The organism is Paenibacillus haidiansis, from assembly GCF_036553665.1.
GTDB lineage: Bacteria > Bacillota > Bacilli > Paenibacillales > Paenibacillaceae > Fontibacillus > Fontibacillus haidiansis.
Window position 1 is genome coordinate 173,014 of sequence record NZ_JAZHPZ010000005.1, and the last position, 115,343, is coordinate 288,356.

General features: G+C 50.3%; 106 protein-coding genes (2 of these 106 only partly in view). 60 read left to right on the top strand and 46 right to left on the bottom strand.

The genetic code is table 11. The annotated features are described in order from the left end of the window. A protein-coding gene (locus tag V3851_RS12370; protein WP_331846842.1) for a phosphoketolase family protein crosses the window boundary here: on the top strand, positions 1-579 show its final stretch. It extends 1,806 nt beyond the left edge of the window; the window shows 579 of its 2,385 coding nt (coding positions 1,807-2,385); its start codon lies off the left edge, out of view; its stop codon occupies positions 577-579. Positions 580-743: 164 nt separating this feature from the next. After that, entirely contained in the window at positions 744-1,505 is a 762-nt protein-coding gene (locus tag V3851_RS12375; protein WP_331846843.1) for an AAC(3) family N-acetyltransferase, read from the top strand. Between the two features lie 82 nt (positions 1,506-1,587). Here the strand turns inward: V3851_RS12375 and V3851_RS12380 are convergent, their stop codons facing one another. From V3851_RS12380 to V3851_RS12450, 15 genes are all read right to left on the bottom strand, one after another. Beyond that, complete coding sequence (locus V3851_RS12380) at positions 1,588-2,394, bottom strand: hypothetical protein (protein ID WP_331846844.1); 807 nt, start codon at positions 2,392-2,394, stop codon at positions 1,588-1,590. A 5-nt stretch (positions 2,395-2,399) separates the two neighbouring features. Continuing rightward, positions 2,400-3,410 carry a peptidase U32 family protein gene (locus tag V3851_RS12385; RefSeq protein WP_331846845.1) on the bottom strand — a complete coding sequence of 337 codons (1,011 nt, stop codon included), beginning with the start codon at positions 3,408-3,410 and terminating at the stop codon, positions 2,400-2,402. Position 3,411: 1 nt separating this feature from the next. Further along, entirely contained in the window at positions 3,412-4,233 is an 822-nt protein-coding gene (locus tag V3851_RS12390) for a hypothetical protein (RefSeq protein WP_331846846.1), read from the bottom strand. 3 nt (positions 4,234-4,236) lie between these two features. After that, positions 4,237-5,451 (bottom strand): MFS transporter, encoded by a 1,215-nt coding sequence (locus V3851_RS12395; protein ID WP_331846847.1) that lies wholly within the window; start codon positions 5,449-5,451, stop codon positions 4,237-4,239. Positions 5,452-5,482: 31 nt separating this feature from the next. Next, positions 5,483-6,706, bottom strand: a complete 1,224-nt coding sequence (locus V3851_RS12400; RefSeq protein WP_331846848.1) for an ATP-grasp domain-containing protein — start codon at positions 6,704-6,706, stop codon at positions 5,483-5,485. Positions 6,707-6,709: 3 nt separating this feature from the next. Further along, positions 6,710-8,383, bottom strand: a complete 1,674-nt coding sequence (locus V3851_RS12405) for a B12-binding domain-containing radical SAM protein (RefSeq protein WP_331846849.1) — start codon at positions 8,381-8,383, stop codon at positions 6,710-6,712. Next, positions 8,364-9,647: an ATP-grasp domain-containing protein gene (locus V3851_RS12410; RefSeq protein WP_331846850.1), complete on the bottom strand. Its 1,284-nt coding sequence runs from the start codon at positions 9,645-9,647 to the stop codon at positions 8,364-8,366. The genes V3851_RS12405 and V3851_RS12410 overlap by 20 nt, the downstream gene beginning before the upstream one ends. Positions 9,648-9,662: 15 nt before the next feature. Then, the gene (locus V3851_RS12415; RefSeq protein ID WP_331846851.1) at positions 9,663-11,024 is read right to left on the bottom strand and encodes a glutamate-cysteine ligase family protein; all 1,362 of its coding nucleotides are present in this window, start codon (positions 11,022-11,024) and stop codon (positions 9,663-9,665) included. Between the two features lie 20 nt (positions 11,025-11,044). Beyond that, positions 11,045-11,770: a class I SAM-dependent methyltransferase gene (locus tag V3851_RS12420; protein WP_331846852.1), complete on the bottom strand. Its 726-nt coding sequence runs from the start codon at positions 11,768-11,770 to the stop codon at positions 11,045-11,047. 5 nt (positions 11,771-11,775) lie between these two features. Then, positions 11,776-12,210, bottom strand: a complete 435-nt coding sequence (locus V3851_RS12425) for a pyridoxamine 5'-phosphate oxidase family protein (protein WP_331846853.1) — start codon at positions 12,208-12,210, stop codon at positions 11,776-11,778. Positions 12,211-12,227: 17 nt separating this feature from the next. Next, on the bottom strand, positions 12,228-13,448 hold the full coding sequence (locus V3851_RS12430) for a coproporphyrinogen-III oxidase family protein (RefSeq protein WP_331846854.1): 1,221 nt from the start codon (positions 13,446-13,448) through the stop codon (positions 12,228-12,230). A gap of 236 nt (positions 13,449-13,684) precedes the next feature. After that, entirely contained in the window at positions 13,685-15,034 is a 1,350-nt protein-coding gene (locus V3851_RS12435; RefSeq protein WP_331846855.1) for a glycoside hydrolase family 5 protein, read from the bottom strand. Positions 15,035-15,058: 24 nt separating this feature from the next. Further along, complete coding sequence (locus V3851_RS12440) at positions 15,059-15,904, bottom strand: carbohydrate ABC transporter permease (RefSeq protein ID WP_331846856.1); 846 nt, start codon at positions 15,902-15,904, stop codon at positions 15,059-15,061. An 18-nt stretch (positions 15,905-15,922) separates the two neighbouring features. Continuing rightward, positions 15,923-16,816 (bottom strand): carbohydrate ABC transporter permease, encoded by an 894-nt coding sequence (locus tag V3851_RS12445; RefSeq protein WP_331846857.1) that lies wholly within the window; start codon positions 16,814-16,816, stop codon positions 15,923-15,925. A gap of 95 nt (positions 16,817-16,911) precedes the next feature. Beyond that, positions 16,912-18,204, bottom strand: a complete 1,293-nt coding sequence (locus V3851_RS12450) for an ABC transporter substrate-binding protein (RefSeq protein ID WP_331846858.1) — start codon at positions 18,202-18,204, stop codon at positions 16,912-16,914. 257 nt (positions 18,205-18,461) lie between these two features. Here V3851_RS12450 and V3851_RS12455 point away from each other — a divergent pair, with 257 nt between their 5' ends. The 14 genes from V3851_RS12455 to V3851_RS12520 all read left to right on the top strand — a co-directional run bounded on the left by V3851_RS12455 (position 18,462) and on the right by V3851_RS12520 (position 34,076). Next, on the top strand, positions 18,462-19,991 hold the full coding sequence (locus V3851_RS12455; RefSeq protein ID WP_331846859.1) for a sensor histidine kinase: 1,530 nt from the start codon (positions 18,462-18,464) through the stop codon (positions 19,989-19,991). Positions 19,992-20,047: 56 nt separating this feature from the next. After that, positions 20,048-20,764, top strand: a complete 717-nt coding sequence (locus V3851_RS12460; protein WP_331846860.1) for a response regulator transcription factor — start codon at positions 20,048-20,050, stop codon at positions 20,762-20,764. 616 nt (positions 20,765-21,380) lie between these two features. Further along, positions 21,381-22,406, top strand: coding sequence for a LacI family DNA-binding transcriptional regulator (locus tag V3851_RS12465; protein WP_331846861.1), 1,026 nt, complete (start codon positions 21,381-21,383; stop codon positions 22,404-22,406). Between the two features lie 17 nt (positions 22,407-22,423). Then, positions 22,424-22,666 (top strand): PfkB family carbohydrate kinase, encoded by a 243-nt coding sequence (locus tag V3851_RS12470; RefSeq protein WP_331846862.1) that lies wholly within the window; start codon positions 22,424-22,426, stop codon positions 22,664-22,666. Continuing rightward, positions 22,603-23,346, top strand: coding sequence for a ribokinase (locus V3851_RS12475; protein WP_331846863.1), 744 nt, complete (start codon positions 22,603-22,605; stop codon positions 23,344-23,346). Before V3851_RS12470 ends, V3851_RS12475 begins: the two co-directional genes overlap by 64 nt. Positions 23,347-23,516: 170 nt before the next feature. Then, the gene (locus V3851_RS12480; protein WP_331846864.1) at positions 23,517-25,031 is read left to right on the top strand and encodes a sugar ABC transporter ATP-binding protein; all 1,515 of its coding nucleotides are present in this window, start codon (positions 23,517-23,519) and stop codon (positions 25,029-25,031) included. Further along, a complete protein-coding gene (locus V3851_RS12485) occupies positions 25,028-25,990 on the top strand; it encodes an ABC transporter permease (protein WP_331846865.1) in 963 nt (320 codons plus the stop codon). The genes V3851_RS12480 and V3851_RS12485 overlap by 4 nt, the downstream gene beginning before the upstream one ends. Positions 25,991-25,995: 5 nt before the next feature. Next, on the top strand, positions 25,996-26,922 hold the full coding sequence (locus V3851_RS12490; protein WP_331847059.1) for an ABC transporter permease: 927 nt from the start codon (positions 25,996-25,998) through the stop codon (positions 26,920-26,922). A gap of 20 nt (positions 26,923-26,942) precedes the next feature. Then, positions 26,943-27,986 (top strand): autoinducer 2 ABC transporter substrate-binding protein, encoded by a 1,044-nt coding sequence (locus V3851_RS12495; protein WP_331846866.1) that lies wholly within the window; start codon positions 26,943-26,945, stop codon positions 27,984-27,986. A 26-nt stretch (positions 27,987-28,012) separates the two neighbouring features. Then, the gene (locus V3851_RS12500; protein ID WP_331846867.1) at positions 28,013-28,522 is read left to right on the top strand and encodes an ureidoglycolate lyase; all 510 of its coding nucleotides are present in this window, start codon (positions 28,013-28,015) and stop codon (positions 28,520-28,522) included. Positions 28,523-28,558: 36 nt separating this feature from the next. Beyond that, entirely contained in the window at positions 28,559-29,869 is a 1,311-nt protein-coding gene (locus V3851_RS12505) for an ArgE/DapE family deacylase (RefSeq protein ID WP_331846868.1), read from the top strand. A gap of 46 nt (positions 29,870-29,915) precedes the next feature. Next, positions 29,916-30,647: a glutamine amidotransferase gene (locus V3851_RS12510; protein ID WP_331846869.1), complete on the top strand. Its 732-nt coding sequence runs from the start codon at positions 29,916-29,918 to the stop codon at positions 30,645-30,647. 277 nt (positions 30,648-30,924) lie between these two features. After that, positions 30,925-32,256, top strand: coding sequence for an enhanced serine sensitivity protein SseB (locus V3851_RS12515; protein WP_331846870.1), 1,332 nt, complete (start codon positions 30,925-30,927; stop codon positions 32,254-32,256). Positions 32,257-32,402: 146 nt separating this feature from the next. Further along, positions 32,403-34,076 carry a ribonuclease J gene (locus tag V3851_RS12520; protein WP_331846871.1) on the top strand — a complete coding sequence of 558 codons (1,674 nt, stop codon included), beginning with the start codon at positions 32,403-32,405 and terminating at the stop codon, positions 34,074-34,076. Between the two features lie 182 nt (positions 34,077-34,258). Here the strand turns inward: V3851_RS12520 and infC are convergent, their stop codons facing one another. Both infC and V3851_RS12530 read right to left on the bottom strand, forming a co-directional pair. Continuing rightward, positions 34,259-34,774, bottom strand: a complete 516-nt coding sequence (gene infC, locus V3851_RS12525; RefSeq protein ID WP_331846872.1) for a translation initiation factor IF-3 — start codon at positions 34,772-34,774, stop codon at positions 34,259-34,261. Positions 34,775-34,801: 27 nt separating this feature from the next. Beyond that, entirely contained in the window at positions 34,802-34,921 is a 120-nt protein-coding gene (locus V3851_RS12530; RefSeq protein ID WP_331846873.1) for an S-layer homology domain-containing protein, read from the bottom strand. Between the two features lie 149 nt (positions 34,922-35,070). Here V3851_RS12530 and V3851_RS12535 point away from each other — a divergent pair, with 149 nt between their 5' ends. From V3851_RS12535 to V3851_RS12555, 5 genes are all read left to right on the top strand, one after another. Continuing rightward, positions 35,071-35,559 (top strand): pyridoxamine 5'-phosphate oxidase family protein, encoded by a 489-nt coding sequence (locus tag V3851_RS12535; RefSeq protein ID WP_331846874.1) that lies wholly within the window; start codon positions 35,071-35,073, stop codon positions 35,557-35,559. Between the two features lie 153 nt (positions 35,560-35,712). Then, positions 35,713-36,213, top strand: coding sequence for a MarR family winged helix-turn-helix transcriptional regulator (locus V3851_RS12540; protein ID WP_331846875.1), 501 nt, complete (start codon positions 35,713-35,715; stop codon positions 36,211-36,213). 129 nt (positions 36,214-36,342) lie between these two features. After that, positions 36,343-37,242: a 3-hydroxyacyl-CoA dehydrogenase gene (locus tag V3851_RS12545; RefSeq protein ID WP_331846876.1), complete on the top strand. Its 900-nt coding sequence runs from the start codon at positions 36,343-36,345 to the stop codon at positions 37,240-37,242. Positions 37,243-37,405: 163 nt separating this feature from the next. Further along, complete coding sequence (locus V3851_RS12550; protein ID WP_331846877.1) at positions 37,406-38,539, top strand: SGNH/GDSL hydrolase family protein; 1,134 nt, start codon at positions 37,406-37,408, stop codon at positions 38,537-38,539. 234 nt (positions 38,540-38,773) lie between these two features. Then, a complete protein-coding gene (locus tag V3851_RS12555) occupies positions 38,774-39,826 on the top strand; it encodes an NAD(P)/FAD-dependent oxidoreductase (protein ID WP_331847060.1) in 1,053 nt (350 codons plus the stop codon). A 51-nt stretch (positions 39,827-39,877) separates the two neighbouring features. On the opposite strand, the gene V3851_RS12560 is transcribed toward V3851_RS12555, so the two are convergent. Next, on the bottom strand, positions 39,878-41,734 hold the full coding sequence (locus tag V3851_RS12560; protein ID WP_331846878.1) for a sialate O-acetylesterase: 1,857 nt from the start codon (positions 41,732-41,734) through the stop codon (positions 39,878-39,880). Between the two features lie 107 nt (positions 41,735-41,841). Continuing rightward, positions 41,842-43,302, bottom strand: coding sequence for a glycoside hydrolase family 1 protein (locus tag V3851_RS12565; RefSeq protein ID WP_331846879.1), 1,461 nt, complete (start codon positions 43,300-43,302; stop codon positions 41,842-41,844). 281 nt (positions 43,303-43,583) lie between these two features. Here V3851_RS12565 and V3851_RS12570 point away from each other — a divergent pair, with 281 nt between their 5' ends. The 6 genes from V3851_RS12570 to V3851_RS12595 all read left to right on the top strand — a co-directional run bounded on the left by V3851_RS12570 (position 43,584) and on the right by V3851_RS12595 (position 51,692). After that, the gene (locus V3851_RS12570) at positions 43,584-45,599 is read left to right on the top strand and encodes a LacI family DNA-binding transcriptional regulator (protein WP_331846880.1); all 2,016 of its coding nucleotides are present in this window, start codon (positions 43,584-43,586) and stop codon (positions 45,597-45,599) included. A gap of 178 nt (positions 45,600-45,777) precedes the next feature. Then, positions 45,778-46,746, top strand: a complete 969-nt coding sequence (locus V3851_RS12575; RefSeq protein ID WP_331846881.1) for a sugar ABC transporter substrate-binding protein — start codon at positions 45,778-45,780, stop codon at positions 46,744-46,746. 77 nt (positions 46,747-46,823) lie between these two features. Then, positions 46,824-48,314, top strand: coding sequence for a sugar ABC transporter ATP-binding protein (locus V3851_RS12580; protein WP_331846882.1), 1,491 nt, complete (start codon positions 46,824-46,826; stop codon positions 48,312-48,314). 7 nt (positions 48,315-48,321) lie between these two features. Further along, positions 48,322-49,305: an ABC transporter permease gene (locus V3851_RS12585; protein ID WP_331846883.1), complete on the top strand. Its 984-nt coding sequence runs from the start codon at positions 48,322-48,324 to the stop codon at positions 49,303-49,305. A gap of 54 nt (positions 49,306-49,359) precedes the next feature. Further along, positions 49,360-50,799 carry a hypothetical protein gene (locus tag V3851_RS12590; protein ID WP_331846884.1) on the top strand — a complete coding sequence of 480 codons (1,440 nt, stop codon included), beginning with the start codon at positions 49,360-49,362 and terminating at the stop codon, positions 50,797-50,799. 26 nt (positions 50,800-50,825) lie between these two features. After that, positions 50,826-51,692: an ROK family protein gene (locus tag V3851_RS12595; protein WP_331846885.1), complete on the top strand. Its 867-nt coding sequence runs from the start codon at positions 50,826-50,828 to the stop codon at positions 51,690-51,692. Positions 51,693-51,764: 72 nt separating this feature from the next. Here the strand turns inward: V3851_RS12595 and V3851_RS12600 are convergent, their stop codons facing one another. Next, complete coding sequence (locus V3851_RS12600; RefSeq protein ID WP_331846886.1) at positions 51,765-53,054, bottom strand: sensor histidine kinase; 1,290 nt, start codon at positions 53,052-53,054, stop codon at positions 51,765-51,767. Beyond that, on the bottom strand, positions 53,054-53,731 hold the full coding sequence (locus tag V3851_RS12605; protein WP_331846887.1) for a response regulator transcription factor: 678 nt from the start codon (positions 53,729-53,731) through the stop codon (positions 53,054-53,056). The genes V3851_RS12600 and V3851_RS12605 overlap by 1 nt, the downstream gene beginning before the upstream one ends. A 268-nt stretch (positions 53,732-53,999) precedes the next feature. On the opposite strand from V3851_RS12605, the gene V3851_RS12610 reads away from it, so the two are divergent. From V3851_RS12610 to V3851_RS12625, 4 genes are all read left to right on the top strand, one after another. Beyond that, positions 54,000-54,743: a polyphosphate polymerase domain-containing protein gene (locus V3851_RS12610; protein ID WP_331846888.1), complete on the top strand. Its 744-nt coding sequence runs from the start codon at positions 54,000-54,002 to the stop codon at positions 54,741-54,743. Beyond that, positions 54,740-55,420 carry a DUF4956 domain-containing protein gene (locus V3851_RS12615; protein ID WP_331846889.1) on the top strand — a complete coding sequence of 227 codons (681 nt, stop codon included), beginning with the start codon at positions 54,740-54,742 and terminating at the stop codon, positions 55,418-55,420. Before V3851_RS12610 ends, V3851_RS12615 begins: the two co-directional genes overlap by 4 nt. 20 nt (positions 55,421-55,440) lie before the next feature. Beyond that, positions 55,441-57,603, top strand: a complete 2,163-nt coding sequence (locus V3851_RS12620; RefSeq protein ID WP_331846890.1) for a carbohydrate-binding domain-containing protein — start codon at positions 55,441-55,443, stop codon at positions 57,601-57,603. A 204-nt stretch (positions 57,604-57,807) separates the two neighbouring features. Further along, complete coding sequence (locus tag V3851_RS12625) at positions 57,808-60,192, top strand: GH36-type glycosyl hydrolase domain-containing protein (RefSeq protein ID WP_331846891.1); 2,385 nt, start codon at positions 57,808-57,810, stop codon at positions 60,190-60,192. Between the two features lie 187 nt (positions 60,193-60,379). Here V3851_RS12625 and V3851_RS12630 read toward each other — a convergent pair whose 3' ends face one another. The 4 genes from V3851_RS12630 to V3851_RS12645 form a co-directional block, all read right to left on the bottom strand. After that, positions 60,380-61,075: an ABC transporter permease gene (locus V3851_RS12630; protein ID WP_331846892.1), complete on the bottom strand. Its 696-nt coding sequence runs from the start codon at positions 61,073-61,075 to the stop codon at positions 60,380-60,382. Next, positions 61,059-61,991, bottom strand: coding sequence for an ATP-binding cassette domain-containing protein (locus tag V3851_RS12635; protein ID WP_331846893.1), 933 nt, complete (start codon positions 61,989-61,991; stop codon positions 61,059-61,061). Before V3851_RS12635 ends, V3851_RS12630 begins: the two co-directional genes overlap by 17 nt. A gap of 103 nt (positions 61,992-62,094) precedes the next feature. After that, positions 62,095-63,051, bottom strand: coding sequence for a sensor histidine kinase (locus tag V3851_RS12640; protein ID WP_331846894.1), 957 nt, complete (start codon positions 63,049-63,051; stop codon positions 62,095-62,097). Then, positions 63,052-63,759, bottom strand: coding sequence for a response regulator transcription factor (locus tag V3851_RS12645; RefSeq protein WP_331846895.1), 708 nt, complete (start codon positions 63,757-63,759; stop codon positions 63,052-63,054). A gap of 296 nt (positions 63,760-64,055) precedes the next feature. On the opposite strand from V3851_RS12645, the gene V3851_RS12650 reads away from it, so the two are divergent. The 3 genes from V3851_RS12650 to V3851_RS12660 all read left to right on the top strand — a co-directional run bounded on the left by V3851_RS12650 (position 64,056) and on the right by V3851_RS12660 (position 66,778). Then, positions 64,056-64,226 (top strand): hypothetical protein, encoded by a 171-nt coding sequence (locus V3851_RS12650; protein WP_331846896.1) that lies wholly within the window; start codon positions 64,056-64,058, stop codon positions 64,224-64,226. A 402-nt stretch (positions 64,227-64,628) separates the two neighbouring features. Beyond that, positions 64,629-65,414 (top strand): TerC family protein, encoded by a 786-nt coding sequence (locus tag V3851_RS12655; RefSeq protein ID WP_331846897.1) that lies wholly within the window; start codon positions 64,629-64,631, stop codon positions 65,412-65,414. A gap of 32 nt (positions 65,415-65,446) precedes the next feature. Beyond that, positions 65,447-66,778 (top strand): hemolysin family protein, encoded by a 1,332-nt coding sequence (locus V3851_RS12660; RefSeq protein WP_331846898.1) that lies wholly within the window; start codon positions 65,447-65,449, stop codon positions 66,776-66,778. Positions 66,779-66,836: 58 nt separating this feature from the next. On the opposite strand, the gene V3851_RS12665 is transcribed toward V3851_RS12660, so the two are convergent. Further along, positions 66,837-67,556: a glycosyltransferase family 2 protein gene (locus V3851_RS12665; RefSeq protein ID WP_331846899.1), complete on the bottom strand. Its 720-nt coding sequence runs from the start codon at positions 67,554-67,556 to the stop codon at positions 66,837-66,839. Further along, the gene (locus V3851_RS12670) at positions 67,556-68,293 is read right to left on the bottom strand and encodes a glycosyltransferase family 2 protein (protein ID WP_331846900.1); all 738 of its coding nucleotides are present in this window, start codon (positions 68,291-68,293) and stop codon (positions 67,556-67,558) included. Before V3851_RS12670 ends, V3851_RS12665 begins: the two co-directional genes overlap by 1 nt. Positions 68,294-68,488: 195 nt before the next feature. Here V3851_RS12670 and V3851_RS12675 point away from each other — a divergent pair, with 195 nt between their 5' ends. From V3851_RS12675 to V3851_RS12685, 3 genes are all read left to right on the top strand, one after another. Beyond that, positions 68,489-69,058 (top strand): bifunctional transcriptional activator/DNA repair enzyme AdaA, encoded by a 570-nt coding sequence (locus tag V3851_RS12675; protein WP_331846901.1) that lies wholly within the window; start codon positions 68,489-68,491, stop codon positions 69,056-69,058. A gap of 20 nt (positions 69,059-69,078) precedes the next feature. Next, positions 69,079-69,570, top strand: a complete 492-nt coding sequence (locus tag V3851_RS12680) for a methylated-DNA--[protein]-cysteine S-methyltransferase (RefSeq protein ID WP_331847061.1) — start codon at positions 69,079-69,081, stop codon at positions 69,568-69,570. Between the two features lie 169 nt (positions 69,571-69,739). Next, on the top strand, positions 69,740-70,279 hold the full coding sequence (locus V3851_RS12685; protein ID WP_331846902.1) for an NADPH-dependent FMN reductase: 540 nt from the start codon (positions 69,740-69,742) through the stop codon (positions 70,277-70,279). A 101-nt stretch (positions 70,280-70,380) separates the two neighbouring features. Here the strand turns inward: V3851_RS12685 and V3851_RS12690 are convergent, their stop codons facing one another. The 3 genes from V3851_RS12690 to V3851_RS12700 all read right to left on the bottom strand — a co-directional run bounded on the left by V3851_RS12690 (position 70,381) and on the right by V3851_RS12700 (position 72,504). Continuing rightward, positions 70,381-70,776, bottom strand: coding sequence for a VOC family protein (locus V3851_RS12690; protein ID WP_331846903.1), 396 nt, complete (start codon positions 70,774-70,776; stop codon positions 70,381-70,383). A 102-nt stretch (positions 70,777-70,878) separates the two neighbouring features. Continuing rightward, complete coding sequence (locus tag V3851_RS12695; protein ID WP_331846904.1) at positions 70,879-71,796, bottom strand: aldo/keto reductase; 918 nt, start codon at positions 71,794-71,796, stop codon at positions 70,879-70,881. 81 nt (positions 71,797-71,877) lie between these two features. After that, positions 71,878-72,504 carry a TetR/AcrR family transcriptional regulator gene (locus V3851_RS12700; RefSeq protein WP_331846905.1) on the bottom strand — a complete coding sequence of 209 codons (627 nt, stop codon included), beginning with the start codon at positions 72,502-72,504 and terminating at the stop codon, positions 71,878-71,880. A 229-nt stretch (positions 72,505-72,733) separates the two neighbouring features. On the opposite strand from V3851_RS12700, the gene V3851_RS12705 reads away from it, so the two are divergent. The 4 genes from V3851_RS12705 (at position 72,734) to V3851_RS12720 (ending at position 77,364) form a co-directional block, all read left to right on the top strand. Then, entirely contained in the window at positions 72,734-73,465 is a 732-nt protein-coding gene (locus tag V3851_RS12705; RefSeq protein ID WP_331846906.1) for a glucose 1-dehydrogenase, read from the top strand. A gap of 239 nt (positions 73,466-73,704) precedes the next feature. Then, entirely contained in the window at positions 73,705-74,721 is a 1,017-nt protein-coding gene (locus tag V3851_RS12710; protein WP_331846907.1) for an SDR family oxidoreductase, read from the top strand. Between the two features lie 170 nt (positions 74,722-74,891). After that, complete coding sequence (locus V3851_RS12715) at positions 74,892-76,187, top strand: GntP family permease (RefSeq protein WP_331846908.1); 1,296 nt, start codon at positions 74,892-74,894, stop codon at positions 76,185-76,187. 34 nt (positions 76,188-76,221) lie between these two features. Then, the gene (locus V3851_RS12720) at positions 76,222-77,364 is read left to right on the top strand and encodes a glycerate kinase (RefSeq protein ID WP_331846909.1); all 1,143 of its coding nucleotides are present in this window, start codon (positions 76,222-76,224) and stop codon (positions 77,362-77,364) included. A 48-nt stretch (positions 77,365-77,412) separates the two neighbouring features. On the opposite strand, the gene V3851_RS12725 is transcribed toward V3851_RS12720, so the two are convergent. Beyond that, the gene (locus V3851_RS12725) at positions 77,413-78,396 is read right to left on the bottom strand and encodes a CdaR family transcriptional regulator (protein ID WP_414859307.1); all 984 of its coding nucleotides are present in this window, start codon (positions 78,394-78,396) and stop codon (positions 77,413-77,415) included. 270 nt (positions 78,397-78,666) lie between these two features. Between V3851_RS12725 and V3851_RS12730 the strand changes: the two genes are divergently transcribed. After that, a complete protein-coding gene (locus tag V3851_RS12730) occupies positions 78,667-79,728 on the top strand; it encodes an LLM class flavin-dependent oxidoreductase (RefSeq protein ID WP_331846911.1) in 1,062 nt (353 codons plus the stop codon). A gap of 86 nt (positions 79,729-79,814) precedes the next feature. Here V3851_RS12730 and V3851_RS12735 read toward each other — a convergent pair whose 3' ends face one another. Continuing rightward, positions 79,815-80,240 carry a MarR family winged helix-turn-helix transcriptional regulator gene (locus V3851_RS12735; protein WP_331846912.1) on the bottom strand — a complete coding sequence of 142 codons (426 nt, stop codon included), beginning with the start codon at positions 80,238-80,240 and terminating at the stop codon, positions 79,815-79,817. A gap of 117 nt (positions 80,241-80,357) precedes the next feature. Here V3851_RS12735 and V3851_RS12740 point away from each other — a divergent pair, with 117 nt between their 5' ends. Next, complete coding sequence (locus V3851_RS12740) at positions 80,358-80,945, top strand: NAD(P)H-dependent oxidoreductase (protein WP_331846913.1); 588 nt, start codon at positions 80,358-80,360, stop codon at positions 80,943-80,945. Positions 80,946-80,975: 30 nt separating this feature from the next. Here the strand turns inward: V3851_RS12740 and V3851_RS12745 are convergent, their stop codons facing one another. Next, entirely contained in the window at positions 80,976-82,490 is a 1,515-nt protein-coding gene (locus tag V3851_RS12745) for an aminotransferase class V-fold PLP-dependent enzyme (RefSeq protein ID WP_331846914.1), read from the bottom strand. Between the two features lie 136 nt (positions 82,491-82,626). Then, positions 82,627-83,106, bottom strand: a complete 480-nt coding sequence (locus V3851_RS12750; protein ID WP_331846915.1) for a DsrE/DsrF/DrsH-like family protein — start codon at positions 83,104-83,106, stop codon at positions 82,627-82,629. A gap of 269 nt (positions 83,107-83,375) precedes the next feature. Here V3851_RS12750 and V3851_RS12755 point away from each other — a divergent pair, with 269 nt between their 5' ends. Continuing rightward, a complete protein-coding gene (locus tag V3851_RS12755) occupies positions 83,376-83,714 on the top strand; it encodes an AMP-binding enzyme (protein ID WP_331846916.1) in 339 nt (112 codons plus the stop codon). Between the two features lie 76 nt (positions 83,715-83,790). Here V3851_RS12755 and V3851_RS12760 read toward each other — a convergent pair whose 3' ends face one another. Beyond that, a complete protein-coding gene (locus tag V3851_RS12760; protein WP_331846917.1) occupies positions 83,791-84,771 on the bottom strand; it encodes an S-layer homology domain-containing protein in 981 nt (326 codons plus the stop codon). Positions 84,772-84,918: 147 nt separating this feature from the next. Next, positions 84,919-85,977 (bottom strand): C40 family peptidase, encoded by a 1,059-nt coding sequence (locus tag V3851_RS12765; protein WP_331846918.1) that lies wholly within the window; start codon positions 85,975-85,977, stop codon positions 84,919-84,921. A gap of 182 nt (positions 85,978-86,159) precedes the next feature. On the opposite strand from V3851_RS12765, the gene V3851_RS12770 reads away from it, so the two are divergent. Next, positions 86,160-86,441 (top strand): alpha/beta-type small acid-soluble spore protein, encoded by a 282-nt coding sequence (locus tag V3851_RS12770; protein WP_331846919.1) that lies wholly within the window; start codon positions 86,160-86,162, stop codon positions 86,439-86,441. A gap of 341 nt (positions 86,442-86,782) precedes the next feature. Further along, positions 86,783-87,442, top strand: a complete 660-nt coding sequence (locus V3851_RS12775) for a glycosyltransferase (protein ID WP_331846920.1) — start codon at positions 86,783-86,785, stop codon at positions 87,440-87,442. Between the two features lie 67 nt (positions 87,443-87,509). Here V3851_RS12775 and V3851_RS12780 read toward each other — a convergent pair whose 3' ends face one another. Beyond that, positions 87,510-88,061, bottom strand: coding sequence for a cupin domain-containing protein (locus V3851_RS12780; protein WP_331846921.1), 552 nt, complete (start codon positions 88,059-88,061; stop codon positions 87,510-87,512). A gap of 162 nt (positions 88,062-88,223) precedes the next feature. On the opposite strand from V3851_RS12780, the gene V3851_RS12785 reads away from it, so the two are divergent. Together V3851_RS12785 and V3851_RS12790 are read left to right on the top strand one after the other, a co-directional pair. Beyond that, positions 88,224-88,622 (top strand): DoxX family protein, encoded by a 399-nt coding sequence (locus tag V3851_RS12785; RefSeq protein WP_331846922.1) that lies wholly within the window; start codon positions 88,224-88,226, stop codon positions 88,620-88,622. Continuing rightward, positions 88,619-89,398, top strand: a complete 780-nt coding sequence (locus tag V3851_RS12790) for a DODA-type extradiol aromatic ring-opening family dioxygenase (protein WP_331846923.1) — start codon at positions 88,619-88,621, stop codon at positions 89,396-89,398. Before V3851_RS12785 ends, V3851_RS12790 begins: the two co-directional genes overlap by 4 nt. 56 nt (positions 89,399-89,454) lie before the next feature. Here the strand turns inward: V3851_RS12790 and V3851_RS12795 are convergent, their stop codons facing one another. The 3 genes from V3851_RS12795 to V3851_RS12805 form a co-directional block, all read right to left on the bottom strand. Further along, positions 89,455-90,024 carry a DNA-3-methyladenine glycosylase I gene (locus V3851_RS12795; RefSeq protein WP_331846924.1) on the bottom strand — a complete coding sequence of 190 codons (570 nt, stop codon included), beginning with the start codon at positions 90,022-90,024 and terminating at the stop codon, positions 89,455-89,457. Between the two features lie 159 nt (positions 90,025-90,183). Next, the gene (thrC, locus tag V3851_RS12800; protein WP_331846925.1) at positions 90,184-91,575 is read right to left on the bottom strand and encodes a threonine synthase; all 1,392 of its coding nucleotides are present in this window, start codon (positions 91,573-91,575) and stop codon (positions 90,184-90,186) included. 78 nt (positions 91,576-91,653) lie between these two features. After that, positions 91,654-92,640, bottom strand: coding sequence for an aldo/keto reductase (locus tag V3851_RS12805; protein WP_331846926.1), 987 nt, complete (start codon positions 92,638-92,640; stop codon positions 91,654-91,656). A 113-nt stretch (positions 92,641-92,753) separates the two neighbouring features. Between V3851_RS12805 and pdxR the strand changes: the two genes are divergently transcribed. Next, complete coding sequence (gene pdxR / locus V3851_RS12810; protein ID WP_331846927.1) at positions 92,754-94,184, top strand: MocR-like pyridoxine biosynthesis transcription factor PdxR; 1,431 nt, start codon at positions 92,754-92,756, stop codon at positions 94,182-94,184. A gap of 48 nt (positions 94,185-94,232) precedes the next feature. Here the strand turns inward: pdxR and V3851_RS12815 are convergent, their stop codons facing one another. Further along, the gene (locus V3851_RS12815) at positions 94,233-96,371 is read right to left on the bottom strand and encodes an S-layer homology domain-containing protein (protein WP_331846928.1); all 2,139 of its coding nucleotides are present in this window, start codon (positions 96,369-96,371) and stop codon (positions 94,233-94,235) included. Between the two features lie 226 nt (positions 96,372-96,597). Here V3851_RS12815 and V3851_RS12820 point away from each other — a divergent pair, with 226 nt between their 5' ends. After that, positions 96,598-98,010, top strand: a complete 1,413-nt coding sequence (locus V3851_RS12820) for a hypothetical protein (protein WP_331846929.1) — start codon at positions 96,598-96,600, stop codon at positions 98,008-98,010. 1,092 nt (positions 98,011-99,102) lie between these two features. Here V3851_RS12820 and V3851_RS12825 read toward each other — a convergent pair. Then, positions 99,103-99,774, bottom strand: coding sequence for a hypothetical protein (locus tag V3851_RS12825; RefSeq protein WP_331846930.1), 672 nt, complete (start codon positions 99,772-99,774; stop codon positions 99,103-99,105). A gap of 482 nt (positions 99,775-100,256) precedes the next feature. Between V3851_RS12825 and V3851_RS12830 the strand changes: the two genes are divergently transcribed. Further along, on the top strand, positions 100,257-101,528 hold the full coding sequence (locus tag V3851_RS12830; protein ID WP_331846931.1) for an acyltransferase family protein: 1,272 nt from the start codon (positions 100,257-100,259) through the stop codon (positions 101,526-101,528). Between the two features lie 55 nt (positions 101,529-101,583). Further along, positions 101,584-102,327 (top strand): Bax inhibitor-1/YccA family protein, encoded by a 744-nt coding sequence (locus V3851_RS12835; protein WP_331846932.1) that lies wholly within the window; start codon positions 101,584-101,586, stop codon positions 102,325-102,327. A 90-nt stretch (positions 102,328-102,417) separates the two neighbouring features. Here the strand turns inward: V3851_RS12835 and V3851_RS12840 are convergent, their stop codons facing one another. The 4 genes from V3851_RS12840 to V3851_RS12855 are packed head-to-tail and all read right to left on the bottom strand — an operon-like array spanning position 102,418 to position 106,655. Then, positions 102,418-102,642 carry a hypothetical protein gene (locus V3851_RS12840; protein WP_331846933.1) on the bottom strand — a complete coding sequence of 75 codons (225 nt, stop codon included), beginning with the start codon at positions 102,640-102,642 and terminating at the stop codon, positions 102,418-102,420. A gap of 2 nt (positions 102,643-102,644) precedes the next feature. Beyond that, positions 102,645-103,739, bottom strand: a complete 1,095-nt coding sequence (locus V3851_RS12845; RefSeq protein ID WP_331846934.1) for a GerAB/ArcD/ProY family transporter — start codon at positions 103,737-103,739, stop codon at positions 102,645-102,647. Positions 103,740-103,755: 16 nt separating this feature from the next. Next, positions 103,756-105,024 (bottom strand): Ger(x)C family spore germination protein, encoded by a 1,269-nt coding sequence (locus V3851_RS12850; RefSeq protein WP_331846935.1) that lies wholly within the window; start codon positions 105,022-105,024, stop codon positions 103,756-103,758. Between the two features lie 26 nt (positions 105,025-105,050). Continuing rightward, the gene (locus V3851_RS12855; protein WP_331846936.1) at positions 105,051-106,655 is read right to left on the bottom strand and encodes a spore germination protein; all 1,605 of its coding nucleotides are present in this window, start codon (positions 106,653-106,655) and stop codon (positions 105,051-105,053) included. A gap of 213 nt (positions 106,656-106,868) precedes the next feature. On the opposite strand from V3851_RS12855, the gene rlmN reads away from it, so the two are divergent. The 8 genes from rlmN to V3851_RS12895 form a co-directional block, all read left to right on the top strand. Beyond that, positions 106,869-107,939, top strand: a complete 1,071-nt coding sequence (gene rlmN, locus V3851_RS12860; RefSeq protein ID WP_331846937.1) for a dual-specificity RNA methyltransferase RlmN — start codon at positions 106,869-106,871, stop codon at positions 107,937-107,939. A 271-nt stretch (positions 107,940-108,210) separates the two neighbouring features. Continuing rightward, positions 108,211-108,849: a glycoside hydrolase family 11 protein gene (locus V3851_RS12865; protein ID WP_331846938.1), complete on the top strand. Its 639-nt coding sequence runs from the start codon at positions 108,211-108,213 to the stop codon at positions 108,847-108,849. A gap of 129 nt (positions 108,850-108,978) precedes the next feature. Next, complete coding sequence (locus tag V3851_RS12870) at positions 108,979-109,827, top strand: formylglycine-generating enzyme family protein (protein WP_331846939.1); 849 nt, start codon at positions 108,979-108,981, stop codon at positions 109,825-109,827. A gap of 141 nt (positions 109,828-109,968) precedes the next feature. Next, complete coding sequence (locus tag V3851_RS12875; protein WP_331846940.1) at positions 109,969-110,676, top strand: DNA alkylation repair protein; 708 nt, start codon at positions 109,969-109,971, stop codon at positions 110,674-110,676. Positions 110,677-110,904: 228 nt separating this feature from the next. Continuing rightward, on the top strand, positions 110,905-111,774 hold the full coding sequence (locus V3851_RS12880) for a sce7726 family protein (RefSeq protein WP_331846941.1): 870 nt from the start codon (positions 110,905-110,907) through the stop codon (positions 111,772-111,774). Next, positions 111,756-112,691 carry a sce7725 family protein gene (locus V3851_RS12885; protein ID WP_331846942.1) on the top strand — a complete coding sequence of 312 codons (936 nt, stop codon included), beginning with the start codon at positions 111,756-111,758 and terminating at the stop codon, positions 112,689-112,691. The genes V3851_RS12880 and V3851_RS12885 overlap by 19 nt, the downstream gene beginning before the upstream one ends. Position 112,692: 1 nt before the next feature. Continuing rightward, positions 112,693-113,787 carry an RES family NAD+ phosphorylase gene (locus V3851_RS12890; protein ID WP_331846943.1) on the top strand — a complete coding sequence of 365 codons (1,095 nt, stop codon included), beginning with the start codon at positions 112,693-112,695 and terminating at the stop codon, positions 113,785-113,787. A 241-nt stretch (positions 113,788-114,028) separates the two neighbouring features. Beyond that, a protein-coding gene (locus V3851_RS12895; protein WP_331846944.1) for a hypothetical protein crosses the window boundary here: on the top strand, positions 114,029-115,343 show its beginning. Its footprint extends 3,239 nt past the window's final position; only the first 1,315 of its 4,554 coding nucleotides appear in the window; its start codon is at positions 114,029-114,031; its stop codon lies beyond the right edge, outside the window.

Here is a 115,343-nt window from a genome sequence, read left to right on the forward strand (position 1 = left end):
GCGAAGGAATTGGTCGACAAGGGGCTCAAGATCATCGACTGGGCGAGCACGGACAATGGCGGAGAACCGGATATCGTCTTTGCCTCCGCGGGGACGGAGCCGACGATGGAAAGCCTGGCGGCGATCTCCATCCTGCACGAGAAATTGCCGCAGCTGAAAATCCGCTACATCAACGTGGTCGACCTGCTCAAGCTGAGAAGCCGAAAGCTGGATCCGCGCGGCCTGTCCGACGAGGAATTCGACGGCATCTTCACCAAGGACAAACCGGTGATCTTCGCCTTCCACGGGTATGAAGGTCTGATCAAGGATCTGTTCTTTGAGCGTCACAACCATAACCTGCATGTTCACGGGTACCGCGAAAACGGCGACATCACAACCCCGTTCGATATGCGGGTACTGAACCAAATGGACCGTTTCGACCTGGTGAAGGAAGCGGTGCTGAGCTTGCCTGAGGCTGATAAGTACGCAGCTATCGCGGATGAAATGGATGCGATGGTGAAGAAGCATCACGAGTACATCCGTGAAGAAGGCTTCGATTTGCCGGAAGTGGAAAACTGGGTGTGGAAAGGACTCAAATAACCGGATTGTTGCCTGCAAAAAGGCAATAATTTGATGCAAAAGAGGGCTGTCCCAAAGTAATTGCAACTTACTTTTGGGGCGGCCCCATTTTTGTAATTGGGAAACCGGGAAGGGAAATGGTACAGTAATAGTAAGCTCGAAAATACATATGGCGGAGGTTTGTCATGCACACGAAATTAACCTTGATGAAGCAGCTGGAAGACGCCGGAATAGATCGTCAAGGAACCTTGCTCATGCATTCGTCGATGAAGAAAATCGGCGAGGTTGACGGCGGAGCCGACACAGTCTTGGATGCGCTTTCGGAATATATGAAAGACGGACTCCTGGTTTTGCCCACCCATACCTGGTCTTATATTAACGCAGATAATCCGAAATTTTACGTCGAAACATCCGAAGTATGCGTCGGCATTCTTCCCGAGCTGTTCCGCAAGCGCCCGGGCGTGGTACGTTCGCTTCACCCGACCCATTCCGTGGCCGCGCTCGGCAAGGACGCGGCTGAATTCACGGCGGGAGACGAACGATGGGACACGCCTTGCCACCGGCAGTCCGCTTGGGGCAGGCTGCTCGACCGGCAGGCCACGATCCTGCTCGTCGGCGTCGACCTGCGCAGAAATACGTTCATCCACGGCATCGAAGAGTGGGTGGACATCCCGGGAAGACTGACCGACGGACATGAGCAGCTGTACACCGTGCTCGGTGACGGTACGGAAATTCCCGTCCCCTCGCGGCGTCACTGCGGCCTGTCATGGTCGGAGCATTTCTGGAAGGTCGAGAGCGTCCTTGAAGATGGGGGAGCATTAAGCCGCACCCGCCTGGGCGATGCCGAGGTGCTGGTATGCGACGCGGCCAAGACGACGGAGATTCTTACCGATATGCTGCGGGCCAATCCGGACTTATTCTCGGATAATGAGCCGCTCCCAAGCTAGAAGTCAGGCAAGACGATAAGGAAACCGGCTGCCGCATCAGTGCAGCTGGCTTTTCCATACGGAGATGTTCTCCAATTCGGTTCTATAGAATTTGCGTAATTATTCTTGAATACTCCGGTAAATTGGCGGGGAGATCCGTATTCTCATAGTAAAGAGAATTCCCTTTTAATAGAATATCCTTTTTCATCACTTCATTATAGAGCACAGCTTTGCATGTTTTACAGCTCTTATTGCAAAGGGTCGAAGTTTTCCACATGGACATGGGTGTCTTTCCGTAAAGAATGCTTGAAAAACAGCGTCTGGAAGTTGTAATGTGCACATACGGATAAACCAGCTCTCTTGCCAGCTTGGGTATATTAAAGTCTGAGTTATCCTCTTTTGCCGACAAATTTCCTTGCAGCTTGTTTTCGAACTGAATTCCTGCGATCTGGTACTTACGCATAAATGCTAAATTGGGAAAGAATTCACCGGCAGTGGTCTGCAAAGCCTCCTTCGATTCATCGTCCAGCTTAGCATAGTAATTTAAAATAGATGGACTTTTCTTCGTTTTATTCAGCAGTCTGCCCCAAATAAGTTTGAACCGGCCGGGATAATTGTTGTGAATAAAGTACAACATTCCGAAATCATTGATGACTAATTCATCCCATACCGGTTCCTCATATGCTTCTTTTATTAAATGCCCCATCACATCCATACTTTCATCGGTCATGTACGGAGTAACTAATGTTAGCTTGATATGTTTTTTTTCACAAAAAAGGATGACCGACTGCAGCTCTTTTAACGTTAGAAAGGTCTGGGGACAAAACTCCTGTCCGTAATACAGACGTTGATACCGGCTACTCTCGTCTGTCAGCTTACTTAAGTTATCAACCATGACTGCTTTTTCCATATCGTTTATCCCCTTAAACGTTTATGAACTCCATCTACATTGTCAAGAATTTCCGGGTAGTAACAATGCGTAATGAACTTTTCGCCGACCCATTTGTTATTGCAGATTTGTGAGGAAATTTCCTGATAATATTGTTCAAAGTTATCCGCCTCGCGGCACAAATCTACAGCCGAACGCACGAACCGGATATCCTTTAATATCTGATCTCTATCGGAGGCCCTGCTTACCAGCTTTAAACTGGTTATCGGGAGTTGATCGAGATAGTATAAACTGCAAACTCCGCAATCGCCTTTATTGTCCAATATCCAATTCAGTTTATCCTCAAGAAGTGGCAATTCGTACGGTTCGGGAGTGACGGATTCGACAATGTTGTATCTTAAAACGCAAGGCGGATTATAAATGATGCCTTCGTCGTTATTAATAAACCGGGTTCCATGCACAAAATTGCAAAAACCATCAATATAAGTACAACCCTCGTTTTTGATAAACACCTCAAATTCAATACCCGGCACGCTATCTATAATTTTGCTCATTTCGGCTATAGACAAGGAACGGGGTAGGATCAGCCGATCAGCAGGGATCTCCTTGGCATACATTTCTGCGGTATACCGGTTAAAAACGGTTCCCCCCGTGCTGATATGAACATCAACATCCGTTTTTTTACCGGCGAAATAACTTGCCAAACCAAGATCTGCGAAAATAATGGCATCTACTTCACATCGGACGGCTTGTTCCAAATAATGATTGATGATCTCAAGCTGTTTATCGTTATAACAATGTTCATTCATGGTAAAAAACACTTTACATCCAAAGGAATGCGCAATCTCCACAACCTCTGCAAGTTCGCGAAAACTGGAGAAGTTAGCATCAGGCCACGGCCGACGGTTTACCGCAACTATATAGTTATACCGATTCAACCAATCGTTATCGATAACGCCGCAATAAAATTCCTCGGCCCCTGCCTGTATAAAGGGTTCTAGATCTTCCACCGACACTAATCCGGTACAAATGCGCATATTAATGCCCCTTTACAAGAGTTTTAACTGATTTTGACTGATGAGCGATAACGGCTTTAAGTATAATAATCATCCATTCTCGAAACAGATCGCATGCATCTGCCTGCAGTTGATCAACCAGCAAATTGCAGCGCCCTCCACACATATATCTCGCAAAACAGCTTTTGCAAGGTATCACATCATCAACGGATTCGATGCAGCCCAATTCGGCAATCGGTTTTTCCAAACCGGCTTGATAATAGGCATTGCATCGAAAGAGCTTCCCCTCTCCGCTGACATATAATGATTGAACTCCTTCCTCACAGGGAAACAATTTGTTTTGTCTCTGAACCAGCCTGGATATTGCTTCTCCAATACTCTCATAATCAATTAATTCACCATAGGAGGGAACGGAATAACGAAACTGTTCTACAATGCTATTCCCTTTATCGATCTCCTCGTTGGAATAAAAGGGAATGCAGCCGCTATGCCACTTTTTAAGGAAAAAGTCCATGTAAGCTGTTGGAAGGGCAGGACCCTGCACAGCTGCTTCGCCGCTATACTTTACAGGACTCTCCAGAACACTCAACTCACCCAGATGGTAACGGCTCACAAGCTCATCAATCCGCTCATCTGCTTCTGTCGTATTCTTCAGTTTGTAAATAGACCTGATGTTCACAAAATTGGAGAGGTCAATTGCCCTTTTATGGCTTTTCATGTCAAAAATATATCTGTAATCCGTTACATCTGTATATTTTTCCGTTTTGTGAAAATTGCCACTTTCGATTTCATACAAGTAGATAACTTCCGGCGAAAAACGGATCAGGATTGCATCAGTACTCATCTGCTACAACTCCTTAGCATTCATTAATAACGTACTCTCCGAAGATACATTACCTTTATAGACTCTACGAAAAATTAAAGTATACACAAAGAACAACAGACTAAGGAGCGAATAAATCAGAAGAAGCAGGTTAAGGCTATATTTCTCGATAAGATGGCCGCTTACGATAAGTATTATGGATAGGAATATATTATGCACACTGAAAATAGTAGATACGGTTGTTACTCTGCTGGCTTCGTTTGATATGCTGGTATCGATCCTCGTCTGTGTTTTGGGAATAATAATCCCCCAATTGAACCTGAACAAACAAACGAGCACAATCCCAAACCAAATGGACTTCGTTAATGCCATTCCTAAGAAAACAAAGATAAGCATCAGGGGATTCAGTATAAAGATAAATCCGCCTTTAATCACATGGGACATACGCGAGGAAATTAGCGGGATAACACCAAATAATGCGTAAGCCACTCCGAAAAAAGACGGGTTTATGTTTAATTGCTGGAGGAAAGGCTGATATTGAAAAAAGACCGACGTCAGAATTCCAGCCGTAAAAATATAATAAACAGAGAACATCAAAAGCTGCCTGTTTAAGCGGACTTCACGAAAGGATTCCTTTATAACCCGTATAGGCCGGATATGCCGGGATTGACTCACATTCGTTTTTTCTTCATAAACCAGAAAAACGAGAAGAGCGGATAAAAGATTCGCAAAGGCAGAAATATAAAAAGTAAATGAATAACTGTACAGGATAACAACAGAGCTGAGCAGGGCACCGACGATTGTCGATAAAATGTTTGCCGAAAATATTTTTCCGTAACTCCGGTCTAACTTGTCCAATTTTCCGTGTGTTTCATGGAGCTTGTAAATCAACCCCTGTTCCGACCCGGATATAAAAGAAGTGCCAAGCGCGAAAATAATATGTGCCAATATAAGCAAAAGATAGGAGTGGAGCGATCCCATAAGGAAAATACCGGAAAATTGGAGCAAAGAACCGATCAGGATGGCTTTTTTCTTTCCGACCAGGTCTCCAATCATTCCAGTAGGTATATCAGCCAGAATCGACGTCATATAATAACTGGCCATTACAAAACCAATTTGTGTATAGTTCAGATCAATAACATTACTGAAATAAAAAACAAGTATTGAGTTATACACGTAGAAAGTGTTTAGAAACCTCAGAATTCCGAACAATCGCACCTGGCTATCAAAACTTCTCACCGCTATACGACCCCCTTCCGTTCAAAAGCGGTCAAAGAATTACTGCCTCTTCCACCTCAAGGCTCCAAAGCCGCTCAATTTCACTCCGAATGCGATCATTATCCGCAAAAGAGTCTGCCGACCAAGTGACCACTCCGACTACATCACCCGAGCTGCCGCTAAAATTGAGTTCATCTCCGGCCTTTGCCAGTATATCCGCGCGCTTAACCCCTTTAATTTGGAGAAACTCTGAGCTTTGCGTTATTTGCTTAACTCTTCCCTTCTTCTTATATAAGAGAACGTAACCGCCGTAAGTTTGCGGGAAGCGGCCTTTGAAAATGGGAGGCTCGCCCACAAAGGTACGCGCTCCTTCCGTAAGCACGTTAACACCGGTAGTAGCCTCTATGCCGAAAATAATGCCGCCGCCTGCAATTCTGGCTGCCACCTCGCAAAAGTAAATTTCCTGATCGGGCGTGACAATCAATTCGGCATGCGTTACACCATCCTTTATGGGCATGGAGTTCAATAGATCTGTGTTAGCCGAGATCAGATTTTTAATCAAAGGATCATAATGATCCGGTAAAAAGTAACCGCAAAGAGGCCTTCCATCTCTACACTCCAAAGTGCTGTGTGTATAACGGGCAACTGAAGTAAAGACGATCTCATTTTTATGGATTATACTATCAAGGTGGAACATACTTCCTTCAATGAATTCTTCTATTTCATACTTTCCGGAATTGTTGTTAAGCAAATCGAAATAATCATTTATGTTGCTTAAGTTTACCCGGTAGGTATTTAAGGACCCCGCGCCATCAACCGGCTTAATAATCGCCTCAGAGGATTTGCTATTCAAAAAATCCACTGCGTTTTCGAACCGGTATACCGTGCAATATCGAGGAATCAAAATTACTTTGTCTTGTGCAAGTCTATTTTTCATTTCTACTTTGTTCCTAAAGAAAACAGCATCATCGCCCACCACTCCATCGGTTATGCCCAACTGCTTCCGCAGAAACGCCAAAAATTCGACCAAGTCCTCACTGGGGGAGAATACGCCGTCAACGTGCTTTATAGCGTGCAATGACATAACGAAATCAACGACTTGAGGAGAAGATAATTGTTCCGCATACAAAAAATGATGATAATGATCTTTACACTTCTCCAGTAAGGCGGAGTCGTTGGTTATTAATGTCTTTTCATATAAATGAGACGGCAACCCCTCATTTACAATTCTTGAGAAATTCTCGAATTTTAAAAAGATAATAATGTGCTTTGACATGAGTCAAATTCTCCTTTCCTTTTCTTGCTGTGTCTCCGTATTTACTAGATTCATACAAGAAGGCAGACCGAACTCTTTCAAATATAAAAGCAAATGTTCTTCTGATAAAAAAAGGGAGTAGACTTCTCGAATTTTCTTATCGAAATCATCGGCAATCCGATCCGCTTCTGCTTGAGTCATACCGCTTTCCCTGCTAAATTCACAGAAAAATTGCAGGTGCTGGCGGTCGTTAAAAGGATGCTTCTGAATGGAGTAATGGTCCGGTTCGAGAGCAATTCGAGAATTTTCAAAGAGAATGAACCGATTGTAACGGATATCAATGCAATATGGGAAAAGGGAGCGCAGTTGCTCTTGGTTAGCCAATGATTCTTCAATCGTCTCCGTAGGAAATCCGACCATAGCCGTTAATTTGACGGCAATTCCGGCTTCATAGCAGCTCTTTATGAGAACAGAAGCATAAGTTAGGTCTATTCCTTTATTCATCATTTGGGACACTCTTGGATCAAATGTTTCAATTCCAAATGAAATCATGATGCAGCCCGCCCGTTTTAAGAGCTCGAACAACTGCGGATTGAATTCCTTTTCCAGCCTAGCACGGCAGGACCAGGACACTATAAGCTTTCTTCGTATTATTTCGTTAGCTATTCTCTTAAGATCGCCGGGCGAAATACAGCAATCCCTAAAGCGCAATACGGCGAACCGTTCTTGATTCGAGAACGACTCCATCATCTGTAAAATGTTCTCGATACTATCCTTTTGATACTCGCCGTGCATTTTAATGGAACAATACGTGCAGCCTTTCCAATAACAGCTTACGGAAGCGGCAACATTCAATACATCCTTCGGCATTAAGCCGCTTGCCGGAATAGAGGATAAGACAGGCAAGGTAAGCTTATCGGTATAATGATGGTCTTTGATTATTTCAAAATCAGGATGAAGTTGTCGTTCGGTGAATAAAGAAGGAAGTTCGTTCAAATCCGATTTCCGGTAAACCGCCTGGACCAGTTCGCTCAATCGGTAGTGGTCATTGTCGAGCCCGATGGAATCCACATAAGAAAATAACAATTGAAGATCGCTTGCGGGAAAATTCTTTACCAATATCCTTGTGTTTATCTGGTCTTCAAGATTTCCGAAAATATGAATGTGTAAATGAGGATGATGCTCTTTAAGTAAGGAAGTCAGCGTAAACAAAGGAACGACCTGATCTGGATGATAAATTGAAATAGCGACGATTCTGACATCCGCCGGGACAAGCTCAGGCAGGAGACTATTAAAAAAGTCAAAATAGGGGTTGCCTATCCGTTGGGTGGCTAAAGATAAAACCTCGCTTAAATCTCGCAAATCAATTGCCGAATCAAATTGATTCCAACGCAGAACAGACGGTGAAATATACTCGTTGACACGATCATACATCTGATTAATCCGTTGATAGGTCTGCTGCAAGGTTGCAAAATTGTAGAAATATCGGTTGTCGGTTAATTGGGCCACGACCTCAGGATGATCCCGGAATAAGTAATGGAACGATTCCAAATTCAAATCACGGATTTCGAACTCTATGTTATTATTGTGCAGCAAAGCGGCGGCAGCGGTAACATCGGGCGGAACAGATTGGTAATACCATAGTGGTGGATTAATAAGCAGAACTTTGGCCAGGTCCTCAACATTTTTGCTGTTCATGAGCGGCCTCCTCATTTTCCATTACAAACTCGATTATGCCTTCTAACTGGCTGCTTACTCGTTCAACAGCCTCATACGTTGAAGCTTTCAGGAGAAAAAAACCATACCTATCCATATTACTTATCATCTCTGCAGGGATGAATTCGTTTTCGTGCTTCTCAACAACGATTTCAATGACTTCAGGTAACTTTTTGGCTTCTTCCATACCTATTATCTGTTTAATCCGACCGCTCTCCCGATGAAAATGACGGATTCTTGAGATATTGTTATAGATAGGATTCAAGTATCTTTGCGATTCTTCTCCCAAGGCGTTTAAAATTGCAGCTTTATGCAGATCTACACCATAGGCCAACCTGTAAAGGTCGGTTATCCGACCGCCAGGAAGGCGGGTTGAGTATTCTATTACGTAGATCCGACCGGAGGACAACACGAATTCTAAATGACAGGGACCTTCAGAAATGCCGAGTTCTCCCATGAGATGAATTAGCCGATTTAGAATATCTTCATATTTCGCTGGTTCAATAGGCGCAGGAAGGGTATGCTGTAATTCAACAAAATAAGGAAGAGGCGTCTTTATTTTTTCGGTAATTTGGGCAAGCTTGCATTTCCCGTCGGACATAAAAGCTTCAAAGCTATACTCTTGACCCTGTATGTATTCCTCCACAAGAAAGGAAGAACCAGAAGGATAACCGAAGTTATCCTCGTTGGTGACAATTTTTTGGGCATGTGACACGAGTTCTTCAGGATTTTGTACGAATTTTACAAACATACTGCTTGTCATATTCACAGGCTTAACAATCGCCGGATATTTGATTTGGTCCAGTTCATCCATCAATGCGGTTAAATTTTCAAACAAACGGTAGCCCGGATTTGAAATATAGCGGGAATTGCTTAATTGGCGTCTCATGCCGACTTTGCTACGGGCACAGTCCGCGGTTTGGACAGAATTTGTATTCCAGCCGAATTTAGTGGCAATTTCTGCCGCAACGGGTACCGCGTAATCATGTCCTGGCAGAATGCCTGAGTTCCTGGAAATATAGGGATGGGTTTGAAAGAACTCGTCTATTTTTTGATACGTGGTTTGTGCATCCGTAATGTCACAAATGAGCTCATAGTTTACTAGCTCTTTGTTTCTTACTTCGGGGCCGTGTTCCCTCCTGATCACAATAACAACGAGCTCAAGTGCTGCCGCGGATTCAACGTATTTTTCTCCAAAGAAACAGGGCTCCAACAAAAACACAGCTTTTGCTTCATCCTCGGACAATAGTAATGCCCTCCTTTAATTAATTATTTTGGAAGGGACGCAATGCATCGACATAATTTTCTTTATATCCGCCATTACAAGATTTTTATTTAACGGATTCGGACCAATAGACTTTATCAGTGCCAAGGCAGGCGGTCCTATGGCTAATCTGCTGCCTATTACTTCTTCAATAAGCATTGAGGCCGCCAAAGATATCCTTTTCCAATATTCGCATATAAGTTCAAGAGCTTGGCGGATTATTCTCACTACCGGATATTCAACTATCCCTTTACGATCGGGGGTCAGATCATAGAATTCACAATCCAGCCCGTAGCGTGAAGCTCTTCTAAAGTTTTCTTTCACAAAGACAATGGGAAGAAGTTGAGTCGGCTCATTAGCCAGGCTTAGATCCAGGAGGGCATAAACTGCAAGATGCAAAGCCAAATCTTCTTTGAGTGTGGGTTGAACCGGCATAAACCTTGTCTCAAGCAAGCATACTGAAGGCTTACTGCCAACCAGCTTTAATCTTGCGATTTTCCAGTTCATTTTCTGATTAAGGTTAAACGCATTGTGCGGATCATATTTCATGAATTTTTGCTGGTACAGGGTAGTCCAATAATGGTTGAGATTAACATAATATTGGTTAGGGAAGGAAGTTCGGCTGTTCATTTCCGATACGAATTCCGGATAGGATCTCATATCATAACCAATTTCCCAGACCAGGTGACGCGTTTCAAGCAGGCCGGTCATTCTTCCGTCAAAGATAGGAGAATTTGCCCCCAAAGCGATAAACATTGGCGATATTTCAATCGTCTTGTTCAGCAAATGAATTGCGTTCTGACTATAATTGACCTGCATATTCATTTGTGTTGACTGACAGCCGCTAATCAGCTCATGGGCCCGCTCCGACAAGTTGACAGCCCCTAAGTGAAGATCCAGATATCGTTTCCTTTCACTTTTGAATTGATCAAGCACGGTCTGGTAGGTCGATGGATCATCCGTGATTTTTAAATCAGTAATTTGGCCCGGATAGATTCCAAGCCGCAAAAGTCTGTTATTATATGAAGAAGCGGCGGCGAATGCCTGTTGTTCCATTTCCTCCATTTCACCTATTAAATGCTCTGTTCCATCTTTCAATGAGAAGGGACGCGACACTAACTCGATCTGGCTCGCGCCGATTTCCCGCTTCATGAATGGTGCATCACCGATTAGGCGGTTGCGCATCTCTTCATCCGCCAGATTAAAATAACGGTCGGTAAGAAGATATTCGGTTTCAAAGCCTATAATCCCGCATAAATCGCTATTGGCAACCAGAACATTGCTTCTAAGCTCACTCAAGTGCTCCCAAAAAGCCCTGCCCATTATAGCGGTTTGGTCCATATAAACAGTTTTGGACATACAACTCTTCTCCCAATGATCTATTGATTGAGTTGCAACAAATAATAGTAAGAATCATTACCCCGCTTAAGTTTCCGATGTCTGACTTGAACAACTTTTAGTCCTGCAGCCTTCACCATTTCCTCGATTTCATGCTTCAGCAGCATGCGGCAGCGGCAAGTTGACCGGCCTTCCTCAATACCGTCTCTACTGATACTAAAATACATAATTAAATCTTGATTGAAGACATCTACCTTGATCTGCCCAAAGACCTCAACCGTTTCCCCGCCATTTTTCACCGTTGTGATCCTTTTCGGCTCCACGCAATATTCCATGATCTGCCGTTCCGTTACCGGCGTAACATTAAGAAGCCCGAATCCCTTATCGGATAAACATGAAGCCATCGTCTTGATAATATTGAACTGATCTTTATACGAAGCGAACATCTGTATACTGTTATCTCCCATATGAACCACGTCATATTTACGGTCGCAGGCCCAGGTGCCGAGATCCGCGCATATCGGCGATATCAGTTGTTTGTGATTGCTGTGCCTTTCGAGCAGCAGACGCAGCGCTTCCTCGGAATTATCAACCACCGTGACGGAAGCAACGGGTTTATCAATAAAACCGAATAGATGATCGCCATTTCCTGATGCAAGATCTAAGACATTAGCATCCGGATTTTCAGGCCAGACATCGTGGATAAACTGTCGCATCTCAGTAGGATCGGGACCAAGAAAATCAAAAATAAGCTTGGCGGTTTCCATAGGCGCTACATTCCCACGCTATCCGTCTGCTTCCAGTCCACGGCAGTATATACGCTGTCATCTTCACCCATATATCGTACTTCATGCGGAATAACTTGAAATAGTGTGAACTGCTTCCTTTTCTCGCCGCTAAAAGTATTGCTGATTATGGGGTTGTCTGCCAAGAATCTTTCCTGTTCTGCTTGTTCTCCTACGAATTCGACCCTCCCGGCTATTCTTAGCTGTGATCCGGCATCGAAATAGGTTAGCTCTACATTATGGCAAGTATTTATCTGTTTTACTTTATCGGTATCACTAAATGTAGAAAAGTAAATCTTGCCGTTATAAACTGTACCTGCATCGACGGGTCTCACATAGGGCTGGTCTTTACCTGAGTCGTAAGTCGCCAAATAAGCTATAGAAACGTCTTTGATCCATTTCGAAAATTCCTCTTGATTCATTGCAATCATATCTCCTCTCAATTTAAATTTAAAGTTTGTTCCGGAGCCGTAATAAGCTTGTACCCCCAACCGTCCCTTATATAATGCATGAGTACGATAGCCCGATTTAGAGTTTCAGGTCTTAATATATAGGCCGAATCTTGCCGGAATACAAGATTCTCTTGAATGAGCACCGACAGAAGAATATTGACATCTTTTTCAAGACGCATTACTTCTTCAAAATTGAATCCAAGTTTCTCCTCAAGCACGTTTTCTTCAATTTTGCCGTAGGCATTAAGATGTCCCCATACGATTGTAAAAGCATAATTATCAACCGTAATTTCTTCTTCGACCGAGGCCGGAGCCTCAATGTATTTGTTGATATAAGGGGGTGTAAAACGCACCCGATTATTATCCCAGTATCCGGCAGAACCCGGCCCGAAAGCCAGGACAGGCTCCGTTTCGCTAATCGCGTCTTTTTCGTACGGAAATACATAATCAGGAAGCGAGAAAACAGTGTTATCGACTCTTACATATCCGTTGTCCATCAATATTCTGCATACATCCTCATAGATTTGGATTTTATCGGACAGATACGGAATAAGTTTGCCTCTTTTCTCGCATTTTTGAACAAATTCTTTGCCGCCGGGATAGGAGGAATAAAATAGACTAACAGAAATATGTTCAGGTTTTATAGTGACCGTATCCTTAATGCTTTGAATGACTGAATCATGGGTTTGGCCGGGGATGCCTATAAGCAAATCAATGTTTAACATGTCATAATTGACTTTTCGGACCAGTTCAGCCGCTTTCACGATCATCTCGCGTGTGTAGGGCCGTCCGAGCAACTTGAGTTCTTCGTCAACAAAAGACTGGGCGCCGATGCTGACCCGGTTGAAACCTTTGTTTCGAAAAGTAATCAAAGTCGCTTCCGATGCCGTATCGGGAGATACCTCATAAGCCATAAATTCCATTCCGTTAAAACGATCGGGGGGGAGTTTGCTTCGAATGGCATCAATTATGGTATCCAACTGGCGTTCGTTCAAAAGAGATGGCGTCCCACCGCCACATACAATCGAAGTGACTACTGCGTCGGGAAAATCGGCTTTTTCAATATCCGCTTTCATTGCCTTAACGTACTCATCCATTGCATCAAGATTAATCATTTCTTCTTCAGAAAACTTGGCCGTGAAATAACAGTACGGGCATCGTTTTTTGCAAAACGGAATGTGACAGTAAATGTGATATCTCTCAATCATTCGAATCCCAACCCTTCCACGATAAGTATTAAATACTATCAGCTTCTAAACGGTTAGTGAGAATTTCCGTGGCCGACAGACTTTGTCCTATATATTTACATAATTTCTGATATATACAAGTGAAAAAAATCACAATAATAGAAAATAATATAAATTATGTTTAACATTCCTTGAACTTTGAAAAAAATATAAAAACAGGCCGCACAGCGGCCCGTTTCACTTACGTCCTATTTAACTTATGCCTCCTTCGTATACTTCTCGATCAATGTCTCAAGCTCGCTCCAATGCTCGCAGTTTTCCCAGCGGAACGATTCCGGCAGCTTGGACATTTCTTCCCAGGAGCGTTTTTGCAGGTACGGCTTCAGATTCTGCTCGACGCAGATCACCTGCATAATCGTTCTCATGCGGAATTGCAGCGGGTAACGCTCTTCCTTGGAGATCGGCTTGAAATAGGTTTCGGCCATGTAGTCGACCAGGGCTTCGCCCTTTTCCTGCTCCTTGTGCTGGTTCCAGACCAGTTTGATCTCCTCCGTCAATTGGCGCCAAGGCGTCTCTACCTTAGGATATACGATGCCCATTACGTTGGCGTCTTTATAGAGCCACAGCGCCCAGGATACATCATTTTGCTCGCACAGGTCGAGCATATCCTCGATGATCTCCATCTGGAAGTCGATATCTTCCTTCTCAAACACCAAGCCGAGCTCGCCGCACCAGAGCGGACGTTTATATTTCTCGCGGATCTTCAGAAGAGCATGGAATTCCTCGGCAAAAATCTCTTTCCGGCGTTCGCGGCTCATTTCATGCGTAAGTACGGCGGGATCCTTGACGAACGGATAGAAGTGGAATTCGTAAGCCACCTGCGGATCATCCACGGGATCAAGCATGGAGAAGTCCGTCGTAAACGCGTTGCCTTCAATGAAAATAATATGCTCCCGGTCGTATTTGCGGATTTCCGCGAGCACTTTGCGATAGAAATCATTGAACACTTCGGCATCTTTCACCAGGGAAGGTTCGTTGACGATATCGTAAGCGGCGATCCAAGGCTGGGCCTTGTAATATTGCGCAATATGGCCCCAAAGGCCGATGACGGTATCGCGCAGGGCGCCGTATTCCCAGAACAGCGGCAGGCCGGAGTAGGTGTCGCAGTGCCAGTCCGGGTTTTGCCCCCCGGGAACGGAGTGCAGCTCCAAAATCGCGTAAATCTCGTATTTTTCGCACAGACCAATAATATGATCGAGGTATTTAAAGCCGTCGTTTTTATATACGCCCGGATTTTGATCGTCGATAAAGTATTTGTAGTTAAAAGGAAGTCTCAGATGATTGACGCCGATTTTTTTCAAAAATTCAAAGTCCTTTTCGCCCATATACTCCATCAGGAAGCGGTCGAAGAACTCGGTCGTGCGCTCTTTGCCGTACACTTCATCAAATGCTTTTTTGATCAGGGTATCTGTACCGGGAAGACCGATCAAAAAGTGCTCCAGGTTCATCCAAGTGCCCAAGTTGAAACCGCGGAACAAGATCTTTTCGCCGTTGACGGTGAAGTTCTCGCCGGTGACCTGAACAAAATGTTTAGCGGAAGTAGTCATATTTCAACACCTCTATTGTATTTGTTAGTTTTTCATACCTGTAGTGGCTACGCTTTGCATAAAGAAGCGCTCGCCGATGAGGAACACGACGACCATCGGAATCGTGGCGATGACGGTTCCGGCCATCAGCAGGCCGTAGTCCATCGTGTGCTCGGTTTGGAAGCCTTTCAGGCCGAGCTGCAATGTTTTCAACACATCGTCATTCAAATAAATCAGCGGAGCCAGATAGTCGTTCCACATGAACGTAAATGTGAAGATCGTTAAGGTAGACAAGCTTGCCGCCGACAGCGGCATCATGATTTTCCAGAAAATCTTCCACTCGTTATAGCCGTCCACCCGCGCGGCCTCATTCAGCTCGTTCGGCAAGCTCATGAAGAACTGGCGCATCAGGAAGATCCCGAAGCCGCTGAACAATTGAATCAGAATATAGCCGGTATGGCTGTTATACAGCCCCAGGCTGCTGACGACCGAAAACTGCGGTACCATGATCGAATGCCACGGCATCATCAGGTTGGTCATGAACAGAATGAAGATGGTGTTCTTGAACGGCACCTTCAGCTTGGCGAAAGCGTAGGCCGACATGGAACAGATCACGACTTGCAGTACGGTAATAATAACGGACAGCTTGACGGTATTCAAGAAATATTGCGCGAACGGAATGGCCGTCCAAACTTCTTTATAGTTGTTCAAATATAAGGTCTGGGGAATCCAGTTCATCGGATTCTTGAACAGATCGACGTCCGTCCGTAAAGAAGCCGAAATCATCCACAAGAACGGAAAAAGAGTGGCCAGCGAAAAAATAACCAAGACCACGAGCAGCAGCCAGTAGAGGAGCTTGGAACTTTTCGGTTTAGCGATGGCATCCTGCATGAGTATCTCTCTCCTTTCTTAGTAGGTAACCCATTTTTTCTCGAGTCGGAATTGAATCAGGGATATGACCATAATGATCAGGAACAGGACGGTCGACATGGCTGCTGCGTATCCCATCCGATAATTGATAAAGGCCTCCTGATAAATTCTAAAGACGAGCACGTTGGTCGAGCGTCCCGGACCGCCGTCGGTCATGACGGACACCAGATCGAACACCTGGAAGGAGTTGATGATCGTCAGGATCAGCACCATAAACAGCGTCGGCGACAAGCTGGGCAGCGTGACGTAAAGGAATTGCTTGAATTTATTGGCTCCGTCCAGCTTGGCCGCTTCGTATAAATGCTCGGGAATGCCTTGAATGCCGGCGAGCAAAATGATCATGTAGTAACCGAAGCTCTTCCATACGGCGACGAGGATGATCGCAAACAGGGCCCAGTGGGAAGACATCAGCCATTCCGGCGGATTTGCGATTCCGATCGCCTTGAGAATATAGTTGATCGGCCCGGACACCGGGTTAAACAGCAGTCCCCAGGCGATGGCGATGGACACCATCGAGGTGATATACGGGAAATAAAAGGCCATGCGCAAATATTTGCGGAGATGGAGCACATTGTTCAAAGCAAGCGCCGCAAACAAGGCCAGAATCATCGTCAACGGCACGAACAGCACCGTGTAAATGAGATTGTTTTTCAAGGAAACGAGAAAATAGTCATCCTGAAACAGGTTGACATAATTGTCGATACCGATGAAATTCGGCGTTACGTTAAAACCGCCGTAATCGGTAAAGCTCATGACAAATCCGTAGATGAGCGGGACAAATATGAATACCGCGAACAAGACGAAGGCCGGAAGAATGAACAACGTCCCCGGGATGTATGACTTGTAGTTGGCCAGACGTTTGCTTGTCATCATAGCAACCTCCTTATTTAATGGGATGCCGGATAAATGCAAGGCGGCTTCCGTCAACAATGGCGCGGAAGCCGACTGCTTGCTTATCCGTTACTTCATTACTTATTCAGAACGGACTGGCGGTTTTTGATGAAGTTCTGAATCGCCGTGGCGGAGTCTTGTTCTTGGAACAAGTAGAGATCCCGCTGTTCGTTAAATACGCGATTCACTTCATCGATATTGGCGACCGGCTGATTTTCCACGACGGTGTTGGCTTCAAAGAAGAATCCGCTGCCTTGAAGACCGGTTGCGTTGAGGAAGGATTCCTTGGTCTTGTCGCTGGAGTAGGCCGGCAGTACGCTGGATTCGGCAATAATGGATTCGCCTTGCTCACCGGCTACAAATTGCACGAATTGGAACGCCGCGTCCGCGTTTTTGCTTTGCGGGTTGATGCCGATAAAGGTGCTGACGCCGCCGACGGTAATCGGATCGTTCATGCCTTCCGGGAGCGGCATCGGAGCCATATCGAACTCCATATCGGTCTTGCCGGCAGCGATATCCGCTTTGAGCATATTGATCGTCCATTCACCGTTAATCATCATAGCGACGTTGCCGCTCTCGAATTGCTTGATCCAGTCGATGCTTTCGGCTTTCATTTGTTTATAGCTCATATGCGAACCGTCTTCATAGTACAAGCGGTTCAAATAATCCAACCAGTTGGCTATAGGATCGAGGCTGTCGTCCAGAACGGTCGTGCCTTCTTGCAGAGCGCCGAGCGGTGCGGTGATCCAGTCGGCATAGTAGCCGCCCCACTGCTTGTCCGCTCCTTCGCCTTTGGTCAGGCTTTTGGCCAGTTCGGCATATTCGTTCCAAGTCATTTGCGTAGGATATTCGACCCCTGCTTCATCAAACAGCTTCTTGTTGTAGAATAAAGCGTATTGGGAAGTACGATAAGGGAGCGCATAATATTTTCCTTCGGTCAGCACACTGGTAATGTCCTGGAAGCTGGGGCCGTAGGCGCTGACATCCAAATTTGCTTCTTTAATGCGATCGGTGAGCTCCACGAGCTGACCTTTCGACGAGTACAAGCCCAGGCTGGAGGTTCCGTTGATGCTGTAAACGTCCATTTTGGAGCCGCCGGACAGGTTGTTCATAATCTTCGTGTTGTATTCGTCCGCATCGTTGCTGATCGTGTTCATATGAACTTCAATATCGCTGTTTTGCGCGTTGAACGCGTCAACGACCTTCTTCATATAATCTTCTTCATCGGTCCAGGTGTAGTATTCCAGAACGGTCTTCCCGCCGCTGGCCTGGTTGCCGCCGCCGCTGTTATTGCCCGAGCTGCAGCCGACGAGCGCCAAGATCAGCGCGACCGATAAAGATATAGTGGCTAAGCCTTTCTTTCTATTCATAAAGAACCCCTCCTGTATCTGTGTGATACTTTTAGTCTAAATGTATCCGTTTTCTCCGGTAAGGTGGAACTTTTATCGTCGGTTAGGACTTCCGGGGCAGGTAACACCCAATGAATCCGCGGAATGATCGCCCGATTTAACGGGAGATAGAACACGGCGGGCCTTCGAAAGGGCCAGTTAGGTTGTAGAAAATTTCAACCTGCGGGAGCCTTTTAAATATAGTAAATTTTATTTATAAGGAAGAGGGGATGGCTCTCATGTTTATTTTCTTGGTACTCATCTTGTTTATAGCCATATCCGTATTTTTCTTTTTCCAGAGGAAATATACCAAGGCCACGCTGTTCATGCTGCTCATGGGATTTTCCTATTTGGTCGTGGTATCCTGTATTATTATCTACATGTCGAAAGACGCGTATTATTATTACTACAGTCTTGAAGATTACTTCGGGATTCAGCAGGGCTTGCAAAATCGGCTCATGTTCCTCCCGGTTTCCCGGGAAAATTTAATTCGTTTGCTGAATTTATTTTCAATGACATTCTTGTACGCGGGGCTTTGTTCGGCCATTTATTTCGCATTTAATGTACAATTGAAGAGAAGGTTCGCCCTGCTTGCCGCACTTGCGGTTCCCGGCATCCTTCAGGTTATCGTGTACGATCCGGCGTTTTACACCTCCATGTATTACAAGCTTTACCCGGACTATGTGAGCTCGCAGGCTTTTATTTCCGCTTACGGGGCTCTGCATCGCGTAACCTTTATCGTAAATACCTTGTATATTGTGGCGGGGGCGGTTTTACTGGTTTACGCCCTGGTCAATGCGCCTAAAGTCCGGCAGATCCGCAGCAATATTTTGATGATCGTGATTTCTTATATTTCCGTCCAAATTACGTATTACTATATGAACTATTGGGCGCCCGATGTTTTGATCAAAGTATCCAAAGCGGCTCATTTCATCAGGTACCAGCCCATCAATTTAGTTGGAAACCCTTCCATATATGTCTTGCTGCCTTATATCTCGGGGTTGTGCTTATTGGTCAGCCTGTACAGCATTTATAAATACACGCGCATCCAGAACAGCATCAAGAATCAGGAATCGGTCATTTCGGAAAATATCGATTCGGCGCTGTTCACCTCGCGCGTATTCAGCCATTATATTAAGAACGAGCTGCTGGGCATTATGGCGCAGACCGAGCTGTTGGAAGACATGTGCGAATCGTCGCCGGAGGTCGTGGAGGAGATCCAGGTGATCGAGCAGCGGTGCCGCCGGGTGTACGATCGTCTGGACGCGGTGCATCAGAAGACGTTGAAATCCAAAATCGAGCTTAAGCCGGTGGTTCTGAACGAGTTGTTGGACAAGCTGCTGAAAGATATGCGGTCGGAGTATAAACAGGTCCAAATCGAATATGAGCCGCCGAACCGGCAGCTTGTGATCATGGCCGATCCGTATTACTTCCCGCAAGCGATCGAGAATATCATTTCCAATGCGGTGGAGGCGCTTGAATTTGTGCCGGAGAAATCGAGACGCATAACCATTGAATCCGCTGTGAAAAATAAATGGGTTGAGCTGGTAATTACGGATAATGGGACGGGGATTGCGGAGGAAAATCTGAATAATATTTTTCAGCCTTTCTATTCTTCAAAACCTACGGCAACGAACTGGGGCATGGGCCTGTCGATCTGTCACACCATCGTTACGGCCCATGGCGGTAAGATCAATGCGGAAAGCAAACTGGGCGAGGGAAGCGCATTCCATATCGTTATGCCTTTGCTTTCCATTGTGAAGACCTAAAGTGTGCGGTTCAAGAATCGGCAAGTTGGACCGCCTCTTAAAGGAGATGGAGCAACATGAGTACGCCAAGCGCGACAAATACGCCGATCATCAAAGTGCTTATCGTGGAGGACGATCCGTTGATCAGCAAGCGGTATCAAATGATCCTGTCGAAGGATGAGCAGATTGAATGCGTCGGCCGAGCTTCCAGCGGATACGAGGGGACGATGCTTGCCGCGCTCCATAAGCCGGATATTATCCTCATGGATATCGAGCTGGAGGATAAGCAGGCGGGCCTCCGGGCCACCGAGGAAATTCTAAACTATCTCCCGGGGGTCAAAGTGGTGATGCTGACGGTTTGCGAAACGGACGACACCGTGTTCCGGGCGTTTGAGCTGGGGGCCACCAATTATCTGCTGAAAAATATGCCCGCCGACGCCATCCTGCAAGCGATCAAGGACGCTTATTACGACCGTCCTTCCTTGCATTCGAATATCGCCGGGAAAATCACCCGCGAATTCAAGCGGATTAAAACGACCGAAGACAGCCTGATGCATAATTTCTATATTTTGACGACCCTGACGCCGACCGAGCTTGAGGTGCTGGAATTATTAATGAAGGATTATTCCCGCCAGGAAATCTGCAAGCTGCGGCATGTCGAGCCTTCGACTCTGAAGTCGCAGATCAACAGCATCCTGAAGAAATTTAACAAGAGCAGCGTTCAGGAGATTTTGCCCGCGCTACGGGAACTGCATATCCCGGAGATTCTGGCGCAGCGGAAGGGGAAGCTGTGAGGGATGGATAAGGCCTATTCATATATGCGCAGGCCTTCATATGTCAAGAAACCCTGTCCTATTGTAGAGGAACAGGGTTTCTTTTATTTCTGGAACGGACTAGCGTAATGTCGAACGCTAGTCCGTTTCTGTTTGTTCATGATTCGCCTTTTTGAGCTGCTTTCGCTCGACATGGGCCAATCCCCATTGATGTAAGGAACCGGTCCTGTTTTTCACTTGGCCTTTTCTAACGGGTTTATCAATCGGGGCTTATTCGGTTGTTTCTTCAAGCCTGTCCATCGTTTATCTTCGGGCAAATGGATCCCGAACTGGCTGATCCCCCGGCAAACGATGTTGTTCACAATTATATGTAAGTAAATATAACATGAAAATAGGGATATATAGCCCAAAAGGCAAAAATTAAGCGAAAAACCTAACACCGTGATGTGATATTAACAAATGAAAACGCTTTATAATCAATTTTTCTTAAAAAAATTGTTGAAAACTGACGTGATATCATCTAAAATGAGATTAGAAATTGCGTAAACGTTTTTACAATAGTCTTGTTTTAGATTTTATACTTCCTTTAATTAAAAGGGGTATATTATGTAAAAACGTTATCGCAAAGTTGGGCTGAATGGAGAGGGTTGTCACGGAAAAAGACATCACAATTAAAGATGTTGCCAAACACGCGAACGTATCGGTAGCCACGGTCTCCCGGGTGTTGAACGGATTGGACCGGGTAAGCGAGTCAACGCGAAAAAGGGTGCTGAAGGTGATTGATGAATTGAACTTTGTGCCCAATACGATGGCGGCGTCGATGGTCAAAAAGAAAACGAACATGCTGTCGGTGGTCGTGCCGGAGATTCAAAATCCTTTCTATACGGCTGTTATCGGCGGGACGGTGGAAGTGGCGAAGAAGGCAGGCTTTTTTACGCTTGTTGTATCCACCAACGGGGATGAAGCGGAAGAAGCGGAGTTCTTTGAAAGTTTTCTTAGCAAAAACGTGGACGGCATCATTTTGATCGGAACGCACAAGGAAGCGGAGTTTTACCGGACCATCCGCAAACCGACCGTTTTGGTGGACCGCTACATAAACAATAGCGGCCTTGATGGGGTGATGATCGATAATTATCGCGGGGCTTATGAGGCGACCAGACATTTTTTGGAATATGGCCACGAGCGTATTGCCATTATAGACGGGGCTCATGATTTCAATGACGGCAAAGACCGCTATTGGGGTTACCAGCAGGCTATGGTCGAATTCGGAGTGACTCCCGATCCGAAATACCACAAGCAAGGCAGTTGGTTGGAGGAGAGCGGATACCGGTCAACCGTCGAATTGATGCAAAGCGAATACCCGCCGACGGCGATTTTCGCGGCGAACAACTTGATATGCCAGGGAGCCATCAAGGCGTTCCGCGATCTGAAGCTTGATATCGGGGAAGACATCTCCCTCATCGGCTTTGACGAAAATGAACTTGCCCAATTTGTGCAGCCGAGGGTGACTGTCGTCCGCAGACCTACTCATGAAATGGGGACCCAAGCGGCGGAGATGCTGATCCAGAAAATTAAGGAGAATGATGCGGACCAAAGCAACCCTAAAAAAGTGGTTTTGGATGTCGAATTAATGAAGCGCGGATCGGTTAAAAAATTGAATTAGCCGAAGGAGGGATTAGGATGGCCAATATTTTGGTGATTGGCAGCATGAATATGGACATTGTAACCCAAGTTGATCGTCATCCGATTCCCGGGGAAACGGTTCAAGGACAAGGAACGCGATTTTATGCCGGCGGCAAGGGAGCGAATCAGGCGGTTGCGGCCGCCCGGTCCGGGGCTTCGGTGAACATGGGCGGAGTTTGGGCGACGATTTCTTCGGCCATGAAATCCGCCATCGATTGGCCGAAACGCGGATCGGTTTAGAGCATGTTGTAAGCAAGCCGATCATGACGGGGATGGCATTGATTACGGTGGATCATCGGGGAGAGAACAACATCATTCTTTCGCCGGGAGCCAACGGGGCATATGGCGCGGAGGATGTCGCGAGCCTGGAGCTTTCGGGATATGACGCTATTTTGCTGCAGAATGAAATTCCCGGCGGCACGAATCGGGCCGTATTGGAGAAGGCGAAACATGCCGGGATTCCGGTTTTTGCGAATCCAGCCCCTGTTGCCGGCTTTGAGCGTCAACACTTAGCGTCGATCCATTTTTTGATCTTGAATGAAATTGAGGCTGAAGCGTTGACCGGGGTGAAAATTAAGGATGTCACCCAAGCCCGGCAAGCCTGCGGGGAAATTGTTAAACGTGGAGTGAAAGGCGTCATTGTAACGCTTGGCGGCAAAGGATCGTTATATATGGACTCCGGCGGTTTAACGATCACTACCCCTGCTTATCGCGTAGAGGCGGTGGATACGACGGCGGCAGGCGATACGTTTATAGGAGCTTTTGTTTCCAAATATTTATCCGGAGAAGGGATGGAATATTGCCTGCTTTATGCCACAGCCGCTTCTGCGCTGGCCGTCTCTTCATATGGTGCGCAAAGTTCTATTCCGGAAGAAGCGCAGGTTCTTGAATTTATGTCGGGAAATAGAGACCTTCTTTGAAAGAAGACAAGCGAGATGAAAGAGCCAGGCCATAGACTCCGGCAATCATCTTTCTTGCGGGACCTATCATAAATATACGCTTTGACCAATTAACGTTGAGTCTTATTAAAGTGCGCCTAAAATTTGCTTAAGTTTAACCAGTCGGAGCTTCGTGAAAAGGAGGGGGAACGATGAGTCAACCGGTTTTGTCAATGGAAGGGATCAGTAAGGAGTTTCCCGGTGTGAAGGCGTTGGAAGAAGTCGATTTCAAACTGTATCCGGGCGAGGTTCACGCTTTGATGGGAGAAAACGGGGCCGGCAAATCCACTTTGATGAAAATTTTATCCGGCGTCTACGCTCCTACCCAAGGGGTGACAAGGCTTAAAGGAAAGGATGTCGACTTCCGTAATCCCCTTGATGCGCAGCAGCAGGGCGTATCCATCATTCATCAGGAGTTCAATCTGTTTCCCAATTTGTCCGCGGCGGAAAATATTTTTATAGACCGTCCGGAAATGGTTGGCCGGTTCGGCCGGATAAACTGGTCGAAAATGATCGGTGAAGCGCAAAAACTGGTCGATTCGATCGGCGGCGGCGGGATCGACGTTCGCAAGGAAGTACGGCATCTCGGCGTTCACAGTCAACAGGTTATAGAAATCGCCAAGGCTTTATCGTTCCGGGCGGACGTATTGATTATGGACGAACCTTCGGCGGCGCTCCCGGAGAATGAAGTGCAAAAAATGTTTGACGTGGTAAAGCGGCTGAAGGAACAGGGCGTGGCCATCGTCTATGTCTCTCACCGGATGAAAGAGATATTTGAAATTGCCGATGTGGTGACCGTATTGCGGGACGGCAGGAAAATCGCTACGCAGAAGATTGAAGAAGTTACCGAACAATCTTTGATTCAAATGATGGTCGGCAAAGAAGTCAGCCAGCTGTACCCTGTCCGGTCGATGGAGCATCGGGAAGAGACGGTGCTGGAGGTGAAGGGATTGTCGCTGGACGCCGCCCATTCGATTTCATTCGCTTTGAAAAAGGGCGAGATCCTGGGGCTTTTCGGGTTGCCGGGTTCCGGCTCTCATACGGTCGCACAACGGCTTTTCGGGTTGAAGAAAGGCACGGGCGAAATTGAAGTCAACGGTGCTCGCGTGCAAATCAACAGTCCCGGTGACGCCAAAGCGAAGAAAATTGCCTATGTCCCGCCGGATCGTCACCGCCAAGGAATCATCAAACCGATGTCGATCCGCCAAAATTTAAGTTTCCCCATGCTGCCCCAGCTCTCCAAAGGTCCGTTCCTGGACAGGGAACGCATCGGGGAGATGAGCCGGTCCTACATGGAGCGGCTGCACATCAAAGCGACCAGCGATCTGCAAAGCGTCGATTTTCTGAGCGGCGGCAACCAGCAGAAAGTCGTTATCGGCAAATGGCTGGCGACCGAACCGGAGATTCTTATTCTCGAAGAACCGACGCGGGGGGTGGATGTCGGAGCGAAGGCCGAAATCTACAATATTATTCACCAATTGGCGCTGAGGGGGCTGAGCATATTGCTCATTTCTTCCGAAATGCCGGAGGTCATTGGCTTAAGCGACCGGATTTTGGTTCTGCATAAGGGAGATCTGGTTTATGAATTTGGACACGGGGAGGCGGATCAGGAGCAATTGCTGAAGCGCGCTTCTAATCCGCGGACGATGAAAGGAGATGCCGTATGAAACGCATATCGAATGTCCACGAAGCTCCTATCATTTTTTTTACGCTAGTGGTAGGCATCCTGTTTGCTATAATTTCCCCCAATTTTCTGCAGATGGGCAATGTGATGCAGATTTTGGAGCAGAATATCTCCACGTTTATCGTTGCCATCGGTATGACCATGGTGATCCTGCTGGGAGGCATCGATTTGTCGGTGGGTTCGGTGTTGGCGCTGACCGCCACTTCCGTGGGGTTGTTTCTAAGCAACGGAATGCCTCCTTGGCTCGCTTCCTTGCTCGGAATCGCCATCGGAATCGCATGCGGCGCGTTTAACGGGTACTTCATTGCGGTCATGAACATCCCGGACATTATCGTCACCCTGGCTACGATGTATATCTTCCGCGGTTTGGCGGTAGGCATCAGTGGGGGAACATGGATGACCAATTTCCCCGAGCCATTTCAATTTTACGGTCAAGGCCATATTTTAGGGATTTCATTTCCTCTGATCGTCGCCGTTATCCTCATCATCAGTTTTGCCTTCCTATTAAAATTCACCCGCTTCGGTAGAAGAATCTACTCCATCGGCGGCAACAAAGCAGCGGCGAAGCTGGCGGGAATCAGCCTTACGAAAACCAAGTTCATGGTTTATGTATACAGCGGAATGCTGGTCGGCATCGCCGCCGTCATATTCGCCTCGAAGGTGGGGAGCGTACAAGCTTCCACGGCCGGCAATAGTTTGTCCTTTGAAGTGATGGCCGCCGTCTTAATCGGAGGCGGAAGCATATTTGGCGGAATCGGCACCATCGCGGGAACGATGATCGGCGTGCTGCTGATGGGGCTTATCAAAAATGGCTTGGTCATCGTGAAGGTGTCTCCGTTTTGGGTGGATGCGACGACCGGATTTCTAATCATTCTGGCCATTGTCATCAACACACTGCAATACGTAAGACAAAATAAACGAAAGGAGGGTGATTTGATTTGAGCACCGTGGCCAAATTATTTCACTTCGGGTCCAATAAATTGTTGGTTCAGCTTCTTTTGTTGGTTCTCATTATCGTCTTTTTCAGCTTCATGTCCCCTTATTTCCTGTCCTTCACCAATTTCATGAATGTCCTGAATCAGATGGTGGAGATCGGTCTTATCGCCATCCCGATGACGATGATCATCATCTCCGGAGCCATGGATCTGTCCGTCGGATCGATTCTCGCCTTCTCCGCGGTTTGCATGGGGCTGGCGTACCAGGGCGGGCTGAATATTTGGCTCAGCGTTATCCTGGGGCTGGCGGCGGGTGTGTTGTGCGGAAGCGTCAACGGCTACCTGATTGCCCGGCATCGAATGCAGGCGATCGTGGTGACCATCGGTATGCTCGTCATGCTTCGCGGCCTCGTCTATGTGTTGAATGAAGGCAGGCCGATCAGCGGTTATCCGGACGCCTTCTACTTTCTCGGGCAGCAATCCGTATTTGGAATTCCTTTTAATGCGCTTTTCCTGGCGGCTATGTTTTTGATCGCAAATTTTGTCATGAAACGGACGCGATTCGGCACGTATGTGTACGGCATCGGAAACAACGAGGAAGCGGTCCGATACTCCGGTATATCCGTAGTCCGCATCCGTTTCATCTTATTTATGCTAAGCGGATTGTTCTCGGCTTTGGCTGGTGTTTTCCTAGTGTCCCGTCTGGCAAGCGCAGAAGCGACATCAGGTACAAATATAGAGCTTGATGTAATCACGGCAACATTAATAGGAGGCACGCATATTTTCGGCGGAAGGGGGAGTCTTGCGGGAACGTTTGTCGGGTTGCTCATTATCGTGTTTTTGCGTAACGGCCTGAATTTAATGGGGGTATCCGTGTTGTATCAAGCGGTAATACTCGGCGTTCTGCTGTTGTTCGCTGTCGGAAAACAAAAAGCATAACTAAATTGGAGGGGAAAGAAATGAGAAAAATCGGTATGACGTTAATTGCTGGCTTATTGGCGGTAAATCTGGCTGCTTGCGGAAATTCGGGCGGCTCCGGAGCCCAGGAAAACGCGGGAAACGGCGGAAATTCGGCCTCATCGTCGGCCGGTTCGAGATCGTATTTCATGAATCCGAAATCGATTGGTCCGGCGTATTGGGCAGCGGCGGAAAAAGGAGTCAAGCAAGCGGCGGCGGATTTAAACGTGGAAGTCATTTATAACGCCCCTACTGAGGCGGACTCTTCCAAGCAGATTAACATGATCCAGGATATGTTGACCCGACAAGTGGACGGCATTGGCGTTTCGCCAAATGACGCTCAAGCGGTGGGCCCGATATTCAAAAAGGCGGCCGACCAGGACGTCAAAATCGTCACCTGGGACAGCGATGCTCCCGATACCGACCGTCAATATTATGTTGCACCGGCTACCGACAAGGAAGTCGGAGAAAAAATGGCGCAAATCATCGCCGAGGAAATCGGCGGCAAGGGCCAGGTCGCGTTCATGGTGGCCGGTCTCGGATCCCAGAACCAAATTGCAAAATCGGATGCGTCGAAGGCCTATTTGGAAGCCAATTATCCGGACATTGAAATCGTGACGACCGTATCCAGTGACGACGACCAGCAGAAGGCCTACGCCAATGCGCAAAATTTGATTAAAACGTATCCGGATCTGAAAGGCATCATCGGATTTGCGGGCGGCGAAACCCCGGCTGCGGGCGAAGTCGTCGAGCAAGCGGTAAAAGCCGGCACATTGGAAAAGGGGCAAGTCGCCATTACCGGAATCGCGGTTCCCAGCGTGGTGACCAATTATATCAAAAACGGCACGATTAACACGGTCGTTATTTGGGATCCGGGAAAACTCGCATACACGACCGTTTATGTTCTTGACCAATTGGCACAAGGCAAGGAGATTACGGACGGCATGGAAATACCGACGGTCGGCAATGTAACCGTGGACGGTCCAAACATCTTTATCGGCATGCTTGAAATCACGAGCGACAACGTGGACGACTTTGACTTCTAACCGCAAATGAGGAGGCTTAACAATTAATGCAGCATAGGATTAACGTGGAAGAGCTAACGGAAGAGGCCTTTCGGCCCTTCGGAAAAGTGATTGATCTTCCTTCCGCCGCTCCGTCCAAAACGGGAGACGGATGGGATTGCTGGAGTTATGTCCAAATGTTGGACGTTGATGTGCCGGTCGGCGCAGGTTTGGTCGTCACAAAAGAAAGGGAATTTCAAGTCGCCTCCATGGAGCGGCATGTGAGCCGGGAGGAGCTGCTGCTTCCTTTTGACAAGGAGATTATTCAGCCGGTGGCGCTGTGCGCGAATATCGACGACCCTGACGAATGTCCCGACCCACTCTCGGTCAAATGCTTCAAAATTAAACCGGGCCAAGCGATCATTTTAGGCCGCGGGGTTTGGCATAGTCCGGCTTATCCGGTTGTAGGCGATGCCCGTTATATGTTTGTTATTGAAAAAAAACAGGACAAGTTTGGCGACGAAATGATCAAGCCATGGGTCGAATTCAAAAACGGAGACATTGTACAGTTCGGATAAAAGAAGCGGTTTTGAAAAAGAGGAGGCTTGGGACCGATGAATCAACAGGAACGAATCATGCAGTGGATTGACGGCCATCACGATGAAATTATTGAATTTTTGCAGCAATTAATCCAAATTCCCAGCGTGAATCCATGGTTTTTTGAGGAAGCCGCACCGTCCAAGGAGAAGGACGTCCAGGAATTTATCGCCAAGAAGCTGTCAGGATTGGGCGCGGAAATCGAAATGTGGGAACCGGTGGCGGATGATCTGAAGCAATATGAAGGGATGGCCGGTTATTACCCGGGAAGAGACTTTAGTGGAAGACCGAATTTGGCCGCAACTTTTGGACAAGGAGCGGCGGGAAAATCGCTGCTGTTGTTCGGACACATCGACGTGGTCAAGGCGGGATCGAAGTGGACGGTTGATCCTTTCGGCGCCGAAGTGATAAACGGGAAGCTGTTTGGCCGCGGCGCAGTTGATATGAAAGGCGGGGTCGCCGCCATGATTATGGCGGTCGAAGCGATTGTCCGCAGCGGAGTCAAGTTGAAAGGCCCCGTCATCGTGGGTACTGTCGTTGACGAAGAAGCCGGCGGCATGGGGGCGCTCGATTTCGTCCATCACGGTTACCGCGCGGACGCGTGCATCCTGACCGAGCCGACCTCGCTGACCATCGCCCCTTTGTGCAGAGGGATTTTGTGGGGCAAATTAAAGATCCAGGGCCGCAGCGGCCATATCGAAATGCCGCAAACGGACTGGCAGGCTGGCGGAGCGGTCGACGCGGTCAAGAAAGCCAGATTATTTCTGGATCAATTTGATCTTTTGAACGAGGATTGGGCTGTTCGCAAAACCCACCCGCTGCTCCCGATCCCTTGCCAAGTGCACGTCGCCCAGTTCAATGCGGGAGAGTATCCGACGTCGTTCGCCAACCAGGCCGAAATCGTGTTTAACGCGCAATATTTGCCTTCGGAACGGGATGAGAAGCTCGTCGGCGGCCATGTGAAAAAAGAACTGGAGGAATTTATCCATAACATTGCCAAAACGGATCCTTGGCTAAGCGAAAACATGCCGGAAATTGAATGGATGGTGGATGCGGATTGCGCGGAAACGGAAGTATCGCATCCGTTTGTCCAAACTTGCGTTCAATCTTTGCAAGCGATCGGTCTGGAAGGAAAAATCGAAGGTTTGGGCTTTCACACGGATATGGGCTGGCTGGTGAATGTCGGGATACCCACTGTCAATTTCGGTCCGGGAGACCCCCGGCTTGCTCATCACAGCGACGAATTTACGCCTGTGGATGAAGTGATAGACGCCGTCAAAATGATAGCCAAAACCATTCTGGATTGGTGCGAAACGGAAGAGGCGTAACGAGAAGGAATAACGGACGATGAGCTAAAGCGGAGGTGTCATTGTGATGAAGCTATTATTTATCGGTGAATCCTGGATCATTCACATGATTCATACGAAAGGATTTGACAGTTTTACATCGACGAAATACGAAGAAGGAGCCACTTATCTGCTGTCCTGCTTGCATGAAGAAGGCGTTGATGTTACTTACATGCCTTCCCACGAAGTGCAGGTACGTTTCCCCAAAACGTTGGAAGAACTTCAGGCGTATGATGCGATTGTGCTGAGCGACGTGGGCGCGAATACCTTCTTGCTGCAGAACCCGACATTTTACCAAATGGAAATGTTGCCTAACGGACTCGAGCTGATCAAACAGTTCGTTTCCGCAGGCGGGGGACTACTCATGATCGGAGGATATCTGACGTTCATGGGGATCGAGGGGAAGGCGAACTACCGGAACTCCCCGCTGGCGGAAGTATTGCCGGTTGAAATGATGCCTGGGGAAGATCGTGTGGAAAAGCCGGAAGGCATTTCTCCGATTGCTTCCCGATCCCATCCGTTGATCGATTCGTTTGGAGCTTGGCCAAAGCTGCTTGGCTATAATAAATTGATCACGAAGCCGGGGGCGGAAGAAATATTGAGTCATGAAGGCGATCCGATTCTTGTCCTGGGGAAATACGGATCGGGCAAAACGGCGGCTTTCGCAAGCGACTGCGCGCCGCACTGGGGATCGCTGGAATTTGTGAACTGGCAGCATTACTCGGCGTTTTGGGGAGATTTGGTTAAGTATTTAAAATAGCTTTCCCATCCAAAAAAGAGGGCCGTTCCTCAGTCATCATAGATGACTGAGGACGGCCTTCTTTTCATTTCGTCAAACAAAAAGAAACCACTCGTTGGTAAAATGGAAGTACTCTCGACCGTTACCCTAATACTCATAAAAGCTGCCGTGGACGCCAAAAACCACCTTATTTTGCTGATCAGGGTGTTCCAAAATTTACCCTGGGGCCCCCTCTTCCTTTCCCTTTCCGGTCAACAAAGATATAATAGGGCAAACGGACGAGGAACGGAGTGACGATATGGACGAAGCAAGAAAAGACGAGATCGGCAGAAGGTTTCTGCTGAGCAGTGAGCTGCCCTTGGATGAATGCCGTGAGCTGGAGATTCAGGAACTCATCTTTTTAATTGATTCCGCCAAGCATTTTAAGGAGCAAGGAACCTTCGACGGTGAACAATTGGAACAAAGAAAGAAGGCATTTTACGACCTGCTGAAAGAAAAGGTTATAAATGCCAAATCGTTATATATAGCCTATGACAAAAATACGAACTATCCGTACATGGATGCGGAGGACCGGATCTGGATGTTTTCCAAGAAAAAGTATGCGGCTCATGCGAGGGATTATTTCATGCAGCAGCTCCTTATGCTTGACATGAAAAGAGTTGCCGGAGATGACATCCTGAAGGCATTCGCCGAGCTTCATAGCCTCGGAATACCGAAAATCATTATCGATAACGGCCAATATCATATCGAGATCGACCGGGACGAGATTTTGCCGCCGCCGGACTTCAGCGGAACGCCGGAGATCAGCATTCCCGTCACCAATCCCGATTTGCAGCGTGCGCTGATCCGCTTTTTTCAAACCGCGTACACCCAAAATAACTTCGAAGGAAAGCAGCAGGTCCTTCAGGAGTTAGAGGATCAAATGATTGATGAGGTTGTCCGCGCGAAGTATTTGCTGCCTATGCAATTGAAGGAGCAGGAGCCTGCACCTCCCGATGAACAGGGCAAGAAAACCTTAAAGGAAGGCACCGTCATTCAATTCGCCGTATTGGGCGGCGAGGGAGAAACGACTTGGCTGCCGGTGTTTACGGACTGGACGGAATTCGAGAAGGCTTTTGACAAAAGCGTATGGAGCAGTAACATCGTATCCTATGATGACGTGTTGAGAATCTCCGAAAACATGGATGGAATCATCATTAACTCCAGGGGGATTCCGCTGACCATCGATGACAAGAATAAAGAGCGGATCGAAGCGTACAGAAGGGAATCTGGCGAGTCGAAAGCGGAAGCCGTTAAAGAAGTTACCGTCGAGAAGGACACGCAGGTCCTGCTTGGCGAGCCCAAAGTATATCCCGCCGAAATGATCAACGCCGTTAAATCCTATATGAAGACGGAGAAAAGGATTAAAAAAGCTTACTTGCGGCTTATGATTAAAGATGGCGAAATGAGCTATCTGATTATCGTGGACTTGGACGGAGGAGATGAGAAAGAGATCTTTAACGCAATCTCCGCCGCCGCAACTCCCCATTTGAACGGCATGATCCTTTATATGATGGGCATAGAGGACTGGGCCGATCAAGTGCAGGAGGTCGAACCATTTTATAAGAAGAAAAGATTCGGATTATTTTAATAAATGCACGACCCGCCGGGAGCCGTAAGGCAACAGGCGGGTTTTCGCCTTTTTGGCTCCATTCAACATGTGTTATAATAAAGGGAAGTGACTGGTGCGGATCTTTTGAGTTTGATTGTATAATCGTCGTCAAATAATTTAGGAGGATGAATTTGACTAAACAAAAGCTATCCATTTTTGCCTTGGGCGGCGTAGGCGAAATTGGGAAAAATATGTATGTGGTGCAATACGCGGATGATATGGTGGTTATCGATTGTGGTTCGAAGTTTCCCGATGAGGAATTCCCGGGGGTCGACCTGATCGTGCCCGATATTTCTTATTTGATTGAAAACCGGGACAAGGTCCGGGGGGTTATCATAACCCACGGCCATGAGGACCACATCGGCGGATTGCCTCACATCTTGAAACAATTGAACATGCCCGTCTATACCGGCAGACTTACCATGGGCCTCATTGAAGGCAAATTGAAAGAAGCCGGCCTGCTCGGTTCGACGGAACGGATCTTAATTCATGAAGATTCCGAGGTTCAACTCGGAACGATAAAAGCGTCATTTTTCAAGACCAATCATAGTATTCCGAATTCTCTGGGAATTGTGCTTCATACTCCTGAGGGAGTTGTCGTGCATACCGGCGATTTCAAATTCGATCATACGCCCGTAAACGACCAATATGCCGACCTGCACCGGATGGCCGAAATCGGGAAGAACGGCTTGCTGGCCTTGCTTTCGGAAAGCACGAACGTGGAGCGTCCCGGGTATACGCCTTCCGAGAAGAGCGTCGGCGTCAATCTCGTAGAAGCGTTTCGCAAAGCGCGTCAGCGTGTCATCGTCTCCACGTTTGCTTCTAACGTCCATCGGCTGCAGCAAGTGATTGAAGCCGCGGCGGCGTCGAACCGCAAATTGGCAACGATCGGGCGCAGTATGGTGAATATGATCTCCATCGCCTCCGAACTCGGATATTTAAACCTCCCGGACGGCATGCTGATCGAGCCCGGAGATGTAAACAAGTATCCTCCGGAGCAAGTAGCCATCTTATGCACCGGCAGTCAGGGAGAGACGATGTCCGCCTTGTCCCGCCTGGCCCGTTCGAATCATCGGCAGGTCGAGATTCTTCCCGGAGATACGGTTATCATTTCCGCCAACCCGATCCCCGGCAACGAGAGGAGAATCGGCCGGGTCGTCGATGAGCTGTTCCGGCTTGGGGCCGACGTGATCTACGGTCCGGGTTCCCAGACGGGAATGCATGTGTCGGGCCATGCCAGCCAGGAAGAATTGAAATTGATGCTGGGGTTGATGCAGCCGAAATATTTCATCCCGATCCACGGCGAGTACCGGATGCAGATCCGGCACCGTAAGCTGGCCGAGACGATGGGCGTCGAGAAGGACAATATCTTTCTTGTCGATATTGGAGAAGTGGTGGAAATCGAAGGCGGAGCAGCCCGTAAAGCGGGCAAAGTGAAGTCGGGGAATACGCTGATCGACGGTTTGGGCGTCGGCGATGTCGGCAACATCGTGCTTCGGGAGCGAAAGCAATTGTCCGAGGACGGGGTGATGATCGTCGTTGTTACCGTCGGGAAGCAAGCAGGAGCGATTCTGTCGGGACCCGATATCATCTCCCGGGGCTTCGTGTATATCCGCGAGTCGGAGGGCTTGCTGGATGAAGCGACCCGGGTGGTGGCGGCGACCATTAACCGCCTGATGCAAGACAACGTAAATGAATGGGCCGCGCTCAAATCGGGCGTGAAAGAAAATCTGGGACGATTTTTATATGAGAAAACCAAGAGGAAACCGATGATTCTTCCGATCATCATGGAAGTGTAATCCAATTAAACCAGTCCACTTATCATAATCCCCCTCGGAAATTGAGGGGGATTGTTTTTTTATAGTTATTTTCTAACAAGGATTTGACCGCCTCCCGGAGACAGGAGAAAGCCGGTATTGGCTTAACCATAGGACATTATTATGATATCTCAAAAAGAGCACCCGATCGGGTGCTCTTCAATTTATCGCGGATTGACTCTCACCTGCGATCCTTTGCCGCTGGTCTGGATGCCGGTATCTTTGACTCCGGCTTCCTTCAGATCGGCGAGCAGCCGTTCAAGCACCGCCTTGGCTGCAGCCGCTTCCTTCGGTCCGGCGGACTTCACGACCAGCTGCACGGGCTTGCCGGAGCGGAGATGCTTCTCCGCTTGACGCAGCTTCGTGTCGTAATCATGCTCCTCGATATGCGCGGTGAAACGCAGCTCTTTGGCTTTTTCCGTGCCGCCCTGGCCTGCTCTGCGCTTGGCCTCCGCCTTACGGCCGACCGCTTCCTTTTGCGCCAGGGCCTTTCCTTTGCCCTTGGCGACCAGACTGCAGGGCGGCGGACTGCTCATCAGCGAGGTGCAGACCAGATCCGCTCCGGCGGACCTGGCCATTGCCAGCGCCTCCTGTTTGCTGACGATTCCGAGGCTCTCGCCGTGAAGTCCGGTGAGCACTACCTCGGCTGCCTTGATCTGTTCATTCATTAATACGGCCACTTAACGAATCCTCCTACAAACTTTACTTTATATTAGTCCCGATTTTTGCAACAGACGCTCGATGATTACGGTGACTTCGGCCCGGGACATGTACTCCTGCGGCGCAAGCGTGTTATCGTTTCTGCCGTCGATGACTCCGGCCGCCACGCTGTCCGCGATGCTAACTTACAAATAATTATAATTTTTATATAAAAATAAATATAGCTAAAATTTGGAATAGACAAATGATTAGCCCGGACCGATTTTGTTTAAAATAACAGCAATTGTTCGTTGAATAAAAAATGAGGTGATCACCCATGGCGACAAATGCAAAAACGGCACACGAAGAAGCGATTGAAACGGTCAGGGATTTGATTAAGGGCATCGACACCGCCATGCTAACGACAGTAACAAAGGAAGGCCTGGTGTCCCGTCCAATGAAGACCCAGGAGGTCGAGTTCGACGGCGATCTGTGGTTCCTGACGATGAAGGATACGTTCAAATACGAGGAGCTGAAGCAAAACCCGCACGTAAATGTGTCTTACGTGGGCAGATCTTACGTATCGATCCGTGGACAAGCGGAACTCGTGGATGATCGGGCCAAAATCAAGGAGCTGTGGAATGCGGCTTACGAGAAGCTGCTGGATACCAACAGCGATGATCCGAATCTGGTATTGATTAAAGTGAAAGCGGAAACGGCCGAATACTGGGAAACCGGCAATCTGACCAAAGTGGTCAAGCGCCTTTTCTCCAAATTGACGGGGACGGAATCGGAAACGGAACTGAACAAAACCGTTGATTTGTAATAACGGGAAAACGATGAAGCTTCGAAGAGCCTGCCTCATGATAGAGAGCGGTTTCTCGGGGCTTCTCTACTATTTTATTCCTTTGACTGAATATAGTTAATTAGTTTATTATTAAAAGGTAAATTAAAATTTTAAGTAAAACTGGAGGGTCCAATGTTCCACTTCCTGCATGCGATTGCTCGTTACTCTGGTGAACTGAATCTTTCCGAAGCGGAATACAAGGCGGGCCGGGTGCTGGCCGATTTGTTTTTTCTGACGGGTGAAATTCAGCGGTATATGGAGAAGCGTGCGCGGGAATTCGGCGTTTCCTACGGCCAGTATATTTTGCTCTGCGTCCTCCGCCATCAGCCGGACCGGCAATCTTCTCCGTCCGTGTTGGCGGATGCATTGAAAGTAAGCCGGGCGGCCGTGAGCTCGATGATCGAGGCTCTGGAGAAAGCCGGGTTTATTTTGCGCAGACTGGATGAACGGGACCGCCGGGGCATGGTTATTTCCCTGACGGATGCAGGCGATAGAAAAGTGGAGGAGATGACCCCCCAATTCCTCTCGTTAATGACGCGGTTCGTATCGGAATTCGAAGAATCGGATGTCGACGATTTATTGCAAAGCTTGGCCAAGCTGAAGAAGGGATTCGATAAAGGCGAGGGGAACTGACCGGCCGGCAGGAGTGAGAATATTTCATGCTTGCTGCGCAGAAGCTACGGAAATATACCCGGAATATTATAAATGCAACTTACGTAAGCTCACTCGAGGCTTTGATAAATTGAAAAGGGAGAGTCCATCATGAATTTTAAAAACATAACCGTTGCCGGCAGCGGCGTACTTGGAAGCCAAATCGCATACCAAACGGCCTTCAAGGGGTTTAATGTAACGGTATACGATATTAATGATGAAGCACTGGAACGCGCCAAGGAAAGAATCCAAGGGCTGAAGCCGCACTATCAACAAGATTTGGGCGCCGCTCAAGACGAAGTGGATCAGGCGTTTAACCGTATTACATTTCATAGCGACCTGTCTAAAGCGGTAGCGGAAGCAGATCTGGTAATTGAGGCGGTTCCCGAGGTCGTGCAAATCAAAACTGATTTTTACACGAAATTAGGGCAAGTGGCTCCCGAGAAAACGGTGTTTGCCACGAATTCTTCCACCTTGCTGCCAAGCCAATTTGCCGCAGCCACGGGCCGTCCGGCCAAATTCCTGGCGCTGCACTTTGCCAACGAGATCTGGAAAAACAACACGGCCGAAATTATGAAGCATCCGGGGACGGATATGAGCGTGTTTAATGAGGTGATCGCATTTGCCAAGGCGATCGGCATGGTTGCCCTGCCGCTGCATAAAGAGCAGCCGGGCTATATTCTAAATTCTTTGCTGGTTCCTTTGCTGGAAGCGGCCCAACAGCTTCTGGTCAGAGAAGTGGCCGACGTCGAAACGATCGACAAGACGTGGATGGTGGCGACGGGAGCGCCGCAGGGACCTTTCGCCATTCTCGATGTGGTCGGCATTAATACCGCCTATAACATCGGGAACGCCAAAGCCGAAGCTACCGGCGATCCGGAGTTCAAGAAGATTGCCGAGCTTCTGAAAACGGAGTACATCGATAAAGGCAAACTCGGCAGAGCCACGGGCGAGGGATTTTATAAATACCCGAATCCGAGCTTCCTGGAGCCGGACTTCTTGAAAGAGTAATTTAAAGCGAAGCCATCTGTAACGGATATCAAAAAGAGCAATGTCCCTATATCGACAAGGGCTATTGCTCTTTTTTCATCCGGAGATTCGGTATTTTGCCGCCCGGTTATTTCAGCTAAAATGGAGTTGCCATCTTTATTTGAATATCCCGGAGGGGAATAAATTGAAGGACAATAAGAAATTGCGAATGTATGCGCTGTCGGAGATCGAGCATGTCAAAATTCACGGCAGAACGGCCGGGAACCGGTCGCCGTTGGCGTTATTTTGGACAGGCAGCGGGATCGAGCTGAACGCGAAGGGCTCCGAGTTATGGGTCGAAGTCGAGGTGGACTACCGCATGTATGAGCCTTGGATCAGCATACTCGTCAATTCCGTGCCCGTAAGCCGGCAAATGCTGACGGCGGGAAGGTACTGGGTTTGTGTTTTTAGAGGGATGGACGAAAACAAAATAAAAAACGTACGGATTGTGAAAGACGTGCAGGCCATGAGCGGGGACACGGACTGCGTCTTGAAAATTCACACCTTGAAATTCGATGGAGTCTTCATGCCGGTCCCTGATAAGCCGTACAAAGTCGAGTTTATCGGCGATAGCATCACCTCGGGGGAAGGGGCGATCGGAGCCAAAACGGAAGAGGACTGGATTCCGATGTGGTTCAGCGCGGTACATAACTATACGGCTATGACCGCGGCGGCTTTAAACGCCGATTACCGGGTCATTTCCCAAAGCGGCTGGGGCGTACTGACCGGGTGGGACAACAACCCGCATTCGAACATTCCCGATTATTACGAACAGGTCTGCGGTTTGCTGGCCGGAGAGAACAACAAGGCTTTGGGGGCGTTTGAAGAACATGATTTTGCCTCCTGGCAGCCGGATGTCGTGGTCGTCAATCTCGGGACCAACGATGGCGGAGCTTTTAACTCCCCGGAATGGAGCGATCCGGCGACCGGAGAGACGCACAAGCAACGGCGAAACGAGGATGGCAGTTACCGCGAGGAAGACCTGGAGGCATTTGTGCAGGCAGCCTGCGCGTTCTTGGTCAAACTGCGAAGGAACAATCCCAAAGCACATATCATCTGGGCTTATGGCATGCTCGGCATCCCGATGATGCCGGCGATTTACTGTGCCGTAGACCTTTATATGAAGAGTACGGGGGATCAGCGGGTTTCCGTATTCCAACTGCCGAATATGACCGAAGAAACGGCCGGCAGCCGAACCCATCCCGGAGCCATGGCTCATGAACACGCAGCCAAAGAACTATCCGGGTATATTAAGGACATTTTGGCGAGCAAAATATAAAAGAATAGTTGAAATAGGCCGGGCTCCGATGACCAAGGGTCCGGCTTATTTTTCCGTCAACATCGTTCATTTTATATCTAAATTTTAAATAATAATGATTTTCATTCTCAATTAGTGGTGATACAATGGTCTTATCTCAGTAACATGAAAGATTTGGGTACGCTGGCGCTGGAGCCCGAAAATCTGGCCGGCTATGCTGCCGGAATCGAATATGGAATGAAGGAGAGAATGACCATGGAACAAAGCATATTCGACGTTACCATCATCGGCGGAGGACCCGCGGGACTGTATTCCGCTTTTTATAGCGGCTTGCGTGAAATGAGAACGAAACTGATCGAGTTCCAGCCTTTTCTGGGCGGCAAAGTCAATGTTTATCCGGAAAAAATGATCTGGGATGTCGGCGGCCTGACGCCGGTGACCGGGGAACAGCTGATGCGGCAGCTGATCGAGCAGGGACGGACCTTCCACCCCGAAGTCGTCCTTGGAGAGAAGGTTACCTCCATTACGCGCGGGGAGGATCGCATATTTACTTTGCATACGGCGTCGGGGGTCGAGCATTATTCCAAAACGGTCATTCTTGCCATTGGCGGCGGCATTTTCAATCCGACGAAGCTCGACATCGAGGGAGCCGAACGATTTGAAGTGAGCAATTTGCACTATACGGTCAAATCGATCGGCCGTTTTAAAGACAAGACGGTGCTGATCTCCGGCGGAGGCAACACGGCGATCGATTGGGCGAATGAGCTTGCCCCGATCGCCAAGAAGGTGTATTTGACTTACCGCAAGGAAGTGCTGAAAGGCCATGAAGCGGAAGTGTCGAAGCTGATGAAGAGCCATGTGGCATGCCTGCTGAATACATCGATTGAGAAGCTGATCGGGGCACCGGACCGGGAGGCGATCCATAGCGTGCTTCTGAAAAACAACGAGGACGGTTCCACGGTCCAGCTGGAGGTCGATGAGGTTGTCGTCAGTCACGGGTATGACCTGGATAAGGATTTACTGGAGAACAGCGAAGTGAAAATCGCGATGAAAAATGAATACGGTATCGAAGGAACTCCGTTGAGCGAGACTTCGGTCGCGGGGATCTATGCCGCGGGCGATATTCTGGCCCATGAAGGCAAGCTCCATCTCATCGCGGGAGCATTCCAGGACGCGGCGAATGCCGTAAACCGGGCCAAGCAATATATTACGCCGGAGGCCGAAGCTTACGGAATGGTGTCTTCGCACAACGATATGTTTATCGAGCGAAACCGGGAGCTGAAGAAGCAAATCTTTATGTCTTTATAAAAATTTTAAAGCCTGGAGAAGAGAACGGATCTTCCCCAGGCTTAACCTTTGTTATTTGCCTGTGCTAAACGGCGAGGCCGGAAGGCCTTCCTGATTGTACAGATTCGCCTGCGCGGGATTGTTGGCCCAAGCGTACCGGACATGGACGGGCTGCTGGATGTGGTCGTGCGTAACAATGACGGTGTCGCCGGAAATGGCGGCTTGCGCCGGAACGAACACGCCGTCCGGCCCGCAGACCGTGAACCCTCTAAGCTCGCCGCCGCCCTTGGCGACCAGCCCGCTTCCGGTGTGGTCGAAGCGCAAGCGTACGCCATCCCCGGCAAGCTCCATCTCCTTGAACATCGGGCCGCTGTGGACCAGATTATCCTCGCCATAAGCCAATTTGCGGGCGCCTAGCGCTAAGCGCTGGCCGACCGTTTTCTTGTCCTGCGGATGCAGGTCGTTATATTCGCCGACATCCAATGTAACGGCCATCGCGGTGCCCGGAATCAGCAGCCCTTTGCGTTGTTCCTCGCGAAGCTCGGCCCAATTGGTTTGAGAGTCGTCCTCTTCCCCCAAATTGGCGAGCTGCGTAAAGATGAACGGGAATTCCCCGATCCCCCACTGGCTGCGCCAATCCGCAACCAACGCCTCGAACAGCTTGCTGTATCCGGCAGGGCGATCCGTATTGGACTCGCCTTGGTACCATAACGCCCCTTTGATCCGATAATTCCGCAGAGGCGAGATCATAGAGTTATATACTCCGGTCGGCTTATATTGAAAAAAGGTCTGCTGCTGCATAGCTGCGGTAACGGCGCCGACCCGGTATTTCCACACGCCGCTGAGGTCCATTTCCTGTCCGCCGGCCAGCAGTCGGTAAGGCATATCCTTCACGAAGGCCCCTGTGTTGTGGGTGCTGATGACGCGCACGGCAATTGTATTTTTGCCGGGCTTTAATAGGCCTGTGGGAATCGGGTAGCGTCTTGGCGGATACATATAACCGGTATTGCCGATGCAAACCCCGTTAATATAAGTATCATCCGCATCTACGACCGTCCCCAGCTTTAACCGGGCTTCGCCTAGAGTCATGGACTCGGGCAGATTGATTTCCTTGCGGAACCAGACACTGCCCCGGACGTGCTCAAGCTCGCCGCCCGCCCACGAGCCCGGAAGCTCGAAGTCTTGCCAATCCGCGGTATCCCACGATTCGTTATACCAGCCTTCTTTTAAACCAAGGTCGGTGTTATTCAGACGGGCATACCAGGCGTTGCCCCGCTCTTCGTCCGCCCTCTTGGTAGCGGTTACATAATGATCATCTTTGCATTGCTCCAGAACGTCATCGTATCCGCCGATGCGCCGGATCGTCCCTTCGCTGATCCAGGCCTCGATCGGCGTTCCGCCTACCGCGGTTAGAATCAAACCGACAGGGACCCGGTATTTTTCGTGGATTTCCTTGGCAAAAAAGAAACCGGCGGCGCTAAAGTTCAGCACATCCCCAGGAGTGGCGGCGATCCATCCGCCTCCCGGCAGCTCGCTTTGCGGAGCGTGAAAATTGTAGCTTATCGGCATCGAGAACTGGCGAATCCATGGGAAATGGACGTCCTTCACCTCATCCGCCAGCAGATCGAGGGTTCGGCGGACCGGCAATTCCATATTGGACTGGCCGCCAAGCACCCATACGTCGCCGACGAGAATATCCCGGATGACAATTACCTCGCCGCCGGCCGAGATCGTCATCTCAAACGGGCCGCCCGGCTCCGTCTCGTCCAAATGGATCCGCCAGTCCCCGGCGGAATCGGCTGACGTATCGTATTTTTTTTCGTTAAAACTAATCTGCACGGCTTGATCGGCCCCGGCTTTACCCCAGATGCCGACTTTTTCGTTTCTTTGCAGTACCATGCCGTCGCTCAAGATGCTGGATAAAATCATGGTTCTCCACCTTTCAGAAGGGTAGCTCAGTTATATATTGATTCTACTGCTACGCGGCTATTTCCTTCTGTATAAAGGCACATATATTACGCGTAAAATGACGGGCCTTACAGTTCTTCGCCGTTGGTGGCGATGACCCGCTTATACCATTCAAAGGAATCCTTCTTGCTCCGTTTCAGCGTCCCGTTGCCTTCATCGTCCTGGTCGACATAGATAAATCCGTAGCGCTTGGACATTTCGGAGGTTGACATGCTGATGAGGTCGATCGGCCCCCAGCTCGTATATCCGATCAAATCCACGCCGTCGGCGATCGTTTCTTTCATCTGCTCGATGTGCCGGCGCAAATAGTCGATCCGGTATCCGTCATGGACGGAACCGTCTTCTTCGACTTTATCATAGGCGCCAAGACCGTTTTCCACGATAAATAGCGGCTTGTGGTAACGGTCATAGAAATGGTTAAGCGTAATGCGCAGGCCGGTCGGATCGATCTGCCAGCCCCAGTCTGAGGTTTCCAGATAAGGGTTTTTCACGCCGCCAAATAAGTTGCCTTCCGCCTTTTCCCCATTCGGATCGGCGGAGATGGTCAAGGACATGTAATAGCTGAAGGAGATGAAATCGACCGTGTGCGCTTTAAGAATTTCGTCGTCTCCGGTTTCTTTGCGAACAACGATATCGTTCTCGGCAAAATAACGTTCCATATAACCCGGATATTCACCGCGGGCCTGTACATCCGTAAAGAACAAGTTCAACTGGTTCTCATGTAAAGCCTTCAATACGTCCTTGGGGCTGCAAGTCGCCGGATAGCTTTCCAATCTGGCCAGCATGCAGCCGATTTTGGCTCCGGGGATGATGGCATGGCACAGCTTTGTGGCCAGCGAGCTGGCCACAAATTGATGGTGGAGCGCCTGATAAATCGTCTGGAGCTTATTGTCCGCCCGGTCGATCACAACGCCTCCCGCGGTAAACGGGCTGACGGTCATCATATTAATCTCGTTGAACGTAATCCAGTACTTCACTTTGTTCTTGTATCGGGTAAATACCGTTTCGGCGTAACGGGTAAAATGGCCGATCGCCTCGCGGCCGGCCCAGCCGTTATATTTATGCGTCAGACCGAGCGGGGTTTCATAGTGGGAGAGCGTCACCAGCGGCTCGATCCCGTATTTATGCAGCTCATCAAACACATGGTCGTAAAATTGCAAGCCCGCTTCATTCGGCAGCGCGTCATCGCCGTTCGGGAAGATCCGCGCCCAGTTGATCGACAGGCGGAATACCTTGAAGCCCAATTCGGCAAACAAGGCGATGTCTTCTTTATAGCGGTGATAAAAGTCGATGCCGTAACGTTTCGGGAAACGTTCGTGATCCAGCTCACCGGCCAGAATCTTCTCGATTTGCCGCGAGGTAATTTCTATGGCATGGCCTTCCGTCCGTTTCTCTTTGGGAACATAAACGACCATATCCGCACTGGACAAGCCTTTGCCGCCTTCGTTATATGCGCCTTCCAGCTGATTGGCGGCCGTAGCCCCGCCCCATAGGAAGTTTTGCGGGAATCCTATTATTGCTGACATCATGCACTACCTCTTTCTTGAAATGTTGGTTACCGCCGCCGTCATCAGCTCCCAACTTAGGTATTGCCCAAATGAACGGTCATAATCCTTAATTTGATATTAGAATAGCTGAATATTAAAGTTAGTGTACTCCACACTCATTCCACTATTTATAGCGTTTATAGGAAAAATATACGTAAAAACAATTTAAATTTGATATTTTCCAGACTATAAAGCGGGTTTTTATTGACCCTCTTAAGATTAAATGCTACAATTTCAGTAAAATTTACGTAAATTTCAGGTGGGTGATACAATTGGCAACGATCAAGGAAATAGCTAAGCAATCGGGGGTTTCTATCGCCACGGTTTCTCATGTTATAAATAAAACGAGATATGTTAGCCCGGAGCTTGTTGACAAGGTTGAAGCGGTGATGAAGGATCTCGGTTACGACAAGAAAATAAAAGAAGCGGACAATCATTTCAAAATAGGCAAGCAGTCCGAAATCGCCTTGGTTCTTCCGCGTTTGGAGGGAACACTGTACGCGAAATTAACGTCCCATATTTCTTCGCAAATTGCTGAGAACGGCTACAACTTAACGGTATATTTCCATAATGATGATATTACGCAGGAAAAGACTGTTATAACGAACATTCTTAATAACAAAAGAATTGCCGGAGCTATTATCGTGCCGGCCAGTAAAGAAGCCAAGCAATTCGGCAAGCTTGTTCAGCAGCAAATTCCGTTTGTGTTCCTGGACCGTACGGTCAGGGTCAAAGGAGTGGATTCCGTCATTCCGGACAGCAAAGGCGGGATCTTTAAAGGCTGTACCCATCTGTTGAAATCAGGGCATGAGCAAATTGCTTTGATTATTGAACAAGGGCAATACTCCACGTCGGAGGATCGGGTAGAGGGGTACAAGGAAGCGCTGGATTCCTACAAAATTCCATTCAGCAACGATCTGCTGGTTGAAGTCGATCCGGACAATATCGAGGATTTCGAACGGAAAATCAAGACCGTCTGGGTCAATCACGAGAAGCCGGCTTTTGTGGCTACGGGGAATCGAATGACCCTTAATCTGCTGAAAGTGATCAACAAATTGGGCCTTGAGTGTCCGACGGATGTTTCCGTAATCGGCTTCGGTGACGAAGAGTGGTCGGAAATCATCAATCCTCCATTAACCATCTTGAAGCAGGACACGGAGGAAATGGCCAAGCAAGCCGTGGACATCGTTCTCGGAAAATTGGAAAAATACGATGATTCAAGCGCGGTGATAAAGATTCCGCTGCAGTTTTCCGTGCAAAAATCTACGCAGGTCATCGGCAAGGGGCCGTTCGGCGAAAAACCGGTCACGCCGGAGGAACTGACATTGACCAAAGAGGAGACCCAACAATTGATGACCGGCGGCTACAAGGTCGGCATCTCTTTCCACTATGGCGGTACCGCGTGGACAAGACTTTACGAAAACGGAATTCGCAATATTTTGGAGAAGCACGGCATTTCCATCGTTTCGATTACGAATGCCGATTTTGACCCTTTGCTTCAAGTGACACAATTGGAAGGTCTGCGGATGCAGAAGCCGGATGCGATCATTGCGATTCCCGTCGATGACGAAATCACGGCGAAGAAATTCCAGTCGATTTCAGAGGAAACGAAGCTCATCTTCATGAGCAGTGTTCCCGAAGGCATGACGAAAGACCAATATTCTTCTTGTGTTTCCGTAAATGAAAGAGAAAACGGCCAAAACATGGCCCTGCTTTTGGGCGATTATTTTAAGAACAAACGCGATGTAAAAATCGGGTTTATCGGTCATGGCGCTCCTTTCTATGGTACCCATCTCAGAGATGCCGTAGCCAGCGACATTATCCGCAGCAGTTTTAACAATATCCGGATTGTGGATGAGAAGTATTTTTACCGGATCGAGAATACGTATGAGGTTTGCAAAAAAATGATGACCGATCATCCGGAAATCCAAGGCTTGTATATATCTTGGGACCGGCCTGCGCTGGAGGCTATCAAGGCGCTTAAAGAGCTTAAGAGAGAAGATGTGGCGATCTTCACCTCCGATTTGGATCTTGAAATCGCCACGTATTTGGCAAACGAAGAAATGGTGAAGGGGCTTTCCTCCCAAAGACCATACCAACAAGGCATTGCCGTGGGACTGGCTACCGCCAAAGCGCTGCTCGGACATGATGAGCACAAGTATATCGGAGTGCCGCCTTATATTGTGCAATCGAAAAATTTACTGAAATCGTGGAAGGATATCATTCTTGAACCGGCTCCGCCGGAAATCGAAGAGCTCATTTTAAACAAATTTACGTAAATTAATAAAATTAAGATATTTTCATTATATTTTTTTAACTAAATTATTGACATGCACAGGAGGACGTGTTAAATTTTACGTAAAGAATTTGCAAGCGGTTTAACAGATTCTGAACTGTGCGCACAGAAACTAAACCGTAGACGTTCTAGTTCAATACACCTTGGGGGGTTGGTTTATTGTGAAGAAAAATTTTTTGAAGGCATCCTTGTTAGCGCTTTCCGTCATCGCGTTGTCTGCATGTAGTAATGGTCAAACCGCCGAAGTCACGAATAATGCGGGCGGCGAGGACACGTATAGCTTTGCTTTTTTGACAAACACCCAGAATAATACGTTCCAAACCGCAATGAATGATACTTTCGAAAAGCTGGCTGAGGAAAAGGGATTTAAATACACGATGCTGGATCCGGATTATGATCTGAACAAGCAAATTAACCAAATGTCGGATGCCGCAAACCAAGGTTTTGATGCCGTGTTTGTTATTCCGGTCGATTCCGCGGGGATTCGTCAAGGGCTGGAAACCATTCACGATAAAGGAATTCCGATCTTCAATGTCGATACGGCCGTGATTGAGGAGGACCGCGATCTGGTGCAAAGCATTATCGCTACCGATGCCTATATGGCAGGTAAGTTAATGGGAGAACAGATGGTGAAGGACTTCCCGGATGGCGGCAAAATTGCCATTTTGGATTTCCCGTCCAACGAGAGCTGCGTTCTTCGTGTAAATGGCTTTATGGACGGCTTGGGTGATAGCGCTTCAAAATTTGAAATCGTTGCGCAGCAAGACGGTAAGGCCTCGTTGGATGCCTCCCTGCCGATCGCCGAGGATATTATTCAGGCCAATGCGGATTTGGACGCATTCTTCGCAATCAATGACCCTTCGGCATTAGGTGTGGCTGCGGCCATTTCCGCAAGCGGTAAAGAAGATATCGCCGTATATTCCATCGATGCTTCCCCGGATGGCAAGGAAGCCTTGCTGGACGGCTCCTTTACGGCAGTTTCCGCTCAAGTGCCTATTCAAATCGCCGAAACCTCCTTCAATATGGCTGTAGATTACCTGGAAGGCAAGGAAGTCGAAAAAGAAGTGCTGCTCCCTTCGCACGTAGTGACAAAGGAAATGGCGGAAGAAACGAAAGGGCAATGGCAATAAGCAATAGGAAGTCGATTAGAATGCAAGTGCCCCTTGCATTCTAATCTTTTTATCTCAATTTGGGGGTGAAACGGCCAATGGCGGGAAATGTCCTGGAAATGCACGGTATCGCCAAGAGCTTTGGAGCTACCCACGCTTTAAAAGGAATCAATTTTGAGCTTAAGGCGGGAGAGATTCATGCTCTGCTCGGCGAGAATGGTGCCGGTAAATCAACCTTGATCAAAATTTTGGGCGGAATCCACAAACCGGATCAAGGCCAAATTTTAATAGACGGAAATCATGCGGATATAGATAGTGTGCAAAGCGCCCGCGCTTACGGAATCGGAATCATTCATCAGGAAATCGTTCTGGTCCCCGACCTTAGTGTTGCCGATAATATTTTTCTCGGTAGAGAACCGGTGACCAAGTGGGGGTTTAAGGACAAGCGGAAAATTAACGCTCAAGCCAAGCAGATGCTTGAACAGCTGGGTTTAAACATTCCCGTGGATACGCTGGTGGGGGAACTGACGGTAGCGCAGCAGCAGCTCGTGGAAATCGTCAAGGCGGTCTCTTTCAATGTCAAAATCCTTGTCTTGGACGAGCCCACTTCCTCGCTGTCGGATGAAGAAGTGAACAACCTCTTTATTCTTATGGAGAAATTGAGACAGCAGAAGGTGGGGATGATCTATATCTCCCATCGCCTCGAAGAATTGTTTAAAATGTCCGACCGCATCACGGTAATCCGGGACGGCAGCTACGTCGGAACGAAGCAGACGAGCGATACCAATCCCGAGGACCTGGTGGCCATGATGGTGGGACGGGAGCTGGAAAGCTTCTACACCCGAACGTATTCGGTTCAGGAAGAAGAGGTTCTGCGTGTAGAGAACCTGTCCAGGAAGGGTGTCTTCGAGGACGTTTCCTTCCGGGTGCGCAAAGGTGAAATTGTCGGTTTCTCCGGTCTGGTGGGCGCGGGAAGAAGCGAATTAATGCAGACCATCTTCGGGGCCTACCGTCATGATCAAGGAAGCATCCATTTAAATGGAGAACAAGTGCAATTTAAAAACTGCGGTCAAGCGATTGCCAAGGGAATTGCGATGGTACCGGAAGACCGGAAAGGCCAAGGCTTGGTCCTGGATAATTCGGTCGGGTTCAACATCACGTTGTCCAATTTGAAAAATCTGATGCAAAACAGCGTTATCGTCAGCGAAAAGAAGCGCGCGAATGAGATTTCCAGATATATCAGCGCTCTAAATATAAAGACCGCTTCGCCCCATATCGAAGTGTCCAGCTTGTCCGGGGGTAATCAGCAAAAGGTGGTAATCGCCAAATGGCTGGCGATCAAGCCGAAACTCCTGATCCTGGATGAACCTACGCGGGGCGTTGACGTCGGAGCCAGAGCCGAGATTTACGCCATTATCAACCAGCTTGCCAATGAAGGCTTGGCCATCATCATGGTATCTTCGGATCTTCCGGAAATCATCAATATGTGCGATTCGGTTTGCGTCATGAGAAACGGCAGACTGGCGGCGCAGTTGGAACAATCCGAAGCATCCCAAGAAAACATCATGCGCTTTGCGACAGGAGGTTAAGGAACCTATGAAAGTAAAAGCGAATAACGCCTTTACATCCATGTTAAAGAACAATATAGGAATTATCTTTGTTTTGCTGATTATGTGCGTGATTTTGTCGATTACTTCGCCCGTATTCTTAACGACGGACAATCTCATTTCCGTATTGCGCCAAGTATCCAATAACGTGTTCCTGGCGCTCGGTATGACGCTGATTATGATTCTGGGCGGGATTGACCTATCCGTAGGCGCCATCGTAGCCGTCTCGGGGACACTGACCGTAGGCTTCATCGTGAATAACGGCATTTCCATCCCGGTTGCGATTGCGCTCGGCGTTTTGATCGGCGTTCTGCTTGGGTTTTTTAACGGCATAATCATCGCACAATTCAAACTGCCGGCATTTATCGTAACGCTGGCAACGATGAATATCGCTCAAGGGATCGCTTATATCTACAGCGGCGGCCGTTCGGCCCGGATTACAAACGACACCTATACCTTAATCGGTACGGGAAAGCTCTTCGGATTTCTCCCTTTGCCCGTTCTTTATATGATTATTCTGATCATTATCTTTATGGTATTACTCAATAAAACGAGATTCGGCACCAATATTTATGCGATCGGCGGCAACAGAGAGGCTGCCCGTCTGTCCGGCGTGCCGAGCAAAAAGGTAGAGATCGCCGTATATACGATCTCCGGCTTGCTGGCCGCACTGGCCGGCGTCGTACTCTCCGCTCGGATGTATTCGGGACAGCCTTCGGTCGGCTCGGGATATGAAATGGACGCGATCGCGGCCTGCGTACTCGGCGGTGTTTCCATGGCCGGCGGCCGGGGCCGGATCAGCGGTACGATCTTTGGCGTGCTGATCATCGGGATCGTCAGCAACGGCTTGAACCTGATGGGCGTCAGCTCGTTCTGGCAGCTGCTGGTCAAAGGTTTGATCATTTTGATCGCCGTTCTTATCGACGCCCAGAAGGGAAAGAAGCTCCCCTTTTCTTTTAAACTAGCTAAATAACTAAGGATTCATTACACCACGCAAGCTATTAAAAATGAAAAGAGGTTGGAACTTTTGGAAAAAGAAAAACAAGGCTTTAAATATAAATTCCAGATTATGCTGAACAATCCCGATCATTTGACTAGGAGGAATGAACCGGTTATCACCAAATTGAATTTCTCCGGCCTGGAGGTCCATAAAGACGGCCTGGAGCTCTATGATAATAATGACCAAAAGGTTCCGTTCCAAATTATAGATCCGGTTTTCGAAGGGGATTATATTCAAGAAGCTTCTATTGTATACGTAGTAAGCATGGATCAACTGGTGGTCTCGTACTGGCTGTACGCGAACGACAAGCCGCTGCTTCCGCAAGCGGAGTATGTGGGGATTCGCAAGCTGGAGCCGGTACAAGCCGACGGCTTCCGGAGACTGGATACGGGCCACTACATCCTGGAGCTGTGTTCGGGAACGGCGGACGGCACTTCTTACGGAAAATGGGGCATCCGGTATTTCGAAGCCAAGGAAGAGAAGAAAAATCTGATTAAGGATTATTCCAACGCGATCGGCGGCTTCTACGGCCCGTTCTTTACGCCGAAAAACGGATTAATCAACCCTCCGGAGCACACCAAAGTGGAGTGCGTAGCGGAAGAGGAAGGCCCGATCTATTGCCGGTACCGCATGAACGGCACAGTGCCGGATGGACTCGACGAGAACCTGAAGGGCAAGAAGTTTTCGATCACTTGGGAGTTTTTCCATAACTCGCCTTGGTTCAGAAGAAAATATGACGTGGATGATTTCTCCACCACGGTCGACGGTATTCCGGTTGTGAATAAAATCACGGTTGGCGATGAATTTGAAAGCGGGAAAGGAGACCGGGTGTTTACCTCTTTTGCATCCTATGGAGGGACGTACTATAGGGAAGGGGATTTATACGCGAACATCTTGTCCGCAGGGGTTCATCGGCTGCTTGAGCATGCGGACGAACACGCCAGCGACAACCTGAAGAAATATAAAGAGAGCATCGGGGACGATATCAATAAGGTTTCCTGGGACTTTTTCTGGAGACTGTTCTGCGTACAGGAAGGCATCCTCGATGCGGATGAGATCAGGGCGCATATTTCCGAAATCATCCCGGAATCGCACCGGCAGGTTCATTTGAGTGAACGAAACGAGCAGGTGCTGTATGATAAGTTTGTGGACGTGAACGGCGCGCCGGAACAAACCATTTTCCCGATGAGCGCCAACAAAACGGCGGAGCTTAACGAGCAAACCGGTTATGCGATGGTTTGGTATACGAGCGAAGTCGTGTCGAGATACCAAATCGTGCAAAGAAATGATTCGGGCTGGGTCAACTGGGGCACGAACGGAGAGAACGAGCATCCCGAGCTGCCGACGGGTTCGACCATTTATTCGGCTTACGGGAAGTTTGACGACTGGGAGAAACAAGCCGACGCTATGGAGAAGAACATTGACTCCAAACAAGGCCTGGTTCAGATTCTGACGAGCGGAGAGTAACCGCTAGTTACGGAGGTGACGTAAGTTTGTATGGTGCAATAGAAGCTGGGGGCACAAAGTTTGTATGCGCGGTGGGGAATGAAGCTTTTGAAGTGCTCGATCGCATCGCGTTTCCGACAACGACGCCGGAGGAGACGCTGACTCAGGTATTCGAATTTTTTGACCGCTACGAATTGAAGGCAATCGGAATCGGCTCTTTTGGTCCGATCGATATCAACCGCGATTCTCCAACATACGGGTATATAAAAAACACGCCAAAGCTGGCCTGGGCCAATTTCGATCTGCTGGGAGCGGTTAAACAGCGATACGGCGTTCCCGTCGGATGGAATACGGACGTCAATATCGCGGCCCTTAGCGAAGCCGCAAAGGGCGCGGGCGAGGGAATGCGGAACGTCCTGTATCTGACCGTAGGAACCGGTATCGGCGGAGGCGCGGTTATAGGCGGGCGCATGCTGGAGGGATTCGGCCACCCGGAAATGGGCCATATCAAGGTGCGCAAACATCCGGACGACCCGTTTGCCGGTACATGTCCGTATCATGGCGATTGCCTGGAAGGCTTGGCTGCAGGGCCGTCCATCGACGCCCGGGTCAAGAAGAAGGGTTATGAGCTTGGGCAGGATCATGAGGTATGGGATTATCTTGCCCATTATTTGGCGCAAGCTTTATATAACTATTCCATGGTCCTGCGCCCCGAAGTGATTGTGCTGGGCGGGGGCGTCATGAAAAGCCCGGTGCTGCTCTCCAAGGTGAAAGGCATCCTGCTTGAACTCATCGCGGGCTACATCGATATTCCTTCCATAGACCGGTACCTGGTTCCTCCCAAATTAGGCGACGATGTGGGAGTGATCGGAGGATTCCTGCTCGCGAAGATGGAGCTGGACGGGGAACGTTAAAGAAATGGTGCAATATGCAGTACAAGAGGCCAACCGTTAAGGTGGCCTCTTTGTCTTGGGATCTCTCCGGATTTAGCCCAATTGCACGTAAAAACTCGTCTTTTCCTTGGGCACGCTTTTCACGAAAATTTTCCCCTTATGCTGCTCCACGATCGACTTGGCGATCGCCAGGCCCAGTCCGTACCCGCCGTGCTTGCGCGAGCGGGAGGCCTCGGCCCGGTAGAAGCGGTCGAAGATGTGATCCTGATGCTCGGGCGCGATGCCCTCGCCCGTATTTGTCACCTTGAGCAGCAGGTGATTGTGCTGTTTTTTCAGCGATAGATCGATAGAACCTTTCGGGTTGGTGTATTTGATGGCGTTATCCAGCAGAATCATCGCCACCTGCTTGATCTGTTCGCTGCTGCCCGTCAGCGTCAGATTAGGCTCGATTTCGTAAGTGAACGCGATATCCTGCTCGAAAATGACGGCCTCCATCGTCAGAATAATGCTCTCGACGGCCTCGCTGAGGTTGAACGGAACGTAAATCATATGTTCGCGGCCCTCGTCCATTTGGGTAAGGTAGAGCAGGTCGTTCGTGAGCTTCTTCATCCGCTCCGTCTCCGATTTGATATGATGCAGCCATTTGGACTGCGCGGCAATGGTGTCCTCGCTGTTCGCGAGCAGTACGTCGGCATTCGTATTAATGACCGCAAGCGGCGTTTTCAGCTCATGGGAGGCGTCGGCAATGAATCGCTTCTGCTTATCGAAGGCTTCCCTCACGGGGGCGATGGAACGGTTGGCAAAATAGCGGCTGATCGCATAGATCACGACGAACATAGCCAGGGCAACAATGGAAAAGGTATAAATCAGATTCGAGATGATGTTCCGTTGGGCCGTCACATCCAGATAAACGATCGTATATCCTTCCGGATTTTGCTCTACCCGGTAGGCCCAGCTTGTATCATTGAGCGTAAACGGGCCGCTGTTTTCCGGATGAAGCGCGGCCACTTCCCGGGCCGTCTCATAGAATTCACTATTCATATCGAAGCGGGAATCGGCCGACAAGAGATTCCATTCCCGGTCTGTGTACAGCGCAAACGAAACGGACAGCTCGGGAGGAGGAGTCTGGCCGCCGCGTCCCCGCTGGAACGGCTTGCCGTTCTCCAATTTCTGAGCGGACATGGACATCGACATACCCCCGTCCATCCCGTGCTTGCCGTCATCTTGGCGGTAGGATTCCGCGACCTGCTGAAGCCTGATGTCGATATCGCGGTGCACGTTTTGGTACGTAATCGTATAGGTAGTCGTAAAGGCGACTAGCATAATGACGGAAATAATAACCATGTTCATGAGCAAGAACCGGTTACGCAGCTTTTTAAACATCAGGAGGTCTCCTCCAATACATAGCCGACTCCGCGGATCGTATTGATCCGGACGGCGGCGTTCAGGAAAGTCAGCTTCTTCCGCAGAAACGAAATATAAACTTCCACATTGTTATACTCGGCGTCGGAGTCGAAGCCCCATAATTTCTCGATAATCTGCTCCTTGGAGGTGACCGCCTGCTTCCTTGTGATCAGCAGCTCCAGCAGCTCGCTTTCCTTCAAAATCAGCTTCAGCTCTTTCCCATTGCAAATCAGTTTCAATGTCGAGGTGTTCAATTCGATATCGCCGAACTTCAGGCTGTCCTCGGGAACCACTTCGCCTTTCCGTCGCATAGCGGCCCTGATGCGGGCCAATAACTCGCCGGTCGAGAACGGCTTGGCGACATAATCGTCGGCGCCGTAATCGAGGCCGGCGATTTTGTCATCCACCTCGCCCTTGGCCGTCAGCATAATGACGGGCGTTGCAATTCCTTGGGAACGGATCGTCTTTAGCAACGTGATGCCGTCCAGTCCGGGCAGCATGATGTCCAGCAGCAGCAGATCATAAATTCCGCTGAGGGCGTTATCGAGTCCCGTCTGCCCGTCGTGAACGGTGTCGACGGAGTAATTGTTTTTCTTCAAAATTTGCGTCAACGCTTCCGCGAGATGGACTTCATCTTCAACAATTAATATACGCATTGGATGTACTCTCCTTCACTCTTCATGATGAAGCGGCTCTATGAATTCATTATAGGAAGGAAATCTTTAATCAACCTTAATCATAGCACCCCGCTATCCATGTCCCAAGCTATGGTTATGTAATTTTACAAAAAAGCCGGAAATCATCTCTTTTGTTATCGGATTGTTTAAGTTTCGTTAAAGGTTGGGGTTTTAAGATACAGACATGGAAGGGCGAGAGAATAATCCCTAGCCGAACCGCACTGCAGGAACGAAAGGAGCTTGAACAATGGCAATTGAAGTGTTCAACCGATACGAAAACAAATATTTAATGGATACCAAGGCTTTCTACCGGATTTACAACGATCTGATGGAATATATGGAACCGGACGAGAACAACAGGAACGGCAAGTTCTATACCATCAGCAACCTGTATTACGATTCGGAGCATCATTCGCTGATCCGGGGCAGCCTGGCCAAGCCGAAATACAAGGAGAAGCTGCGCATCCGCTCATACGGCGTTCCGGCCGGCGACGCCAAGGTGTATCTGGAGCTGAAGAAGAAGGTGTTCGGCCTGGTCAACAAGAGAAGAACCTCGCTCAGGCTGGGTGAAGCCTATGAGTTTGTCCGCACCGGAACGCCCCCCGCTTACCGGAAAGGCATGAATAAGCAGGTCATCGGAGAAATCGAATATTTCCTCAGCCGGTACGAGCTTCAGCCGATGGTTTACCTGGCCTATGACCGCATCGCCTTGTTTTGCAAGGGCAACCGGGATTTGCGGATCACCTTCGATACCAACATCCGGTCCCGGCGCTACGATCTTAAACTGGAGGCGGGCGACTACGGCGAGCAGCTATTGAAGCGGGGGCAATGGCTGATGGAGGTCAAAGCGGAGAAGACGATCCCGGTCTGGTTGTCCAGGATGCTGTCGGAGCATCAATTGTACCGCACCAGCTTCTCCAAATACGGCAATGAGTATAAAAAATCGATACGAAACGCACCGGTTGTTGAAAGGGAGAGAATTGTCCTATGATCGAGTCCATCTTTAATTCATCCGCTGCCGATACCGCCTTGTCGCTGTCGCACGCCCTCATTACGCTGGCCATCGCCATTGTGCTCGGCGGCATCATAAGCTTCACCTATATGAAAACACAGCCTGCCTTTTCTTCAAGCTTCACGCTGACGATGATGATTCTTCCCGCGATCGTGGCGATTATCATTATGCTGATCGGCAGCAATATCGCCAGAGCGTTCAGCTTGGCGGGCGCGTTCTCCATCATCCGGTTCCGCAGCGCGCCGGGCGACTCCAAGGATATCGCCTACGTGTTGTTCGCGATGGCCGCCGGGCTGTCCGCCGGTGTCGGAGCTTTCGGTTACGCGGTGCTGTTTACGGTTATTCTTTGCGCACTCATGTATGTTCTGAAGGCGATCAAATTCGGCGCGAGAAAAGATTCGTTTAAAATCTTGAAGGTGACCATCCCGGAAAATCTGGGCTACGAAGAAGCTTTTGACGAGGTGTTCCGGATCCATGACGTTGATTACGAGCTGAAAAGAGTCAAGACCACCGAGCTGGGCAGTCTGTACGAGGTTGTTTATTCGGTAAGGCTTGGGCCGGACACGAACCAGAAGGAATTTCTGGATGCCATTCGCACCCGTAACGGCAATCTCGATATCAGTCTCACCATGAATCCTGTGGCACAGGAATATTAATAAGAAAAGAGGTTGGAATCATGAAAAATTCATATAATGTCAAATTTGCGGCGTTTATGCTTCTCTCCGCTCTGCTGGCCTCCGGCTGCAGCGCCAATGCGGCAGGCTCTTCGGCCGATACGGCCGCTTCCTCCGCCGAGAATACGGAATCTAACGCGGGGAATGCGGCAACCGTCCAATTGGCCGGTCTCAAGCCGGAGGATCTGGTGGAATACGATGAAGCCGACACCGCCGCCGATTGGAGCGCGGAGAATGCAACGTCGATTGCACTGAACGGTGCCGGAGCCGTGGTTGACGGACCGGGCGCCGCTGCGGACGGCGGGGTTGTCACCATCTCTGCGGCCGGTACCTATGTGCTGAGCGGCAAACTGGATGACGGCGGCATCGTAATCGACGCGGGTGACGAAGACTTCGTGCGTTTGGTGTTGAACGGCGTGCAAATCCATAACGCGGACAGTTCCGCCATTTATATCAAGGGCTCCGGCAAAACGGTTCTCACGCTAGCCGACGGCACGGAAAATACGATTTCCGACGGTGAAGCTTATACGACGCCGGATACCGACGACGAAGAGTTGACCGCGGCGATTTACAGCAAAAGCGATTTGACGATCAACGGTACGGGCAAACTGAGCGTCCAAGCGAACTACAAGGACGGGATCACAGGCAAGGACGATTTGAAAATCGTCAGCGGTACGCTGGATGTGACGGCGGCCGACGACGGCATCGTTGGCCGCGATCTGGCCGCTGTCAAAGAGGGAAGCATTACAATTAAAGCCGACGGAGACGCCATAAAGACGACAAACGATACCGATGCCGATAAAGGGTATCTCGTGGTCGAGGGTGGCACATTCGATCTCGAAGCCGAAAACGACGGTCTTCAAGCGGCTTCCGCCCTGCTGATTGCAGGCGGCTCCTATGATATTATGACGGGCGGAGGCAGCGCCAACGGAGCGTCCCATGAAGAGGAGAATCGGCCGTTCATGCGGCCGGGGTCCGATACCCGGCAGCAGGAATCGGGTGATGCGCAGGATTCGGTGGAAGAGGCAGATGCGGCAGATACGGCGGCGGCGGATGGGTCTGAGACCGAAACCGACGTGAGCGAATCGGACAGCGCCAAAGGGCTTAAGGCCACCGTTGGCATCTCCATTACGGATGGCACCTTCAAGCTGGATTCCGCCGACGATGCCTTGCACAGCAACGGCAGCATCCATATAGCGGGCGGACAGTTAAGCCTGGCTACCGGCGACGATGCCATTCATGCCGACGAGGCGATTGCGATCTCCGGCGGCACCATCGATATTGCCGAGAGCTATGAAGGCATCGAGAGCGCGGATATCGCCATTTCCGGCGGCGAGGTCCACGTGGTGTCCAGCGATGACGGCTTCAACGCCTCCGGCGGGACGACCGTTACTGCGGCTACGGAGCAGGCTGCGGCCGGGGAAGCGGAGCAGGCCGAGAGCGGAGCGCAGGCGGGAGGCCAGGGACGGCCCGGGGGCGGCGGACCGGGAGCCGCGACCGATGCGATGCTTTCCATCAGCGGGGGATATGTTACTGTTGACGCGGGAGGTGACGGGCTCGACTCCAACGGATCGATCGTCATGTCCGGCGGTACCGTACTGGTGAACGGGCCGACGAACGGCGGCAACGGCAGCCTCGATTACGACGGCACGTTCGAACAGTCCGGCGGCCTGCTGATCGCGGCCGGAAGCTCGGGTATGGCGCAGGCGCCGTCCGAGTCCTCCTCGCAGCGCTCGGTCATGATGACCTTCCCAAGCACATTGGAAGCAGGTACACTCGTCACGTTGACAGACAGCGCAGGTACGCCGGTACTGAGCTTCGCCCCGGCTAAATCGTTCCAGACCGTCGTCATTTCGTCGCCTGACCTGAAAGCGGGCGAAACCTACGCCTTCTATACCGGAGGCACAGCAACGGGCGAGGCGACGGACGGCCTGTATGAAGGCGGCAAGCTGGAAGGCGGAACGAAGGTCGTCGGCTTTACGCTTGACGATACCGTCACCTATGTAAATGAATCCGGCGTTACGACCGGAGGCGGCGGGTTCGGCGGAGGCTTTGGAGGCGGAGGCCGTAGAGGCATGGGCGGGGGCCAAAGTATGGAACTTCCTGTCGGAAATGAACCTTCCGCCCCGGAACAAACCTCGGATCAAAGCGGCACCTCTGCTTAAATAACGTTATATCTTTTTAAAAAAGGCGCTTGCCCTTGAGCAAGTGCCTTTTTATCGTTCCAAATTATGCCGAAAATTAGTTAGAAGAGCACCCACTGGTGCTTTTTTAATTTTTCTCTTTATCCGGCGTGCCGCTGCTGTATAATTAATATAAAATTCGCAAGCGGTTAATCGAGTAATAATTACGAGGAAAAGAGGTATGACATGATTAGAGCGACGGCGGATCAGGAGTATTATGAACTGACAAGTCCGACCCTTCTGCCCAAGGCTTCGGGGTTTCTGTGGAACGAGAAAATGATGATACATATGAATTGCCGCGGGTACGCGGTGGCCCAATTCATGCAGCCGGAACCGGCGAAGTACTCCCATGCGCCGAATCTGGAAGCCAAGACCTTCATGCAGCCGGAGCAGCCTTACTATGCCCATCATCCGGGCCGTTTCGTGTATGTGAAGGATGAGGAGAGCGGCGAAATTTTCTCCGCGCCTTACGAGCCCGTTCGGGTCCCGGCCGATGACTATACATTCGCCGTGGGCAAGAGCGACATTTTGTGGACGGTGAAATGTAAGGGGATTCAAATTGAAATGCGGCTCACTCTGCCGAAGGCGGAGGCTATGGAGCTGTGGGCCGTGAAGGTGAAGAACCTGTCGGGCGAGCGGCGGAAACTAAGCATTTATCCTTATTTCACCGTCGGCTATATGTCATGGATGAACCAGTCGGGCGAATATCATGAAGAGCTGCAAGGCATCGTCTGTTCTTCGATTACGCCTTACCAGAAATACCAGGAATATGACAAAATCAAAGATTTCAACGACAAAACCTTCCTGCTCGCCGACCGGAAGCCCGACGCCTGGGAGGTCAACCAGGAAGCCTTCGAAGGGGAAGGCGGCATTACCTCGCCGTCGGCCATCGGGCAGGAAGAGCTGGCCAAGGGCGATGCGCTTTACGAAACGCCGGCGGCGGTTCTGCAATATCGGGTCGATCTCAATCCGGGTGCGGAAGAAGCTTACCGGTTCTTGTTCGGCGCAGCAAACAATGAAGGGCAAATTGCACAAATACGCAGCGACTATTTCTTGAACAAGAACGCAAGCGGAGAAGACGGCTTCGTGCTCGCCGGGCGGGAATACGACCAATATATCCGGGAGGGGAGAGGCTGCATTGAGATTGCGACCCCCGATCCCGACCTCGACAATTTCGTCAATCACTGGCTGCCGCGGCAGATGTACTACCATGGGCAGACCAACCGTCTCAGTACGGACCCGCAAACCCGGAACTTCCTTCAGGACCATATGGGGATGAGCTACATCAAGCCGCAGCTCGCGCGGGAAGCTTTCCTGATTGCGTTAAGCCAGCAAAAGTCGAACGGAGCCATGCCGGACGGAATCATTCTGCACAAGGATGCGGAGCTGAAATATATTAACCAGGTTCCGCACACGGACCATTGCGTCTGGCTGCCGATTTGTCTCAGCACGTATTTGGACGAAACGAACGATTATTCGCTTCTGGAGGAAAAGGTGCCTTACGCCGATCAGGCCGAAGCGGAAACCGTCTACGAGCATATCCATAAAGCGATGCAATGGCTGGCCGGGGACCGGGACGAGCGGGGACTGAATTATATCAATCAGGGCGACTGGTGCGACCCGATGAACATGGTCGGCTATAAGGGCAAGGGCGTGTCCGGCTGGCTGACCATCGCCACGGCCTACGCATTCCAGGTGTGGGCTGACATCTGCGACAATAGCGGGCGGCCGGAGGCTGCGCAGGATTACCGCGCGGCGGCCGAAGAGACGAACGAGGCGGTCAACCGCTACCTGTGGGACGGCGACTGGTATGCCCGGGGGATTACGGACGACAATGTCGTATTCGGAATCAGCAAGGATCGGGAAGGCCGGATTTTCATCAATCCGCAAGGCTGGTCGCTGCTGAGCGGCGCCGCCGATGAGGAGAAGAAGGAGAAGCTGCTGCGCGCCGTAACCGAGCAATTGGAGACGCCGTACGGTGTCGAGAAGCTTGCGCCTTCATACACTTCGATGCGGGAGGATGTGGGCCGGGTCACCCAGAAGCACCCCGGATCGGCCGAGAACGGCGCCGTTTATAACCACGCCGCGGCCTTTTATATCTATGGCCTTTATGCCGTGGGTGAACGGGACAACGCCTATCGCCTGCTGAGAAAGATGCTCCCCGGACCAAGTCTCGACGATATCGAGCAGCGGGGTCAATTACCGATATTTATCCCGAACTATTACCGCGGCGCTTATCGGCAATTCCCGCGTACGGCCGGCCGTTCCAGCCATTTGTTCAATACGGGGACTGTGCCGTGGGTCTACCGCTGCCTGATCGACGGGCTGTTTGGGGTGCAGGGGACGAAGGAAGGCATCCGGGTAAGCCCGCAGCTGCCGGGCCATTGGAATGAAGCGGCGGTTACACGCGAATTCCGGGGGGCTACGCTGCACGTCGACATCCGTCGGGATGCGGCAGCAAGTCAGACGGAGGTGTACGCAGAAGGCGAGCTGCTGCCGGATGGCGTGCTGCGGGATGTGCAGCCGGGCAAGACCTACCGCGTGCAGGTGAAGCTGCCAGGCGGGGCTTAGCCGCAACGGCAAAGGCAATAAGCGCAAGCGCGAGGGAATGGACTCCCTTACGCTTGCGCTTTTGTTTATGCGTTCCCGCTGGCTTCCGTCGTAAACGGAAAGGCCGGTAAGCTTTCCCGGTTGAGAGCACGACAAGTCAACCCTGCAGACGGGGTTAGTACCCTTCATTCATCCCTTAGATTGGGCGTTAGCCCACATCCACCCGGTCAATATTGCGAAAGCTGAGGTAGGTAATCATTATGCCCAGCGCCGCAAGGGACAGGGGGACGGCGATGATGGAACTGAGGCTGAAGCCGAGATTGTTGGAGCAAACGATCGCCACGATGGCGATGGACGATACGATGGTGGTCGGGACGGATTTTTTGCGCAAACCGGCGACCAGAGGGAGCAAGCTCATCCCGGCTGCCCCGAAAGCTTGCATCAGCACGTTAAGGCCATGGTTGAAGAGCAGTTCAGTCTGCAGCGGGTCGGTTAGGTAGCCCGCAACCGAATTGACCCCGATCAAAATAAGGTCAACAAGCAGGTTGGCCACAATCACATTGACGAAAGTCCAGACGAACACCATCGCGAGTTTGGCGAAAATTAGCTTTTTCCGGCTGACGGGATAGGCAAATAGCAAGGCGATGGTATTATCTCTGAATTCGCCGATGATCAGCTTCGATAACAGCACGGAGGCATATACGATGAAGGTTGCTCGAACGAGCAGATCAATCATGGACAGCAAGTCGGCGTGATCCCGAAACGCGGGCTCATCGATATTGGCTCCGTCGACAAAGTAAATGAGCAACATCATGCCGGCGATAAAGAAGTAAGCGATGAGCGAGCCCCAAAGGTAGCCGGCCAAACGGCCCTTCTTCATTTCCAGTTTAATAAGCTGAAGCATGACGATCGCCTCCTTTGACCATATCGAAAAAATATTCCTCCAGGCTATGATGCCTGCGGTTGATCGATTGAATCGGCACTTCGTTGGCGATAAGCCCCTTGGCCAACTCTTCCTGGGACCGCTTCGCATCATAAATGCGGATGATGTTGTCGCCGATTCGCTTGATATTTTCGACCTCCAGCGTATCTACGAGAACAAAAGCGGCTAAATTCACGTTCGAGGTCACGATTTCCACGTATTCGGTCGTGGAGGCATGTACCGTTTCCATGGAGACTTCGCGGAGCAACCGTCCGCCGTCGATGACGCCGATGGTGTCCGCAACCTGTTCGATTTCCGCGAGTAAATGGCTTGAAATCAGCAACGCGATTCCCCATTCGTCACGCAGCCGACGAAATAATTGGCGCATGAGCTGGATTCCTTCCGGATCGAGGCCGTTGATCGGTTCGTCCAGCAGCAGGAGCTCCGGCCGGGTGGAGATGGCCCGCGCGATTCCCAGCCGCTGTCTCATGCCGAGGGAGAACTGCTTGACCGGCTTGTCATGGGTGCCGATCAGCTGCACCATCTCCAGCGCCTCGCGAATGGCATCCATCTTGTAATAACCCATGTATTCGGCATGCAGCTCCAGATTTTGCTCCGCCGTCAGCTTCTCATAAAACACCGGCGTTTCGATCAAGTGGCCGATCCGTTTAAGGTGCTCCGTGGCACCGGGCATGAGCTTCTCCCCGAACAGCTCGATTTCGCCGCCGGTTGGTCTGACCAACCCCAGCAGCATCTTCATGACCGTCGATTTGCCGGCCCCGTTAGGTCCGAGAAATCCATAGATCTCGCCCCGGCGCAGGGTCATGTTAACGCCCGACACCACTTCCGCCCCTCCGAAGGTTTTGGTAAGCTGGTGCGTCCTTACGATTTCTTTCATGGTTTCACTCCCTTTGTCTTCTTCTACCCTTATCGTAATGGGGGAAACTCTCTTTTTTATGTCGTAGATCTTACTTATTTCTTACTTCGGAACGTTTCGGGTATCAGGCCCGCTCCGAACGGGGCAGGGTGACGGTAAAGCAAGTGCGGACACCCGGCGTGCTCTCCAGTTCGATAGTGCCGCCCAATCGCTCCACCAGCCGCTTTACGATGGTCAAGCCCAGCCCGCTGCCCTGCATATTCCGATTCCTTGAGTCCTCCATGGTGTACATCCGCTCGAACACCCGGGTTTGCTCCGTTCTCGAGATCCCGCGGCCTCGATCGATCACCCGGAGGTGAACTTTGTTCCCCGAAGGCCGGAGCGACAGGCCCAAATACCGGCCCTCCACTCCATACCGCATCGCGTTGGATAACAAGTTATCCAGAATACGGGATAACGCTTCTTCATTGGCATAGATCCACACTGGCTGCTCAGGCAGATCGAGATCAACCTGGAATCCCCGCTCGGAGAGGAGATCGAAGTACGCCAGAATCCGCTGGCGGCAGATTTCTCCGGCCTCCATCACCGAGAAAGGGAGGTCCAGATCGCCCGATTCCAGCCTGGCCAAATCGAAAAAAGTATTGATCAGTTCATGGACCTGCGCGGTCTTCTTATGGATTTCCCCAAGCATTCGCTTGCGTTCCTCTTCCGGGAGGTCGGCCTGCTGCGAGAGCATCTCGGCATATCCCATGATGACGGTCAGCGGCGTCTTCAAATCATGAGAAACGTTGGATAACATCCTGCGCATCGCCCGTTCCGTACCGGCATAGTCCGAAGCCGATTGAACGGCCCGGTCAAGCAGGCCGTTGATCGCCTGCAGGAGTTCCCGCAGTTCGGGAAGGGATGTCAGCGTAAGGATGCGTTCCTGCGTTAAGGGATGCCGGGGATCTGTTAGAGGCCCCAGTTTCTTGTTGATGTAAGCTAATTCTTTGCGAAGAGCGAGATTTGTCCCACGTTCATTTATGTACAAGATCGTCAGCGCGGTGATCGGGATCAGCAGCAACCACCCGTAACCGGCCATTTACCCTTCCCCCAGCCGATAACCGATTCCCCATAACGTCCGGATATACCGGGGATGGGACGGATCGTCCTCAATCTTCTCCCTCAGCCTTCTCATATGTAGGCTAATGACGTTATCGTCATTGTAGTACTCTTCGTTCCACACCTGCTGATAGAGCATGGCCTTCGTATATACCCGTGTCGGATGCTGAAGGAACAACTTCAGAATTTGAAATTCCTTTGGCGTCAGCAAAATCTCCATGCCCCGTTTGGTCACCGTAAAATTGCCGGGGTCCACCGTCAAGTCGCCGATGGACAATCGTTGCAAGTCCGGCCCATGCCAGGCCTCATCCTGGTTCGAGTATAACGTGGCCCGGCGGATGGACGCTTGCACGCGTGCGGCCAGCTCTATAAGCGAGAAAGGCTTGGCAATGTAATCGTCGGCACCGATCCGCAGGCCCAGCGCCTTATCGACTTCGCTGTCCTTGGCGGACAAGATCAGGATCGGGACGCTGCTCTCTTTTCGAATATGCTCCAGGATGTTGAGCCCGCTTCGGTTGGGCAGCATGAGATCCAGCAACACCAGATGATAGCTAGCGGATGCGAATTGTTGAAGCGCTTGCTCGCCGTCATCGACGACGGTGACATTGTAGCCCTCTTTGGCCAAATAATCCTTGACCATCGTGCTGATGGCCGGATCGTCCTCAATCATTAACAGATTGCCTTCCATGGTTTCGCCTCTCCTCTTGGAATTTAACCCCTATTCTAAGCCAGGGCCTTCTTTTCTACAAGAAGGGGCCAGCCACGCGGGAGGAGAACCCTCGGCTTAATTTGTCTGATGATCCCGGTGCTGTTGGGGTTTGGAGTTGCAAAATTTAAAGCAAATATGGCCCGGACGCTGCAGGGCGCAGCATCGCAAATCCAGATTGATGAAAGAGATAGCGCTCCGGAGGAGTCTGACCGGCGATAGAGGGAATAACGATCAACGTCACCAAGGAAATGGTGTATCAAGGCAATCTGCTACTGGTGAATAAAGACTATCCTGTTCCAAAAGGACTGTATCCTGAAGCCGAGGTGGTCAGCCTGATTCGGAATACCGAGCTTATCGACGGGTTCGGAGTGCTGGACAATAATACCGACGTGACAGCGGTGGAAGTGTATGCGGACGGCGTTTGCCTGGAAGACGGCATTTCTTAAAGACATCAAGCCGGGTGCCCAATATCGGGTTTTCGTCAAAATTCCGGACCCGGTTTAAAATCGGAAACAAGATTCTTCTTTACAAACCCTATCAGATCAGTTATATTTATTAAAAATTAATATTCTTCCTAAAGGGGAGTAGCTTTTACAACAAAGTCGTCATTTCGGAGGCCTCAATCTTCCGGCTTTGTTGGCGACGGTTGACGTTGTTAGCAAGACCTTTACCTAACGAATAGGTAAAGGTCTTTTATTGTATAGAGCCTTTACCGCTTCTGGTAAAGGCTCTATTGTTTTTATCCGACTAAATTTGGAAGGGAGCAGATTCCGAGACATGTAGACCCGGATGTAAGGCCCGTAAGCGGGAAACAATACAAAAAGTTAAAGAAAAGGAGTGCGGATCATATGGATTTATCATTATTTTTTGAATATGGGGGCGTCTTGTTGTTGCTGGTCGTCCTCGAGGGCCTGCTCGCGGCGGATAACGCCCTGGTGCTGGCGATCATGGTGAAGCATCTTCCGGAAGCCGACAGAAAGAAGGCATTATTTTACGGATTGGCGGGGGCGTTCGTATTCCGTCTGGCCTCCTTGTTCATCATTTCTTTCCTGATCGATGTGTGGCAAATTCAAGCCATCGGCGCGCTGTACTTATTATTCATTTCGATTAATCATATTGTTAGAAAGGTCGCATTTAAAGGGAAACAAACGGAGAAGGAGAAGAAAGAACGCAAACCGTCCGGATTCTGGGCGACCGTATTCAAGGTGGAGTTGGCCGACATCGCCTTTGCGGTGGACTCTATCCTGGCCGCGGTGGCGCTGGCCATGACGCTGCCGGAGACACCGCTTCCGGCGATCGGCGGAATGGACGGCGGCAAATTCATCGTCGTGTTCCTCGGCGGATTTATCGGGCTGATCATAATGCGGTTTGCGGCTAACCTGTTCGTCAAGCTGCTGCATTCCAGACCGAATCTTGAGGTCGCCGCGTTTGCGATCGTCGGCTGGGTGGGCGTTAAGCTGGCCGTATTGACGTTAGGGCATGAGGAAGTGGGGATTATCCCTCATGACTTCGCCCACTCGACGCTCTGGAAAGTCATTTTCTACGTAGTTCTGATTGCTATGGGCGTGACGGGCTGGTTCCTGTCAGGCGATAAAGGAAAAGCAAACAAACCCGTAGCGGAGCACGAATCGTAAGATTTAAAAATCAAAAGGGAGGTTATGCATAGTTGGGCCCCGAAATCATAGTGCTCTTCGTACTCATCGTGATTAACGCCTTTTTTGCCGCGTCGGAGATGGCACTCGTTTCATTGAACGATAATAAGATCAAACACATGGCCGGCGAAGGCCACAAGAAAGCGAAGCTGGTTCAAAATTTACTGGAGCAGCCCGGCAATTTCCTGGCTACGATTCAGATCGGGATCACCTTGGCCGGATTTCTGTCGAGCGCCTTTGCCGCCGACAGCTTTGCCGGTGTACTGGCGGACGCCCTTTACAATTGGGGAGTTCCGCTCGATCCGGATCTGCTGAGAACGATCTCCACCGTTGTGATCACACTCATCTTGTCTTATTTTACATTGGTACTGGGAGAACTCGTGCCGAAACGCCTTGCCTTGCAGAAGGCGGAGGCGATCGCCTTTTTCGCGGTAGCTCCGTTAATCTGGCTGGCGAAGTTGACGACTCCCTTCGTCAAGCTGTTGAATGTGTCCACGAACGGGATCGTCCGTTTGTTCGGAGTGGACCCCAATGCGGAGGACGATCAGGTAACGGAAGAAGAAATCCGCATGATGGTCGATGTCGGGAAAGAAAAGGGAACGATTCAGAAACTCGAAAAAGAAATTATCGACAACATCTTTATGTTCGACGATAAGATCGTATCGGATATAATGACCCACCGGACCAGCATCGTGGCGATCCCGGCAGACTATTCGCTGCGCGAGACCGTGCATATCGTCAATGAGGAGAAGTACACCAGGTTTCCCGTTTATGAAGGGAATATCGATAAAATTATCGGGATTCTGCATGTCAAGGATCTGATCCATTTCATGGAGCATGGCGACAGGGATCAATTTCAATTGCGGGACTTGATGCGCGAGCCGTTCTATGTGCCGGAATCCTTACCGATCGACGAGCTGTTCGAAGATATGCGGAAGAACAAAATCCATATGGCGATTGCCATCGACGAGTATGGCGGAACCGACGGCATGATTACGATTGAGGATCTGATCGAAGAGATCGTCGGCAACATTTACGACGAGCACGACGAGCCGGAGCTGCACGATGTGGACCGGATCGACGCGAATCAGTATTGGATGTCGGGAACGATTCATCTGTACGAAGCGGAGGAAATCTTGAAGGCGAATCTGCCGGTCCATGAGTACGATACACTTAGCGGATTTCTGATCGGCCGGCTTGGATATATTCCGAGCAACGAGGAGCGGCCGACGATCACTTACAATCATATCCGGTTTGTGGTCAGCGAAATTGATGACAGAAGAATCCTCAGGGTGAAGGTGATTATGGAGCCCGAGGCGGATCATACCGAGAACACTATGAATTAACGGATGGCGTCAAAAAGAAACCGGCCCGTTCAGGAATAAGCTCCTGACCGGCCGGTTTTTAGTTTGGGCTGACGAATCTTCGCTTGTTTGTCACCTTCATCGTTTTAACATTACTCCTTAGAAGCTTTCTGTCGCTGACGATCCAAGTATGATCCTTTGAATTGCGCTCGCGGACCGCGAGGAAATGGTATGGATTTCCCGCATATATTTTGAACCCTTTCTTGAGACTCCGGGAGCAAAATTTCACGCATTCTCCCCGGTTTTGGGCGGGAAATCTAACCCGGTTGAATACATGCCGTTTAACGAGCAGGGTCGCTCCTTGAACCAGGGGAACATATTGCTCCGCCTTGTTGTGATAGCGGAACAGAAGGGGCTTCTTTCCCTTCAATTCCATGTAATGAGCCCGTTTTCCGACAATATCGGCTTTAGTCTTTAGCAGGGTTCGTACACTGTCGGTCAAATAGCCGGGTGCGTAATAGTCGTCATCGTCAAATTTGGCGATTAAATCGTGTTTGGACATTTTGACCCCGTAGTTCAGGCACTGCCCAAGCGGCACATGGCTCGGCAGGCGGTAAATTTTGACGTCCTTATATGGTTTCGCGGCTTCGATGTACTCATCTAATTTCAAGCTTTTATGATTCAATATGACGATAAGCTCTTTATTTTCATAGTTTTGCCGGCTGTAATTCCGAAAAAGCGTGTCCATACACCGCCGCCGTTTCGTGCAGGTGATAATGGTGACGGATGGGTTGCCCCGCAAGAGCTCCTGCCCGGGCATTATTGAGCGCCCCTTGGCTTTTTTTGGACATAGCTTTTGTAATTTTTGACGTTCGGAATTTTTTGATGGTGGGCGATCAGCTCTTTGTCGCTGATGACCCAGGTGTGGTTCGCTGAATTTTTCCGGCGTACGGCGACAAAGTTGTATTTTCCCGCGGAATACACCTTATATCCCTTCCGTTTGCTTCTTACGCAAAAGAGGTCGTCCTCGCCGACGCTTCGGTCGGGAAATTGGACGCGGTTCAATACGCTCTTTCTGATGACAAGCGTAGCCCCCGGAAGCTTGGCGACGGGCCGGTTTTCGTCATGCGGAAAGCGAAGGATGAGCGTCTTCGACCCGCGTAAATACATATAATGCGCGCGTTTGCCGATGACATCGGCTTTGGTGCGCCGAAACGCCTGCAAGCTGTCTTTTAAATAGAGAGGAGCATAATAGTCGTCATCGTCGAACTTGGCGATATAGTTGTATTTTGCTTTCTTGACGGCGAAATTCAAACAACTCCCCAAGGAGGTATGTCCGGGAACCCGGAATACGGTGACGTTTTTATGCTTCCTGGCCAGGTTTTCGTAAGGCGCAAGCGAAATTTTATCGTTGTTGACGATAATGATCAGTTCTTTCTTCGAATGCTTCTGTCTGCTGTAATTGCTGAACAGGTTTTTTAAATAACCTTGGCGGTTTGTGCAGGTGATAATGGAAACTCCCTGCGAATTTTTAACGTTTTTTGGGCCCGCATCCATTGAATCGCTCTCCTTATCTACAAGAATCAAAGCACGTCTCCCTTCAAAATATGTAAGCGGCAATTCGGTGTAACGGCATATCCGCAAAATGGAGAATGAGCACAACCTCCGAAAGACCGTAAGCGCAAGATCGAGGATGAATTCGGCATCCCATTCCTGTTAAAATGGGTTTACATTGCAGAGGAGGAGCCGCGGATGGAGAAAAAATTGAACCTTTCATTTGACGAAAAGTGGGAGAAGATCATAGCTTGCGACGAAAAGTATGACGGGCTATTTTATACTGCGGTGAAAACAACGGGAATCTATTGCCGTCCTTCCTGCCGGTCCAGAAAGCCTAAGAGAATCAATGTGGAATTTTACGACGATCGCAAGCAGGTCGAAAACGCCGGTTTCCGCCCTTGCAAAAGGTGCCAGCCCGAAGTGGAGCATTCTCCGCATGCCGGGCTTGTCCGGGATGTCATCTCATTTCTGATTAACCATTATAAACAGAAGCTGGTATTGCGGGATATTGCCGCCCATGTGGGCGTGAGCCCTTTTTATTTGGAGCGGTTATTTAAGCGGGAAACCTCCGAAACGCCGCGGACGTATCTGGAGAAAATCCGGGTCGACAAAGCCGCGTGCCTATTGCGCAGCAGCGGGCTTACCAATCTGGAGATTTGTTATGAGGCCGGCTTTCAGAGCCCGTCGAATTTCTATAAAATATTTCAGCGGTTAAAGCATTGTTCGCCCAATGAGTACCGTGCGGGTGAGGGAAAGGAGCTTTAGCCATGAATATGGGATATCCGATGAAGCCATTGCATAAACTGGATTACGAATCGCCTATCGGGGTCATTGAAATCGTGGGAACCGAGGAGGCCGTTTGGTCGATTATGTACTCAGCCGAGGACGGGGTTAAGGATATCGAAAACGGGAATACCCCGGCCGCATTGGTGGCATGTTATACGCAGTTGGACGAATACTTTAAGGGGGAGCGTGTTAATTTCTCTTTTCCTTACAAATATGAAGGGACGGATTTTCAGAAAACAGTATGGCGGGCTTTAACCGCGATTCCTTATGCCCAAACCGGCTCCTACACGGACATCGCGGTGGCGATCGGCAACGAAAAGGCAATCCGCGCGGTCGGTAGCGCTAACGGGAAGAACAAGCTGAGCATCGTCATTCCCTGCCACCGGATTATCGGCGCCAGCGGGAAATTAACAGGCTATGCCGGGGGATTGTGGAGAAAGGAATGGCTCCTTCGGCATGAAGCCCGGACAGCTGGCAGTATAAAGCGATAAACATTTAATTATGTTACTGTTACTTTTATTTAAATGTACAAACTTTTTGTAAGCAGCTTGACAAAAGGAACTGTATAATTTATTATTATCTCATATTCAAGACACTTAATTTTAAGGCAGTTAAAGTCAAATATAATCTAAAGCAAAATGCCAAGGAGGAAGAAGGATTATGTCGAAGTTGAATATCGGGATTATTTTGGGAAGTACCCGCGAAGGCCGCTTAAGCCCGCAAGTGGGAGAATGGGTCAAAAAGATCGGCGACGAGCGCGGCGACGCCAACTATGAAATCGTAGATATCGCGGATTACAAGCTGCCGCTGCTCGGCGAAGCCGACGCGACGGAGCAAGCCACCGCTTGGAATACCAAGCTGGCTGGCCTGGACGGCTTTGTATTCGTCGTACAGGAATACAATCACAGCATCACCGGAGCTTTGAAAAACGCGCTCGATTATGCGCGCGAAGCCTGGAACAATAAAGCGGCAGGCATTGTCAGCTACGGTTCCGTGGGCGGGGCCCGCGCGGCCGAGCATTTGCGCGGCATTCTGGGCGAATTGTCCGTAGCGGACGTGCGCGTTCATCCTGCATTGTCCCTGTTTACCGATTTTGAGAACGGCTCTGTATTCAAGCCGGCCGATCTGCATCTGACCAACCTAAACGGGATGCTCGATCAAGTGATCGCTTGGAGCGGCGCATTGAAGACTTTGCGGTAATATTCCATTCAACTAGAGCCCCTATAAATAAGCAGCCCTTTCCGTTATACGACGGGAAAGGGCTGCTGTTTATTTTGCGGTCGTGATATTCAACTTCGTCCCTAGGCTTCCGTGCTAATCTGCCAGGTGACGCCGAACGGGTCCTGCAGGCGGCCGAAGAGAGTCCCCCAGAACTGCTTCTCCAGCGGCATGATGACTTTGCCGCCTTCCGACAGCTTGGCGAACGCCTCGCGCGCTTCCGCCTCCGTTTTGAATTCCAGATTCAAGTCGTAAGGGACCCCTTGTCCCGGCGGCTCATGCATGGAATCGGCGATATAGAAGCTTACGCCCGCGGCGGTAAACGACATATGAATGATTTTGTCCTTCATCGCTTCCTCTGTACCGGGGGCTTGTCCATAAGTCATTTGATGCTGGATTTCTCCACCGAGCGCTTCAACATAGAATTTTGCCTGAGCTTTGGCATCGTTGGAATAGAAATAAGGCGTTAATTTTGCCATTTCAAATCCCTTCCTTCCATAAATTGGCGTAGGCTTTCAGTTTCTATTATAACCTTTGCCAGCCGGTGGAACCATCCCGTTAGTGTGATTTTTATCTCTCATTTAAGGAAGGATATTACCCTCGGAGAGGAAGATGTCATACCATTCCTGGCGTGTCAGGCGGATTTCCGCGGCCTTGCAGCAATCCTTAAGCCGCTCGATATTCATCGTGCCGATGACCGGCTGCATGTTCGCCGGGTGGCGGAGCAGCCAAGCGATGGCGATCGTCGTGTTGCTGACTCCGTATTTGGCCGCAACCTCGTCGATCTTTCGGTTGAGTTCCGGGAACTTCTCGTTTCCAAGAAATACGCCTTCGAAAAATCCGTATTGGAACGGGGACCAAGGCTGAATCGTAATATCGTGCAATCTGCAGAAATCAAGAACACTGCCGTCGCGGTTTACGGCCGCCGCATTCTCCATGTTAACATTAAATCCTTGAGAGATCATGTTGGCGTTCGTGATGCTGAGCTGGAGCTGGTTGGCGACGATCGGCTGCTTCACATACTTTTGCAAAAGCTGGATTTGCATCGGATTCTGGTTGGATACACCGAAATGACGGACCTTGCCCGCTTGCTCGAGCTGTTCGAAGGCTTCCGCCACTTCCTCCGGCTCGACGAGCGCATCCGGGCGGTGCAGCAGCAGCACATCCAGGTAGTCGGTGCGGAGCCGTTTCAGGATGCCGTCCACCGAATTCAGAATATGCTCCTTGGAAAAATCGAACATCCCTTGGCGGATGCCGCATTTTGATTGCAGAATGATGCTATCGCGAACGCTCGGGCTCATTTGGATCGCTTCCGCGAAAATTTCCTCGGATTTACCGCCTCCATAAATATCCGCATGGTCAAAGAAATTCGCCCCTTCCTCCAGGGCGGTTTGAATAAAGCGCTCGGCTTGCGGCTTATCGAGCGATTCCATCCGCATACAGCCTACCGCGATTACGGGAACTTCCAATGTACTGGTGCCAAGTTTCATCGTCTTCATGCATATTACCTCCATTTAAAGTTCAATCTTCTGTAGTTTGACACAGATATAAAGCGGTTTCAAGGCTTCAACGACGGCACGCTACATCGCGCCGGCTCTTTTCATAATGACCATGTCGGCCGGTCTGTTCAAAATAATCATGGTCATTTGATCACACATATAATTCGACGAAAATTTGAAATCGGATTGAACCCAGTATTTGATCAGGCCCAGCAAGGCATTCGTCTGATAGCTTAATATCAGCTCATAATCGACATCGGGAATCGAGTCGTGCTTGAGCAAGAACATTTCTTCCGAAAATAAACTCCAGTAGAGCTGTTCGAGCCGCTCGTAGAGCGAAGGGGACGATGGGATCGCATGCAACGCCCTGAACAGGTTTTTGTTCTTTTCAATATGCTCAAACAATAGCCGCGTGGTCGGGATAACATCGCTGAGGCTGATCTGTTTTTTGTTTTGAAAGGGAATAATGAGCGATTCTTTAACCCCTTTGATCGCGTCGTGAAATAAATCCTCCAGAAGATCGTTTTTGTCCTTGTAATGAAAATAGAAGGTACTGCGGTTGAAGTCGGCACGGTCGGCGATTTCCGAGACGGTAATGGCGCCGCTGTCCCCGCTCTCCAAAATGAGCTGGATGAAAGCTTTCTTAAGGGCATGGATCGACTGCAGTTTCTTCCGTTCCTGACGACGGGAAATGAGCAACAGAATCACCTTCCTATGTATGAATTGTGGTGTAAATCCATCAAAAAGGGCCGTAATGGCGGACTTCCGTCACATTCAATTCTCCTGTTTGTTGAAAGCGGTTATCTATACAATTATTATAATTTTGATATTTGATTATTAACATACTAATTTTTTGTAAGGGCCTCAATAGCATGGTGAACAGCCAGATGTTCCGGGAACAATAAACACAAATTGGACTAACGAGGAGATGTTTACAATGGCTAGACTGGACGGAAAAGTGGTCGTAATCACGGGGGGAGCGCGCGGTATGGGTGCAACCAGTGTGCGGAAGCTGTCCGCAGAGGGAGCCAAGGTTGTTTTTACGGATATTCTCGAAGAAGACGGAATCAAGCTGCAAGCAGAATTGGGAGACAGCGTGCTGTTCATGAAGCATGATGTATCGAAGGCTTCCGACTGGCAAGCGGTCATTCAAAAGGCGGAAGAGACATTCGGGCCTATAAACGTTCTGGTGAATAATGCGGGCATCGATGTGCCGGAAGTCGATCTTCAGGATGCGCCCGAAGATATGTATCGCAAAGTAATCGATGTAAACCAGGTTTCCGTTTTTCTCGGCATGAAATATGTGGTTCCATCCATGCGCAAAGCCGGAGGGGGCTCCATCGTAAATATCTCTTCGCTTGCCGGGCTTATCGGAGCCTACAAAAAGATAGCTTATACGGCTTCCAAGTTTGCGGTTAGAGGCATGACCAAAGCGGCGGCGCTGGAGCTTGGAGAGTACGGAATCCGGGTAAATTCCATCCACCCGGGATTTATCAGAACACCTATGACGGAAGCTCTGATCAACGATGATTTGGAAAGAAGCTTCCCGATGAGAAGAGTAGGCCGCCCGGAAGAGGTATCCAGCCTCGTTCTCTTCCTGGCTTCCGATGAATCCAGCTATTCCACCGGATCGGAATTTGTCATCGACGGGGGCTTGGGCGCCCAATAAGAATGGAACAGTGAAAGACCGTCCTCTTAAATTAGAGGGCGGTCTTTTTACAAATTTTTCTAAATTCCCCAATCGTGCCCGCTCTTCTTCGGCTGCTCAAGCGCTTCGAGAATGCATAGTTGGTTTAAATTTTATTTAATCATACAACGAACCGCACGAGTGTAAACCCGCATTTTATTTTTTTCTATCTCAATTCGTGGTAACATGAGGGCAAACTAACGACTTTGGGAGGCGACGTTATGAAAGCGCTCTTTATTGGAGGAACGGGAACGATTAGCTCGGCCATCACCCGGCAACTGGCGGAATCGGGATGCGAGCTGTACCTTCTTAACCGGGGGAACCGGAATGACGAATTGCCGGCGGGCGTCCGCATTATACAGGCCGATATCAACCGGGAGGAAGAGGTATCCAGGCTGATCGAAGGTCATTCGTTCGACGTGGTGGCGGATTTCATCGCATTTGAACCGGCGCAGCTGGAAAGAGACTACCGTTTGTTTCATGGGAAAACGAAGCAGTTCATTTTCATCAGCTCGGCTTCCGCCTATCAAAAACCACTGTCCGATTACCGGATTACTGAGGGAACTCCGCTATCCAATCCGTATTGGGCTTACTCCAGAAATAAAATCGCCTGTGAGGAATATTTAATGAAGCAGTATCGGGAGCAAGGTTTCCCGGTTACGATCGTAAGACCGAGCCATACATACGACGAGCGGTCCATCCCGCTTGGAGTTCACGGAAGCAAGGGTGCCTGGCAAGTGGCCCGGCGGATGCTGGACAACAAACGGGTGATCATTCACGGCGACGGCACCTCGCTCTGGACCTTGACTCACAACAGCGATTTCGCCAAAGGGTTTATCGGCTTGATGGGCAATATCCACGCCATCGGCGAGTCGGTCCACATTACTTCGGACGAGAGCGTAACCTGGAATCAAATCTACGAAATTATCGCGGATGCGCTCGGCGTGAAGCTGCAGGCGGTGCATGTCTCCTCGGAATTTCTCGCCGCATGCAGTCAAGACGATTTAAGAGGCAGTCTCCTCGGTGACAAGGCGAACACCGTCGTATTCGATAACTCCAAGCTGAAACGGCTGGTGCCCGGGTTTACGGCAACGGTCCGGGTGGATCAAGGCATCAAGCAAACGATTCGGCACATTCTGGCCCATCCCGAATATCAGGTGGAAGACCCTGAGTTCGATCTCTGGTGCGATAAGGTGATCGGCGCACTGGAGACGGCGGCAAAATCGGTGACGGAATAGGAGAGCAGAACGTTATGAGGGTCGGCAGTTTCACTGCCGGTCCTTTTTTATTGCCTGTTCATTTTAGTTGTGCACTTGCACAATACATTTCGTCCCTTCATCAATATTAAAACAAGCGAACAAGCTATATACTGAAAGCGTATTCAATAAAAGACATGGGGGTCAGACAAATGGAACAATTTACGATCAGTTGGATCGGTGCCATTGCCGGACTAGCGATTGCCATTATTCTTATTCTAAGAAAACTGAATCCGGTATATGCTCTGTTCGTAGGCGCCATTCTGGGCGGATTGATCGGCGGGGCGAATCTGGAAGAAACCTTAAACTTTCTTGTAAGCGGTACCCAAAGCGTCATGGGGACGGTGCTCCGGGTACTGGCGGCCGGCGTATTGGCCGGTGTGATGATGGAATCGGGGGCGGCCGAGACGATTGCCCAGGCCATCGTCAAGAAGTTCGGCGGAGGCAAGGCGATCTTCGCATTGGCGTTAGCGACTATGATTATTACGGCGGTCGGCGTGTTCATTCCGGTTGCGGTATTGATCGTCGCCCCGATCGCATTGTCCGTCGGCAACAAATCGGGAATCTCGAAGCTCGCGCTTCTTCTCGCCTTGTCCAGCGGGGGGAAAGCGGGGAACATTATTTCCCCGAACCCGAATACGATCGCGGCGGCGCGCGGCTTCAATCTCGATCTTAGCGATGTGATGCTGGCCGGATTCATTCCGGCAGTCTGCGGTTTGATCGTTACGGTTATCGTTGCTTCATTGATTAAGAAAAAAGGAGTTCTGGTCTCGGACGAAGAAGCCCAAGACGGGGATATCGATACTTCAAAATATCCGCCGCTCGGCAGAGCTATCGTAGCCCCCTTGGTTGCCGTAGTTTTGCTGATGATCAACCCGATCGGGTCGATTCTGGGTATCGACGCTTTGGAGGCGTTCAAAGTGGATGCGCTTTATATTTTGCCGATCGCCGGAATCATCGGGATGCTTGCGATGGGCAAAGGAAAGAAGATATTGGAGTATTCGGCGGCAGGCTTGAATAAAATGACGGCGACCGTATTGATTCTGATCGGCGCGGGCGGCATCGCCGGGCTGATCTCCGCTTCCGACTTGTCCAACCAGGTCGTGGCGCTGATCGAAACGTCGGGAATTTCCGGAACGTTCCTGGCTCCGATCGCCGGTATTCTGATGGCGGCGGCCACGGCTTCCACATCGACGGGCGTTATTTTGGCGACGGGCTCGTTCGGAGAGGCGATCCTGAATATGGGGACCGCACCGCTTGCCGCGGCCGCGATGGTTCATACCGGGGCGACCGTAATCGACTCGTTGCCGCAGGGCAACTACTTCCACGTCACGGCCGGGGCGATGAAGATGAGCATCAAGCAACGGCTCGGGCTCATTCCTTACGAGGCGATCGTCGGCGGAACCATGGCGATTGTGGCGACGCTGATCTACGGATTTTTCCTATAATACACAACTAATACACAACATGGGGTGAGAGAAGATGAAGGAGACGACATTTGTACTGGCGCCGGATTCTTTTAAAGAGAGCATGACGGCAAAAGAGGTTTGCGTGGCGATGGAAAAAGGACTGCGCAAAGTCTACCCGGAGGCCGAATATATCCATGTTCCGATGGCCGACGGGGGAGAGGGGACGGTGCAATCCCTCGTCGACGCTTCGGGCGGGCGGATCTTTACGAAAGAAGTGACCGGCCCGCTCGGACAGCCGGTTACCGCGAAGTACGGCATTCTTGGCGACGGGACGACCGCGGCCATTGAGATGGCGTCGGCCAGCGGGATTCACCATGTCACGAAGGAAACGAAAAATCCGCTGATTACGACGACTTACGGAACGGGAGAACTCATTCGCCAATGCTTGGATAAAGGGATCAAGAAGATCATTATCGGCATCGGCGGCAGCGCGACGAATGACGGCGGCACAGGCATGGCCGAAGCGCTGGGCGTCAAATTCCTCGATGCGGCGGGAAATGTGCTTCCACGCGGCGGAGGCAGCCTGGAAAAGCTGGCGACGATCGATGTGTCCTCTGTCGATCCCCGCTTGCAAGAGGTGAGCATGATCGTGGCCTGCGATGTGACCAACCCGCTTTGCGGCGACAATGGGGCTTCGCATGTATTTGGCCCGCAGAAGGGGGCTACGCCGGAAATGGTCGAGCGGCTCGACGCGAATCTCGCTCACTATGCGGAAATCGTGAAGCGGCAGCTGCACAAGGATGTACGCGATATTCCGGGCGCTGGCGCCGCCGGCGGCCTGGGCGCGGGGCTGCTGATCTTTACCCAGGCCGTCTTGCAAAGAGGGATCGAAATCGTCATTGAGTATACCGGTTTAAGAGAAAAGGTGGCGCAGGCCGATTTCGTCTTTACGGGCGAGGGCGGCATCGATTTTCAGACCAAATTCGGCAAGACGCCTTACGGGGTCGCCAAGGCCGCCAAAGAACGCGGCAAGAAAGTTATTGCGGTGGCAGGCTATATCGGAGAGGGGATCGATACCCTCTATGGAGAAGGCTTCGATGCGATCTTCGGCATTGTCCCGGGCGCGGGCGAGCTGGAGAAGGTGCTGGCCGCAGGGCCGCAAAACGTGGAGCGGACCTGCGAGAATATCGCCAGAGTGCTTAAATTTAGCGAATAACCTAGTTGGAAGGCGACCTCGAAATCTTCGCTTCGGGGCCGCCCTATTTTATTTATATAGGGACAACAGATCATGGGTAAGCTCAAAAAGCTGCAGCAAATTCCGCGGATCTTTGCCGGTCAGGGTGTGAATCCGCTTCAGGCGGTATTGCAGCGTGTTCCGGTGAATATGCAATTGATCCGCCGTAAAGGAGATGCTGCCGTTGTTGTTAATAAAGGTTCTCAGCGTGTCCAGTAGATCCGCGGAATCCTCCAGCTTGCCTATAATGCCCGCGTTGTCGGACAAGTTCGCCCGGCTCAATTTCACCAGAAAGTCTACCTCTTCATAGTATACGACCTGTACGGGCGGTCTTAGAGCCAATAACACGCTCATCGCGGATTTCGCCTGCCGGTAGCTGTCCGCGACATTGCTTTTCAGTTTGCCGGCCGAGATGAACAGATCGGATTGGCCTTGCCGCAAGTGGGCGATCAGCTTGTCCGTTTCATGGTCGTCCTGCACCAGCAGCAGATGGACGTCTTCTCCCATATCAAAGAAGGGGTGGGCCAGCAGCAGCTTGGCTTTTTCGTCATCCGGCTTGAAATTTTTCAGGTAGAGAACCCGGGTTTTAAGCAATAGATCGATTTTGTACCCTGCGGCGGTTTTTCTTAATTTCTGGGAGTAGGCTCCCTGGTGGCTGAGCAGCAGCTCCAGAAAGGCTTTTTTGCGGCTCGCTTCATGGGCCAGATTCTCCATTGCGGTCTTCTGTTCGATCAGCAGCGCTACCGTCGTTCTGACGATATTGCAAAACGGACGGACCTCGTCCGGATTGCCGGTAATCCCGATCACGCCGACATGCTCATGATCGATGACGATCGGTTCATTGGTGCCCTTTTTTTCAAACCGGCCGTCCTCCCATACCTCCACCATCTTTCCCGTAGTCAATGCCTTCACGGCGCCCTGATGCACGGTGCCTACCCGCTCCGGCTTTCCGCTTCCGACGATCACGCCTTTATCATTCATAATATTGATGTTATAGGGAATGTCCCGCATCATTTTGTCTACGATTTCCTGGGCCTGTCTTTCGGATAGCTGAAACGATGCCAATGGAGCCGCCTCCTTCGGATGTCAAAGTTATATTGTGCATATGAATGAAAGTTTAGCCGCAAAAGGTACTTGAGTCTATCTTACCAGGCGTCTTTTTTCTGATGTTTTTCCGGCCTGATGCAGAAGCTACCGAAAGAATAGAAGTAATGCTTGAAAAAGTATCGTTAATCAGCGAAAATAAGTATAGCAACTATAAATAAGTAACCGGAGGAACTGCCCATGGAAATCGGATTAAGCACCTTTGTGGAAACCACGCCGGACGTTGAAACCGGCGAAGTCATAAGCCATGCGCAGCGATTGCGCGAAGTGGTCGAGGAGATCGTCCTCGCCGACAAGGTCGGGCTCGACGTATTTGGCGTCGGGGAGCATCACCGGAAGGATTATGCGGCGTCTTCGCCGACGCTGGTCCTGGCCGCGGCCGCGGCCCAGACGAAGCGGATCCGGCTGACCAGCGCGGTAACCGTGCTGTCCTCCGATGATCCGGTGCGCGTGTTCCAGGATTTCGCCACGCTGGACGGCATTTCGGACGGACGCGCCGAGATTATGGCGGGGCGCGGCTCATTCATCGAATCGTTCCCGCTCTTCGGCTACGCGCTGGACGATTACGACGAGCTGTTTGACGAGAAGCTGGAGCTGCTGTTAAAGCTGCGCGAGTCGGAAAAAGTCACCTGGAGCGGCAAGCACCGGCCGGCGATCAACAACCTCGGCGTGTACCCGCGCCCGGTGCAGAATCCGCTGCCGGTATGGATCGGAAGCGGCGGCAATCCCGAGTCGGTGGTCCGCGCGGGTCTGCTCGGCCTGCCGCTGGTGCTCGCGATCATCGGCGGCCGTCCGGCGCAATTTGCCCCGCTGGTCGAGCTGTACAAGAAAGCGGCGGCACAGGCCGGCCACGATGTTTCCAAGCTGCCGGTCGCTTCGCATTCGCACGGCTTCGTCGGCGAGGAAACGGAATCCGCGGCCGACAAGTTCTTCCCTTCCACCCAGTACAGCATGAATGTGCTTGGCCGGGAGCGGGGCTGGGGCCACTACAGCCGGGCGTCCTTCGATGCCGCGCGCAGCCTGGAAGGCGCGCTATACGTCGGCGGCCCGGAGACGGTCGCGAACAAGATCATTTACCTGCGCAAAAACGTAGGCATCACCCGTTTCATGCTGCATTGCCCGCTCGGCACGATGCCTCACGAAGAGGTCATGCGCTCCATTGAGCTGCTCGGCACCGAAGTCGCGCCGCGCGTCCGCGAGGAAATTGCGCGGTGGGAAGCGGAAGGCGAGCCGAAAGCATAACCCGTTTGCCTAAATCGAAGCAAAGAGGCGATTTCCCGTCAAACGGAGTTTCATTGACGAGAAATCGCCTTTTTTCATAGCGGATTTCAGAATACTTTATGCTGCAACAGATTCAGCGCGGCGTTGATCTCCTCAAGCTCCGCCTCGGAAAAGCCTTTTACCCGCTCAAGGAATCGCGATTCAATCCGCCCGAAGGCTTCATCCATCATCGTTTGCCCTTCCCGAGAAAGGCGGATATATTGCATACGCCGGTCTTCCTCGGCCATATACTTTTCGCAAAGTCCCTTCTCCCGCAGTTTGCGGATTTCCCGGCTCGTATTCGGCATCGACATATGCTGGCAATCGCTGATTTGGCTAAGCGTCACGGGCTGACTCACCGCAATGTATTCCAGAATGCCGTACTGCACCGGCGTAATCTCCTCCGGCTTGATGCCCTTGGTCATCTCGTGTTTGACCTGATGCACCGACGCCGTAAAGGCGATAAATTGCTCAAAAAGCGAATGCTTGTTCACCGTACCACCTCATCCCCACAATAGCAAAATCATTATCAAATAACAATTATCATTTGACAACAAAATTTCAATCGGCTATAGTTTGCTTATCAAATGATAAGTAAAGAGGTGGCGAGAATGAACCTGCTGGTAATTTACTGTCATCCCAATCATCAAAGCTTAAATTATGCTTTTTTGCAAAAAGCGTTGCAGGGCAGCGGAGAGAATTCCTCGGTCTCGGAGGTACAGGTCCTGGACTTATATGCGGAATGGTTTGATCCCGTGCTGGTCTTTCACGAACACAAACGAAGAAGGGATATGCATACCGATCCCGCTCTAAAAAAGTACCGGGAACAGCTCCTATGGGCGGACAAAATCGTTCTCGTCTACCCGATCTGGTGGGGACGCCCCCCGGCGATGCTGCTCGGATATATAGACCAAATGTTTGCCTCCGGCTTCGCCTACAAGGATAACGGCAAACTGTTGCCGGAAGGATTGTTGAAGGGCAAATCGGCGGTTTGCGTTTCCACCATGAAAGGCCCCGCCCACTACCCGCTATTCTGGTTGAACAATGCCCATAAAATGCTGATGCGCAGAGCGTTGTTTCAATTTGTCGGCATCCGCAACGTGAAATTTTTTGAGTTCGGGAATATGGAGCGTCCGAAAGGGAAGCAGCAAGAAAAGCTGCAACAAATATACCGGTATTTTAAAACCTTGGCCAGGTAGCGTGCATTCTTCCGGCCGGCAGGCCGCCACTCAGAGCGTGAACCATTCGCGGATGGCCTTCCGCCGCTCCTCCGGCTGCTCCTTCAAGTGTTCCCACTCCCCGGTAGCGGCATCGTAGGAATAATCTTTCTTCCATTCGGCGATGTGGTCCATAACCTCTTTCACGGAAGCGGCGATATAGCCGACTTCCCGGTTGGTCATCGTAGGGTGCAGGGAGACGCGCACCCAGCCGGGCTTCCGCGAGAAATCTCCGGCCGCGACCAGCCCGGCGATCTGATGGGAGTCTTCCTGGCCGATGTCAAGCAGATAGTGGCCGTAGGTGCCGGCGCAGGAGCAGCCGCCGCGGACCTGGATCCCGAAGCGGTCGTTCAGCAATTTGACCATCAGGTTATAGTGAACGGAGTTGGCGGTGAAAGAGACGATCCCCAGGCGGTTGCGGCGGTTTCCTCCCAGGACGTGGATACCGGGGACCGCTTCAAGCTCCTTGAGCAAGAGAGCCGTCAATTCCCGCTCACGCTCCCGCATGCAGAGGGCCCCCATCTCCTCCTTCAGCCGGATGCAAAGCGCCGTCCGGATCGCCTGCATCACGCCGGGAGTACCGCCGTCCTCCCGCGACTCGGCATCCTTGTTGTAAATGTACTCGCCCCAGGGATTGGTCCAGGCCACCGTACCTCCGCCAGGTTGATCGGGAATCCGGCTGGCGCACCGTCTTTCGTCCATGATGAGCACGCCGCTTGATCCCGGGCCGCCCAGAAATTTATGCGCGGAAAACAGAATGCCGTCGAGCCGGTCCTGCGGAGAATCCGCGGGATGCATATCGATGTTGACGTAGGGCGCACTCGCCGAAAAATCGACAAAACACATCCCGCCATGCCGATGCATGATCCGGGCCAGCTCGTGATAAGGCGTTTCGAATCCCGTCACATTCGAGCAGGCGGTGAAGGCGCCGATTTTGATCTTCCGGCGGCCGAACTTACGCAGCAGACGTTCGAGCTGTCCGGGGTCCACTTCTCCATCGGGTCCCGGTGGCACGCATACGACTTCCCCGATCGTTTCGGCCCAGGAGATGTGGTTGGAATGATGCTCCATATGAGTCACAAATATTATCGGGCGCTGCTCTTCGCTCAGATGGAACCGGTCCTTCAGGCCGTCCGGGACTTTTAATCCGAGCAGCCGCTGCAGCTTGTTCACGGCCCCGGTCATACCGGTGCCCGCGAACAGCAGAATGTCGTGCTTGCCGGCATTGACATGCTTTTTGATGATCGCCTTCGCTTCCTCATAAGCCAGAGTCATCGTGTGGCCGGAAACGTTGGAATGCGAATGTGTATTGGCGGCGAAGGGTCCGAAATCATCGATGATTTTGGACTCGATCGGTCCGTACAGCCGTCCGCTGGCCGCCCAATCGGCGTAGATCAGCGTCTTTTTTCCGTACGGCGAGGTGAAGGTATGCCGGGATCCGATCGTATTTTCCCGAAACCGCCTGAAATAATGCTCGTTCGTGGTGTGATAAGCATAAATGCTGTTTCCGATAATGGCTTTTAGCATACCGTACCCTCCATTTGATTCATTCGGTTTAGGGTACGCAAGGGCGCCTATTCCGGTCATTTGAAATAGGCGTATGTCACAATGATGACACAAAAAAGCCAAGCCCAAATTTCATAAGCCTGGCCCTCGTATGGATTCATATAAACAGTTGGACATCGGACTCCATCGCGTCGCGGAGATAGGTCTGGGCATCGACGATCTCCAGCTCCGGGATGAATTCCTCCGGTTTAAAGCCCATAATCTCGACCGACAGCTTGCAGCCGTAAAATTTCACATTCTTCTTTCGCGCCCCTTTCAGGAAATGAATCAGCTTGGGGGCTTCGTTATCTTCGATCATCTCCGTCAGCATGAGCTTGCCCAGCCCGCTGAAGTTCATTCTGGAAAGAGGCAGCTGTTCAGGGCCTTTGGGAGTCATCCAGGCCATCATTTTTTCGTAAACCGTCTTGTCCTCTTGGTTCATCCTGTCGGGGTCGCGCAGCAGCATCAATCCCCAAAAGGCAAAGAACATCGTCACATCCATCTCCATATCCCGCGCCGCATTGGCCAGAATCAGCCCCGCCATCGCCTTGTCGTATTCCCCGCTAAACATAAGCAGGCTCAGTTTTTTCTCCGCCATAGTATGCCTCCGTATTCGGATAATGCCGTTAGTATGGTTCCGAAACGGAAGGGATATGCTAGGGCTTTTCGGTGCACCGCCGATGCTGAAAATCTGCACGACAGTCAAAAGAAACGCCCGGCGGATCTGTCCAAACTGAAAGGGATCGTAACGATGGGCGCCCCGCTGGAACGGGAAGACTGCATTCAATTCCAACAAACGCTGACTACGTCAATAATCCGGGAGAAGGCGAAAAGGTCTTCTATAAAGGCTGGATCTACATCGGAGATATGGCGACTTGGGACGAGAATGAATTTGTGACCATCGTCGGACGCAAGAACGATATGATCGTTTCTTCCGGCGATAATATTCACCGGGTGCAAATCGAAGAAATCCTGAACCAGCATCCGAAGGTGAAGGAATCGGTTGTCGTAGGCGTTCCCGACGAACTAAGGAGCGAAGCGGTCGTCGCCTATATCATCAAAGACGATCCGGCTCTTACCGCCAGAGAACTGAACAAATACTGCAGCAATCATCCGATGCTGGCCAGCTACAAGAAGCCGCGATACTACCGCTTCATCGACGAGCTGCCTTATACCGGTAGAGGACCGGCAAGCGGGATTGTTTGAAAGATAACCGAAATGGATAAAGCCTTAGCCCGCAATCAGCCGGGCTAAGGCTTTTTTCATCTCACTTCTTTATGTTTTACGGCAATAGTTCAAAGGAAGAAATAATGGTCTTTACATCCTCGAACATAGAATTAAAATTTTGCACGTCGTTTTCATCGTTCGGATCGTATTGAACATCGGTAGGGAGATGGAAAAAGTAAACATTGCCTTCCAGCTCGCCAAGTTTTTTTATCACGGGGATATTTTCAATCATATTATTACTATTGGATTGCCAGGACTCTTCAGGCCATACGGAGAGGGTGAAGAGGATGCCGCTACTTGTCGATGATTTGTTAATAAAATGGAAATTATGGTGATTCGGCGCTTCCCGGCGAGTCGAATCCATGACTTCATATTTTTCTTTCCAGCTTACGGGGAGGGATAAGGTAAAGTGAAAAGAATTATTTCTGTAAACGATGACATTCTCATCGCGATTATAGAGCTGTTTTACGGAAGAACAGGGTTGTAGTAAGGAAAACTTCTGTTTATATATCTTGATCAAAGAAACCGCCTCCGCACGCGACAATGTATCCTCCTTGCCATACCCCGCTACAGTCTTTGCGGTTTTCCCCCCAGCCAAGCCGATATCAAGAAGATATTGGACGGATTCGTCGATGCCGTAATTTTTCCCGGTTGCATTGGCAATAAGCTGTGCGGCCATCCCCCTGGATAGGGGCGGGTTAGAAGGCGATATATGCCATCCAAGTCTTTCTGCATAATTTACATAGGCACTATCCCATGGGAGGGTTGGATCGGGTTGGAAATCGGACGGTCCGAAGGCTCTGATTAACATAGCCAGAAATTCGCTTTGTTTGACCGTTTGGTCAGGTCTGAACTGGTCATCGGAATAGCCCGTCACCACTTTGTTTTCGATGGCCCACTGAATACCTTCGTACCCCCAATAAGATGGAGAGACATCCTGGAACAAGACCTTGCCGGCGAACACCGGACCTGCATTTAAGCCAATCATGACAGCCGATATGAGAGTGATGAGCCAGAACTTTTGATTTATTTTCATAAGACCGCTCCTCATCCTGGGGAAAGTTAATTATTAACATTTCATACATACTATATCTCTTGTCAATTCACAAGGCATTCGACAACAAAATCAAAAAAATACCCTATAACATTCTGGAGCATGTTATAGGGTGCAATGATAGCTGCTTTAAAACACTCTGCGTGCCGTAACGAACCGGTCCTTCCATTGTCCGTCGAATTCCTCGATATGAACGCCGAGCGTCTTCGAGTAGGTGTGCAAAATCCGGTTGTCGCCCGCATAGATCGCCACATGACCGATATCCAGGCCACGTGCGCCGAAGAACAGCAGGTCGCCTTTTTGCAGCTCGTCGATTTTGACTTCTTCACCCTCTTTGGCCTGGTTATAGGATACTCGCGGCAAATCGAGCGACAGGATGTCGCCGAACACGCGTTTTACAAACGAGGAGCAGTCGAAGGTGTCCGTCTGATCCGGCGAGGCGCCGAATTCATAAGGCGTGCCCGCATAGGTCATTCCGTAGGCAATCAGCTCATCCGCCTGCCGTTCGCGAAGCGAAGCGCTGGTATAGTCGGTATATTTGGGCTTGGCCGAAATATATCCGGTGCGGCTGTCAGCGGTACGGACCTCCAGCCAGAAAGGCCCGGCTTCGCGGATGACATGGACTTTGCCGCCTGCCGGCAGCATGTCTCCGGCGGTTTCACTTTCGGCGTCGGGCTCGCTGCGCAAATTGACTCCCCAAAGAACGGCCGTTTCATAGTCGATACTTGTTGTAATTTGAACCATGCGATTAGTGGCGTCCCACTTCACCGTGCTTCCCAGCGCTTCACTGATAAAACGCAGCGGTACCAAGGAATATCCGTCTCTAATTTGGCCGGGTTCGGTCAGGTCCATGGTTTGGCCGTTTAACTCGGCGGTTAGTGCGCCGATGCGATAGGTCAGCGTTGTGGCGCCCTTGGTTGCCTTGGCCGTCTTGCTGTCGGCATCCCAGGACAGATCGGCGCCCTGCGCTTCAAACAGCCCGCGCATCGGAACGAGCACCGTCCCGTTCACGATCACGGGCTCGGTCTCCGGCTGCATCCGCTGTCCGTCCAAATAGATGGACACCGGATGCAAAGCCGATACGGCCTGAGATGCGGCCGAAGCGGAATCGGCATAGGCCGGAGCGGAATAGAGCAGGGAGGCGCTTAACAGGGAGAGAATCGCGCCTTTGGATGTAAGTTTATTCATGTTGTTATCACACCTTGCTGTAAGTTTATACACTCCATTGGACGAAAGCCGATAGGGATAGTTGTGTGCCAATTTTTGGACTACGGCCGGTGATGAGGCAATATAAGGACGGTTCCCAATAGGATAAATGACATTCTCGACGGGCATGTTACATACAACAAAGGCCGAGGGAGTGAAGCGAAATGTCCAGAAGGAACAGAAAATATGCGGTTCCGGGTGTGGAGCGCGGCATGCAGTCCTTTAAAGCCGAAGTGATGAAGCGCGAAGGATACGACGTCGACCCGAATCACCCGGACGATGTGAAATATGAGGTGGCCAAAGAGCTCGGTGTCCCGCTTAAGCCGGGCGGCAACGGTAATTTGACCACGGAATCGGCCGGACAGATCGGCGGGAAAATCGGCGGATCGATGGTCCGCGAGATGATCCGGCTGGCCCAGCAGCAGCTTTCGAACCGGAGCGAATAACTCCCATCCATTCGTAACTGTCAAACGCAAATAACCTCGCCGGATGCCGCTTCCGGCGGGGTTATTTTTCAACGCCTATCCAAATCCGCGTCTAACGTCCGATTTTCCGTCTGCCTCGGGATCTTTTGATGCCTTTGCCGTAGAGATTTTGATGGCCTTGCCGCCCGCCCCCACGCTTTGCTGCTGCTTCGTCAGCGATGATAGGATCGTGCGTTGTTGCCGGCCGCGCTGCTTCGCTCCGCTCCGCTGGGGTACGGAAAATAAGGCCGGCCATGAATGAAGTATATAGAGGATTGTCCAAAATATAGACGTTAAAATTTAACCCAAAGGGTGGTCGCTTGATGATGACGAAGTTTTTGAAATTTATGCTGGTGTGTCTGCTTCTTGTCGGGGTTGCGGTACCGGGGAATGCCCAAGCCGAAGAAAAGGGAAAGCCGTCCGCCAAAGAAGGTGCCTGTATAAGTCCGGCGGCGCTTCAACTCTCCAACGAGATGAGAAAGCTCTGGATAGAACATGTGTTATGGACGCACGGCTATATTGTCAGTGCGGTGGACGGCCTGCAGGATCAGGGCCAGGTGTTGGCAAGACTGCTGAGAAATCAGCAGGACATTGGCAACGCCGTTAAGCCCTATTATGGGGAAGCAGCCGGGAATCATTTGGCGAAACTGCTGACCGAGCACATAATCATTGCCGGGAAAATCGTGGACGCGGCGAAAGCCGGGAATCAAAAAGAAGTAGATAAGCTAAACAAAATATGGTTCCGCAATGCGGACGAGATTGTGAAATATTTCAACAAGTTAAACCCTTATTGGACGGTTAAAGAACTGCAGCCTCTGTACTATCGTCATCTCCAATTGGTGACGGACGATGCCGTAACCAGAATAAAAAAAGATTGGGAGGGCAATATCCGGGCCTTCGACCAGGGAAGAGACCACATTACTTTGCTGGCCGACGCTCTGACACGGGGACTTATTGCGCAGTTTCCGGACAAGTTTAAATAAAGGCGGCGTTCGCCTCAAAGGGGGCGGCCCGGCAAGCGAAAGCTGGCCGGGCTCTTCATTTATCCGGTTAAATCAGGTTCCAGTCCCGTGGTTCCTCATGATAGATGGAGATCAATATCTTCGCGATCCCGTCGCCGATGTTTCTGACTTTATGCGGGGTGCACGCGTTCCAGATGAATGAATCGCCTTCTTCAAAAACCGAGCTGTCCTCCCCCTGTTCGGCATAGATTTTGCCCTGAAGCACCAGGTGAATTTCTTCGCCTTCGTGGGCGTGCGGAAGCTCGCCGGTCGATGACCCGGGCGGAAACTCGACGATCATCATCCGCATATGCTGTGATTCTCCCAAATGGGACACTTTCAGCCGTTCCGGTCCGCTGGACGTTTCGCGGCGCTCCTGCTTGCGGACGATGCGCATCCGGTCTTCCTTCTTCAGCAGCAAATACGCCAAGGGGACTTCCAGGGCCTGTGCGATACTTTCCAGCGTGGCGATGGAAGGCGAGGTTTTGTTGGTTTCCACCTGACTCATAAAACCTTGGGATAGCCCCGTTTTTTCACAAATTTGAGCGATGGTGATATTTTTACGTTTACGGATCGCGCGTACGGTTGAGCCAATATCCATAGGTAAATCCTCCCTAACCGGCTTGAATACATATATTAGTAATATAAAATATATTTTCATAATATCAATATTTTTATTGACAATCCAGTGCATCTCTTGTAACTTAGTTTGCATAAATAAAAAATTTATATTACTTATATTTGAAAGGAGAAGCTTTTCATTATGAATATAAAATTGGCGTCAACGATTTTGCGGGTGGTGCTGGGCATTATTTTTCTGGCGCACGGGATCGACAAACTCAGAATGGGGCTGGGAAATGTGGCCGGTTGGTTTGAAAGCATTCATGTTCCCGGGTTTGCCGCCTATTTGGTCGGTCCGATCGAATTGCTTGGCGGTCTGCTGCTCATTATAGGCTTGTTTACGCGGTATGTCTCGGCTGTATTGGCGGTCGTGATGCTGGGGGCGATCTTCACGGCAAAACTGTCTGTCGGTCTCTTGGGCAACGGCGGGTACGAGCTTGATCTCGCGCTTCTTGCGATCGCGGTATTTTTGGTCTTGGCCAATCCGGAGAGTTGGTCGCTGGATCGTTTGTTCCGTGAAAAGGGAGCGCCTAAGCGATGATGCCCGCTTATTTTCTGGCGCACGGAGCGCCGTCGCTGGTGATCGAAGATCATGATTATTCGCGGTTTTTGCGGCAATTTGCCTCGTCGCTGCCGGTAAAGCCGAAGGGGATCGTGATTTTCTCGGCCCATTGGGAAAGTGCGGTGCAACAGGTGAGCTCCGTGGAAACTTACGAGACGATTTACGATTTCTACGGCTTCCCGGATGAAATGTACCGGATGACCTATCCGGCGCCCGGCGACGCCGCTTTAAGCCGGCAGGTATCCGCCATGCTGGACGGTGCGGGCATTCCGAATCGTCCGGATACCGGGCGGGGGCTTGATCACGGCGCTTGGGCCGTGCTGAAGCTGGCCTTTCCCGGGGCGGACATTCCCGTAGTCGCCCTGTCGGTGAACCGGCATTTAAGCAACGAACAGCAATATGAGATCGGCAAGGCGCTGGGCGAGCTGCGTAAAAAGGATATTCTGATTATCGGCAGCGGGGGAATCGTCCACAATTTACGGCGGATGAATTGGAATGCGGGTCTTGGTCATGCGGATTCCTGGGCCGTAGAGTTTGACGGATGGATTCGCCGGACTTTGGAAGGCTGGAACACGGCCGAGCTGTTCCGTTACAGCGAGCTGGCTCCGCATGCAGGTCAGGCGGTGCCGACGAGCGAGCATCTTGTGCCGCTGCTGATTGCCATGGGCAGCGGCGATGCCGACCGCAAGGCGCGGCTGCTGCACCAGAGCTATCAATGGGGCAGCCTGAGTCTGAGCGCCTGGCAGTTTGATTAAGAGGTTGTCCCAAGCGACGGCGGCTTGGGGCAGCCTCTTTTGCTTGTCGAGCGGTTCTATCCTATTTTCCGGCAAATGCAGTCGACCGTGTGGTCGTTCACCATGCCGGAGGATTGCATAAACGCATAAATGATCGTGGAGCCGACGAATTTCATACCTTTCTTCTTCAGGGCTTTGCTCATGGCGTCGGAAAGCGGAGTGGACGCGGGAACATCCGAGGTGCGTTCACGGTGGTTATCGATCGGCTTTCCGTCCACAAAGCTCCATAGGTAGTCCGCAAAACTGCCTCTTTCTTCAACGATGCCGAGATATACCCGCGCGTTGGTAATGACGGCTTGGATTTTCAAGCGGTTGCGGATAATGCCCGGGTTCTGCATCAGTTCCTCCACTTTGTCGGGGCCGTATTCCGCAATGACCCGCGGATCGAAGCGATCGAAGGCTTCGCGGAAATTCTCGCGCTTCTTCAGAATCGTAAACCAGCTCAAGCCAGCCTGCATTCCTTCAAGCATCAGCAATTCGAACAGCTTTTGATCATCGTAAAGCGGTTTGCCCCATTCTTCGTCATGATAGGCGACATATAGCGGGTCCGTACCGGCCCAAGAACAGCGGGTTACATTCTCTTGCAACGAAGGCACGCTCCTTTTCGAACATTTGTTTGCGTTTTTGATAACTCTATCTTACAGCATTCCGGAAAAAAAGAAAATCATCCAAATCCAAACAAATAGGGCCGGCTCCATCATGATTTCCATGACAGGAGCCGGCCTTTTTTAGGCTGCCGGATTAATTTAGAAGAATTTCAACAGTTCATCCTTCACGGCGTCGTTCGAACCGCTGACCAGCTTCTGATGCTGCGGCTTGTCGAACAGAGCCTTGATTTGCGGCGGGAAGGTCTGTTCGATTTGAATCAGCTCGATCGCCTCGTTAAACTTGGCCGGGTGCGCGGTCGCCAAGGCGACGGTGACTTCGCCCTTGGCGGTGAATTGGGCCGTGGCGGCTACTCCGCAGGCGGTGTGCGGGTCGAGCAGATAGCCGTAGTCGTCGTGGACCTGCCCGATGGTGGCCAGGCAGTCATCGTTCTCTACGGCGGCCGAGGCAAAATCGCCCTGCACCTGCGCCAGCTCCTCGCCGGCTACGGCGATCCGGCCTTCCTTCCGGAAGCCGTCCATCAGGGCGGCGACCGTTTCGGCGTCTTCGCCGTTCAGATAATACAGGTAGCGCTCGAAATTGCTGGCGACCTGGATATCCATCGACGGGCTGTAGGTCATATGGAATTCGCCCGGCTGGTATACGCCTTCGTTCACGAAGCGCTCCAGAATGTTGTTCTCATTAGTGGCGAGAATCAGCTTGCCCACCGGCAGGCCCATTTTCTTCGCCAAATAGCCCGCGAAGATATCCCCGAAATTCCCGGTCGGAACGCTGAAGTTGACTCCCCCGGCCACAGCGCCTTGATCGGCCAGCCGGAAGTAGGCGTAGAAGTAGTATACGATTTGCGCCAGAATGCGCGCGAAGTTGATGGAATTGATCGCCCGCAGGTGATACTCCTGCTTAAACGCCACGTCTGCGAATAGTTCCTTGATAATCCGCTGGCAGTCGTCAAAATTGCCGTCGACCGACAGATTCAGCACGTTGGCGTCATTCACCGTCGTCATTTGCAGCTCCTGCACTTTGCTGACTTTGCCGTGCGGATGCAGGATACAAATCTTGATTCCTTCCTTGCCGCGCACGCCCTCGATCGCCGAAGCGCCCGTATCGCCGGAGGTGGCGCCGAGGATATGGATGATCGATTTCTTCTCGCGGGAAATATAAGAATAAAGATTCCCCAGGAATTGCAGCGCGATATCCTTAAAGGCGAACGTCGGTCCGTGGAACAGCTCCAGCACGTGGAGGTCTTGCTTAATCCGGCGGAGCGGCGTCACTTCCTTGTCGCGGAATGTCCGGTAGCTGTCGTCCACGAGCTTCTTAAGCTCGCCGCGCGGGATTTCCCCGTCAATGTACAGCGAGAAAATTTCCAGGGCCAGTTCCGGATAAGAAAGCTTTTGCCACTTTGCCAGCGTGTCTTCCGATACTTGCGGGATAACCTTCGGAACGAGCAAACCGCCGTCGTCGGCCAAGCCCATCAGGACCGCGTCGATAAAGCCGATGCCCGCCACTTTCCCCCTAGTGCTGATGTATTCCATAACGATCCCCTTTGCATACAATGATTTTCAATCATTGTAACAAAAAACGTTACTTTTCAAAACTGTTTCCCGGCATTTTTATTTGAGGATATCGTCGATTTGCCGCATTTGTTCCGCCGTAAGCGGGCCGTAGTCCAGTGCCCTTACATTCTCCGTAATTTGCCGCATCGAGCGGAACCCCGGAATCGGAACTGTGTTTCCGCTTCTTGCCCACAACCAGGCCAGGGCTCCCTGGGCAAGCGTTCTTCCTTGGGAGGTAAGAATCTCCTTAATCGCTTCAAGTTTATCTACTAAGACCGGAGAAGGAACTCCTTCCCGGAAATAGGCCAACCAATCGGGGGTGTTCTTTCCCCGGATGTCCTTCGGATCGGAGATGGCGGTTCCGGCGGAGTATTTTCCCGTCAAAAGCCCCATGGCAAGCGGCCCCCGATTGATACTCGTCAATTGATGGGCCTCGCAGATCTCCAATACCTCGGAATTGTCATGAAACAGATTCAACTCATGCTGAATCGCTGCGCAGTGCGGATATGACGCAAAAATTTCGGCACGGTCCGCAAAATCCGTAGACCACCCGTAGCTGCGTATCTTGCCTTCCGCCACCAGATCTTCGAGCACCCCGGCCACCTCGGGAGCCAGCTCGGCGGGGTAATCGTTGAGGTGAAACTGATACAGATCGATATAGTCGGTGTCCAGCCGTTTCAAAGAAGCTTCGCACGCTTGTCTGATATAGGATCCGGCCGCATTGGATCCCGTCGCCTCTTTTGTCGCTTCATTAGTGACATTCCCGAATTTGGTGGCGACCACGACCTTATCCCGCTTGCCCAGGATGGCCTTGCCGACGATTCTTTCACTATGCCCGGCGCCGTAGTTGTCCGCCGTATCGATGAGCTGTACCCCTTGATCGATCGCGTACTGAAGTGCGCGGACGGATTCGGCATCGTCCACTTCTCCCCACCCGTATGGGTTACCGCTTTGCGCGTCATGCCAAGGGCCGCCGATCGCCCAGCATCCGACCCCAAGGGCCGGGATTTCGATCCCGGTTTTTCCAAGTTTTCTTTGGATCATATTGTAACAACTCCCTTTCTCCAAGTATTTACATTCAGTATAATGGTGGAAATTGGATTAATATAGGTCCGATTTCTGATAGATTTCAGGAACCAATTTGGAGGAGAACGCCTGTGTTCGGATTTAAAATGAACCCGTCGGAAGGTTCGGCGATGAGGCAGCTGTGCGCCCATTTGCGCGCCAAAGTGGAAAGCGGGGAGCTGGCGGCCGGCATGCGCATGCCCCCGACGCGGATTGCGGCGCAGGAACTGAATATCGCAAGGAATATCATCGTCGAAGTTTACGAGCAGCTGGCGGCCGAAGGTTATTTGGAAACCCGGATCGGCTCGGGAACGTTCGTCGCGTCGGGAGTCGGAGAGCGGACGAGTTTAGGAGAGGAGTGGACGTTCCATCATTTAACTTGGGAAGCGGCTTTTAATGGCAGCGGATTCCGGACGGAAGAGGGGATGATTGATTTTACCGGGGGCACCCCCGATTTGCGTTTATTTCCGCGGAAAACATGGGGGAGATATTTGCGCGAAGCGGTGAACACCATGGATGAACAAGGGTTCGATTACGGAGACCCCCGCGGCGACGCGAGCCTTAGACGTGTCCTGGCGGACTATTTGTTTCGCGCCAAAGGCATCCGGGCCAACCCGGAGCAAATCGTCATCGTTTCCGGTACGTCGGAAGGCTTGCTGCTGATCGCGTCGGCCTGCTCGGACCGGTTCCGCACGGCCTATGTCGAAGATCCGACGATTGATTTCATCCCGGGAGTTTTGCGGCGTCTTGGCTATGCGCTTCACCCGGTCGGCGTGGACGGACAAGGAGCCGATATCGGGCAAATCGGACCGAACGATCCGCCGGGTTTGCTTGTACTGACTCCATCGCACCAGTATCCGACCGGGAGTGTCTTGTCGATACAGAGGCGAAGGCAAGCGGTACGGTTGGCCGAACAGGCGGGCCATATCCTTGTGGAGGATGATTACGACAGCGAGTTTCGCCATAGAGGGATACCGATTCCTCCTTTGCAGACGTTATCCCCTTCCCGCGTCATTTATACGAGCACATTCAGCAAAACGCTGTTTCCCGCGATGCGGCTGGGATACCTGGTGGCACCGCCCGAGATGCTCGGTTTACTGCTGAATGCCAAAATGGAGCTTAATCTATTCACGCAAGTCATTCCCCAGCGGGCGTTGGCCCGGTTTATCGAGGACGGCTGCTTTGACCGTCACGCTCAAAGTATGAGAAGAGTTTATAAGAAAAGGCGCTTATGCCTAACGGAGGAACTGGGGCGAATCTTCGGGAAAGACCTTACCGTTTCCGGAGATGAAGCCGGGATGCATATCCAGGCCGATTTTTCGGCTGTGGCCCCCCGCGGGTTGAATTGGGCCGACGCCGAATCGTTCGGCGTGCGGGTGAATTCGTTCGAGGATTATGCTCTTCTTAAAGGCCGCTATTCGGGCAAAATGGTGCTGGGATACGGCAGACTGAACGAGGAGGAGATCAGGGAAGGGGTAGCGAGGCTTCGGCGCTTTATTTCCGCTAACGGGCCGTTAAAATGAAAAAGAACGGTCAAAGAAGTTTGACCGTTCTTCATAATATTTTGATTCCTATCGGACAGAAACCGGGATCGTAATGACCTCGCCCGAATTCAGTTCATTTCTCGCAAAATCGGTCAGACCGCTAATCCGGATTTCAAACCGGCCCGCACCCAGATCCGAAATTTTGGCGATGCCTTGATCGGTCAGGGTGATCACAAATTCGTGTTCTCCTATTTGAAAGAAGGAATCGAAATCATTTTCATCATGCGATAATTCTATACTGTCCCCGGTAACGGAGTCCTCCATAACAAAGCGAAGCTCTACGTCCATTTCCTCGCTGTATAACAGTTCGTTCGCAACCAGCGTAATTACGCCATCGCTATACGTGCTTTCGGTGACGGTCGGCGGCGTCTCATCCAACGTGATTGGAAGCGTCAACCGCTGCACCGGTTCGGGATTTCCGTTTTCGTAAATGTTGAACAGGAGAGATGCACCCTCATCAATTCGGCCTGCCGGGAAGGTCAGGTTAATTCCCCCATCGGATTTATACAACTCGATATCGCTGTCGGTTGATCCCATTTGGATGCTCCCTACATTCGAATCATCGATAATGATTTTAAAATCGGAATTCTCGGATTCGCGAGTATAAACAATATTTGTGGAGAGCTGTTCATCTCCCCGCCGGATTTGAATTAAATTATTAATATTTCGCACGTCATAGCTGTCCGTTTCGGAGATAAAGTTGTCGTCCCCGATCAAAACGGCTTCCTCTCTGTCGTTGTTCAGCACGAAGGATGCCGACGGAACAAGCGAAGCGTTCAGCGGTTTCACCTGGGCGTTCTCGAACTGCGTGAGAGCCTGCTCCAGCCAGTTAATGGCGGATTTGAGCATGTCCGCCGTCACTCCGGGATAATTTTTAGCGTACTCGGCGCTTTGGATGCTAAGGGCCAGGCTCTGAATAGCAAAAGCCGGGTACTTCCCGGTCGTATTTCCTTCTTGAGCAGTGTCGAGAATTTCTTGCGCCTCCTGTATAAGCTTGTCCAACAGCGCGGCCGGATCATCGGTCCGGTAGGTTACCGTTTCGGAGGTAATGGCCGGCGATCTCTTGCCGGAAATGCCGCGGATCGCGTGCTGCTCCTGCCGCCCTGAGGAATAGGTAACTTCCACCGATTTATCCAGATCCAGCTTATTTGCCAAGGTGACAACCACGGATTTCTCGGCAATGGCGATTCCTTTGATCGTTAGCGGGTAAGACATACTGCCGTCTTTACCGTATACCCGAATATCTTCTGCCGTGGGCACATACCGCGTATCAAGGGTTTCATTATAAGTGATGGCGATCGTTCGGGAATCGGAAAAAGCAAATGTCGGATAGGCAAGCTCCGTGTTGACAGGGTCCGTGCCCGGATTGGTCGTTCCCCCGCCATTGTTGCTACTGCCGCTGCCGCTTTTGCCGCCGCTGGAGCTGCCGGAACCGCTGGTATTCGCAGGATTATTAACTGTTGGGGTATCCGGAGTTTGCGGCTCGGTTGTCCCGGATGTGTTGTTATCCCCGCCTTCGGACGGAGCGGAGGCTTGGTTTTTTAATTCTTCGGCTTTCTTGAGGAATTGGGAGGCTACGGCCGCAACTGCTTGTCGCTCTGCGCCTCCGGTCGGATTGAATGTTCCGTCGGTGTTGCCGTGGACCAACCCCAGCTCGACGGCTGCCGCTACCGCATCCTTGGCATACGAGGCAATTTGCATGGCGTCGGTAAATTTCAGGTCGGCCCCTTTGCCGGCGGCATCCACGCCAAGGGCGCGCACAAAAATCAAGGCCATGTCCTGGCGGGACAAGTTCTGACCGAGCCCGAAGGTGCCGTCCCCTTGCCCTTTGATGATGCCGGCCTGCACGGCCGCTTCTACTGCGGCGTATGCGTAGTGCGTGGCCGGAACGTCGCTGAATGTAGCGGTTGCCGGAGCGCTGCCGATGTCCAACTGAAGGGCTTTGGACATAAGGATCGCAAAATCCTGGCGTTGAATTTTACCCGTCGGGTCGAAGGTACCGTCGCCCTTTCCGTTAATGATGCCTTTCTCCACCAGTTCATTGATGGCGTCTTCCGCGTAAGAACCGTTAATGTCGGTCAGCGTAACGGCCGCCGAAGCCGGAAGCGCGCACGCACCGAGCAGTGCGGCCGTGGTCATCACTTTGAATAAAAGTTTGTTGTTCAATATTTCTCCTCCTTGAAATATAATGCGAGGTTTCTTGTGAGTAAATTGTTTATGTAAAATTTCATTTCTATCATAATGGATTGCTAAATATTTGTAATTAATTATTTTTTAATTTATAAAATAAGAATTTTAAATAATCTCCCGACCCAATTTCCCGTCGAACCCCTGCCCAGATCATCGCATAGCATATAGCACTATCGGAAGCGGGGAAGGGCGTGATTGGGCAATGGGGATTCAGCTCGCGGCGATCCATTATGTTTACTTGGTGTTCATCGTGTTCATCCTGGCGCTGCTGATCAAGCGGCGCGATACGACGATGATCTGTGTGGCGGGCATCTTTCTGCTGGGTCTGTTGGCGACCGGAACGCTCGGCGGGTCGGTTTCCGGCGTGTTCAATTCGTTTATATATGCGACCAAGGAATTGATGGGGACGATCATGATTATTTCGATCATCGTCGCGATGAGCCGGGTGCTGATGATCACGGGCATAAATGAGACCATGATTGCGCCGCTTACCCGTTTTATTCGCACTCCGGCGGTTGCTTTTTGGGGCATCGGATTGATTATGATGGTGACCTCGTTCTTTTTCTGGCCGTCACCCGCGGTAGCGTTGATCGGTGCCGTGCTCCTGCCGGTGGCGCTCCGTGTGGGACTGCCGGCGCTCGGGGCGGCTATGGCGATGAATCTGTTCGGCCACGGTATTGCGCTCTCGGGGGATTACATTATTCAAGGCGCGCCGAAATTGACGGCGGATGCGGCCGGGCTGCCGGTCAGCGAGGTTATGGCCGCCAGCGTGCCTTTAGTGGTGGTCATGGGGCTCGTCACCACGGTTCTGGCGTATTGGATGATGCGCAGGGACATGAAGCGGGGAACGTGGCGAGACGGGCTGGTTGCGGATAAGCACGGCGCCGGTGCGCTAACGGCCGACGGCGTGGGGGAGGAGCGCGCGGTGCTTGCTCCCGGTACGCAAAAAGCGCTGGCCATTCTCATCCCGATTCTGTTTCTGGCCGATGTAGCGGCGATGTTCTGGCTGAACTTGCAAGGCGGGGATGCCACGGCGCTTGTGGGCGGAACCGCCGTGCTTATTCTGATTGCGGTGACACTGCTTGCGCACCGCAATCAGGGGCTAGAGAAGGTAACGTCCTATTTGATTGACGGGTTCGTCTTCGGGTTCAAGGTGTTCGGTCCGGTCATTCCTATCGCCGCCTTTTTCTATCTCGGCGACGCGGGCTTTACGGACCTGTTCGGGAAGGTGCTCCCGGAAGCGTCGCACGGGATCGTCAACGACCTCGGGGTCGCGCTGGCGGGCAGCGTCCCGCTGAACGGCGCCGTCGGGGCGGTGACGGCAGCCGTGACCGGGGTGATCACCGGCCTCGACGGGTCCGGCTTCTCCGGCATCTCCCTCGCCGGGTCGATCGCCCAGCTGTTCGCGGTCGCGACGCATTCCGGCGCCGCGACGCTGACGGCGCTCGGGCAGATCGCCGCCATTTGGGTCGGCGGCGGCACGCTCATCCCGTGGGCGCTGATCCCCGCCGCGGCGATCTGCGGCGTCAGCCCGTTCGAGCTGGCGCGGCGCAACCTGAAGCCGGTGCTGATCGGCCTCGGCGTGACCACGGTCGTCGCCATATTCTTGTTGTAGCGCGGGAAGTGCCCGGGCAGCACCCGGACTTCCCCGGACCGCCCGCCGTGCTTATTTAACTGGAATTCCTACAGTTAATTCCCGGATGAACGGGATAGGCGGCGAAATAACTGGAGGTTTTCCAGTTATTTCGCCGCCTTACAGACCAAACTCCGCAATTCGGCAAAATTAACTGTAGGTTTTCCATCTAATTGACCTCGAGCGCGGAAATCAGGCAAATTAGCTGTAGGTTTTACAGTTAGTCGGAGCATCTAGGTTGGTTGAAGTGCCAGTGCCAAGGGTTCGTTGAAGTGTCGGGTTCGTTAAAGTACCAAGGGTTCGTTGAGGTATCGAGACTCGTTAAAGTTACTAGGGGTTCGTTGAAGTTGCCAAGGTACGTTAAAGTTACTAGGGGTTCGTTGAAGCTGCAAAGGTACGTTAAAGTTACTAATGGTTTGTTGAAGCTGCAAAGGTACGTTATAGTTACTAAAGTTGTTAAGGTTGGTCAAACCGTCCAGGTTCGATGAAGGTCCTAAAGTTCTTTGAGGTCTCTAAGCTTGTTGAAGTTTCTAAGGTTCATTGAAGTTCCCAAGGTTCATTGAAGTTCCCAAGGTTCATTGAAGTTCCCAAGGTTCATTGAAGTTCCCAAGGTTCATTGAAGTTCCCAAGGTTCATTGAAGTTCCCAAGGTTCATTGAAGTTTCTAAGGTTCATTGAAGTTCCCAAGGTCCATTGAAGTTTCTAAAGTTCGTTGAAGTTCCTAAGTTTGGTTGAAGTTTCAAGGTTCGATAAGCTGCCAGGACGCTGAAATTGTCAGGTTTGATGAAATTCCCACGGTTCCTTAAAATGCCAAGTCCATTCAAGTTACTCAAGGTTCGTTGAAGTTGCTAAGGCACTGAGGTGTCCATGATTTGAAGTGTCTAAGATTTGCTGGAGTCTACCCAGTTCGTTGCGTCCAAAGTTCGTTTAAAAGTTCATTGAGCCCGGAAGTTCGTTGGACCCGCAGAGGTTCATTGAATCCACCAAAGTCGTTGAATCCACCAAACCGTTGCCCCCCCAAGGCTCGTTGAACTCCCCAAGTCCCCTCCCAAGCACCGAAGGTCGAAGTAACAAGCTAGTTAAAGTAATCTAACACCCCGTGGGCCAGCTCATACCGGACAATTCTCTGTCCCGTTCCGCGCTTGGCGGGGAGCAGCCAGCCCTTGTCACATAGCTTGCGCAGCATGAGGACGGCCGTTCTGTGGTCGATTCCGAAATGGATCTCCACATCCTTGGGACGCAATTGCCCGCCCACCCGAATCGCATAGCGGATGAGTTCCTTCTCGGCAAACACGGCCCGGGCGGACGGGATCCGCTCAGGCTGATACCGGCTCAGCGCCATCCGCAGTAAGGTGATGCAGACCTCCGGGTGCTGCTCCACATCATCATAAGCAAAAGAGATTACATTGCCGCCCATCGCATACAGAAAGGTTTCACGGTTTAGCTCATTGCTGTATTTGAGCCGATCCATGTCCCTCACGTGCGAAGCGTACCCCTTAATCTCGATAATTAGTGTTACATACCCCGGCAACCATGCGAAATCCGCAAAGTACGATCGCCCGCGCCAGTCCGTGATCTCATACTCCGGATGAAGGTGCTCCAAATGGCCCCGCAGCGGCCACCAAACATTGCGCAGGAACAGCTTTTCCGCATGAAGGTGGCCCCGCTCCAACCGTCCGCGGCGCTCCCCGGTTCTTTCCGTCAAGTGTCGCTCCAGCCATAAAGCATGCGCTTCCTCAAAATCCATCCAACTCATCCTTTCCGCAGCAAATGATAATAAAAACGCCCCGCCGCACTCCTCAGGAGTGAAACGGGACGTTCTTCGTCTCTTCTAGGACAAGTATATGCCAGATTACTGCTAATGGCTATACCGGTTTTGGACACCAGTAAATGTAGGGGGCTCGGGGTACTCAAAAATAACTGGAAAACCTCCAGTTATTTTTCTCGAATCCGGCTATACCAAGAAATTAACTGGAAAACCTCCAGTTAATTCACTGCCCAACGAGGAAATCCATGCATCTAATCTAAATTAGCTGCAGGTTTTCCATTTAATTACCCCCACACGCCGAAATCGGACAAATTAACTGTAGGTTATCCAGTTAATTCTTAATTTTCGGCTCAGAAATAAAAAATTACACTGCCGATCAGAAGAAGTTACGCTAGCCGCAAAGACAAACTGTGAGATAGGATAGGGGAAAATGGAGAGGAAATAAATAGGAGGATTGTCGTATGAGTCAATTTAAAGAGGAACGGTCGTCGTCAACGAACCGGTTGATCGGCGCTGACGGGCTCCGCGCTTTGGCGTGTCTGGTGGTCATGTTTCATCACCTTTCACAGACGATACAGGTGCCGCGGCAAACGGCTGCGGTGCAAGAGCTGCAATCGTTTTTACTGCTCGGCAACGTGGGCGTGAGCATATTTTTTGTACTAAGCGGCTACTTGCTGTCATATCCATTTTGGAAACAGTACATGCACGGCGGCGAATTTCCGAGCATCAAGCAGTATGCGCTGCGCCGGGCGGCCAGAATTATGCCGGGCTATTACGTCGCGTTCGTGGTCGCCATGATCCTCGTGCTTGCCCTGAATATCGATGCGGAGCATTTCTGGCTCCGCTCCCTGGCGGGCCTTACCTTCACCTCGGGCTTTCACTACATCACGTTCTTCCCCTCGGAGATTGACGGCCCGCTCTGGTCGATCAGCTTCGAAGTGTTCAGCTATCTTCTCATGCCTCTGTTCATGTACGGCTTATTCCGATTGTTCCGCAACAAGCGTTCATTTCCCGCGGCCATGCTCTACTGGGCAGGCGTGCTGGTTGTCATTATCGCGGCCAACCAAGCGGTGCATGCCGCCTTCACGCCGGACGAAGAGCTGCGCGGCTGGCAGTATGGCCTCATCGGCGGCGCGAAGTTCTGGATCCCGAACTATAACCCCGTCGGTTTCTTCGGACACTTCGCGATCGGCATTCTGGCGTCCGGGCTCGTCTGCCGCCTGCAAAAGAGCGAACGCGCGGCCAAGAAACTGCGCGCCGCCGGGCTGTTCGACCTGCTCGCCGCGGGCAGCCTGCTCGCCGCCGCCGTGTTCCTGTGGGCGATGCGCCATGAGCCGGAATTCGGCTGGAGCTTGCAGAACCAGCCGTTCTTCTTTCCGTTTTTCACCGTGCTGATCGGCCTCTTCCTGATGGCGGCCCCCTTATCCCGCTGGGTCGGCGGGCTCGTGGATAATCCGTTCTTCCGGTATACGGCCAAAGTGTCCTTCGGGCTCTATATCTGGCACCATATGATTATGAAGCTGGCCAATTTGTACTGGCTCAAGGACTTTCAGGTCGGCGGCGTCGTCCGGATGGACCGCTGGGCCCTGCTGTCGGCCGGTGTCATCGTCGTCTCCTATGGAATCGCTTCGTTGTCCTATTTTTTCATAGAGAAGCCCATTCTGGACCGCTCTCATCATGACCGTTCAGGGCCAGGGAGTTTGCGGAAAAATAAAGTAAGAAAAGTTGCTTAATTTTTGGATAAAATATGTTATTATGAAAAAAATTTAAGAATGAGGTGGTAATTACTTGATCGGACGCAGCGGTAACCCTACACTTCGGGAAGATACATTTGACAGGCCGGAGCAATATAACTCCGGAATGAATGCCATGACTATTGAGGGGACGGTCAACAAATCGTTTATTACTCTGATCATCCTACTGGCAAGCGCATTCAGCACCTGGATGCTTTATTATGACGATTACAATGTGATTCCGATGGCGATCGGAGGAGCCATCATCGGCTTTGTCCTGGCTCTGATCGTCAGCTTCGTCCCCACGACGGCGCCTTATTTGGTGCCGATTTACGCCATTGCCGAAGGGATGTTCCTGGGAGCCATCTCCGCCCAGTATGAGGGTTTTAATCGCGGGATCACCCTACAGGCCTCTTTGCTGACGATCGGTGTCTTCCTCGCACTTCTGATCGCTTACAAGACAAGGCTTATCCAAGCGACGGAGAACTTCAAGCTGGGCGTCGTGGCGGCAACCGGCGGGGTCGCAATTTTGTACCTGCTAAGCTTCATTTTGAGCTTCTTCGGGATCCAGATCCCTTACCTGCATGAAAGCAACTGGATCGGCATCGGCATTTCGCTGGTCATCGTCATCATCGCCGCGCTGAATCTGGTGCTGGATTTCGACTTTATCGAGAGAGGTTCCGAGCACGGCGCACCGAAATATATGGAATGGTACGGCGCATTCGGACTGATGGTCACGCTCGTATGGTTGTATCTGGAGATCGTGCGTTTGCTTGCGAAGATTGCCAGCCGGGATTAACCGGATAGGAACGGCATAATGCCAAATTGATCAGCAGACGGCTTGGGCCGGCGGGGATATCTCCGCCGGTTTTTTCATGCTTTTCCCTTGTTACGGTATGCCAAAGATAGCCTTCGTCAGCGGTTTAACGGCGTTTTCCGCCGCCAAGGTCAAATTCGACAGCGGAAGCTGCAGCTTATGCGCGATTGCGAGGGCGATTCCCATCAGCAGCACGAGAGCGAAGATCGTCATCTCCTTCCACTGTTTTTGCCGAAAGAAAGAAGGGATTTCGATCCAGCATATGACCGCCGTGACGAGCAGGACAAAGTAAAGCATGTTCATGAGCTCCTTTTTTGGAACGGTTTTTTGACAAAATAGATCAGCAGCATCAGCAAGGGAAGCAAGAAAGTAAAGGCAAAATCGATCGGAATGACAGTGCCGCTGAAAATGGAGAGCTCGACGATGTTGGAGAATAACAGGATGGACAACAGGTAAACGATGATCCCCATCGGAATAATAAGAGGCTTGCGGTCCTTTAACTTGAACCACTCCGTTACGCATTGAACGCAAACATAAAAAAAGATAGCCGTTTTGACAAATGCCCCGAACACCCAAAGCCCTAGCACCAGGGACTCGACCCGGTCCAGGAATTCGCCGACGGAGACCGACTGTACCATTTCAAGGGTAGGGAAGCGGATATTCTTTACGCTTACGGGGCCGAATATCGCCACCACCGAAACATTGACGATAAAAAAGAGAAAATTAACGAAAATAATCCCGCCGAAGACCGCGGGCTTGATGTTCTGCCGTTTGCGGATGAGCGGAAAAAGCACGGCCGTCCAGGCCAGCTCGCTCCAGCGGGTGGCGGTCGGAAGCATCGTAATCATGAACTCTCCCGGGCTCGTTTCCCACGTCGGAGCGACATTGTAACCGTGAGCTTGGGAGAAAGCCAGCGCCACGAGCAGGAGCATCCCGAAAAAGATAACGGGAACGAGCACCGAGGCACATCGCCCAATCACTTCGACCCCCATATATACGGCATAAACGACAATGACCAAAAGGCCCAGTCCGATCGCTTCCATCGGGGTATGGTAAAAGAAACGCGTCACCAGAAAATCGTCGAAGAATCTTACGGTGATGGCGGTCTGCATTAAAAAATAGCCGATATAAAGCAGACCTACGATCTTCCCCAAAAACCGGCCGAGGATGGAGGAGCTGTACTCTATAAGTGATCGTTCCGGGTACTTGAGCCACAGAAGGAGGAAAGGAACGGCATAAATCAACTGCACCGGGACGCCGATAATCAGCGCGGGGATGATATCGCGGTCATTGGCCAGCTCGTTAAAAAAAGGGTTGGAGACCAGGTTCAGAATAAAACGGCTGCATACGAACATCCAAAAGACTTGGTGCAAAGGGATCGCGGCTTTTTCCATGGCTTCTCCTTCCGATTCATTTCGTGGTTCCGCCCGACTTCGACGTCATCCCGGCGCGCCGGATTTTGCTGGTTACCTTGACGGCAACGGGCAAGTTGGCAAAATGGTCCGGCCAGTCCTCCTCGTATCTCTCTTTCCATAGCTTGGGGAACCGCGTATACGCGGTATCTCCGAAGCGGAGGATATCCGCCCGCAGCGCCTGGCACTTCTCAACCGTGCTCTTGATCCGGGCCTCAATATCCTTGGCCTGGAGCTCTTCCAACTGTTTGATCGTTTCCGGTTTGGATACGTCCAGCTTGTCGCAAGACACCTCGGCGATGGACGATTCTTCCTCAATATCGATTTTGATATTTAATTTACCATCCCGGAAGTAGGGGATGACTTTTGATTTGGTCCGTTCAATGTGAAAAGAAATCTTGTGCTGCTGATCTTCCGGGCAGGGCATGATCACGGATCCGCCGTTCAGCTTGCCGGTAATCCACAACAGCCCTCTGCTCTCGGCATCGGATAAGTAGCCGACGAGCTTATCTTTGCGAAAGGCCGCCGTGCCGTTCAGGCGCAACTGCTTCTTTCCTTGCGCCGGCATGCTGGTTTGCTGCGAATCGCCGGCGGTCACTTCCTGCAACCGCTCGTTGATCGACGCATCCGCATCGAGCAGCTCAAGCCTGGAGACGGGGGCCGCTCCCGACTTGCTGGATATACCGCTTAAGAAATCCTTTTGCCGCTCGATGACTGCCGCCGCCGATTGACGGAATTCTTTGACCATCTCCGTGACTCCGAGGGCAGGAATATCCTCCAAATCCAGCTTAACCGATAGGATTTCCTTGGCCGTGGCGGGAGTTACCAGGATCCAAAACGTCCTCCGAAACTCGGGAGCCCGGGCCAAGTAATCCATGACCGGGTGCAATCCTTCACGTGCCATCCGATCGCCGAAAATGATGACGTTGGTATGCCCGTAAAACAAGCGATGAGGGGAGGCTTTCGCAAAATTCCGCATCGCATCGAGTATCGTTGCTCCGGTGGCCGACAGAGTAAGGAACGGGGGGCTTGACGACCCGCCGCCACCCTTTTGCAGACCGGAAGGATTGACGATCTGGACCGTAAGCAGGATCGGCTCCGGGCCGGGAATGAAGTCGATGCCAAGGCCGGCGACAATCGCCAGCTTCTCCACCTCCGTCCGGTCCCAGCATCCGGCCGTCCCGGCCATGAGCGGCAATATTAGCCCCAGCGCCACACAACGGCGGATCAGACCGGTGAAGGAGCTGCGCTTCCTCTTGTTATGCAAGTCCAACATCCTTTCATGCAAGCAGATTAGGATTTCGGACCGGGCCTGGGGGTGTTTTGACGCTGCCGGTTGTTTGGACTGATCCCGCCGGGCCGGTTATTCATGCGCCACCAAGGAGCCCGGAACAAGACGTCCTTCATCCCTTGGCGCTTAAACGGGGATATGGGCGTAAGATAGGGAACCCCGAAGGAGCGCAGGGAACAGATATGGATCAATAGCGCCAGATACCCGAGCATAATCCCGTAAAACCCGAACACCGCGGCCAAGATCATGAGCGGGAAACGGAGCATCCGCACGGTGATGGCTAAATTAAAGGCCGGAATCGCGAAGGAGGCGATCGCGGTCAGAGACACGATGATCACCATGGCGGACGACACGATTCCCGCGCGTACGGCGGCTTCGCCAATGACCAAAGCCCCGACGATGCTCACCGCCTGCCCGACGGTTTTCGGCAAACGCACCCCGGCTTCCCGCAGCGCTTCAAAAGCGACCTCCATCAGCAGCGCCTCTAAGAACGCCGGAAACGGAACGCCTTGACGAGCTCCGGCAATGCTGATCAAGAGCGGGGTGGGGAGCATTTCCTGGTGGTAGGTGGTCGCGGCTATGTAAATGGACGGCAGGCTTAACGCGATTAACAGGAAGAGGAACCGGACCGACCGGATCAAAAAGGCAAAGAAGTAGCGTTCGTAGTAATCCTCGCTGGATTGCAGGAACTGGACGAACAGGGTCGGGACGATCAGCGCGAACGGGGTCCCGTCGATAAGAATGACGACGCGTCCCTCCAGCAATTCCGCGGCCGCTTTGTCGGGACGTTCCGTGTGGGCGATTTGCGGAAAGGGAGAGAAGGGCTGATCTTCGATTAACTCTTCGATATACGCGCTTTCCAGGATGGAGTCGACCTGAATTCGTCCAAGCCTTTGACGGACCTCTTGGATCACCTTTTCATCGGCAATGCCTTGAATATATAGAATGGCTACATCGGTTTTGGTCAATCTGCCGAGCTTTCGCGTTTCCAGCTTTAAATCCGGCGTTTTGATGATCCGGCGAATCAGGGCGGAGCCCACCCGGATGTTCTCGGTGAAGCCTTGCCGGGGACCTCGGACGACGGCCTCCGTCTCCGGCTCGGTTACGCTTCTCATTTGCTCCCCGCGGACGCTGGCGACAATGGACACCTCGACTCCGTCGATCAGAATGGCGCAGAACCCGGTCAACACCCGGTCGACGAGGTCCGGAATTTTATAGGACTCGACAATCGATGTCGTACTTAACAAGGAGTCGCGGATCAAGGTGTGCAATTGTGGAGGGCTTATATCGCCGTTTGGCGGCAATTTCCGGGCCTCCTGCATCAACGACTGCAATACTATGTCATCGATCAGTTGCCTGTCGACCGTACCGTCCAGCCATATAATGGCTGCGCGGGCTTGCTGCTCCCCGATCGTGAATTCCCGAAAGATGACATCCTCGCAATGATCGAAGATTTTTTGCAATAAAGCGAGATTCTCGACTAACGACTGCTGAAGGCACGGTTCGGAGGGGGGCAAGTTTTTACTTTCCCGATCCTCCCGGCGGCTGTCCGGATGCTTGTTCTTCAGTAGTGGACGGAGAAAAGGACCGATGAATTTTCGGCGCATGCGGACTCCTCGCTTCCCGGGATATTGGAAGAATTTGTTTTATTGTGTGCTAAGTAATGGAAAATATTCATCGATGGAGGCCGGACCCAAGCAATAATCTGGCATCACGAACTTGCTTGTGTTCATATTAAAAATTTGGGACAATAGAACATGGTCGGTAAATGAAGAAAAATACTTATCTTGTATAGTTTTTAAATAGAAAGAGGCAGGCACATGAATAAACCATCCATTTATGGATTGACATTGGATCAATTGGGCGCCTGGCTGGAGGAGCACGGTTCGAGAAGATCCCGGGCCTCCCAGGTGTGGGAAGGGCTGTATCGGCAGCGGGCGACCGACTTTGCGGCGATGAGCGGAGTCAAGCCGGAGGTCGCGGACTTACTTGCGGAGCATTTTGAAATTCAAACGCTGACGGTGCATACGAAGCAGGAATCGGCCGACGGAACGGTCAAGTTCCTGTTCAGGCTTACGGACGGTAATCTGATCGAAACGGTGCTGATGCGGCACAAATTCGGTCTTTCGGTTTGCGTAACCACGCAGGTCGGATGCAATATCGGCTGCAGCTTCTGTGCGAGCGGGCTGCTGAAGAAGAGCCGGGATTTGACGTCCGGGGAAATTACGGAGCAGCTTATGAAGGTCCAACTGTTTCTGGATGAAGCGGGGCAGGGCGAATTGGTCAGTCATATCGTCGTCATGGGAATCGGGGAGCCGTTTGATAACTTCACGCACCTGATTAACTTCTTGCGCACCGTGATGGAGCCCAAAGGGCTGGCGATCGGACCGAGACATATCACCGTCTCCACCAGCGGCTTGGCCGACAAGATCCGGGAATTCGCCGATCTTAATCTGCGCGTCAACCTCGCGGTATCCCTGCATGCGCCGAACAACGAGCTGCGCACGCGGATCATGAAGATCAACCGCGCGATTCCGATCGAGACGCTGATGCAGGCGATCGATTATTATTTGGACAAGACGAATCAGCGGATTACGCTGGAATATATTTTGCTCCGTGAAGTCAACGACCAGCGGGAGCATGCCCTGGAATTGGCCGAACTGATCGGGGACCGCAGAACGTATGTCAACGTGAACCTGATTCCGTACAATCCGGTGGATGAACACAGCCAGTATCAGCGGAGTGATCAGGAAGCGATCCTGGGCTTCTACGATACGCTTAAGAAGCAAAATGTCAGCTGCAGCATCCGGCTGGAGCACGGCACGGACATCGACGCCGCCTGCGGCCAGCTCCGCAGCAAGCAGATCAAACGGATGGAGAAAATATCATAGTAAATACACTAGGTTTTAAGAAAAAGCAGTCCGTCTCCTGAGAGAACGGGCTGCTTTTTTTGTATATATGTAAAAAATGGAAGGTAAGACCTTTAATTTGTAGTGAGAAATGTATGCGCTTACTTACTATAATTTTCTAGTAAAGGAGGTGATAGTAAGATGATTCCGAAATATGACACCGGATAAGTGATGTACTGCAAAGAGGAAAAACCGACAAGAAGTGGGCGAAGGCAAGAAGGGGCAATTAAAAATAATTGAGGAGGCAAAATACATGTTCAAATTTAGTAAGAAAATTTTGACGCTTTGTCTTGCGGCTTCAATGAGTTTTGGCTTGTTCGGAGCAACCTCAAATGCAGCGACGACGGATTATTGGCAAAACTGGACTGATGGCGGAGGCACAGTAAATGCGGTCAACGGCTCCGGCGGCAATTACAGCGTTACATGGCAAAACAGCGGAAACTTTGTCGTCGGCAAAGGCTGGAATACGGGATCGCCCAACAGAACGATAAACTATAATGCCGGCATCTGGGCCCCATCCGGCAATGCGTATTTGACGCTCTACGGGTGGACAAGAAACTCGCTTATTGAGTATTACGTGGTGGATAGCTGGGGTACTTATAGACCTACCGGAACGTATAAAGGTTCCGTGACCAGTGATGGAGGAACCTACGACATCTATACGACTATGCGATACAACGCACCTTCGATTGACGGTACACAAACATTCCAACAATTCTGGAGCGTAAGACAGTCGAAGAGAGCGACCGGAAGCAATGTCTCCATCACATTTGGCAACCATGTTAATGCATGGAGAAATGTGGGCATGAATCTGGGGAGCAATTGGGCTTACCAGGTGTTGGCGACTGAAGGATATCAAAGCAGCGGGAGTTCTAACGTAACGGTATGGTAACCGGTTGATCCTTGTTATTGCCGAGGCCGTCCGGTCCTTCAGCCGACGGCCTTACTTCCGACAAAGGGTTACTTGCCTGCATAACTACTGGAACAATGCCATTCCTAAAATGCCAAAGGAGATCTATCCATGAGAAAGATATTGGTTTTCCTTTTAGCAGCAACAATACTTGCAGTCAGCGCTTGTTCGCAACAAAAGCCGGAAAAGAACGATGAGCTTGTATTCGTCCAAGGCGGGACTTTTAAGAACAAGAAGTCTAATTACTACGGGAAAAGTATAACTATATCGAACTTTTATATCGGCAAATATGAGGTAACTCAAAAAGAGTGGATGGAGGTCATGGGCAGTAATCCCTCCGGGTTCCAAGGCGACGATTTACCGGTGGAAATGGTAAGTTGGTATGACGTTATTGAGTACTGTAATAAAAGAAGTATACAAGAGGGCTTAGAGCCTTATTACAATATAGACAAGAGTAAAAAGGACCCGAACAATAAGAGTGAAAACGATAATGTGAAATGGACCGTAACGATCAATGAGGATGCGAACGGCTACCGGTTGCCGACGGAAGCGGAATGGGAATATGCCGCAGGCGGCGGTCGGATGAGCAAGAGTTATACCTACAGCGGAAGCAACCGTGCGGATGAAGTAACGTGGTATTGGAGAAACGCCGGGGATAAATACTTATCGGGAGACTGGAACTGGCCTGCCATAGAAAACAACAAAAATAAAACAAGGTCCATCGGTGACAAGAAACCCAACGAGCTCGGACTTTACGATATGTCGGGCAATGTCAGGGAATGGTGCTGGGACTGGTATGGGGACAAGCCGGACAGTAATAGCGATGGCGGCTCTTTCCGGGTGGTGAAGGGCGGCGGTTGGATCGGCGATATCAACAGCAGCGAGGTGTCTTTTCGGGGCAAGTTCGAGGCGAACGGCTTCGGCCCGGATCAAGGCTTTCGCGTGAGTCGCAGTGAATAGGCGAATAAACGGGAACAAGACTTCCCTGAAATTAGATTTGAGTCTGGGTTACTTCGCGTAGTAAGCTAGATAAAGAATCAATGGAGGGGATTTTTTGTGCCCCAAAGACGGTTTTATGGAAATGAAGGGGGTCGACGAACAATGAATCTGGAATCGGTCATGCAGGAGCTTGAAGCTCTCAGCAAGGAACGACTTAAGAAAATGTATATATCGAATGGTGCCTGCGAACCGCTTTTTGGCGTGGCGACGGGGGCAATGAAGCCCATTGCGAAGAAAATCAAAATGGATCAGCCTTTGGCGGAGCAGCTCTACGCTACGGGGAACTACGACGCCATGTACTTTGCCGGCATCATTGCCGATCCAAAGGCGATGACCGAAGATGATTTCGAGCGTTGGATCGACGGGGCTTATTTCTATATGCTGTCCGATTATGTCGTTGCCGTCACCCTGGCGGAAACGGATATCGCCCAACAGGTTGCCGATAAGTGGATCACAAGCGGGGATGAGCTGAGAATGTCGGCGGGCTGGAGCTGCTACTGCTGGCTCTTGGGAAGCCGGCCGGACAGTGAATTTTCCGAAGGCAAACTCGAGGGTATGCTGGAAACGGTACAAAAGACCATTCACAATTCTCCTGAACGAACGAAGTCGGCGATGAATAATTTTCTCTACACGGTAGGGGTATCCTATTTGCCGCTCCATGATCAAGCGGTCGAGACCGCAAAGGCGGTCGGACCGGTGGAAATCAAACGTGACAAGAAGAAAAATAGCATCCTGCTCGCTGCCGACAGTATTCAAAAGGCGGTAGATAAGGGGCAGTTGGGATTTAAACGAAAATATGTACGGTGTTAGAAACGTTGAATGTTTATCCAAACCTTATGTGAAGAACTCTCGTGAAGATGCCTGGATTAACAAGCCCGGGCGTCTTTTTGAGTATCACCGTGCTAAATTAACGATTTCATTGGGGTAGTTATACTTCGACCAATCATTTTAGCAGGAAATACAATCATTGAAATCGAACTATAAATAAACTAAGCAAGGGCAAATTAATGGTGAGATTTATAAGGAAGGTGTAAACCCATGAGTACGGACAACTCCATTCTGTTAAATCGTGTGTTTACACGAAACACATTACGCGAAATCGTGGAAAGTAATTATAGCGATGCCTATGTAACCGCAATTCGTAGATATGTTGCCAACTCATATGGTAAGGACAACAAACAACTTATTAGTGAAATATACACGGTTTTGAAAAGAGAATACCGCAACGAATATTATTATAAAAATACGATTTTAAATAAATTGCTACTTGGTGTTCATAAGCCGACAACAACTACAGCTTTGACAGAGGTTTCCATCGGAAAGTCAAAGGCTGACTTTGTGCTGATAAATGGACGTGCAATTGTTTATGAGATCAAGACGGAATTGGATAATCTTGATCGCCTTGAATCCCAGATTACAAATTACTACAAAGCTATTACACGCGTGTCCATCCTTACTTGCGAAGCACATAGCGATGCATTACAAAGGCGCCTGGAAAACTCCCCCGTAGGCATTTGTATTTTAACTAAAAAGGGCACGATTAGGGAAGAAAAAAAACCGCAGGAATATGCCGATAAATTAAATAAAGACACGATGTTCAGAGTACTTCGGAAACAGGAGTATGAAGGCATTATCGAAAAACATTTTGGCGCTCTCCCCGATGTTTCCCAATTTGAATACTACAAGGCTTGTAAGCATCTATTTTGCCAAATCGATACTTGCGTTGCATATAAAGAGTTTATAGCTGCTCTAAAAAAGCGCGGGCAGATAGATATAGAGCTATATAATCAAATCCCCTATGAATTAAAGTTCCTTGTTTACTTCTCAGGCTTTAAAACAGACGATTACAGGAAACTTCACTCATTTTTGCAACAGAAGGAGGTTATTCCATGTACTTCCCTTATTTAAGAGGACGTCAGTTTGAACTTATCGCCATCAGAGAACTAATTGAGAAGTCACTACTTAGCAAAAATGTAATGCCGGTTGTTGAACCGGTGAAATTGTCTTCAGCTTTGATCAAAACTCTGGCATCGTTTAAGAAACAGGACCAGGCTTTGGGGCTGGTTCGAAATCCTCAAGTAGGGAGCTTACATAGAGATTTAGCCGAGGAAAAAAATGAAAAGGATAGAGAACGATTTTATGAGTTACTTCAGACATCCGACATACTAACCTTTCTTTTTGCGGATGTGAACTTAACAACTCATCTTCACGCCATAAAGAGCGAAGGAATGAATAAACGCGATATCGCCACCATATGCATCAATCAAGACTCTATTCCCTATTTTGAATCTGCGTATGCTTCGGATTATCCCCGCTATAATTTTATACGGGATGAAAGTGCTTTTCGAAGACGAATGCCAAATCAGAAAGTACTCCTTGAAGACCGCTTTCCCAAAAAAAAACGCAATGTTGACTATTTAAACCCTGAAGATGAGCATTTTTCTTCGGATCACCTTTACTATTTGCAGGACGACTATTTAGGATTTTCAGACTATTCGGTGGTTGGCGACGAATATACAGAAACGGGTTTTGCTCCCTATGCTGTTGCAATTCATATCGTATATTTTGCAAATGATAAGACTTTAAGGGTACGGCATTTCGTGTCCGATACGAACGACGACATAACAGACCCCGTCGGTAAATTTGCCGAGGCCTTGGAGAAATTGGTTGCGTGGAACCAAACCCAACAACTCGATACATATGGAATTCGTAGTCTTGAAAATATGTATAAAGACCGTTCATATCCCGGATTAGGAACAGTGAAGAAACTTTCTATTATGCATCATCTAGAGCTTATGAGTCGTTATTTAGATGAGGTAAAGTAAAATGAAGTTTTGTAGTCACTGCATAGTTGATGGGGAATTAAGGCCGATAATTGAAACATTTGGACAAGTCGAGAACTCCTGCCCTGTTTGCGGGAAAAGAAAAGCGTTTATTTATGACACCGATGTCCATTCAAAACTTACAGATAATTTCGAGCAGTTATTTGAAATTTATACTCCTGAGTTTGCGCTCCCTCACGATTTTCCTGCTGAAGAGAAAAAACTGTTAGTCACAGAATTGATAGATCGCTGGCATATCTTCAATGATAAGCTCAGTTCGACGGATGTATATCGTATTATCCGTGCAGTCTGCGCCGAAAAATATACAAGCATGCCCAGCCTATTCGATGCTCCAATTGGTATTGCCGAACTCAACGACACAGAGTTTCTCAGAGCTCACTCCTTGCTTCGTTCAAATTCATGGAATGATTTTGTTAAATCTTTAAAAGAGCAAAATAGATTTCATACCAATCATATAGAATTTACGATTCTTGATCGGTATTGCTCCTATATTCGAAAAGTATACAAAAAAGGTACTGTTTTTTTCAGAGGGCGTTTATCTACGGAGGATGGTTTTCCGGCTGAGGATATGAGTGCGCCTCCTTCAGACAAAGCTTCAGCAGGACGTGTAAATTCAGCGGGCATCCGTTGTCTGTACTTAGCAAGCGATCTTGATACGACGATCCATGAGATTCGGGCTGGTGTCTTCGACTATGTTACGATAGGGCGTTTTGAATTAACACAAGATATTGTCGTAGTTGATCTAAAGGCCATTGATCATATCAGTCCGTTTATTGAGGGTTTGGACCCGCTGGAACATGCGATCAATAAAGAGCATTTGAAGCGAATTAACTTAGAAATTGGACGTCCATTGAGAAGAAGTGACAGTATATTGGATTACATTCCCACTCAGTACATTGCCGATTTCATCAAAAGTATTATGTACGAAGGAAAACCGGAGTACGCCGGCATTGAATACAATAGTACAATCAATCAAAGCGGGCAGAACTTAGCTATCTTTTATCCGGAACTTTTTGTTTGTACGGGGGTTGAAGTGTATCATATCAACGAACTGTCCTATGGAAAAGAAAAATTGTAGCCAGTTTATGAGCGCCACATCAAGCATACAAATAATTTTATAAGTAATAAGAGCGAGATAGGCTACTTATCAGCCTTTCATCCCGCTCTTATCTGTTTTTTTGTTCCTTTATCGACTTCATAAATTTGTTTTAACTATTTTGATAAACTGGAAGGATGATTTTCCCAATGCCTTACTTGATCATCATGAACTCGTTTAAATAATGTCATTTTAGCGTAATTAACTCAGGAGGGGTCTAGCTATGCCATATGAAGTTGGAGGAAGAGCCGATAAAAGTGGCAATAGATTTGAAATTAGATGGATAGTATATCAAGTTCTCGAAGTATTGGATGAGAAATTGGATTATATAACTTTAGAAGCCCTTGGTGATGATGAGCGAGGGGTTGACCTATGGATTGGTAAAAAGAATGGTAGTAGAGAAGCTCAGCAATGTAAAGGGAGAAATGCGAGTAAGGAGTATTGGGACTATGGCACTGCGAATGCTAAAGGAATCTTCACCAATTGGAAATTTCAATTGGATAGGGACGAGTCAAATACAGTTGCATTAGTATCCCCGCTAGTATTTACACAATTAGAGGACTTAGTAAATAGATCAAAGAATACAAGTAACATTCCTCAAGACTTTTATTATAATCAAGTACTTAATGCTAGCAAGGAATTAATAGATTTTTTTAAAAACTTTTGTAAGGCAATGGATATCGACCCTAAGGAAGATGTTGAACTAATAAAATGTATCTCGTATCTAAAAAGAATATCATACCGTCAGTTTCCGGATAGCGAACTAAAACAGATAATCTTATCTAAAATTAGCTATTTTTTCTTAGGTAGTGAAGAAGACATATATGAAACATTGATTGCTTGGATAGTAGACGGAGACGTTCTAGGAAAAAAGATCAACCAATCTGTATTGTATAAACTGCTTAGAGAAAAAGGAATTAGACTAAAAAATCTTGCTACTGACAGTCGAATTGTACCTAAGTTGGAAGAATTAAATAGAGAATATAGATCCATGTTTATTCCCTTAGATGGTGAATTGATCCCTAGGAAAGAATTTTCTATATGCAGAAAAGCAATTGATTCGGGAAGTTCATTGGTAATACACGGGAAGGCTGGAAGGGGAAAAAGCGGGTGTACAGAGGATATCATTAACTACTGTCAAGAAAATGCTATACCATATTTAGGAATCAAATTAGATAAACGTATTCCGAGTGGAACGGCAGGGAAATGGGGGGGGGATTTAGGGCTTCCAGCATCTATAGTTCATTGTATTCATAGTGTTTCTAAATTCGAAAAAGCAGTAATTATATTGGATCAACTAGACGCGCTACGATGGACTCAAGCGCATTCTAGAGATGCTTTATTGGTTTGTGCTCAGATTATAGATCAAGTAGAGAGATTGAACTATGAAAGAGAGCATAAAATATCCGTGGTTTTTGTTTGCAGAACATATGACCTAGAAAACGATAACAATATTAAGTCTCTATTTAATAAGAGTGATAAAAAAAGTAGCACTATTCAGTGGCATAAAATACTTATTAATGAGTTGGAAGACGAAA

What these genes read in the sequence shown, in the direction of transcription:
- V3851_RS12685 (WP_331846902.1), top strand. Translation starts at nt 69,740, where the DNA reads ATGTCGAAGTTGAATATCGGGATTATTTTGGGAAGTACCCGCGAAGGC.
- V3851_RS12555 (WP_331847060.1), top strand. Translation starts at nt 38,774, where the DNA reads ATGGAACAAAGCATATTCGACGTTACCATCATCGGCGGAGGACCCGCG.
- V3851_RS12500 (WP_331846867.1), top strand. Translation starts at nt 28,013, where the DNA reads ATGCAGCATAGGATTAACGTGGAAGAGCTAACGGAAGAGGCCTTTCGG.
- V3851_RS12885 (WP_331846942.1), top strand. Translation starts at nt 111,756, where the DNA reads ATGTACTTCCCTTATTTAAGAGGACGTCAGTTTGAACTTATCGCCATC.
- V3851_RS12535 (WP_331846874.1), top strand. Translation starts at nt 35,071, where the DNA reads ATGGCGACAAATGCAAAAACGGCACACGAAGAAGCGATTGAAACGGTC.
- V3851_RS12450 (WP_331846858.1), bottom strand. Translation starts at nt 18,204, where the DNA reads ATGAATAGAAAGAAAGGCTTAGCCACTATATCTTTATCGGTCGCGCTG.
- V3851_RS12890 (WP_331846943.1), top strand. Translation starts at nt 112,693, where the DNA reads ATGAAGTTTTGTAGTCACTGCATAGTTGATGGGGAATTAAGGCCGATA.
- V3851_RS12435 (WP_331846855.1), bottom strand. Translation starts at nt 15,034, where the DNA reads ATGACTACTTCCGCTAAACATTTTGTTCAGGTCACCGGCGAGAACTTC.
- V3851_RS12675 (WP_331846901.1), top strand. Translation starts at nt 68,489, where the DNA reads ATGGAGAAAAAATTGAACCTTTCATTTGACGAAAAGTGGGAGAAGATC.
- V3851_RS12670 (WP_331846900.1), bottom strand. Translation starts at nt 68,293, where the DNA reads ATGGATGCGGGCCCAAAAAACGTTAAAAATTCGCAGGGAGTTTCCATT.
- V3851_RS12455 (WP_331846859.1), top strand. Translation starts at nt 18,462, where the DNA reads ATGTTTATTTTCTTGGTACTCATCTTGTTTATAGCCATATCCGTATTT.
- V3851_RS12840 (WP_331846933.1), bottom strand. Translation starts at nt 102,642, where the DNA reads ATGCTTTACTTTGTCCTGCTCGTCACGGCGGTCATATGCTGGATCGAA.
- V3851_RS12540 (WP_331846875.1), top strand. Translation starts at nt 35,713, where the DNA reads ATGTTCCACTTCCTGCATGCGATTGCTCGTTACTCTGGTGAACTGAAT.
- V3851_RS12755 (WP_331846916.1), top strand. Translation starts at nt 83,376, where the DNA reads ATGGCGACTTGGGACGAGAATGAATTTGTGACCATCGTCGGACGCAAG.
- V3851_RS12875 (WP_331846940.1), top strand. Translation starts at nt 109,969, where the DNA reads ATGAATCTGGAATCGGTCATGCAGGAGCTTGAAGCTCTCAGCAAGGAA.
- V3851_RS12390 (WP_331846846.1), bottom strand. Translation starts at nt 4,233, where the DNA reads ATGAGTACTGATGCAATCCTGATCCGTTTTTCGCCGGAAGTTATCTAC.
- V3851_RS12785 (WP_331846922.1), top strand. Translation starts at nt 88,224, where the DNA reads ATGAATATAAAATTGGCGTCAACGATTTTGCGGGTGGTGCTGGGCATT.
- V3851_RS12420 (WP_331846852.1), bottom strand. Translation starts at nt 11,770, where the DNA reads ATGGAAACCGCCAAGCTTATTTTTGATTTTCTTGGTCCCGATCCTACT.
- V3851_RS12620 (WP_331846890.1), top strand. Translation starts at nt 55,441, where the DNA reads ATGAAAAATTCATATAATGTCAAATTTGCGGCGTTTATGCTTCTCTCC.
- V3851_RS12565 (WP_331846879.1), bottom strand. Translation starts at nt 43,302, where the DNA reads ATGATGTCAGCAATAATAGGATTCCCGCAAAACTTCCTATGGGGCGGG.
- V3851_RS12625 (WP_331846891.1), top strand. Translation starts at nt 57,808, where the DNA reads ATGATTAGAGCGACGGCGGATCAGGAGTATTATGAACTGACAAGTCCG.
- V3851_RS12725 (WP_414859307.1), bottom strand. Translation starts at nt 78,396, where the DNA reads ATGATGCGGGACATTCCCTATAACATCAATATTATGAATGATAAAGGC.
- V3851_RS12855 (WP_331846936.1), bottom strand. Translation starts at nt 106,655, where the DNA reads ATGCGCCGAAAATTCATCGGTCCTTTTCTCCGTCCACTACTGAAGAAC.
- V3851_RS12880 (WP_331846941.1), top strand. Translation starts at nt 110,905, where the DNA reads ATGAGTACGGACAACTCCATTCTGTTAAATCGTGTGTTTACACGAAAC.
- thrC (WP_331846925.1), bottom strand. Translation starts at nt 91,575, where the DNA reads ATGGAATACATCAGCACTAGGGGGAAAGTGGCGGGCATCGGCTTTATC.
- V3851_RS12745 (WP_331846914.1), bottom strand. Translation starts at nt 82,490, where the DNA reads ATGCTAAAAGCCATTATCGGAAACAGCATTTATGCTTATCACACCACG.
- V3851_RS12425 (WP_331846853.1), bottom strand. Translation starts at nt 12,210, where the DNA reads ATGAATCAAGAGGAATTTTCGAAATGGATCAAAGACGTTTCTATAGCT.
- V3851_RS12440 (WP_331846856.1), bottom strand. Translation starts at nt 15,904, where the DNA reads ATGCAGGATGCCATCGCTAAACCGAAAAGTTCCAAGCTCCTCTACTGG.
- V3851_RS12870 (WP_331846939.1), top strand. Translation starts at nt 108,979, where the DNA reads ATGAGAAAGATATTGGTTTTCCTTTTAGCAGCAACAATACTTGCAGTC.
- V3851_RS12430 (WP_331846854.1), bottom strand. Translation starts at nt 13,448, where the DNA reads ATGATTGAGAGATATCACATTTACTGTCACATTCCGTTTTGCAAAAAA.
- V3851_RS12600 (WP_331846886.1), bottom strand. Translation starts at nt 53,054, where the DNA reads ATGTTTAAAAAGCTGCGTAACCGGTTCTTGCTCATGAACATGGTTATT.
- V3851_RS12560 (WP_331846878.1), bottom strand. Translation starts at nt 41,734, where the DNA reads ATGATTTTATCCAGCATCTTGAGCGACGGCATGGTACTGCAAAGAAAC.
- V3851_RS12375 (WP_331846843.1), top strand. Translation starts at nt 744, where the DNA reads ATGCACACGAAATTAACCTTGATGAAGCAGCTGGAAGACGCCGGAATA.
- V3851_RS12495 (WP_331846866.1), top strand. Translation starts at nt 26,943, where the DNA reads ATGAGAAAAATCGGTATGACGTTAATTGCTGGCTTATTGGCGGTAAAT.
- V3851_RS12775 (WP_331846920.1), top strand. Translation starts at nt 86,783, where the DNA reads ATGATGACGAAGTTTTTGAAATTTATGCTGGTGTGTCTGCTTCTTGTC.
- V3851_RS12505 (WP_331846868.1), top strand. Translation starts at nt 28,559, where the DNA reads ATGAATCAACAGGAACGAATCATGCAGTGGATTGACGGCCATCACGAT.
- V3851_RS12790 (WP_331846923.1), top strand. Translation starts at nt 88,619, where the DNA reads ATGATGCCCGCTTATTTTCTGGCGCACGGAGCGCCGTCGCTGGTGATC.
- V3851_RS12470 (WP_331846862.1), top strand. Translation starts at nt 22,424, where the DNA reads ATGGCCAATATTTTGGTGATTGGCAGCATGAATATGGACATTGTAACC.
- V3851_RS12415 (WP_331846851.1), bottom strand. Translation starts at nt 11,024, where the DNA reads ATGTCCAAAACTGTTTATATGGACCAAACCGCTATAATGGGCAGGGCT.
- V3851_RS12615 (WP_331846889.1), top strand. Translation starts at nt 54,740, where the DNA reads ATGATCGAGTCCATCTTTAATTCATCCGCTGCCGATACCGCCTTGTCG.
- V3851_RS12385 (WP_331846845.1), bottom strand. Translation starts at nt 3,410, where the DNA reads ATGCGCATTTGTACCGGATTAGTGTCGGTGGAAGATCTAGAACCCTTT.
- V3851_RS12705 (WP_331846906.1), top strand. Translation starts at nt 72,734, where the DNA reads ATGGCTAGACTGGACGGAAAAGTGGTCGTAATCACGGGGGGAGCGCGC.
- V3851_RS12480 (WP_331846864.1), top strand. Translation starts at nt 23,517, where the DNA reads ATGAGTCAACCGGTTTTGTCAATGGAAGGGATCAGTAAGGAGTTTCCC.
- V3851_RS12765 (WP_331846918.1), bottom strand. Translation starts at nt 85,977, where the DNA reads ATGAATAAACTTACATCCAAAGGCGCGATTCTCTCCCTGTTAAGCGCC.
- V3851_RS12845 (WP_331846934.1), bottom strand. Translation starts at nt 103,739, where the DNA reads ATGGAAAAAGCCGCGATCCCTTTGCACCAAGTCTTTTGGATGTTCGTA.
- V3851_RS12665 (WP_331846899.1), bottom strand. Translation starts at nt 67,556, where the DNA reads ATGCCCGGGCAGGAGCTCTTGCGGGGCAACCCATCCGTCACCATTATC.
- V3851_RS12720 (WP_331846909.1), top strand. Translation starts at nt 76,222, where the DNA reads ATGAAGGAGACGACATTTGTACTGGCGCCGGATTCTTTTAAAGAGAGC.
- V3851_RS12830 (WP_331846931.1), top strand. Translation starts at nt 100,257, where the DNA reads ATGAGTCAATTTAAAGAGGAACGGTCGTCGTCAACGAACCGGTTGATC.
- V3851_RS12485 (WP_331846865.1), top strand. Translation starts at nt 25,028, where the DNA reads ATGAAACGCATATCGAATGTCCACGAAGCTCCTATCATTTTTTTTACG.
- V3851_RS12655 (WP_331846897.1), top strand. Translation starts at nt 64,629, where the DNA reads ATGGATTTATCATTATTTTTTGAATATGGGGGCGTCTTGTTGTTGCTG.
- V3851_RS12760 (WP_331846917.1), bottom strand. Translation starts at nt 84,771, where the DNA reads ATGAAAATAAATCAAAAGTTCTGGCTCATCACTCTCATATCGGCTGTC.
- V3851_RS12460 (WP_331846860.1), top strand. Translation starts at nt 20,048, where the DNA reads ATGAGTACGCCAAGCGCGACAAATACGCCGATCATCAAAGTGCTTATC.
- V3851_RS12865 (WP_331846938.1), top strand. Translation starts at nt 108,211, where the DNA reads ATGTTCAAATTTAGTAAGAAAATTTTGACGCTTTGTCTTGCGGCTTCA.
- V3851_RS12695 (WP_331846904.1), bottom strand. Translation starts at nt 71,796, where the DNA reads ATGAAGACGATGAAACTTGGCACCAGTACATTGGAAGTTCCCGTAATC.
- V3851_RS12640 (WP_331846894.1), bottom strand. Translation starts at nt 63,051, where the DNA reads ATGGCCGGTTACGGGTGGTTGCTGCTGATCCCGATCACCGCGCTGACG.
- V3851_RS12820 (WP_331846929.1), top strand. Translation starts at nt 96,598, where the DNA reads ATGGGGATTCAGCTCGCGGCGATCCATTATGTTTACTTGGTGTTCATC.
- V3851_RS12635 (WP_331846893.1), bottom strand. Translation starts at nt 61,991, where the DNA reads ATGAAAGAAATCGTAAGGACGCACCAGCTTACCAAAACCTTCGGAGGG.
- V3851_RS12400 (WP_331846848.1), bottom strand. Translation starts at nt 6,706, where the DNA reads ATGTCAAAGCACATTATTATCTTTTTAAAATTCGAGAATTTCTCAAGA.
- V3851_RS12740 (WP_331846913.1), top strand. Translation starts at nt 80,358, where the DNA reads ATGAACCTGCTGGTAATTTACTGTCATCCCAATCATCAAAGCTTAAAT.
- V3851_RS12715 (WP_331846908.1), top strand. Translation starts at nt 74,892, where the DNA reads ATGGAACAATTTACGATCAGTTGGATCGGTGCCATTGCCGGACTAGCG.
- V3851_RS12605 (WP_331846887.1), bottom strand. Translation starts at nt 53,731, where the DNA reads ATGCGTATATTAATTGTTGAAGATGAAGTCCATCTCGCGGAAGCGTTG.
- V3851_RS12545 (WP_331846876.1), top strand. Translation starts at nt 36,343, where the DNA reads ATGAATTTTAAAAACATAACCGTTGCCGGCAGCGGCGTACTTGGAAGC.
- rlmN (WP_331846937.1), top strand. Translation starts at nt 106,869, where the DNA reads ATGAATAAACCATCCATTTATGGATTGACATTGGATCAATTGGGCGCC.
- V3851_RS12380 (WP_331846844.1), bottom strand. Translation starts at nt 2,394, where the DNA reads ATGGAAAAAGCAGTCATGGTTGATAACTTAAGTAAGCTGACAGACGAG.
- V3851_RS12510 (WP_331846869.1), top strand. Translation starts at nt 29,916, where the DNA reads ATGAAGCTATTATTTATCGGTGAATCCTGGATCATTCACATGATTCAT.
- V3851_RS12825 (WP_331846930.1), bottom strand. Translation starts at nt 99,774, where the DNA reads ATGGATTTTGAGGAAGCGCATGCTTTATGGCTGGAGCGACACTTGACG.
- V3851_RS12515 (WP_331846870.1), top strand. Translation starts at nt 30,925, where the DNA reads ATGGACGAAGCAAGAAAAGACGAGATCGGCAGAAGGTTTCTGCTGAGC.
- V3851_RS12630 (WP_331846892.1), bottom strand. Translation starts at nt 61,075, where the DNA reads ATGCTTCAGCTTATTAAACTGGAAATGAAGAAGGGCCGTTTGGCCGGC.
- V3851_RS12465 (WP_331846861.1), top strand. Translation starts at nt 21,381, where the DNA reads ATGGAGAGGGTTGTCACGGAAAAAGACATCACAATTAAAGATGTTGCC.
- V3851_RS12750 (WP_331846915.1), bottom strand. Translation starts at nt 83,106, where the DNA reads ATGGCGGAGAAAAAACTGAGCCTGCTTATGTTTAGCGGGGAATACGAC.
- V3851_RS12445 (WP_331846857.1), bottom strand. Translation starts at nt 16,816, where the DNA reads ATGATGACAAGCAAACGTCTGGCCAACTACAAGTCATACATCCCGGGG.
- V3851_RS12610 (WP_331846888.1), top strand. Translation starts at nt 54,000, where the DNA reads ATGGCAATTGAAGTGTTCAACCGATACGAAAACAAATATTTAATGGAT.
- V3851_RS12405 (WP_331846849.1), bottom strand. Translation starts at nt 8,383, where the DNA reads ATGAACAGCAAAAATGTTGAGGACCTGGCCAAAGTTCTGCTTATTAAT.
- V3851_RS12730 (WP_331846911.1), top strand. Translation starts at nt 78,667, where the DNA reads ATGGAAATCGGATTAAGCACCTTTGTGGAAACCACGCCGGACGTTGAA.
- V3851_RS12585 (WP_331846883.1), top strand. Translation starts at nt 48,322, where the DNA reads ATGAAAGTAAAAGCGAATAACGCCTTTACATCCATGTTAAAGAACAAT.
- V3851_RS12520 (WP_331846871.1), top strand. Translation starts at nt 32,403, where the DNA reads ATGAATTTGACTAAACAAAAGCTATCCATTTTTGCCTTGGGCGGCGTA.
- V3851_RS12805 (WP_331846926.1), bottom strand. Translation starts at nt 92,640, where the DNA reads ATGATCCAAAGAAAACTTGGAAAAACCGGGATCGAAATCCCGGCCCTT.
- V3851_RS12580 (WP_331846882.1), top strand. Translation starts at nt 46,824, where the DNA reads ATGGCGGGAAATGTCCTGGAAATGCACGGTATCGCCAAGAGCTTTGGA.
- V3851_RS12780 (WP_331846921.1), bottom strand. Translation starts at nt 88,061, where the DNA reads ATGGATATTGGCTCAACCGTACGCGCGATCCGTAAACGTAAAAATATC.
- V3851_RS12680 (WP_331847061.1), top strand. Translation starts at nt 69,079, where the DNA reads ATGAAGCCATTGCATAAACTGGATTACGAATCGCCTATCGGGGTCATT.
- V3851_RS12690 (WP_331846903.1), bottom strand. Translation starts at nt 70,776, where the DNA reads ATGGCAAAATTAACGCCTTATTTCTATTCCAACGATGCCAAAGCTCAG.
- V3851_RS12710 (WP_331846907.1), top strand. Translation starts at nt 73,705, where the DNA reads ATGAAAGCGCTCTTTATTGGAGGAACGGGAACGATTAGCTCGGCCATC.
- V3851_RS12645 (WP_331846895.1), bottom strand. Translation starts at nt 63,759, where the DNA reads ATGGAAGGCAATCTGTTAATGATTGAGGACGATCCGGCCATCAGCACG.
- V3851_RS12770 (WP_331846919.1), top strand. Translation starts at nt 86,160, where the DNA reads ATGTCCAGAAGGAACAGAAAATATGCGGTTCCGGGTGTGGAGCGCGGC.